The sequence below is a fragment of the Paenibacillus sp. FSL H8-0548 genome (assembly GCF_038630985.1).
Classification (GTDB): domain Bacteria; phylum Bacillota; class Bacilli; order Paenibacillales; family Paenibacillaceae; genus Pristimantibacillus.
The window spans coordinates 5561541-5676883 of the sequence record NZ_CP152049.1 but is presented as its reverse complement, the minus strand read 5'-3'; the positions used below and the strand labels follow the sequence as shown (position 1 = coordinate 5676883).

Sequence of the window (115343 nt, the reverse complement as noted above, 5' to 3'; positions counted from 1 at the left end):
TGAAGGGAGCTAGAAGCAGATCTGTATCCTCCGGCGAAATTCCATTAAAGAAGGGTTGACCAAAATGGAGGACGACCCGTTCGTGATTGGGGATGCTGAGCCCTGACGTTTTGTGCACGATGTTGGAGTCGATGAGCACCATATCACCAGGGAGGATATGATGGACCGAATCCCCGATAAAGAAGTTCCTTTCCCCGCTGTATAGATAATAGATTTCGTACGATTTATGGTAGTGGGTGTTAGTCATAGAATGATGGCCGATTCTCCGGTCGAACTCGATCCACAAGGGTTCGTCTATCGAGCCGAAGTGAAGCAGGTTAGGAAGCGATTGAACAGTCATATGGAGCTCCTTTCACTGACAATAGACTGTATATATTATATCAATATTTACGGAGTTTAGTGAATAGTTGTGCGTAAATACGGAGAAACCACTCCTATTTTCATGTTAATCTTGGGTAAAGTAATATAAGTTTCATAATGCAAAATATACGGAGGAATAGATGCCATGCGTAAATTTGAATGCAACGAAGATGAAGTAAAGGAGCTTATAGACCGTGTAGTCCGCAGAACAATGAATATGGATTTCACTTGGAATTGGTCTTGCGGGGTAGCTTTTTACGGGATTTGCAAAGCATGGGAAGTGACGGGGAATCAAGAGTACATCGATTTTCTAGTCAAATGGGTGGACGAATATTTGGAACTTGGGCTGCCGCCAATGATGGTCAATGCTTGTGCTATGGGCCATACCATGCTGACGCTGCATGAAGCTACAGGAGACTCGAAATATCTTGATCTGGCCCTGATGAAAGCCGAATATTTACGGAAGGAAGCTATTCGATTCGGGGAAGGTGTATTCCAACATACCGTATCCTCCCAAAATGATTTTCCAGAGCAAGCTTGGGCGGATACGTTGTTCATGGCAGCCTATTTCCTGCTTCGCCTTGGATTTAAACTAGACAATAAAGAATACATTGACGATGCGCTCAATCAATTTTACTGGCATGAAGAATATTTGCAGGACACGAAAACGAATTTGTTCTATCATGCCTGGGATAATGTAAGGAAAGATCATCTGTCCGGTATTTACTGGGGCAGAGCCAATGCATGGGCCGCCTACACGATGGCACAAGCCTATAAAATGCTGAATCCCTTTATGCCAATGTGGATGCAGATCGGTGGTGCACTCGGCGATCAACTAACTTCTCTGGTCAGGCTGCAATCACCAAACGGGCTGTGGCATACAGTATTGAATGATGATACTTCCTATGAGGAAACCTCAGCTTCCGCCGGTATTGCTGCCGCACTGGTTTCCTATGCGCACCCTCTGCATCAAAATTATATGGCCAAAGCTTATGAAGGCATTTTGGCAAACATAGATGAAGATGGTTCGGTCCGCAATGTATCTGCAGGTACGGCGGTAATGTATAGTTCAGATGATTATAAAGTCATATCCAAGAAGAGAGTTCAAGGCTGGGGCCAAGGCTTGACATTGGCCTATTTGGTAGCCCTGCTTCAGAATAAGGAAGTTGTCAGTAACATATAGGAAAAAAGATCCTTACGATTAGAACATGCTACGTTCTTTCCAAAAGATTAGAAATACACAAGGTAAAATCGCAGCATCTATCGAATACGATTTCCAATAAAAAAAGAATATATAAGTTGAACTAGAAATTTACGTATTGGGCGATGCGCGAGCAAATCATTCTTTAGGGCCACGGTTGCAACCGGAGTCTTTGATTTCCTTGGGGAACACTTCGTTTATGGAGAAACGCTCGTCTCGCTAGCTGAAACTCCATTTTTAAATTCAACTTATAATCAGACTCCAATGCGCAGCTAACTTTGCAGCATCGTTAGCTGCGTACATAAATTTCCTATATCATGCACTAAAGTCCTCGCTAGTTTAAGGAGAAGCAGCCTACACTGCACTTCGTACAATAGAAACCTCACATGAGAGCTGTTCCAGACGGCTACAATGTAATACTGCAGTAGAATTAGCTCCAAACCAACGAATATCGCTCTAGACTAGGCATACTATTGCACAAACTGCAGTGTTCGTGTCGAGTCAGGCGAGTAACGTCGATTGTGTTGTATAGACTACAACGTAGCCTCGTCCTATTGCGCTATTTCATAAATGAACCAATCCAACTATATAAGTTAAACTAAAGTTTTAGAAAAGTATGGTAAGGAAATCGCGACCTGCATCTCGAATAAGAAAGAAAATAACTCGAACAAGGCAGGGACGAAGAAGGAAAACCAAACCGTATTAAATGAATTGAAAGAAGCGATGAAACATGTAAAGGAACGCCACATGTATGAACGCTATCAAACTGGCGGATTATCGGCTTTACAAATGAAGTATTCGTCCGGCGCGCCAACCCGAATAACAGAAGAACAACAGGACAAGTTGATACAAACCATCATCCATTAAGTCCCACATGAGGTGGGCTTCACTGTTCGTCATAACTGGAAGCTTGAATTCATTGCCGCTTTTATTGAACGCGAGTTTTCAGAAAACACTTTTCCCCATTAAAAAAAGACTCTTGAATGAAGAAGATAGCTACTTGCTATTCAAGGATGAATCGATGATTCGCGACTACCAGGCCATTCAAAAAACATAGTTTCTACGGGGAAAACAGCGCATCATTAAAACCACGGGCAAACATTTCGGAGTGAAGTTACTCGCCACGTTGGATTATGAAACCGGTCAATTGGTCTGGTAAGAAGACGAGCAGTATACCGCGGAGACCTTTTTGCATTTTCTTCAAAAGGTAGTTTCCGTGTATCGAGACGGTAAAATCGTCATGATTTTGGATAACGCCCGTATTCATCATACAAAGTTACTGCATCCGTTTCTGGAAGAAATGAACGGATGGCTCGAACTGGTTTTTTTGCCTCCTTACAGCCCTCAGCTCACCTTGTCGATGGACTCTGGAAATGGCTGAAATCCGATGTGATCAACAACGTGTTGTATCATGCTGTTTCTGAAATTCGCAAGAACGTTGGGCAGTTTATGGATGAAATAATGAAAAGGCCAACTATTCCATTTGCAGTGTGTCTAGCTGCTTGTGTAAAGAAGAGAGGCCTCATATGGTTCAGTTGTGCGACTGCTGCGGCGAAGCAAGCCCGTTAGTCGAAATGAGTCTTGAGTACTGATGTAATAACTGTATTCAGTTGCACACGGTTGTTTTAGCGGAATCCATTGAGTAAGATATAGGCGTTATACATAAGAAACTGGGGGTATTTAGTGCGAAGGATTTCTCTTATTACAGAATCTTCTGCAAGACCTAATGAAGCCAATCCAGCATATCCGTTTATAAAGTTACACAAAGCCGGTCGATCAACTCCTTTATTATGTAAATGGAAGCCAGGGTATTTCCTCATGAGGAATTCTTTTTTTAAAGTCATTATGGCCAGCGTGTGATTGGCTATGATGACCTAATTGAGCCGTATCCCTTGCAAAAGAATCATCCTCGGAAACTGAATCGATGTAACATGCGCAAAATACACTGGATTTCATATTAGCACTGGATGACGTCAAAACGAAAGCAGGGCGAAAATCTAAATGTTCTTAAGATCATCGCCTTGTTTTGACGGCGGGAAGGCCGTTCCAGAGCAGCTTCTCCAGAGAGATAGTGATCCAGGCTGTTTGCTGCTATCTCGGATGAGGACAGGAGATCCGCTATTCTCCTCCCAATAAGTTGCATCGGCAGCTTGCAGTACTTCAGTCCTATGCGTTTCCTAGGGACAGATCAGTAGAATTCTATGTGATAGCTATGTCCCTTTTATAAAGTGGGACGAGAGGACGATTCCCCACTTTTTGTAGACGCAGCCCCAAGAGAGAAGGAGCCGCAGGCTGGTATGATGACCTTATCAAGAAGCGAAAGGTGTGGGGTTGTTGTTAATTGAAGGGCAGGCGGAACGGATATGGTTGCAGATGAAGATGGATCACTTGGGGAACTGGGGCATGGATATCAACAAATGGGATTGGGTGCCGGGTGTTGGAGTTATTGCCTTGCTTGATTATGCCGAAGCTGTTCGGAGCCAAGAAGTGAAGGAGTATCTCTTGAATTGGGTTCGGCAGAATAAGGAAAAGGCCGAGCAGGAGCCTGTCATTAACTCCATCGCTCCTTACGCGATTTTTCCGGAATTATACCGGGAGTCAGGCGATGAATGGCTCAAGGAAGAGACGTCGCGGGTGGCGCAATGGCTGGTTCTGTACGCGCCGCGAACGAGAGAAGGCGCTTTTGAACATACAGTTACCGAAAATGTGGAATTCTCGGAGCAGGTTTGGGCAGATACGGTGTTTATGGCTGTGCTGTTTCTGGCAAGGGCAGCGAAGCTTCTGGGGAATTCAGCATACGCCGAGGAGGCGCAGCATCAGGTGCTGCTCCATCTGCGTCTGCTGGAGGATCGCGACGCCGGCGTCTTGTTCCACGGTTGGAACTGCAGCACGGCCGATCATATGTCTGCGGCCCGTTGGACGCGAGCGAACGCGTGGATAGCAGCTGGCGTTCCGATGGTCGTGGAAGAGATCGCCCGGCTAGCGGATATTTCACAGGAATTGCATGAACGTTATCTACGGTTGATGACGAGTCTCGTGTCATTCCAGCAAAGTGAGGGTCTGTGGAGTACAGTAATGAACGAATCTTCCTATTACAGGGAAGTTTCGGGCAGCGCAGGCATTGCCTACGGTATCTGGAAAGGATTGGAGTCTGGGCTGCTGCCAGCTGATGAAAGCTTTGAGACTGCGGCAAGAAAGGCATTGTTGGCCATTCGTCTTTACATTGGAGAAGACGGCATGGTAGGGGGTGTCTCCGGGGGAACTCCAGTAATGGAATCGGTAGAGGCGTACAATGGCATCCCCGTCTATCCGACGTTATATGGCCAAGGTCTGACTATTATGCTGTTGGGGGAAGCAATTCGGAGAGGAGAGGTCGATCATGAATCGGGAGGAACTGCTGGAGCTTATCCGTAAGGAGACAGAGGCGTTCGAGGAGGAGCTGCATCTGGTGCGCATACCGCTAACGGCGACGTACCATACGGCGCTCAAGAGCCAGAAGACGCCGGAAGTATATGGTTTGCTAGCATCTTCCGGATATGCCTATCATCTGTTGGAAGAGGGAGAGCCTGCGGGTATTCAGAGAGCCAATCGCATCTTGCGACTGGTCGTATCGCTGCAGGATCGTGATCCGGCATCGGAGACGTATGGGATATGGTCTTACTTCTTTGAGGAGCCGCTCCCCGAGATGGATTGTCCAGATTGGAATATGGCTGATTTTCACGGCAAAAGACTGATTCTGACGTTGATTAAGCACGGGAACAAGCTGGAGCCGGAGATTGCGGAGAGCATTCGTGAGGCGATTGCCCATGCCTGCCGCGCGATCATCAGACGGAACGTCGGACCTCATTATACGAACATTGCAATCATGGGAGCGTTCGTGACGCTAGTAGGAGGCGAGTTGCTGGGTCAAGCGGAATTCCGTGTTTACGGATTGGCCCGTCTTAAACGATTCTACGACTTTACGTTCGGCATCGGCACGTTCTCGGAATATAACAGCCCTTGCTACACGCCAATCGCGATTAGGGAGCTTTACAGCATCTTTGCTTATTCGTCTCAGCAGGAGGCCGTTGCCTATGCAGATGAATTAATGGATCTCGCATGGCAAATGGCGGGGGAGCACTACCATTCGGGCACGGAGGAGTGGAGCGGGCCGCATAGCCGGACTTACTCGACGCTGCTGCAGCCGGGTGATCGACAATTTCTGGCGGAAGCGCTGCTGGACGAGACGTTCGAATTTGGTGAAAATATCCGTTGTCCGAAGAAGCATCGCCCATTGTTTGCTTCGAGCGGGCCGCGAAGCTTCTCTGAGCCAACTCTGCTGGAGGAGCAAGCGGGCTATCAGGTATATGCGACTCTGTATCAGAACGAGGGTGTGTCGCTAGGTACCTTCAGCAAGGGCGTCATGTGGAACCAGCGTCGCAACCTGCTCGCTTTGTTGAACGTTGGAGGAAAGACAGTCTATGTGCAGCTGCAGTTCCTCAAGGACGGAGCAGACTTCTGCTCAGCCATGTATGCGGGCGCTCAAGTCCGGACGGACGTCGTCTTTGGCTTTAATCTGCTGACGGACAACGGAGCTTGGCATTCCGATCTGGATCGTATCGACGGGCACTTCCGCGCGAGCGATCTGCGAATCCGGTTCACGGTAGGGGGAGAGACGGAAGAGCTTTCGCTGCCCACCCTGGAGGATGGCAATAGATTAATTCTTCCGCTTGGGGAGGAGACGCTGGCTATTCGTCCGCTGCTTACTCGTTCCGACTTCGGTGAGCCGAAAATTCAAGTCAGTAGGAAGCAGGATGGTGGCGATGAGCTGCATCTGGACTACGTCATTTATGCCGGAGAGGAGCAGGAGTTCGACTTTCATAAGGTAAAGGAAGCGGCGTGGCTGTTCCAGCTCAGCATTCATGACGGAGGTGGTCGCCTTCCCGAGGCCACCATCTCGCAGAAGGGTGATCGGGTAGAGGCGGCTTTGGAGACGCAAGGCGAATGCATCTCCGTATCGTTATCCGTCGTGCCGAGCCAGACGCTGGAGCATTACCGAAGCAATGAAGTACGTATCCCGGAGAAGCAAATTCGTTTATCATCAGTGCTATAGGCTCATCGGTAAATCCCCATACTCAGCATTACGCGATTTCACTCCTGTCTCCAAGCTGTACTATCCGATAGCTCTTCGCCGTTCGGAGTGGAAGAGGAAAATAGGCAACCGGGCTGCGCTGTTTGCGCCGCATGGTTGCCTATTTTCCTCTCAGGTCGAACAAGCGGCGCACCTGTCTACTGCCGTGTCTGTGCTTGCCCGCGATATTGCTTGGGCGTAAGCCTGTTCGTCCTGCGGAACAAATGAAAGAAGTGGGACAGGTCGCCGAAGCCCGCCTGCGCCGCTACCTCGGATATGGGAAGGTCGGTATCCGTGAGCAGGCATTTCGCCTTATTCATCCGATATTCGGTTAGAAACTGAATGATGGAATAGCCGGTTGTATCCTTGAACAGGCGAAGCAGGCGCGACCGGGATACGGGAAAGCGGGTCAACAGATCTTCAATTCGAAGCTCCTCGCGATAGGAGCTGGCGAGATAGGCAATCACGTCTCCGATCAACCGCTCGTCTGCACTGCCTCCATTCCCTTGCGAGAGCGGAGCTTCTCGCAAGCTGCCGATGAGCAGAAGCAGCTCCGCGAAGCGAGTCAACGTTTTTAGCTCGCCCAGCAGCTTCTCTGATGTCATGGCGCGCTCCAGCGAATCTGTTAGCGTACGGGCTTGCTCTAGTTGCGCGGCAGACAAGAAATAGTGGCTGCCCGCGGAGCCGCCGGTGAGCAGAGCCGTGATATCTCTGGACGAAGAAGGACAAGCTCCGGTCAGTAGCTCCAAGTACTCTTCGCTAACGGCGAGAACGCATCTCCGTAATTCGGTCCCCGGCTTCGAGAAGGGATGATGCAGTATATGGGGAGGAATGATGGTCAGTGTGCCTGCATGCAACGGATACAGTCTATCCTCGACGAGATAGGTACCGTTCCCGCCCAAGCATAGATAGATTTCGTAGCCGTTATGGCGGTGAAGGGGTTTCTGGTGAAGCGCCCCCGAGCGTAACTCGCAGTGAATAGGATAATTGGCGAGGAAAAGGTTCGTAAATTCATCGGTTGCGGATCGTTGTCGCCGTCCGTTTGCTTTGCTCGACATGAAAGCCCTCCTTGCTCATACAGAAATGCTGGCTCCATCATAGCATGCTCCCTCCCCGAATAGTGAAAATCGCATCAAATCTGAGTTGCAAACGCATGCATCAAATCGGTTTGAAGCGAAAAAATCAGTTTGAACACTTCAAGTGAAGCGTTTTCAAACTGAAAAATCAATTCGGAAGCTACCGAATGGGGGAAAGCAGATGCAATAATGAAACCATCGAAACCGCATACGCAACATAGAGATGCAAGCAGCTTCGAATTAATCTATGCAAGAAGGAGAGAGACAACATGAAACCCCTTACTGTTCAAGAAGGCGAGCTCCTTGCGACGACGGGCCGGGGCCGGCGGCGTGGCTGGTCAAAGCTCAGGCCGTTCGTCCCTTTGTACATCCTGTTTCTGCCGGTGCTCGCGTATTATCTGATTTTCAGCTATGCACCGATGGCTGGGTTGATCATCGCCTTCAAAAACTACAATTTCCTGGACGGAATTTTCGGAAGCCAATGGGTGGGCTGGCAGCATTTCGAGCGGTTCCTGCAGAACGGCGATTTCTGGGTCGTATTCAAAAACACGATTCTGCTTGCGTTCTATCGGCTATTGTTTGGTTTTCCTGCGCCGATTTTGTTCGCTTTGCTGGTCTATGAGATGAGATTCAGGAAGGTGAAGCGACTCATCCAGACGATATCCTATCTGCCGCATTTTCTGTCGTGGGTCGTCGTGTATGCGATTGCATACAACTTCCTCTCCGACGTCGGCATCATTAACTCCATTATAAGTGCTTTCGGCGGAGAGCGGATTCCATTCCTCGGCGATCCATCGTACTTCCGCAGCATATTTGTAGGAAGCTCGGTCTGGAAGGAAATAGGTTGGAGCGCAATCATCTACTTGGCGGCGCTGACCCGTATCGACACCGATCTGTATGAAGCGGCCTCCATTGATGGGGCGAGTCGCTGGCACAGATTGTGGTATGTCACCATTCCAGGGATTCAGACCATCGTCAGCATTATGCTGCTGCTGGCCCTCGGCAACATCCTTTCCGTCAGCTTCGAGCAAGTTGTCGTGATGATGAATCCGATGGTATCTCCGGTCGCGGAGGTTATCGATTATTACGTGTATCGTGTCGGTTTACTTGGGGCCAATAACTTCAGCTACGCAACGGCTGTCGGTCTGTTCCGCTCCATTATTGCTGTCATGATCGTATTGATTGCCAACTGGCTTGCGAAAAAGCTTGACGAGGACGGTGGTTTGTGGTGAACGAAGTCATGCAGAAAAAAGGTATCGTCGATGTGCTTATTCTCATATTCTTACTGCTGCTCAGCGTCACGACGCTGTATCCGATACTGAACCTGCTCTTCGTGTCCTTGTCTAGCATGGACGAGGTCGTCAAGAGCAACGGCATGATGCTGTATCCGAAGTCGATTAATCTAGACGGATACCGATATATATTCCGCCATGCAGGGTTATCCGACGCTTACATGATGACGATTTTCATTACGGTCGTCGGTACAGCGATTAACCTCATTATGACCACGTTGGGCGCCTACGTCCTGTCAGTCAAGGATATGCCGGGCCGCAATCCGCTCATGATGTTTGTGCTGGTCACGATGTTTTTCAGCGGCGGCCTCATTCCGTCCTATCTGGTTATTAAAGGGCTTGGAATGGTCAACACGGTGTGGGCACTGCTTTTACCGGGAGCGATCAGCGCATGGCTGCTTATCCTCATGCGCAACTTCTTCCAATCGATTCCGAAGGAGCTGCGTGAATCGGCCAAGATCGATGGCAGCTCCGAATACGGCGTGCTCTGGCGGATTATGCTTCCCCTGTCACTGCCCATCATGGCTACGCTTGCCCTGTTCTACGGCGTCGGCCACTGGAACGAATATATTAATGTCATTATCTACATCAACGATGAGAAGCTGTCCACGCTTCAGGTGCTGCTAAGAAGGATGTACACTTCAGGCGCCATCAGCGAGATCGACGGTGATGCGCTGCCGCCTCCGGTTGAGACCGTGCGTGCGGCGACGGTTATCCTGACTTCGTTGCCGATCATTAGCGTGTATCCGTTCCTGCAGCGTTATTTTGTCCAGGGGATGATCGTGGGAGCGGTCAAGGGTTAACTGGCGCTGCTCATACATGGGTTTATGGTTCGTACGGTAACAGGCTTGGCACACTTTATATCCGGTTGTAGTCCTTCGGGGTTATAATAATAAAATGAATGCGAGAGGGGAATGTTTCGTGAGTAACAGAAAGACATTCGCAAAGACGGCAAGCATTATCTGCGCCATCGCTATCCTGGCAGGCTGTGCATCAGGCGGAAACGGCAACGGGGGCAGCAATTCGTCGGCTACAAACAGTCCAAGCACAGAGAAACCGGCTGCACCAGTTAAGCTGAGTATTGTGCAGCAGGATGGAGGAAGGGTATGGAAGGCTGATAATCCTGCAATCGTAGAGCTGGAGAGGCAGACGAACACGGATTTGGACGTCAATATGATACCAGCCGGCGAAATTATGAACAAATATAATCTGATGGCGGCATCTGCCTCTATCCCGGACATCAGCAAGTTGCCCAATTTTGAGTTCCAGAAGTATGCGGACAATGGCCTATTTCTGGAGGTCACTGATTTGATCGAGGAGCATGCTCCGAATTTGAAAAAGCTGATTTCCAAAGATATGTGGGACTTGGTGAAATATAAGGGCAAGCAACTGGCTATTCCATACGTGAACGTGCCGGCCAAGATCGTGCCGGTTGTACGTCAGGATTGGTTAGATACGCTTGGACTACAGCCTCCGACGAATCTGGAACAATATGAAGAGGTGCTGAAGCAATTCACGAAGAATGACCCGGATAAGAACGGTCAGGATGACACCTACGGCTTAGGCGCGACGGGCAACTGGAAAGGCGACTTTACGATGATCTTCGGCGCGTTCGGTATCATGCCGTTTGACTCTGGTAATATCCGCCAGAGCTATCTGAAGGACGATACGATCTATCCGTCTCAGATCGCAAGTGAATATAAGGAGGCCATTACGTATATCAAAGGTCTGTGGGATCAGAAGTTGATCGATCCCGAGCTCTTCATCATCAAGGGAGATCAAGCGAATCAGAAGCTCGTTCAGAGCAAAGCAGGCACGTTCACAGCATGGTGGTCCATCGCGCCGCAAGTGCTTAAGGTGAACCTGAAAATGAATGAAATCAATCCGGCAATGGTCTGGGATCCGATTGTTCCCGCAATCGTGGGGCCGACCGGACAAAGCGGCCTCGAATCGCGTGGCTCCATTAACGGTACAATCAACATCTCCGCCAAGGCGAAGGATCCGGTCGCAGCCATTAAGTTTCTGGATTACGTGGCGACGGATGAAGGCTGGGAGCTTGCGAACTACGGCATCAAGGGCGAGCATTATAACGATGTGCTGGAAGGCCGCACCGAAGCTGGCAACAAGGCGATGGAAGAGAAATGGCTGGACCCGCTGGCTCAGATTATCAACCGCAATGACATAATGGATAAAATTGCACAATCTTCCACAGATCCGGTTCAGCAGGAGAACAATCGCTTCATCTATGCGGCAAGAGAATATAATCTATACGAGGATGTCTTCTTCGGGGTGCCGATGACGGACGACCAGAAGACATACGGACCGGACCTCGAGAAGTATGAGGACGAGATGTTCATCAAGTTCGTGACGGGTGTCGAGTCGCTCAGCAACTGGGATCAATACGTGGACAACTGGAAGAATAAAGGTGGTAAAGCGATCCACGAATCTCGTACAAAAGCGTATAACGAGCTCAAAGGAACATCTTACAAAGCCGGCGTATAATCCGCGATTACACGGAGATACGTATAGGTTATAATAGAACAAGCAGGCAGGATAGCGATGGATTACATTACTATCCTGCTTCGCTGTTCACGCATGACATTATGACGGGGGATCGCGATGAAGGCCAAGAAATACGAGAAATTCCTGTCTAGCAACTTTGCAGAATACTTCCTTTATTTCGTTGGATTAGCCTTTCTGGTTACCGTCCTTCTCGGCGGTTCGCTCTATTATTACGCTTCCGCCTTCATGAAGGAGGAGGCCGTTACGAGCAACAGCAACTCTCTGAATCTGCTTCGCAACGCGCAAGAGCTCGTTCTGTCTGAAGTTGACAAGTCGATGGGCAATATATTTTTGGATTCATTCTATGCCTCCTATATGGATTATTACTACCGGGGGGACATGATTACGCTGCAGAAGCTTCAGAACCGTCTTGACGATGTGCTGTCGACCAACGATTATATTGAATCCGCTTATATTTATTACCACCGCGACCGATTTGTGCTTTCATCCAGGCAAGGGCCTGTTCCAATCGAAGACTTCGACGACCGAACGTTTGCGGAGGAACTTACATCTAAAGCCGTTGACACAAATGATGTGAACACGCGCATGCTGTCCGCAGGTTCGGAGGACAACCGCTTTGTAATTACGATGGTGAAGGCGATTCCGATCTACTATAATACATCGCTGCCGATGGCTTACGTCGTAATTAACATTAAGGGCTTCTACTTGCAGGAAGTGATTGATTCCATTAAAACGAACCCGGACGCGGTTATTCTTGTTGCGGATGCCGCCGGCAACGTTATTACGCAGAATGCAGGCACAAGCGCGAACGTGCGCCATGCTTCGGAATATATGTCGTTCCCCGCTGAGGTTCCTGTGGATTCCTATGAGAAGGAAATCGATGGTGCGGAAACGCTGGTTTCTTACGTCAGCTCAGAGAAGTACGGCTGGACGTATATTTATACCGTTCCTATGGATGTCATTACGGCGAAAATTAAAATTTGGTTAAGGACAGCGCTTATTGTAAGCGTATTCGTAATTTTGCTCGGACTGGCGGTGTCGCTGCTGTTCTCCAAGCGCATCTTCGATCCGCTCAAACGGATGCTGCAGTTGCTGAAAAACAGTGAAATGGAAGAAGGCGGCAAGCCGGGCGGATCTCTCAAGGAAGTGACGCAGATCGAACGAAATGTGAGCCGTATTTTGGATCGGAATCGTCGACTGGAGCTGATGATGGGCGAATATGAAGCATACAGCCGGAAAAAATTTCTGGCTTCGCTGCTGTCAGAGGCGGAGAATGAGGCCTCGAACACGCTGGAGAAGCTGACTTATTATGGTCTGCGCTTCGACCCGGAGGGATATGTGGTGACCGGGTTGCTCTCTATGGACGACTATGGGAAGTATTGTGGTGAGCATACAGAGAAGGCACGTAACGAGCTGTTTCTTGGAATTTTGGATACACTGGAGAACGATTTGCTGCTGCATGAGAACAGCTTTATCGTGGAGGCCGAGACGAACCAGCTGGTCTGGGTGATGAACTATCCGGCGATTCTTGCTGCCTCTGAGGTGAAGGAATTGGCTTATGCTGTTGCCAAGAATGTGCATGCTTCTATCCATGAACGTTATCCGTTCAGTTTCACGGCAGGAATTAGTTCTCCTTACAAGGGGATCGCGAACATTCCGAAGAGCTTCTACGAAGCGTCGGCCGCGGCTGACCATAGACTTATTCTGGAGAACGGGAACATCATTCTCTATGAAAGCGTGGAGCGAAGCGACAAGCATATCGCTTACCCCGTCGCGATCGAGAAGAAGCTGCTGAGCGGACTGAAGATGGGCGACTCGGCCGCCGTAGCCGCACATTTCGCCGATTTCGAGGCATATATTCAGGAGCATGCGACAGAGCATATGGAAGTGGTGCGGGGTTTCTTCCTGCAGCTGTTCTCCTCGTCTGTGAAGTGCATCTACGAGATGGATTCCGACTTTGAGCTGGGTTCATTGATGGGCGAGGCGAAGCATGTCGACCTGCTTAACGAGGAAACGATGCGCGGCATGGTTGTTTATCTAGGCAAGGTATATGATCAGATTTTGGCTTATCTCGAGAATAAGCGCAGTGCGAAGAACAAAGAGTTGACCGACGAGGTCAAGGCGTATGTAACCGGCCATATCGCGGATGATTTGACGCTGGAGCGTCTCAGCGAGCAATTCTATATCAGCTCGTCCCATCTCCGCAAGCTATTCAAGGACGAGACGGGCGATACGGTCAAAAACTATATTCAATTCGAAAGAATGCGCATCGCGAAGAAGCTGCTGGCGTCGTCCGGCTTGAAGGTGGCAGATATCGCCCAACGGATCGGCTACATGTCGGCGCAGTCCTTTGCCAAGGTGTTCAAGCAGGAGACAGGCAAGACACCAGTGGAATTCCGCGACGAGTACCAGCGCCAGATCAGACAGGAGGAGAATGAATGATGAAGAAACCATTGTACGGCAAGGATGCGGTTATCCCCGAGAAGCTGAGCATTGCCTTCCTTGGTCAAGGACCTTGGGAGAATGGTGAGGCGATCCGGCTGATGGAGGAATACTTCTCCAAGCACCATAAGGAAAATGAAATCGTTATGAAACGGGTTCGGGGTGTCGAGGAATTGGAGGGGCATTCGGAGGATTGTAATTGGGTCATTCAATATGCTGGCGGGAACGATGAAGGCGTCCGGCTGCCTCAGGGGGTGGGCATGATCCACAAAGCTGGCGCTAAAGCCGTCATCTTGACGGAGCATGATGTCGATGACAGCCTGTCTGTTGCACTAGGAGAAGCCGACTTTATCATGAGGCTGGATATCTCTTCCGAGCCTGGAGAGCGCGATTGGTCTGTTGCCAAGGGACTGCTAAGAGGGCTGTTCAATGTTACGCTGCAGTTGAAGCCCTTTGATGGCATGATCCGCGGAACGTGGCAGGGTTATGAACGTGCCGACTTCATGCTGCAAGGAAGGGAAGGTTTCGTCATCTTCCCGAGGGAGGCTGCTCCGGGAAGGCCTTGGATATGGCGTGCTGAATTTTTTAATGATTTCCCGTCCGTCGATGTGGCGTTGCTGGATAGAGGCTGGGCGATCGCATATGGTAGGTTCAGCCATATGTATGGCTGCCCAGGAGCTATCCTGCTGATGCGGGCGTTCCAATCCTTTGTGACGGAGATGTTCGGACTTGCCGACCGAACCGTTTTGTTCGGCTTCAGCCGTGGCGGTCTGTACAGCTTCAACTATGCGGCGGCCTATCCGGGCAAGGTGCGCGCGCTGTATCTGGACGCGCCTGTGCTGGACATTCGCAGCTGGCCGGGCGGCAAGGGTAACGGAATTGGAGCCGTGTTCGAGTGGGAGGAATGCAAGGCCATATATGGCTTGTCCGAAGAAGAGAGCGCGAACGCCCGCGTATCTCCACTGGATCAGATTGAAGCAGTAGCCGCAGCAGGCATTCCGATCATCATCGTGGCTGGAGATGCGGATGTTCCGGTTCCCCTCTCCGAGAATGGGGCTCTGCTGGCGGAGAAATACCGCAGCCTCGGAGGCGAGCTGGAGTTGATCGTCAAGCCAGGGGTCGGTCATCATCCTCATAGCCTGGAGGATCCGTCGATAGTTGTTGAATTTATAATGAAGCATTAGAAAACAAGAGAAATGATCAGACGTGGGCAGAAACGTAATGAGGTCGGACCGGCTTCCGGACGTACGCACGAAAGTGGCAACGCTCAGCTTCGATGACGGCTGCGGTCATGATTATCTATTATAAGCTTCACCTTATTACCAACCAGATGCGAGCTTGCTCTCATCTGGTTTTTGTGCGTTTGGGAGCGCACATCGATTAGTACTGGATGACTAAGCTCCAGAATTTGTGGGAGTTATCTGGATTTATCGGAAATTCATCTCCACGCAATCAGTGCGACCCTATCGAGTATGCAATGAAAATCATTTTTAACAATAAAAATCGTTTTGGTTCATTGATAGTAGCGCTTGAATATGCTTGTAATCATTTTTTATTTTTTAAAATAAAGCGATTTCATCCTGAAAAGTCAGAATGGTTTATTGTTGTCGCACAGAAGCGATGCCATACTAAACATGTATTACCGTCGTGGCTCATCAGTATAACGAAGGAGGAAAAATGAAAGCCCTTTCTAAATGACTTTTGCGGATGGAAACGAACCATGACCTGTGTAATCAATATGTTAAGAGGAGGAAGAAAGACAAGATGAGAAAAATTCCTGTTATTCTGGTATTTGTATTGTTATCTACCTATTTAAGCATTACTCCGGCGGCTATGGCTGCCACGGGAGTGGAGGCATATGAATCTGGCTATGAGTCGATTCGGCTAAAGCAATATGAGCTGCTCACGGGGCAAGGAACTTATGATTCCGATCAACCAGATTCGGTTATTGCCAAGAAACTGGATCAATTGGATGCGCTTACAGATCAGCATGTGAATGCGATGAATAGCGCTGCTGATCGGACCTATTTATGGGAGGATTTGCGATATGGGGCGAATGCCGTGGTAGAAGGGGAGCTGTTTGCGGGAAGTTCTACTGAAAGCGTTGCCTATTCCTACTCCCGTCTGGTTGTGATGGCCAGAACCTATGCCACGCCGGGAACCGACTGGTATAAGAAAGATGAGCTTGCCGATCTGATTATAGGCGGAATGGACTTCCTCTATGACAATTGGTATAACTTGACTCGTGACTTCTCCGGCGCGAACTGGTGGTATCTGAAAATTGATATTCCCGGCAAAATTAACAACGTCGCTGTTCTGATGTATGACCGGCTTAGTGAGGCTCAATTGCAGAATTACATGAATTCGATTGATCGATATGTTCCTACTATCGTTGATGATTCTCCTACCGCGGCCTCCGGTGAAAATGTTGGAGCCAATGCAGTATGGAAGGGATTCCGCGTCTTGCTAAGCGGAGCTTTAAGCAGGAACCCGGCAAAGATCGCAGAGGCAAGAGATAAGCTGAGCGAGAGCTTCGAGTATGTGGAGTCTGGCGATGGCATGCAGGAGGACTATTCCTTTTTGCAGCACGCCTGGAATCCTTATAATCTATCATATGGTATGTCTTCATTAACCGATATTGTTAATACGCTTTATGTTTTGCAAGGAACTCCCTGGTACCCAACGGATCCTAACCTGTCAAGGGTGTTTGAGTGGACCGAGAAGGCTTATGAGCCGTTTATTGTAAATGGGCTCGGGATGGGGATGGTGGAGGGGCGGGCTGTTGCGCGGAAGAGTGCGTCGAAGCAATCCGCCTACAATCTCATAAACACGGTTGCCAAAATGAGCACATTTGCTCCGGAGGAGTATGTCTCTCGTTACAAATCCATGGTCAAGAGTATGATGATCAGCATCAATCTTGATGAATACAATAATTATTCTGCCATATTGGAGCTGAAGCTAAGCAACGATATATTTACGGATTCTTCTGTTGCCGTGTCAACTCGAACCGCGGAACATCTCAGATATCCCGGGATGGATCGTGTTGTGCATCGCAATGAAGATTTCACGATTGGCTTGGCGATGCACTCTGTGCGGACCAAAAACTTTGAGGCTAACGGCGAATACAAAAATGGCTGGAATATAGCCAATGGCATGACATACGTGTACACGGACAAAGATAAGCTGCAATTTACGGACAACTTCTGGTTTACCGTGGATCCGGACAAGCTTCCAGGGACAACGGTCAATAGCCGTCCGCGTCCTCTTGAAATTAACGGTGTCAGTGTGGATATGTGGAATGAGCATCCTTACATGTCCAAGCCGTTCATTGCCAACAATCCCATGACATGGACGGGTGGGACAGACCTTGGCAGCTATGGCATTGCCGGCATGCAATTATCGGGCGTACTCAACTCGAGTATCAATGCGAACACCGCGATAAAAGAGCTCATGGCCCAAAAGTCATGGTTTATGTTTGACGATGAGGTTGTTGCCCTGGGAGCGGACATAAGCAGCAGCGAAGGCTCCAATATTCATACGATTGTAGAAAACAGAAGGCTGTCTCCGGAAGCCAATGAATTATTCGTTATAGACGGAGAGGAGCAGCCTGCGGGTCCGTTGGAGCGAACGGTATCGAATGCACAGTGGATGCATCTGGATGCCATGGGAGGCTATTATTTCCCACAACCAGAAACGATGCAGGTCGCCCGGTACAGCCGGAGCGGCAATCTCCATGCTATAAGCGTTCACGGAGATCCCACAGAGCCTCAGATAACGGAAAATTATTTGTCCATTATGAAGGACCATGGCGCAAACATAACCGGTGAACATTACGAGTATGTCATTCTGCCTGCCCGAACGGTTCAGGATACGGAGGCATACGCCAGCAATCCGGATATTGAGGTCCTCGCTAATTCGAACAAAATCCAGGCTGTGAGGGAAAAGGAACTGGTGATTACAGCGGCAAACTTCTGGACAGATGAGGTATCGGCAGTCGACAAGCTGCGGGTAAACAAAAAGGCTTCCGTTATGATTCGCCAACAAGGCGACGAGCTGGCTGTATCTGTCTCAGACCCAACCCAATCCAATTCGGGAACGATTCTGCTGGAGATCAATCACAGCGCGGAGGCTTTGACAAGTGCGGATCCCCGAATTGAAGTGATCAGCCTACAGCCGACAATTATGCTGGGCGTCAACGTCAATGGGCTGAAGGGCAAGTCCATCCAAATCGCGTTTGCCGGAGTTGGAAATGGCAAGGAGGAAGCCATATTTCTCGCTGATAACGATGTGGCCTTGGCAGCCAGACAGGTTGCTGTGAAATTTGCCATCAACGCTGCCCAGAATTTGCTAGACGGGTCGATGATTGGTTATAGCAACGGCCAATATCCGTTTTCTGCCCAAACCGAACTGGAAGAAGCCATTGCTCTGGCGACTCCGGTTGCGATTGATACCGACTTGACTGATTCGGAAACAGCGGAGGTTGTTCGCGCTCTGGATATTGCGGTCCAGCGATTTAAGTCATCAGAGGTGCGGACCAGTCTGCAGATCGCCGTGGATGCGGATACATCTGTTCAATTTAATAACTCCGCCGGTCTGGGCATAGATGCGGAAATCTTCGTTAAGACGGACAACACAGGATGGCTCGGCGGAACGAGAGTTGCTTTTCTAAGATTCGTACTTGGAGATAATGCAGCTGTTGTCAAGAGCGCCAAGCTGGCGATTCATACCAGAATTGCAGAAACTACGACGGCACTGCCGCCGTTAACGATCCGGAGTGTGGCGGGGAACGATTGGTCGGAAACGGGAATGACGTACAGCTCGATGCCGGCGTACAGTGAATCCGTTGTCGCTGAGTCTACCCCGTCAAGCAAAAATCAGGTGGAGACCGAATTCGACATTACCTCATACATTGCCGATCAATTATCCGATGGCATCGTGTCCATGGCTGTCGTCCAGGTACCTCTGCTTCCTATCATTGCGCCGAACACACCTAACAATGATAATACGAGTCCTCTCTACAGAATCAGGTCGAAGGAGGGCGGAGCGGCCACAGCGCCCCGGCTGGTAATCGAATATGAAACGCTGGAGGGAGCATTGGCCAATGCCGAAGCGGCAATAGAACGGATTCCTGCCGAGATCGCGGCTGAGCTGCAAGCCAAGACAATTGAGCTGGAAGGAAAGATAACTGCGGGAGAAGCTTTATTAATTCAGGAGAATGCGGAAGATGAAGAAGTCCGCGCTGCTATCGTAGCCTTAATGACGGCAACGGAAGTAGTAAACGATGCTCTTGCTGCCATCCCCCCAACAGTACCGCAAGGACTGAGCGGTGCGACCAATGATAATACGGTGCTGTTGAGCTGGCAGGCTTCCGCCGATATGTTCGGAATAGCGGGATATGCCGTCTACCGAAATGGCGTGGAACTGGCTGTAACAGCGGCAACGGATTTTCAGGATACGGATGTACAGTTCAACTCGGAGTATATCTACAGTATTGCAGCAATCGACACGGCGGGAAATCGTTCGGAGCTCAGTGAGCAGGTCATCCTGACCATCGGACAATCGGCTGATCTGGAACCGCCCGGTACGCCCCAACATGTGACAGGAGTCGTTAGCGGAGCAGAGGTTCAATTGAATTGGGGCGCATCGACAGATAATGTCGGGGTAGTCAAGTATGTCATTTATCGCGATGATGTCCTGCTTGTGGATGTGGCGACGACGAGATATCGCGATGTAAGTCCTATGCTTGGCGCCACGCATGCTTATACCGTTCAAGCGATAGACGCTGCTGGCAATGTTTCCGAACTCAGTCTACCGGCGCAGGTTTTTATTCCGATCGATCCGGATTTAGCAGCCAGACAGATCATTGTAGCAAATGCGATTCAAGTTGCCCGGGATGTACTAAACGGCGCCTTCATTGGATATGAATACGGGCAATACCCGCCTGCAGCAAAAAGTAGGCTGGAAACGGCGATTGCCGGAATCGTCCCTTACGCTTCAAAAGAGGATTTAAATGAAGCAGAAAAATCGGATGCCGTCAGACAACTGGATATTGCCGTAAAGAACTTTCAATTATCAAAGGTACGGGACAGCTTGACGATTATTGCGGATGCAGACACGGCTATTCGATTTGGAACATCGGAGAATCATGGCCATGCCGGAGTGCTGCCTATCAAAACAGATACATCATGGGCGGGAGGAAACAGGGTCGGTTTGCTGAGATTTGTGCTTGGTGACAATGACCAAGTTGTCAAAAACGTCAAACTGGTCTTTCAGGGAAGCGTCAATGACAGCAACCCGTCAGCGGTTGTTCCACCTATAACCATTCGGGCCTTAACCGACAGCAATTGGTCGGAAACGGGAGTTACACACAATGATATGCCGGATTACATTGGGGATGTACTCGCTGAATCCACTCCGTCAGGCAGGGGTCAGGTGGAAACGGAGTTTGACATTACCAATTACGTTGCTGAAAATCTGGCTAGTGGCATTGTGTCTATGGCCATCGTCCAGAAAGCTATGACAGATGAGAATCCAAATTTGTTTTATCAGGTAACAACGAAAGAAGCCGTATATTCGACAGCAAATCCGCCACGGCTGATCATTGAATATGATCTTCCGGCGACGCTGGAGGCAGCCATGATGAAAGCTGTGGAGGCTATAAACCGGATTCCAGCAGCCACACCTGATCACTTGTGGGAACCAAGAGAGTCGTTGCTGGAGAGCATGCATAGAGCAGAAGAGCTGCTTGCAAGCCATGAGGCCGCCGACGAAGCGATCATTCAATCCATCGCGGCACTGAAAGTATTGACGGATCAGGTGAATGATGGAATTGCTGGGATTCCGCCCGTCAATTCGCCAACGGTACCGCAAAACGTCACCGGATCCGTGTATGAACAGGCTATCCTGCTCAGTTGGCAGGCTGTAGAGGATGTTTCTGAAATAGCAGGTTATACCGTCTATCGAAACGATGAGGAATGGGCTACAACAACGGGTGTTGAATTTCTGGATACGAATGTTGTGCCGGGCATCGCATACAACTATACGGTTGCAGCTTTGGATAACGCAGGTAATCGCTCGGCACTCAGCCAGTCGGTGCAGATCATAATTCCTGCTGTTCAAGACCCTGAGCAGTCGACGGATTCCAATAATCCATCGTCGCCGCCTTCACCAGTGGTCCCGATTGAACCACATATTCTTGCTTTGAATGCCGAGCAATTGAAGCAAGCAGTGAGCAAGAATTCAGACATCGTTCTGGAAAATGGCAAGACGGAGCTGTTGCTCCCGGCTAATGTCGGCGAACTGCTGCAAGGCCATAGATTGTCCATACAATCCAAAGGTCTTCACTTATCCATTCCCTCAACCGTATGGGGTATTTCAAATGAGGAGGAAGAAGACGCAGGCCAATTTGCGCTGAGTGTGGGAATCGCTACGGAACAACCGGGGGACCAACATTTGGGAAGTCAGCAACGGCTTGGAAGTCCTATATTCAACCTGACTCTAGCCTTCAGAACTTCTGAGATAACGAAGGAGGTGGCAAGCTTTGTGGAGCCGCTGAAGCTTACATTGAAGGTGGATGCAGATAAAGTCGACGACAGGCTGATCGGCATATACCGTTATGATGAGCAGAAGGGATTATGGACATTTATCCGTGGCAAGTACAATGTATTGCTTCAGGAAGCTGAGGTTGAGATCAGCAGACCCGGCCAATACGCGGTGCTGGAGTATGATAAGTCTTTCGAGGATGTCTCTGAGGAGCATTGGCTGCATATGAGCCTGAAGGTTCTGACTTCGCAGCATCTGGTATATGGCGTAACGGATGAGAGCTTTATGCCTAAGCAGGTTGCGACCCGGGCAGATTTTGTGACCCTGCTTGTACGTGCCTTGAATATTCCGCCAGCGGTTCTGGGGGAGAACGTCTTTGAAGATGTGGCGGCTGAGGCCTGGTTCCACGATAGCGTGCAATCTGCACACGCGGCGGGGCTGATCGAAGGACACTCCGATGGCACCTTTGGTCCCGAAGAAAGGTTAACAAGAGAGCAGTTGGCGGTGCTTCTGGTTCGAGCTTATGAATGGTATACCGGAAGCAGTATTGTCGTTAGTAAGGAGTTAGGCTCATTTGCCGATGGAGGGAATGTATCAGCATGGGCGCAATCCCATGTTGACAAAGCTGTAACTGTCGGCATTATGAAAGGCCAGAATGCACAGTATTTCAACCCGCTTGCCTATGCGACTCGCGCAGATACCGCGCAGGCGATCTATAATTTGCTCCAACAATGGGATTAATTCTGAATGAGGAATAAGAGAGAACTAGAGTAGATGATAAGGCTATCCCTAAAGGTCTAACAAGACCTGAGGGATAGCCTCCTTTTTTAAAACAATAGAGTGATGTTGACATGGCAGTCATCCGTCAAGGTCTAACAATGGATTAGAGGGGGCGTTCCGATTTTTTTGGACATGGAGCTTTCGAGCTAAGTTGTTGGCGGGAATTTCTATTATTCTTTTGTTGACTTTTACATTACATGCTTATTTGTCATACCGATCACAATTCAACATCTTTAAGAACGAGCTGAGCCAGCAGTTCTCGAAAGCAAATGAGCAAGCAGCCGCACGTTTGGAATTGCGTGTGAAGGAAATAAACCGAATTTCGAATTATGTCGTATTTAATCCGATTATCGAAACCACGCTGCTTGAAATGATGCGCGGAGAGATTAGTCAATTTGAGGATTACAGCCAAAAAGTGCAAATGTCAAAGCTGCTCAATCAGATCAAATTGGACGAACCGAAAATTATTTCTTTATTTTTATTCGATCTGACCGGGAAAAACCATTATGTCGGACATATGCAAAATCCGGTCAACCAAATAGATTCTGCGAGTTTCGCGGTCATCCTCGAGGCTGTCAATCAAACGATAGGTGAAACCGTCTGGATGAGACTGTCCTTGCCAAGCGTCGTCGAGCAAAGCGGATTCAGGTCTGTTATTGTTGCCTCGCGATGGATGAACAGCAATGAAGCAGGCCGCTACGGCATAATGACGATGGTGATCGACGAAACGTTTTTCACCGAGTTGTTCCAAGAGCTGATTAGCGCGGATAATTCGGAAGTATCTCTGCTAAGCCCAAGGAAGCATAGTCTATACACTAATGTGTCGGGAAACTCTGTTTCTTCGGAGTCACTATTGACGTATTCCAACCAGAGCATCATATCCGAAAGCAACGGCAGGCTGTACCTCTATGCGAAGCATCAAACTCATGACCAATTTTCCCTTATCAGCCGAGTATCCATTAATGAATTTTTTAGTGAAATCCGGCAATTTTTTAAGACCAGTTTATTTTTGGCGGCCATCAGTATAATGCTGAGCGGATTTCTAATCGTCTTATTGACACAACAGCTGTTGAAGCCGTTAACCTTTATTATTAAAGCGATGCGCAGTATGAAGAAAGGAAACCTGGATAGTAGAATTGAAGTGAAGACGCTTGATGAATTTCAAATGATCGGCGAAAATTTTAATGCGATGGCGGATCATGTCCAGCAATTGATCAAGGAAGTGTATGAAAGAAGGCTGAACGAGCAGGAAGCGGAGCTGAAAGCGATACAAGCGCAGCTTAATCCTCATTTCTTGTACAATACGTTAAATGGGCTGTACTGGAAGCTGTATTTGAAAGATGAGAAAGAGACTGCCCATCTGGTCTCCGTATTATCAGAGATGATGAGATATTCATTGGAAAGCGTGGACCAGCCAACGATACTAGCGAGAGAAATTGAAATGATTCGCAATTATATTGCATTGCGTCTGGCATTTATAGATACAGAGACGGAATTTATTATTCGTATCCATGATGAGGTGCAATTCTGTTCCATTCAAGGTCTGTTGCTCCAGCCGCTGGTCGAAAATTTATTTATTCATGCGTTCAAAGATTTTGAAGGCGTGCAAATTGTGCTTATTTCGGCACATAAAAGTGAAGACGAGAAGCTGATCATTACGATAAAGGATAACGGTCATGGCATGAGTGGAAATACGATCAAGAGAATAAGAAATATTCACAAAGAACCGCAAGCTTCCATTGGTATACAGAGTGTAATTAAACGAGTAGAGCTCGTGCATGGCTCTCCTTATGGGGTGGAGATCGACAGCGCTCCTGGAGCAGGCACAATGATTTCGCTCACTTTGCCATTCCAAACGACGGGAGGAGGCACAGTCCTATGAGAGGCAGACTGCTTATAGTAGAGGATCAGGCTATATTTCGTGAAGGCTTGAAAAAAATGATAACGAGCAAAGCGACAGGCTGGATTGTGGCTGCAGAGGCATCTAACGGACATGAGGCTATCGTGCAAATAGAATTGTACAAGCCGGATCTCGTCCTTACCGATATTCGTATGCCTATGATGGACGGCATTGGGCTGATCCGACATATTTATACGCACAAGTTGGATACGCTGACTGTTATTTTGACCGGGTACAAAGACTTTGAATACGCGCAAACGGCCGTACAATATGGGGTTTTGGATTATTTGATTAAGCCTTGCACTGAAGATACGGTGGAGACGATGCTGAAGAAGGCTTATGAGAAATGGATTAGCGGCATATCGAAAAAAAACAGGCAGCTGGATCAGAAGAAGAAGCTGCAGGAGGCGGCGCTGCGTGAATTTTGCATGGGGTTGCCTTATGATCGGACTCGCCTAGGAGAGTTTTTCGCAGAGATTCAAGGCTATGAAGCGTTGTTTCTGAGAGTGACGACCTATTTCCCCAAGGGAAAAGCTTACCGGCCACAGGAGATGAGCTTATTGCAATTTGCTCTGATCAATATATTGGAGGAATTGTGTGTGGCGGATGATCTGGGCAAGGGGAGGTTGGTAGCCATTGAAGCCGATAAAATGATTCTGTTCTTGCCCAAGGCTGGGAAGCAAATCAAATCCATGACAAGCGTGATGCGAGATACGGTGTATAAGCTGCTCGGCTTGCATATGTCCGTATCAAACGCAGGCGAGATATCAACTGCGGAGGAACTCGGACGGCTTTACCGTCATTACAGCAGCGAACTGCCTCAGCTTACAGATACCAAGCCTATTAATCATAGTCAACAAGAGCAGGTAAGGGCTATTCGACTGAATCTGATGTCCAAGATCATTATGGGGTTTATTGTCGAGACGCAGCGACAAATACAAGATACATTGGAGCAACTAAAGCGGCAGTCACTGGAGGAATCCAAGCATACCGCATACTCTATGGTCTTGGCGCTGCGGGACATATTAGACAAGGAATTTCATTCTAGTCGGCTGCCCGAATTGCAGGGGGCCCGGCTGGATGAGCTGCAAAGGGCCGAGAGCGCGGAGCAGGTCTGCCTGTGGCTGCAGAAGATGACCGATCATTTCATGGCGGAGTATGAGGAATGGAGAAATCGCTCCAATGATGGTGTCATTGGCAAGGTGCTTGCTTACTTGGAGAGCAATTATATGAAGGAGTGCATTTTGTCGGAGCTGGCCGCAAGGTTTCACGTCAATGATACGTATTTGAGCAAATTGTTCAAGAAAGAAACCGGGGGGAATTTTTCGGCATACTTAACCAAGCTAAGAATGAATAAAGCAAGGCTGCTGCTGAGCAATACCGATATGAAAATATTCGAAATCGCTTCAATGGTAGGTTATGATGACCCGAATTATTTTACAAACGTATTTCGGACTGCGCTTCGGATGTCGCCAACCGAGTATCGAAAAAACTATAGACATATAAACAAGTGATTGCGCGGCGCCTTAGATAGAGGCGCCTTTTATTTGCAAGAAAACAAAGAATCATGACAAGTATCTCAAGGTCGCTTCCTTCAGTTGCAGGTAGAATAAGGGCATAGACAAACAAAGGAGTTGAAACGATGGCAATATTGACATCCAGAAGAAACCGTGAAAAATGGAAACGAAACATCCCGCTGCTTGCCATGCTGCTGCCGGGAATTATCTTTTATCTATTATTTAAATACGCTCCGATGCTTGGGCTTATGATCGCATTCAAAAATTATAATTTCTTCGATGGCGTTTTCGGCAGCCCCTGGGTCGGACTGGATAATTTTCAAACCTTGTTCAATCAGGTTCAAACCGTCAGCATTATTCGCAACACGTTTATACTGTCAATTTTGAATCTGGTCCTCGGGTTTCCAATGCCGATTATTATTGCAATTTTATTGAATGAAGTCAGTAAGTCTTGGTTCAAGCGATCTGTGCAGACGATTGTTTATTTGCCCCACTTCTTCTCATGGGTTATCATGGGCGGCCTGGTGATTACGTTGTTCTCGCAGGAGTCCGGAGCAATCAATTACTGGATTGAGCGGCTGTTCGGACAAACGTATCCCTTTCTCTACAATAAGGAATCATGGATTATGGTCTTCCTCGGATCCGGCATATGGAAGGAGATGGGCTTCGGAGCGATTGTCTACTTGGCGGCGCTTACTTCCATTGATCCGAGCCTGTACGAATCATCCAGTCTGGATGGTGCTTCCAAGGTACAGCAGATTAAATATATAACAATACCGGGTCTCATGCCGATTATAATCCTCATGCTGATTTTATCGCTCGGCAAAATTTTGGAGGTTGGATTTGACCAGGTATACGTATTGCAAAATGCCGCAGTGGCGGAAGTGTCCAATGTAATCAGCACCTATATATTCAAGGTTGGCATACAAGGTGCCAAGTTCAGCCTAACCTCGGCGATGGGGATGTTCGAGTCAGTCATTGGATTGATCTTTGTGGTCTCGGCCAACTATATAGCTCGGCGTTTCAATAATGGCTTATGGTAACGGAAGAATGATAATAGGAGGTCATCTTGCTTGAGAATTTCCAAAGCAGATAAAATATTTTATACGGTTAACTACGTTGTTTTGTCGCTGATTGCTCTAAGCTGCTTGCTGCCGCTTATGCACATTGTTGCGTTGTCGCTGAGCGATACGCATTCGGTCGCCTCCGGTTTGGTTACTTTGTGGCCTGTCGGATTAACGCTGGAATCGTTCGATCTGTTCTTGAATGGAACGAACGTCATCCAATCGCTCAAGAACAGCGTTACGATTACAATCGTAGGGATCGTCCTGAGCATGGTGTTCACCATTACAACCGCCTATCCATTAACGAAACGGTATTTGATTGGAAGATCCTATTTTATTTTTGGAGCTGTATTCACGATGTTGTTCACCGGAGGCATGATTCCGACCTATCTGGTCGTGAAGGAGCTTGGCCTGATTAATACGTATGGCGCATTATGGCTCCCTGCTTTAATAAGCACGTTCAACTTGTTGATTATGAAAAGCTTTTTCGAAAATATACCTTCTGAGGTGGAAGAAGCGGCGCGGATGGATGGATGTGGGGAGTGGTCGATGCTCTTTCGCATCTATCTTCCGGTATCGTTGCCGGTTATTGCAGCGCTATCCTTATTCTATGGTGTAGGATACTGGAATCTGTTCATGAGTGTCATGATCTATATGAACGAGACGAACAAATACAACCTGACCGTGCTCGTGCAGCAAATGATTCAAAGCCAATCGCTGCTGCAGGAAATGGTTGCGACACAAACGGAGGATTCGATTCAAATTACGCCGGAAGGAATTAAAGCGACAGGTATTATGGTCATGATCCTACCGATGCTGATCGTCTATCCGTTCCTCCAAAAATATTTTGTGAAAGGTGTAATGCTGGGGGCTGTTAAGGGCTGACGCGAGCGGCCGCGGTCCGCTTGGTCCATCAGGTTATTTTGCATGGGGGGTGATAGGGAGCGAGGAAGCGGAAGAACGCAAGGACGGAAGATTAGATTGCATCCAAATCGTATAACGGAGGGTTAATATCTAATGAAGAAATTAATGACAACCACATTGAGTGCATTATTGTCGGTGACCGTCTTGATGACGGGCTGCACGCAAGGCAAGAACACTACAGATACAGATAAACGTTCGACAAATGCACCGGCGGGAGAGAAAGGAACGGACCCGACATCCGAACCGAAAAAAGATATTACCGTCTCGGTCTATGACAGAGGCAGCGTGCCGGCGGCGGAAGGGACGACAGAGGACAATCGTTGGACAAAGTGGCTGAACGAGAGTGGGCCGTCGAATGTGAAGTTCGTTCCTATACCAAGATGGGAGTCGGCGCAAAAGCTTAATGTCCTGTTCGCCTCGGGCAGTGCTCCTGATCTGATATTCGAATACAACCCGGTTATTATGGATACGTTCTATACGCAGAAACAGCTTATGCCATTGGATGACCTCATTGAAAAACATAGTACCGTTTACAAGAATTTATTGGAGCAATATCCGGCTTTGAGGAAAGTAGGCACGAAGTCGGATGGCAAGCTTTATTCGGTGGCACGTCTGGCATCTGTTCAACCGATTCATGGTTTGTTAATCAGGAAAGACTGGTTGGATAAGCTGGGCTTGGAGGTGCCGACAACAGTCGAGGAGCTGCTGACAGTCGCGAAGGCGTTCACTGAGCAGGATCCGGATGGCAATAACGCGGATGACACCTATGGGATTAGCCTGAGTTTCAAATCGCAGGATGTTATTCAATCCTTTTTTAATGCATATGGCATTAATCCGGCGATTCCTCTTGTTGTAGAGAATGGAGAGCTCGTTATCTCCTGGGAAAATCAGAAGCTGGCTGTCGATTATATGAAACAAATATTCGAGATGGGTGCAGCGGATAAGGATTTCCTGAATGACGCCAACGGAGCAAAGGCAAAGCAAGATTTCCTGAATGGAAAGCTGGGCATCTATCCGAATCAGGTAGGAACCTACTTTGACTTTGCCGTCAATTCCCTTAGCGTGCTGAAGAAGAATGACCCGGCAGCGGAAGTCATTCCGATTGCATATCCAGCAAGCTCGAAGGGGTCTTATAACCCGGCATTCACCAATCCGGTCCAAGTAACCGCATATGTTAACGCTAACGCTAAGAACCCCGATGCTGTTATGAAATATATTGACTTTGCGTCTGAAGTCTCGACCGGCCGCAAGCTGGGCTATGGGGATGACGGAACGCATCATGTCATTGGCGAGAACGGCTGTCCTGTCGTAACAGACGCTGACAAGTTTAAGAATGAGGTTGCTTATAATGGAGATCTGCAAATGCTCGTTTCCGGACTTCTGGATGTAGAATGCGGCGATCCGGAATTGAAATTCAATGTGAATGATCCGATTCAGAAGGAAGGATTGGAGATGCACAGAATGGCCAAGGAAGCTTACCTTGATGTGAACAAGCCTTATCCGGGAATCACGCATCCGGAGCATTATCCGATGCTGCCGGAAGATCTCAGCCTGATTATGACAGGCGCTATTGAAGCTATTCAACCGATCTGGTACAAGTCCGTTTTGGGAGGCAGCAGCTATACTACAGATCAGGCTATGCAGGATGCTATTATGGCTTGGGAGAAGTCCGGCGGCAAGAAGGTGGAGGACTGGTATCAGGACTGGTATATCAACAGCAAAGATACAGCATTCCTGGCAAAAGATATTTATGACATGATAGAAACGAAGTAAGCGAGTATACCGTTCGAACAGCCGAGTTCAAAGCTCGGCTGTTCTTCTAAACGAAATGAGTTGATTTTTAAAACGAATTGGAAGCGTTTACTTTTATGGGATTATATTGGGAGGTTAATCATGAGAAATGTTTGGAGAAAATGGGGGCTGTTGTCACTTTCATTGCTAATGCTCATAGCTGTGATTCCAAGCTATTATACGGTGTCTGCTGCTGAGTCGCTATCTGGCAAAGCGGACATTCTAGTCGACGAGCTGGTCGATTGGACGAAAGTATACAGCCGTACGGAACATTTGCAGTTCGATGCAAGCAATCGTTGTGTATAGATTGCTAATCACATTAAAAGAAAATCAGTAGGCTAAATGAGAAGAGGAGCGTGATTAAGAATGATGGAAAAAATCCGTCTTTTGAGTAGGGGACTGCTGCTGGTCATTCTTCTGGTAACGGTAAGTCCCGTCTCGGCATTTGCTTTCGATTATGGCGCTGTTCCGTCAAGCCACATGCCTTCCAACGGATGGAGCAATACGCAATGGATCGACCCAGGTGGATGGACCACCATTAATGTAACGATGAGCGGGCTGCCGGCGAATGATACGGGCGTGGATGCTGCCTCAGTAGTGAATAGCATCCTTGGCAGCACGTCAGGCAAACGCATCCTTTATTTTCCGAACGGCGATTATTACTTTAAGACCCCGCTCAGCATCACATCTGGAGATATCCTTATACGCGGAGATGCTTTGGAGACGACCACTTTTTATATCGGCGATTCTTCCAATCCCAATACGGAGCTGCGCTTCGACGGCGGAGCTCCGGGCGCTCCCATAGCTGTAATCGGCTCCCCGGCTGCGGGAAGTGGGGCCGTCACCGTATCGAACGCAAGTAGTTTGAATGCCGGCGACTATGTCCTTCTGTATCTTTCCGGAGGTCGTGTAGCTTGGGGAAGCTATACCGAATCGCAGATCGTTAAAATTTTATCCAAAAGCGGAAATACGTTGAATCTGGACATGAAGTTGGGGCTGGATTATCCCTCCGCCAAGCTCCCGATGGTGAGTAAGCTTAATCTGCTGTCTAATGTAGGAGTGGAAAAAATAAGGCTTGCCAGAACCGTCCAGCCCACTATAGAAAATACGAATAGCCTCGTTTTCAACAGAGTAGTGAAAGGGTATGTCAAGGATATGGAGTCCATTAAGAGCGGCCGGGGACATATTTCCATCGACAATAGCAGAGATGTGGTTGTGGAACGGAATTTTGTTCATGACGCGTTTATTAAAGATGTTGGCGGTTATGCGTATGGAATCGTCGTTAACGGCTCTACGGGGATTCAGGTTACGGATAATAAGGTTTGGGATTTACGACATCATATCTTGCTTCAGCTCGGGGCAAATCACTCCGTGGTCAGCTATAATTCTGTGGAGGCTTCCTATACGGGATACAATGATCTGGCCTTCCATTCGAATTACGCCTACATGAACTTAATTGAAGGCAACAGCTTTAAAGAAAGCTATGCAGACAACTCGAAGTCCTATGACAGCATCATGACAGCCACAGGGCCGCGCAATACATGGTTTCGCAATCATGCAAGTGGGAAGATCGGGAGCGACAATACTTCTACCGTGAATCAAAACATAATAGGGAATCAATTATCAAGCATCTCGACCTCAGGATCGGGCCACTATGTTGGCGCCAATAGATTGACTTCCAGTGTCATTCAATGGGGGGAGCTAAGCTCAGGATCAACGATTCCCGCATCGTTATATCTTACCGTCAAACCATCGTTCTTGGGCTCCAAGCCTTGGCCGCTGTTTGGTCCGGGCGTAGATGCGAATTGGGGATCAGACAATACGTTGCCTGCGAAAGACCGGGCCAAGCCGACAAGACATTTTGTGGATCATTTGAATGATTGGAGCAAGACGTATAGCCGTACGGCAAATTTGAATTTTGATATGGCCAACACAGCCAAATTCGAAGGGGATCCTTCCCGTGTGAAAAGAACGACAGCGACGAATGAGGAAGTAGTCTGGAAGCAGAACGGCATGACGTCATTCACGGCAGTGACGTATTATTGGCCTTCAGAAGGGGTATCGCATTTTAACCTCTATACTTCATCCGATGGCTCCGCATGGATCGCGGTCACTCCTGCGATTGCCGGTGGATCAGGCGATTGGAAAAAACATACGTACACCATTAGCAATCTGACCAATGTCAACTATGTGAAGATGAGGTGGAACAATACAAGCGGCAATGCGTATACGCCGCAAATTGGCAAAGTGACGATGACGTATTCGTTTCATGATGAGTTGAATGATTGGAGCAAAACGATTAGTCATTCGTCAAACCTGAATTTTGACACGGCCAACACGGCCAAATTTGGAGGAGATCCTTCCCGTGTGAAAAGAACGACAGCGACGAATGAGGAAATCGTCTGGAAACAGCAGGATATAAGGTCATTTGCCGCTGAGACGTATTTCTGGCCTTCAGAAGCCTTGTCGCATTTCAGTCTCTATACTTCATTCGACGGATCTGTATGGAATTCCATTACCCCAACGATTACCGGCGCTTCAGGTGACTGGATAAAATATACCTACAGCTTAAGCAACATGTCGAATATCCATTATGTGAAGATGCGCTGGAATAATACAAGCGGCAATGCGTATACGCCGCAAATTGGCAAAGTGACGATGGCTTCTCAGTAGTACTGCGTGTAAGTGAACGATCCAACCAGAACCTGAGCGCAGCAAAGAGCTTTTAATGCCATAAATTAAATTCAAATCGTGTATAAAGCATAGGCAATCTTGGACTTGTTTGTCTAGAATTGCCTCTGCTTTTTAACGGTATTTATTTTAAAAGCTAAAGCTTCAGGGGGATTGTGAATACAGAAAATATGCTAAAGTAGGAACAACGGATGAAATGGGACTGGAAATCAGGGAGGAGGAAATAAAGAATGAAAAATCAGGTTTACTTTCCCGGCTTGTTCTAGAATTCTCTTTAATAACCATTCAACTGATCGCATTACTGATTATTAATAACTGCTATGTAATTGAGGTGATTCAGAAGTAAGTAGCCAGTTTAAACAACAATCTTATTAGTTAACCTTCCGCAGATGGCTGCATAGCTTTCATTGCAACCTTCGACTCACTTCGCATTTGCAGCTTGAATTCTCTTGGCGAGCATTGGTTATGCCGCTTGAACAGCTTATAAAACTGGGACATGTTCGTGATGCCTACCTCATAGCTTACTTCCATAATGCTAAGCTCACTCGTCAGCAAGAGCAGCTCGGCCTTCTTGATTCGTTTGTAGTTGACGTATTCTACGAAAGAGACGCCCATCGTCTTCTTGAAATATTTCACGAAATAGTGATAGCTCAAATTGAGCAAGGTACAAGCATCCTCTACAACAAGCTTATCGTCCAGATGGGCGCTTATATAATCAAGAACAGGTCTTAAACGAATTAAATCGCTTTCCTCCGTATAGTTCAGGATATTGCGACTATCATTTCGCAGCAGCAGCAGCAGCAATCTCTTAATAATCGAGCTGATGGAAATTTCGTAGCCCCTCATCCGTGTTTGCGATTCATTGAAGATTTCCAAAATGAAAGCATAGGCTTCCCGCTTTGCCAATTGTTGTTCATCAAAAATATAGTTTAGTTTATCCAGCGGCTGAGTCAATTCCGAGAAGCAGTACAGGTAAGGCATAGTACTCTGGTCAAAATGTTTGCCTAAATCGATCTGAAATACGACATAGTGTAGTACATCCGTAAGCGGTTTATGAGAACGGTGCGGCTGGGAGGAACCTAAAACCATAACATCACCCGGTCCAAGGACAACGTAATCGTGATTGCTCTGCACACCTAAATGACCTTCTATGATCGCAAGAAACTCTACTTCTTTATGGTAGTGCCAGGGATGCTTCTCCAAAGTGCTGAACTGATTAGCATCCGCACTGATTTCCCATATTTTAAGAAACAGCAATGGATTTTGATAGATGACTTCTTCGTTGATGGCTTCGATATGCGTATCAATAGCGGTTTCTATTATGGGCATGCAAACAACCTCCTTTTTTTGAGTATACCACTTTTGGAAATGTAGATAGAATGAATCTAACTGAATACCGTGTAATTTTTCGTGATTTCGCTAGAGAGGACACTTTTGAATATAAAATCAGCAGGTTTTAGTATTACGCTCACTTCGCAAATTTTCTATACTGAAACTACTTAAATGCAGAAGGAGTGCTTCTAACATGGTAAAGGTAACGGTATGGAATGAAAATCGTCATGAGCAAAAAAATCCGCTTGTAGGTGAGATTTATCCAAATGGTATTCACGGTGCGATTGCAGCATTTTTAACGGAAGCAGGACTTGAGACAAGGACGGCAACTCTGGATGAGCCGGAGCATGGTTTAACAGATGACGTATTGAATAATACGGAAGTATTAGTGTGGTGGGGACATCTTGCACATGGGGAAGTGACGGACGAGGTGGTCCAAAAGGTACAACAGCGTGTGCTTGACGGCATGGGCTTGATCGTCCTTCATTCGGGTCATTTCTCAAAAATCTTTAAAGCGTTAATGGGAACTAGCTGCGATTTGAAATGGCGCGAGGCGGACGAGAAGGAACGTCTCTGGGTTGTTGCGCCAAGCCACCCGATTGCAGAAGGCATTGGGGAGTATATCGAGCTGGAAAAAGAAGAAATGTACGGTGAGCATTTTGACATTCCTGCACCTGACGAGCTTATTTTTACAAGCTGGTTTGAAGGCGGAGAAGTGTTCCGCAGCGGCTGCACATTTACGCGTGGAAACGGCAAAGTGTTTTATTTCAGACCGGGCCATGAAACGTACCCAACTTACTATAATAAAGACGTTCAACGCGTCATTGTGAATGCCGCGAAATGGGCGAAGCCCGTGGAACGCAATCGTCCTGTTTATGGAAATGCTCAGCCGCTGGAGAACATATCGGTAAAGTAATCGAATAAACAGCTCAAGCGAAAATGCAAGGAGCTTAAAAATTGTTGCAGAGAGAGCCTTTGATATGCTCCCATCATAGTAGACAGTAGAAAAAACAAAAACTTCTACTTCTACAATGATGGGAGTTTTTATGATGTCCAAAAGGAGTCCAATTTCTTTCGAGGTAAAGTTACGCGTCGTAAAGCGATGCCTTCTGAATGAAACAACCCCCAGTTTTGAGGCGAAACGGCTAGGGGTAGACAGCAGTACGCTTACGGATTGGATAAGGAAGTATAAAGCAGATGGAAATGAAGGATTAAAGGAATCTAGTGGGTGTAAGGCCTATTCAGAGGATCTGCAACTGGCTGCAGTTAGGGATGTCCTATCCGGTAATCATTCTATACGAGAGGCAACGAAGAAGTACCATATTTCGAGTAAAAGCGTTTTGACGAGATGGATTTCCAAGTATACTAAAGGGATAGAAATAAAACCTACTCGTAAAGGGAAAGGGCTATCCCGCATGAACAAAGGACGTAGAACCACTTTCGAAGAACGCATTGAAATCGTACAGTATACGATCGCCAATGATTTGGATTATCAGAAATCCATTGAGAAGTATGATGTTTCTTATCAACAGGTGTATGCATGGGTTCGTAAATATACATCCGGGGGTGTGGAAGCCCTTCATGACAATCGGGGCCGTAATAGGCCTGCAGGGGAGCTGGATGATCATGATCGACTCCAGCTTAGAATCAAAGAACTTGAAGCACGCAACGAGTACTTAGAAATGGAGAATGCCCTCGCAAAAAAGTTGGCAGAGATCCGGCGACGAAATACACGCTAACCTTAGTTCGGCATGCAGACTTGTATCGAGCTATTCAAGAATTGCACACGGAGAAAGGCTACGCCATCACCATGCTGTGTAAGCTAGCAGGAGTCGCCAGGTCTGCCTATTATAAATGGCTCAAATGGAAACCATCCATCAGGGAACTTGAAATCCTTTCGCTCGCTAAAGAAGTGAAACTTCGCTATGACAAGCGGAAAGGAATACTTGGCTATCGTCAAATCTGCATACAAATGAACCGAAAACTCAAAAAGAATTTTAACAAAAAACGTTATTACCGAATCATGCGTGCTCTTGGGTTAAAAGCCGTCATTCGCAGGAAGCGACCAAACTACCTGAAAGCCTCCGAGATGCATGTGGCTGAAAATGTGATGAACCGTGAATTTTGCGCAGATTCTCCTAATCGTAAGTGGTGTACAGATGTTACAGAATTAAAGTATGGGAATGGTCGTAAAGCCTATTTGAGCGCTATCCTTGATCTCTACGATAACTCCGTTGTTTCATGGGTGTTAAGCCACTCTAACAACAATAAACTCGTCATAGACACCGTACAGAAGGCTTACAAAAGAAACCCGGGCGTAGCCCCACTTCTCCATAGCGACAGGGGCTTCCAATATACTTCACATGCATACAATCGACTACAGGTTAAGCACCATTTTACTAAAAGCATGTCTCGCGTAAGTCGATGTTTGGATAACCAACCGATTGAACGATTTTGGGGTACATTAAAAGCTGAAAGCTATTATCTCACCAAATACGAGACCTATGAAGATGTCCTTCATGATGTGAGAAATTATATGCGTTACTACAACCGTTACCGCTATACAGAGCGTTTAAATGGCTTGTCCCCTATGGAATACCGACGAACTGCATAACACGAGAGCTGAAAACAAAACCCTCAGCTCTGTTAATTGAACTGAGGGGAAATAAATTAACTTTTTTTGTTTTTTACACTGTCTACTTGACAGGGGGCACTTCACTTTAGGTATAGGGCTTTCTTTTTTTTATTGTATAGGAAATTATGCATTCTCGGAACCTGTTGATAATGATGCTGCGGCAGCAGCAAGAGCTTTGACCTGACAGTCAATCATAAGAATGAGCAGGCTATCCTGCACATTTGCAGGGTAGCCTACTCTTTTTAATGGTTTAGGGCAGCTATCCTGTACGTAAGCAGGATAGCTGCCAATAATGGAGATCAGATGGCTTTAGATGAGCTGAGATGACGATCTATAATGCGTGAGTGCAGGATAGGTTTGCTAGAGAGTCCCAATCGCATGAAGTTACTGCAAAAGTGCAGGATAGCTTTCGCGCTGGGAGTAGAAGACGTGAGGATTTGAGGAGCGGCATCGAACGTGGGAAAGTTGAGGGAAAAGACGATGTGTGTGTGTGTTTCGTGAAGTATAGAGGAGATATACAAACATGCCTAGAACAAAGGCAGCGGCAGCCAAGCTCTGCCCGTGACAGCCAATAAAGTAGACTTTCCTGCGCATTTGCAGCCTAGCTGCATGGAGACGAGACGGCTGGAAATGAGCTGAAACGGAGCTATAATGCGTGAGTACAGGATTGGTTTACTAGTACGAGCTGTTTGGTTACACATCCCAAGAAAAAATGAATACCTGAATTTTAGAATGATCACTGGGGCTTAGCTCAGCTGGGGGAGCGCTTGCAAGGCATGCAAGAGGTCAGGAGACAGTCCGCGAGGACGGAGCGAATGCGGAGGAGCACGGCGTCTGAATCTAACGCTAAAATTCATTGACGAATACGCTTCGTCAGACATTTCATCCGAAGTATTTTTTGTTCCCGTAATCAGAGCTTATGAAGGTACGATTAAACTTTTTCATAAGCTGCCCAAACATTTCAGCTTCTTCAGCGGACCAACTTTGCAATAGCTCGGCTATTGCAGCTTTTCTAGCATTTTTATAATCGATTAATTCCTTTGTTCCGAGAGCAGTGATCTGAAGATAGTATGCCCTCCTGTCTAATGAATCGGGAATGCGCTTCACATATTCCTTTTGCTCCAAAGCTGCTGCTTGTCTGCTCACTGTTGAAATATCTAAATGGAATTGTTCCGACAATGCTTTTACGCCAGCAGAGCCCTGAGAGGCAATTTGCTGCAGCAGCAGATATGCAGACCGATCCAGATTTCCGATTGATTTATTGGTTGATATTGCAATAGCGCGGCGGATTAAAAGTGCCAGTTCAAGCTCTATCGTTTCCAATGCATATTCGTCCATAATAGTTATCACACCTCGCTGTCTAATGTTCATTGACAAGATAATGATTAGTTGTATAATGCAATTATATAGTAAGTATCATATATTCTGCTCTCGCAAAAATCAAATAGAGGATTGGAGGATTGATTTTATGCAGGCTCATGAAATTATGGTCAAAGAGGTCTATAAGGTTAGAGAAACGGATACGGTGCGGTCAGTCCTTGAAAGATTTATTAAATACGGGATTAGTGGTCTGCCAGTGGTGAACGAGCGAAATGAGATGGTCGCTTATATTAGTGACGGAGATATTATGAGATATATTGGAAAGCATAAGGATATTATTTTTGTCACGATTATGTATATGAATGTTGTCAAAGGAGATCAAGAGGAGTTCGAAGAAAGAATTCCTCAAATCCTTGATTTAAACGTGATGTCCATCGCTAAGAAAAAGGTGCATAAGGTAGAATGGAATGAAGAGGTTGAAAATATTGCAGCTATTTTAGGAGAAAAAAGAATAAAAAAGCTGCCAGTGGTGCGAAAAGGCGCTCTAGTAGGAATTATTAGCCGCGGGGATGTCATTAGGCATGCTTTCAAGAGCTTTCTGTAAAAGCTGATTTTAAAAAGGTCAAGGATGCGCATTGTGCATCCTTGACCTTTTCCTATTCTACAGGAAACCCAGCCGTGAAATTCACTCAAACGATACCTGATGCGCATGCTCATTAATATCCAAGAAGGGATGATGGGCATGCGTGACCTTTTCTCCGTTAACTTTTACATTTCTAATTATGACTCCGGCCACATACCTTTCCCCGCTATAGCCATAAATTCTTGAAGGATTAGCTCCCTGACCGTTGTACTCGATATTTTGCAAGACGATGTTCTCGATGCGATTGCCTGGTACGGGATTATAATCTTTGTTCCAGACCACGCGGATATCGAACAAACGACCAAGCTCAAAATGCTCTACACGAATATTGTCGTACGTAATATGCCGAACCGTATTGAGATCCCCTGCGTTGATCGTCATCGCGCCCTGATAGTTTTCTTGCGGCTCATGATGCTCTAAAATATCGATATTTTCAAACCGTATATGCTCAATGATATCACCGTTTTTATGGTAATTGCCGTGGGTTCCAATCATAAGCGGATGAGCGACATCTGCCCAGAAGCTGGAGTTGCGGACGGTAATATGGCGCGAGTCACCAGTATAATCCCAGCGGCTTCCGTAAATGGCGATGCTATCATCAGAGGTGCGGAGGAAAATATCATCAATATCAATAAACGAGCTCGACATGATATCAATGCCATCACTCCAGCCCTTGCAGCTGAACGATTTGAAATTATGAATGCGAATATGCTCAGACCCGCCGATATAAATGCTGTAATGGGGAGGATTTAAGGTCGTAATGCCCTCAACCTCTATGTTGCTCGAAAATAAAATACGTACGCCGCGGAAAGCGGTAAATCGGTGGAATTCTGCTAGATAAACGATTCCGCGTCCGCGTATGGTGACGTCCTTCACATGATCACAAACCATGGAACCGACAACGGCAGCGCCGCCTGCGATATATATGGTTTTTCCAGACGGGATTTTTAATAAGGTTTCTTCAATGTAGTGCAAGCCTGGCAAGAAATAAAGAATTTCAGGTTGTTCATTCCCCTCCGAACGAGGTGTTGTGAGTGGACGAAGCAGATGCTCTATCCGGTGTATCCCGGGTTTAACCAAAATGACATTTGCATCATCTGGAGAAGGTGCATTTATTTCAATTGGATTTGCAAATAAGTGAAGATTGTTAAACCGCCCTCCATTGATTTCGATGGAAAGCTTACGCGGCTGGTCAAGCTGAAAGCTTATTGTGTTATCGGTTAGCTGGTGGGCTGCGATGCCGTAGGATAAAGGCCTTATAATGGAAGAAGTAATTTCCCCTAATAAATAAGTAATCTCAACGTCAACGGGCCCTTCCATGTCGAAGGAGGCAAAAGAGGCCTGACTTACGTTGTGCATATCGACGTTAGCTTCGTAGGCAGGAAGCTCGCTCCATTCACCGTCAGCCTCCCGAATGCGTACAGAAAATTCCTTCCTCTGCGGAATACCTTTTATTTCTGGATGAATATGAATGGTCATGACCAGCCTCCGAAATCTGAATTTTCATCAATGGTTTATATGTCATATTAATGTAGCGTAATTATTGCAATCTTTCGATAGTAATTCATAAGGTTGTTAAAAAACTGCTATTAGAGCTTAAGAATGTGCACATAAACCTTAGATTTTGCCATCGTAATGGCAGGAATACACTTTTATAATCGGAGAGAGATTACGTCATCACAATAAAATGACGTATAACAGGAGGATAAATGCTATGAAATTACGATACAAAAAGGCAGCTTCAAAATGGACAGAGGCACTCCCACTAGGCAATGGGCGACTTGGTGCTATGCAATTCGGCGGAGTGGAAACGGAGCTTTTACAATTAAACGAGGACACGCTATGGTCAGGAACTCCACAAACAGGAGCGAATACGAACGCCGCTGCCAAAATATCGGAAATTCGCCAGCTAATTGATGAAGAGAACTATGAAGAAGCAGAGACTTTATGTAAAGAAACGATGGGGCCTTATACACAGTCCTATATGCCGTTAGGGGACTTGAAGCTCGTTTTCCGTCATGGTGATTTAGCAACGGGCTATGAGCGAGCACTTGATTTGCAGGATGCGATCGCTTCTGTACGCTACCAAATCGGTCAGACGGAATATCGGAGAAAAAGCTTTATTTCAAATCCCGATCAGGTGCTGGTGCTCAGGCTGGAATCCAATCGTCCACAAGCGCTAAGCTTTACAGCAAGCATCGACAGTCGTCTGAAGCATCAAACGAATGTGAGCGGCGATCAATTGGCTCTTACAGGGGAGTGTCCAGCTAATGTAGATCCGAACTATTACAGAACGGACAATCCGGTAGACTATAGTGAGTCTGGGATGCTGTTTGAAGGCAGACTCGGAATACAATTGGAAGGCGGGCGTTTTTATGTGGATCAGGATGGTCTTCATGTAGAAGCAGCCGACACTGCTACGCTTATCTTCAGTGCAGCGACAAGCTTTAATGGATATGACCGCCACCCGAGACTTGACGGGAATGATCCAGCGCTATGTGCACAGCGCTATGTATCCGCTGCGTTGGAGAAATCCTACGAGGAGCTGCTTCAAGCCCATATGAAGGACTACCATTTGTTATATAATCGTGTTTCCTTTAAGCTGGGAGGCTCCGACTTGTTCGAGGGTTTGCCGACGGATGAGAGAGTTGCCAACTATGGAGCGCGTGATCTTGGGCTTATTGAGCTGCTTTTTCAATATGGAAGATATCTGCTTATTGCCAGCTCAAGACAAGGGACGCAGCCTGCGAATTTACAGGGGATTTGGAACAAGGAAGTAAGGCCGCCTTGGAGCAGTAATTATACGTTAAACATTAATGCTGAGATGAACTATTGGCTGGCGGAAACCTGCAATCTAGAGGAATGCCATGAGCCGTTTCTCGATTACATTCAAAATATGGCGAAAACCGGCGCGGCCATCGCAAGTGCTAATTATGGTCTGCGCGGCTGGGTAGCTCATCATAACAGTGATATATGGTGCCAAGCGGCGCCAGTAGGAGCCTATGGACATGGAGATCCTGGCTGGGCAAGCTGGTTTATGGCAGCTCCGTGGCTTTGCGCGCATCTGTGGGAGCATTATGAATTTGGCGGAGATATGAAGTTTCTGCAAAATAATGCATATCCGGTCATGAAGGAAGCGGCACTGTTCTGTCTGGATTGGCTTATAGAGGATAGCAGCGGCTATCTCGTGACTTCGCCATCAACATCGCCCGAGCATAAATTTATCGCTCCGAGCGGATCGAAAGCATCTGTAAGCAAGGCTGCAACGATGGATATGGTACTCATTAGAGAGCTGTTCACGAATTGTATAGCAGCTTCTGAGCGATTAAATACAGACGATGATTTCCGTCAGCAGCTGGTCTTGGCCAAAGCTCGGCTTTTCCCTTATCAGATTGGCAAGTATGGTCAACTGCAGGAGTGGTCGAGCGACTTCGAGGATGAGGATGTTCATCACCGGCATGTATCTCATTTATATGGTGTATACCCCGGCAGCGAGTTGACAGAGCGCTCCACTCCGAGCTGGTTTGCTGCGGCACAGAAAGCATTGGAGCGTCGAGGCGATGAGGGGACCGGCTGGAGCTTAGCGTGGAAGCTGAACCTATGGGCGCGCTTTGGTGATGGGAATCGGGCACATTATTTAATTGGAAATTTGCTAAGACTTGTAGACAGCGATGCAACTGGCGTGATCGGCGGTGGCGTTTATCCCAATTTATTCGATGCCCACCCACCGTTTCAGATTGACGGAAACTTTGGCTTTACAGCTGGTGTCGCGGAACTGCTGATGCAGTCGCATGAGGGGGGGATCAAGCTTTTGCCTGCTCTTCCAGATGTATGGTCTGAAGGCGAGGTGTCTGGCTTGCGTGCAAGAGGAGGCTATGAAATTAGCATGAGCTGGAGCAGCGGAAAGCTGGTGAATGTTGAGGTTTTGTCAGTAAGCGGTGGAGTGTGCCGCTTGTCTTCAGCGGCAGCGTTAAAGCTCATAGGAGAAGATGGGAATGGCAGTCGCGAGCTTGAATTCACAACGGAGTCAGGAAAGATATATTCTTTTACTACCGTATAACTACTTATAATAGGACAAAATTACAATGTTTTATTGTATTTAAGCGAAACTTTTAATGTTATCCGAGAGCTATAATAACTCTGTGTATACGAGAAAATCATAAATCGTAATAGATACAGAGAAAGCAGAGGGATATGCAATGAAGAAAATCGCAAACGGTGTATGGAAATTAAGCTTTGGCCAGCCTGAGGCTCATACGCCAGTAAGCTTGAGGAAAAATGAACTACAGGCAGGAGCACTAGAGAAGCTGAATTGTGCCGGCACAGCACCTTTTGCAGAGAATCAGATTGAAATCAAAGCAACCTCACGAGGCGTTTATATTGAAATTCCATTGGGGGCTGAAGAGCATATTTATGGCTTTGGCCTGCAGCTTCATCGTGTGGATCATACAGGAAGAAAAAAAGTCATTCGTGTGAACAGCGACCCTGTAGCGGATACAGGCGATAGTCATGCCCCGGTTCCGTTCTATGTATCGACTGCGGGCTATGGCGTGTTCGTAGATACGGCGCGTTATGCAACCTTTTATTGTGGAACGAATACGCGCAAAGGGGCATCAGCAGGAAAAAAAGATGAGCAGAAGGAAATCGGAACCTCGGAAATTGAATTGTACGGCTATCAGGCGGCGGAGGGGGATCGCACGGTAGTTGTCGATATTCCGGCTGCGGAAGGCATAGATGTTTATTTTTTTGAAGGCCCCAATATGTTGAATGCTGTGCAGCGCTACAATTTGTTCTCTGGAGGAGGCGTGCTTCCGCCTATGTGGGGGCTCGGCATGTGGTACCGCGCATACAGCGCAGCGAAGAAAGAGGATGTAACGCGACTAGCCGATCAATTCCGTGCCGATCAAATGCCGGTTGATGTATTTGGCTTCGAGCCAGGCTGGCAAACGAAAGCTTATTCTTGCTCCTTTGTGTGGGATGATGGAAGATTTCCTGATCATGAGGCAATGCTGGAAGAGCTCTACAGCAAAAATTATCGCGTGAATTTATGGGAGCATCTGTTCATTCACCCTTCATCGCCTATGTACGATGCACTGCTGCCGCATTCCGGAGATTATGAGGTATGGGAAGGACTTGTTCCTGATTTGGCTGTAAAAGAGGGCAAGGAGATTTTCGCGAACCATCATTTAACTGAATTCGTTGAGAAAGGGATCGCGGGCTTCAAGCTTGATGAATGCGACAGCTCTGACTTTGTCCATTCCAATTGGTCATTTCCTGACATCTCTAAGTTCCCGTCAGGCATGGACGGCGAACAGATGCATAACCAAATCGGTACGTTATATCAAGAAGCAATTCAAGCCCCATTTGAAGCGATTGGTCGTCGTACCTTATCTCAGGTAAGAGCATCAGGAGCACTGGCGTCATCGTTTCCATTTGTACTCTATAGTGACTTATATGACCACAAGGTGTTTATACGCGGCGTCGTGAACTGTGGCTTCTCTGGCTTGCTTTGGTCACCTGAGGTACGTCAGGCACAGTCGCCAGAGGATCTGATTCGCCGCATTCAAACTGCTGTTTTCTCGCCAATGGCGCTGCTGAATTGCTGGCGGATTCCGAATCCGCCTTGGATGCAGGTCGATCGCGACAAAAATATTAAGGGTGAGTTTCTGGATAATTACGAAGAGGTCAGAGCCATTTGCCGCTCTTTATTTGAGACTCGCATGGCGCTGATCCCTTATCTATATACAAGCTATGCAAAATACAGCATCGACGGATTACCGCCGTTCCGAGCGCTAGTTATGGATTATCCAGATGACCCGAACACGTTTGGCATCGACGATGCTTATATGATGGGTGAATCTTTGCTCGTTGCGCCACTTGTTGCTGGTGAAACCGGCCGTTCTGTTTATTTGCCAGCAGGTCGATGGCATTGTTATTGGACGAATGAGATGTATGAGGGCGGAACTGCGTATCAAATTACGGCGGACCTGACACGCATTCCGGTATTTGTGAAGGATGGGACGCTGCTGCCGCTTGCTGCTCCACTCCAAAATGTAGCTGATGATGCTGTATTTGATATCGCCTTAAAGAGCTATGGCACAGGTCTGCTCACAACTGTTCTTTATGAGGATGACGGAACGTCCTTCAGCTACCGCCAAGGGGAATACAATTGGGTTCAACTTGAGCTGGATAATGAGCTGAAGATTACCCGCAGCGGCAATTATTCAGGGAGACGTTATCATATAGGATAGCACGTATGCATTAGAATAGACTGACTTCAGCTCAAGTTGCATCTGGAAGGCTGTCTATAGTGCAGCGATGCAACATAGACACGTGGGAGCTCAATAAAGCGGCTTCTATCCTGCGAAAGTGCAGGATAGCGCCGTAGTTGGTTAGTTTGAGAATACGTTGTGGGAATAGGTGGAAGAAACTTTGAAGAACTGGTTGGAGGGTTAGTTCTACGATAGCCGTAAATGTACTCCAAGAACGAGCCCCGCTTCCTCCGCACGAAGGCTATCCTGCACATTTGCACTAACTTCGCGCTTTTCAGCCTCTCCGAGCTGCCTATCCTGCACGAATGCATTAGAATAGACTGATTTCAGCTCAAGAAGCACCTGCAAGGCTGTCTATAGTGCAGCGGTGCAACATAGACATGTTGGAGCTCGATAAAGCGGCTTCTATCCTGCTAAAGTGCAGGATAGAAGCCGTAGTTGGATTAGTTGGAGAGCACGTTGGAGGACTAGGTGGTGGGTTAGTTCGACAATAGTCAAAAATTCACTCCGAGCACGAACCCCGCTTCCTCCATACGGAGGCTATCCTGCACATTTGCACTAACTTCGCGCTTTTCATTCCCTCTGTGCTGCCTATCCTGCACGTATGCATTAGAATAGACTGACTTCAGCTCAAGATACACCTATAAGGATGTCTATCGTGCTGGAGTGCAACATAGACACGTGGGAGCTCAATAAAGCGGCTTCTATCCTGCTAAAGTGCAGGATAGCGCCGTAGTTGGGTTAGTTGGAGAGCACGTTGGAGGACTCGGTGGTGGGTTAGTTCGACAATAGTCAAAAATTCACTCCGAGCACGAACCCCGCTTCCTCCATACGGAGGCTATCCTGCACATTTGCACTAACTTCGCGCTTTTCAGTCTCTCTGTGCTGCCTATCCTGCACGAATGCAACAGAATAGACTGACTTCAGCTCAAGATACACCTGCAAGGCTGTCTATAGTGCAGCGATGCAACATAGACACGTGGGAGCTCGATAAAGCGGCTTCTATCCTGCTAAAGTGCAGGATAGAAGCCGCAGTTGGGTTAGTTGGAAGAAACGTTGAAGAACTGGTTGGAGGGTAAGTTCTACGATAGCCGTAAATGTACTCCAAGAACGAACCCCACTTCCTCCGCACGGAGGCTATCCTGCACATTTGCACTAACTACGCGCTTTTCAGCCTCTCTGAGCTGCCTATCCTGCACGTATGCATTAGAATAGACTAATTTCAGCTCAAGATGCACCTGCAAGGCTGTCTATAGTGCAGCGATGCAACATAGACACGTGGGAGCTCGATAAAGCGGCTTCTATCCTGCTAAAGTGCAGGATAGCGCCGTAGTTGGGTTAGTTGGAGAGCCTGTTGGGGGACTAGTTGGAAGAAACGTTGAAGAACTGGTTGGAGGGTTAGTACTACGATAGCCGTAAATGTACTCCAAGAACGAACCCCGCTTCCTCCGCACGGAGGCTATCCTGCACATTTGCACTAACCACCGCCTTGAAGATCCCATTCGCTATTGTCCTGTGATTGCCTATAAGACTTATTCGCCTGTTCTCCGATTAAGATAACATCCCTAGATTCAATTGAACAGAAGGCACTTTATTGTATTATCGTATCAATTCAGTACGATAGGAACATTATTGAAACTATAAAAAAGACCATTATATAATGGAGAGACAAGAAGAAACCGTAGGGGAACTAGCTTATCGATCGTCATTTTGAAGATGGTAGTCTGACCCGGTTATTTCCCACACTACCGTCAACGCCCCCCGCGCCTGATCTCCCGTGATGACGATACGCACTGTGGAAGGGGCATTCACCCGATAAGCGATCTGTGGTTCGCCGCCTCGCGTAACGTTCTCATACGTCCCGCCTTTGGCGTCCAAATGTGTACCGTAGCCGCCATCGGTGACCTGCCAGTTCATATAATAGGATAACGTCTGCCCTGCTTCGAGTTTGACTGGAATCTCTTTATGCCCATGAAAATATGCGAATTCCGCTTGATAGCCATCGGCGGTTCTTGTTTCTGTCCACTGCTTGGTCACCGTGAAATCGGTTAGGGAGATGTAGAGAGCCACGGCCAGCAGAAGTAGTGCCGCAGTTGCGCTGTAGGGCCACCGGCTGCGAAATAGTTGAGTCGCAGCGAGAAACGCCAGCGCACAGATTATACCGTAAAGGCCGGCAATCAAACTCAAGACCCATTGGCCCGGAAACCAGAACCAAAAAGGCACATACCCTCCGAGCATATAAAGCAGGACGGTAAGTGCCTTTTTGGCAGGACCGGCCTTGCACTTGCAGAGCACCGCGTCCGCAAGAGCAGAGAAAAGAACGGCATAGCCATAAATAGACCCCCAAAGCGGCATCTGCCGAGTTATCTCCGACATCTCGTAGAGTCGAAATCCGCCCACTATAACGAGAAAGGCGAGAAATACAAGACCAGCAGCCGTTAGTTTTGAGGCCGCATAAGCTGCAACCTGAGACCATCTTGGCAATGTCATAATGTCTCCTCCTCAAATTCTTCTTGCTTCAAGCGTAACAGCAAGTTCATCTGCCGGGCAGTTCTAACTTTTATAGAACCTACCGCCTGTCGAAAAACAGAACAACAGCAGTACAGCAATATATCAACATTTTCAAGCATGAAATCAACACATATGCCACCTCCATCACGATATAATCAAGGAAACTTAATGGAGGGTGATCAAATGAGTACTGCGTATTGGAATGAAATTATGGATCGTCTTGATCATAAAGTGACTCGAACGATTTCCCAAATGGGCGATAAATGTCCTCATTTCGCTGGAGAAGACGGGAAATATGACGATATTGGCTCGGATTGGTGGACCACCGGCTTTTGGCCAGGCATGCTTTGGGTGATGTATGACATGACTGGCAAGGAGCATTATAAAGAAGCCGCATGGCGCTGGGATGGAGAGCTTGAACAGTGGTTTATCAAACCAACGGTAGAAATGCATCATGACGTGGGCTTTCAATTTCTATCAACGGCAGTCATTAAGCATACGATTACAGGCGATGAGGATGCTTTTCGTCGTGGAATTGAAGCAGCGAACTTCTTAGCGGCTAGATATAATCCAGTGGGTAAATTCATTCGTGCTTGGAATGAAGATAAATACGGCTGGGTGATCATTGATTGTATGCTCAATATTTCACTTCTCTTCTGGGCAAGCAAAGTGACCGGTGATCCACGCTATAAGCATATGGCAATCGCTCATGCAGAAACGACGATGCAGCATGGTATTCGCGAGGATGGTTCAACCAAGCATATTATATCCTTCGATGCGGAGACAGGAGACTATATTGAAAACTTCGGTGGACAAGGCCTTTCTGCAGAGTCATCGTGGAGCCGCGGTACGTCGTGGGGAATATATGGCTTCATTAATACGTATCGATATACTGGCGATATTCGTTTTCTAAATACGGCCAAGCGGATCGCGCATTACTTTATTGCAGCACTTCCAGAGGATCACGTACCGTATTCCGACTTCCGTTTTGAATCGCTTGAGGGACGTTTGCGCGATAGCTCAGCAGCAGCGATTGCCGCTTCAGGCTTGCTGGAAATAGCGGCGGTCGTTCCAGAAGGCGAAAAAAACCTATATGCTGGCGCGGCCGAGCGTATTCTGCGCTCTCTTACTGAAAATTATGCAACCTGGGATAACCCGGATCATGAGGCTATTTTGCTGCATGGCACTGGCAGTGTCTCTAGCGGAATTGGCAGCTCGCTCATCTATGGCGATTATTATTACCTAGAAGCTGTTGCGAAGCTGAACGGCTGGAAGAACCGAGTTTATTAGAACAAAGAAGCCTTTCCTCAAATAGGAGGAGAGGCTTCTTTTGTGCCTCCAGCACAGTGTTATGCTCATTCTGCTGCATAATTACAATGTAGCCATCTGAAACGGCTCTCATGTGAGCTTTCTATTGTACAAAGTACAGTCTACCCTTCAGAACGATCTTCTCGCGCAGCATAAGACCGCCACTAAGAAAACAGAATTACTATGCATTGGAGACTGATGAACGAAAAACATTCAGAAGAAGAGGGCTGTCGGCAATGTCATTAAGTTAAGCTCAAAGACAAGATCGGGAATAAAAATGGATCCGAGACGGCATGGGAAAAAGTCCTGTGCCGTTTCTTTTTTGGTGCAAGCAAGGAAAAATGCGTACAGCAAACAAAGCGGATGGAAGATCCGCTTAAAAAAGTGTTCATGTGAACGGAATTATGCTACCCTGTAGACGAAGCTAACAGCTGATCTGGAGCGGATTTTGCGCGTATTCTGCTGCCCTGGGCGAATGGGTCGAATCGGCAAAATGTTTTTACGAATCAGCGCTTCAACATCTGACGGGAGTTCATCATCCCTTGAGCGCAGGAAATGTCTACAAACGTGGACGGCAACCGTGAAGTTGACTTGGTAGGCGTGCCGTTTATCCATTTGCGAAATGACGACGTGCGAGGTCATCATTTCAGCGAAATTGTACAGGATCATTCTTGCGAAAATCTCTTGGATGATGGACTCCCGTTTCTTTGCGTGAAAATTCGTCAAACCGACGGTGTATTTTAATGCCCGGAAAGAGGTTTCAATGCCCCATCGCATGTGATAAATGGACCCCAGTTCATCGGGTGGGAAATCAGCAGCAGAAAGATTCGTTATGACGGTTTCATAATCGCCACTCGGCAGGATGAAACGAACAACCCGAAAGGAAATCGGGTAAAACAAGTTCTCCTGCAAATCCAAAAAATCAAAGGTAGACGTGGAAGGGACGAATCTGTAAATTTCGGGATGAGCCTTAACCTCTTTGGTTTGTTTTTTGGTGAGCGTCAGATGAACGTCAATATCAAACGCTCCGCTAGCGGGCAGGCGCAAGCCCGAAAGAATACCATTGGAATCCAAATCCTTTACCCGTATGACGTAGTTCCACCCTTTGCGTTCAAGATGCGCGAAATTGTTGTAGCTTTCATAACCTCGATCGGCAATTACAATGGTTTTGCCTTGGATAGAGGAACGGTCCACCATAGCCGCCAGCGCCCTTCCCTCGTTGCACAACCTTCGTGGCTGAACAATAGCATCCACGTAAAGTCGGTTGCAGAGGTCATAGGCTGCGTTCAAATGTAGAAGGTTATAGCCTTTCGTGTTCGGCTGACTTTGAAAATAGGTGTCCGTATCCGTAGAATCCGTTGCGATATGCAAATCCGAACCGTCAACGGCAAGCAAGCGATACCCTCGGTAGTCCTTGATAGCCGTATACGACTCTGTAAATGCGTGAAACAAAAATTCCACAGCAGATGGCAAGATTTTATTCCGCTGCTGGACAAAAGCAGAAGTAGTTGCGGTATTTACGTTATAGCCCTGCGATTCCAAGAGCTCCTTATAGATGCTGTTTCCACCCATTGCGATCAGGAGTTGCATAACCGTTTCAAAGGATAGCTTTTTCATTCGGGTAAAATCTTTTTCAGGGTTTTTGACATAAGGTGCTGGTGCGGCTGACATTTCTCGTATGAGAGATGTCAGCGTTTTTTTTAGCGAATTCGCGTACTCATTCATTGGCGTAACCTCCTCGTTTTTCCAAGAGGCTTCGCCACACACTTCCATCTACTTGTCAAGTTCTATTTTTCTTTTTCGCACAAAAAAAGAGCAGGCTATCTTTTCGATAACCTGCTCTTTTTCTTCATTTTTGGTCCTGCGCCTTAACTTAATGACATTGGGGCTGTCGGCCTTTCTTTTGTCTGTAAAGATTACTTTATGGTACATCATGAAAAAACACCGATGGCGATGTATTCAAATCTTACATACTGTTCGGTGATGAGAAGTATGGCGTGAACAAAGATTACGCTCGCGCTGCTTGGAGCTGTGCCGAGGCGCTCGAACATGGCTGGGACTGGAATGGCGAGGATAAATGGCCTTTTCTCCCAACAGCTTCGCAAGATCCAAGTAGATTTATTTGTGATAGCATTCATGCGTTATAGCTTTGATTTACTTTTTTTTACATTGACACCACTTAAAAGAGGATATATATTAATTGAGGTTGATTATCATTATCGCATCATATGAAGGATCTTTTCTAAGCTGCATTATCGCATCATAATTGATATTCTTTTACCCAGCAAAGCACCAGCTAAAAAAATATTTTATGATAAGGAAGGTACACAAATGAACACAAAAAGAAAGTTCCCATTAACTACATTATTCATTTTCTTAGTGCTTGTAATAGCGCTAGCAGGTTGTGGCAATAACTCATCCAATTCGGAGCCTTCATCCTCTCCGGCTGCAACTGAAACGGCAAGCACTGAAACTCCTGCAACAGAAGCTCCAGCTTCCCAAGAATATCCGATCGTAATCAAGCATGCTCTTGGAGAAACGGTAATTGAAAGCAAGCCCGAACGTGTGGCCACTGTCCAATGGGCGAATCACGATGTCGCACTTGCGCTTGGTGTTGTTCCTGTAGGCTTCTCGGCAGCGAACTTCGGCGTTCAGGATGGCAGCGGCCTCTTGCCTTGGACAGCTAAAAAGCTTGATGAACTCGGCGTAAAGGATCCTAATGTGTTTCAGGATACGGACGGCCTTGATTTTGAGGCTATTTCAGATTCCAACCCGGACGTCATTCTTGCCGCTTACTCCGGCATAACTCAGGAAGACTACAATCTGCTTAGCGAAATCGCTCCGGTTGTGCCTTATCCAACAGCTCCTTGGGCAACTACATGGCGCGAGCAAGTTATGTTAAATGCAACAGGAATGGGCATGACAGCGGAAGGCGAACTACTTATCAAGAGCACTGAGGAAATGGTTAACGAAAAGCTAAGCAAATATCCTCAGATTCAAGGCAAAAAAGTCGTTTGGGTCAATTTCTCGGCTACAGATATGTCGAAATTGCATATTTATACTCCTGTAGATTCCCGTGTCTCTTTCTTGTACGAGCTAGGAATGGTTTATCCTGAAAGCATTACGGAGCAAATTACTGATCCTAACAGCTACTCTTTAAGTTTAAGCGCTGAGAATGTCGAGTCTCTATACGATGCAGACTTATTCGTTGGATATGGGAATGACGAACTGTATCAAGCGATTAAGGCTGACACACTGCTTGGCAAAATCCCTGCGATTGCCAGAGGTTCCGTTGCCTTTATTGATAGCGATACACCATTGGTAGCAGCTGGAACTCCAAACCCGCTTTCAATCGCTTATACCATTGATGATTACCTTGCATTAATAGGAGGAGCTATTGATAAAATAAATGAATAGTTCTTCAGTTTCCAAAAACAAACAGCCAACCTCGCCTATTCCGGGCAATTTTACGACTGTTCTTGTCATTTGTATGGTCTTGCTCGGCGTATGTGTGGTTGCTTCTCTGGTCTTGGGCTCTCGGGTCGTAAGGTTTAATGAACTGATGGACGGATTATTCCACGCAGACATTGATTCCTTCGGGGCTAATGTAGTTCGCAAGAGAATATCTCGCACCGTATTTTGTTTATTATGCGGTGCGGCGCTTGGGGTTTCTGGGGCAATCATGCAATCGGTTACCCGTAATCCACTTGCTGACCCAAGTATACTGGGAGTCAACACAGGGGCAGCCTTGTTTGTCGTTTTCGGTATTGCGTTCTTGAACATTAGCAGTGCTAATGAATATATTTGGCTTGCTTTAGCCGGAGCTGCGATTACTGCAGTGTTCGTATTTGGAATCGGCTCAATGGGGCGTGGCGGAGCCACGCCCATAAAGCTAGTTTTGGCGGGGGCAGCCACAACCGCCGCACTTTCTTCTCTGGTCACAGCCATCTTGATTCCGCGCTCCTATGTTATGGATCAGTTCAGGTTCTGGCAAGTGGGAAGCGTCGGCTCGGCAACCTGGAGCTCTATTACTACTTTTATTCCGTTTCTGATAGTTGGATTACTAATCGCCTTTTTGGCTGCTCCGGCACTGAATGCATTGGCACTGGGAGATGAGGTTGCGACCGGACTGGGCGTTCACACAGGAACACTGCGGTTTATTGCAGCTTTTGCTGGCGTTGTTCTATGTGGGGCGGCTACTGCGCTCGCGGGCCCGATTGGTTTTATTGGGCTTTTGTCCACTCATGTCATCCGCCTCATTCTTGGACCCGATCTGCGTTTGGTTATTCCAATGTCAGCTATTGCAGGAGCGATCATTTTGACGGTATCAGATGTATGCGGCAGGCTCATCGGCCATCCGGGAGAGCTTGAGGTCGGTGTAGTTACAGCATTTGTAGGAGCTCCAATACTAATCATATTAGCTATGAGATCGAAAGTGCGTTCATTATGACAAATCATACTATTGAATTTATTATGGCGGGGAGACGTCAAAGACTTCGCCGCTGGATGCTTATCACTGGATTTCTTACCCTCTTGGCATGCGCGCTATGCTGCACTATGCTCCTACTTGGAAACACGATTTATCCGGTTAAGGAAGTGATTCGAGCCCTTTCGGGAGAGCAGCTCAAAGGCGTGTCGTTTGCCGTGAATACCATACGTTTACCGCGAATGCTGGCTGGTCTCTTCGCGGGATTTGCTTTCGGCATTGCTGGTTACGTCTTCCAGACCATGCTGCGCAACCCCCTTGCGAACCCGAATGTCATCGGTATTACCTCCGGCTCCAGCGCGGCAGCTGTTTTTTGCATAACCATACTTCATTCGAACAAAGCCATTATTTCCATTGCTTCGGTAGTTGCTGGTCTTAGCACAGTCATCATCATGTATCTCTTATCCAGAGGCAAGTCGTTTTCGATCGGGCGATTAATTCTAATCGGAATAGGCATACAGGCTATGCTTGACGCTGTAATATCCTACCTTATACTGGTTAGCGCACAACAAGATATTCCTTCAGCGCTTAGATGGCTGGGAGGCAGCCTCAATGGCTCTCAGATGAATCAGCTCCCGCCTCTTGTAATAGCGGTTATTTTCTTTACACCTATCGTTATCGTGCTGGGAAAACATCTAAGTATTCTGGAGCTTGGAGAACAATCAGCTTCTTCTCTTGGCGTGAACACGGACAGGACAAGAATTGCCCTTATCGTGAGCTCCGTCGTCATGATCGCTATTGCTACTGCTACCACAGGTCCAATTGCTTTTGTCTCCTTCCTTGCGGGACCGATCGCGAAAAGACTGGTCGGAGTTGGCTTCTCGAACGTCATTCCGGCGGGACTTGTTGGCGTTAATTTGGTGTTGGCGGCAGATCTAATCGGACAATTTGCTTTTGAGTACAGATTCCCTGTAGGCATCATTACCGGATTACTCGGAGCGCCTTATCTGATCTTCTTGTTAATCCGAATGAATCGAAAGGGAGAATTCTAATGAAACCGACCCATATTTTTCAAGCCGAACAATTAGTAGCGGGCTATGAGAATAAAACGGTTATTCACGGTGTAGGCCTTGTCATACCTAGCAATAAAATAAGCGTGATTATTGGATCAAATGGCTGCGGAAAGTCTACGCTTCTGAAAACACTGGCCAGGCTGATCAAACCCATATCCGGAAAAATTACGCTTGACGGAAGGCCGCTCGGCAAAATTCCATCCAAACAATTGGCCCGAGTAGTAGGATTGCTACCACAATCCCCCATTGTGCCGGAAGGAATTTCTGTAGCGGATTTGGTTGGACGAGGCAGGTTTCCGCACCAATCCATGTTCGGTGGATGGACAAAAAAGGATTATGAGGCCGTTGCCGAAGCGATGAGCCTTATGGATATCACTCAGTTTGCCAATCATAATATCGATGAGCTTTCAGGTGGTCAACGGCAGCGCGTCTGGATTGCAATGGCTCTGGCCCAACAAACGGATATCTTGTTTCTCGATGAACCAACAACCTTTTTAGATATCACCTATCAAGTCGAGATTCTTGACCTGCTCACTGACCTTAACCGCAAACATGGAACTACAATTGTAATGGTGCTGCACGATATAAACTTGTCCGCGCGTTATGCAGACCATATTTTCGCGCTTCATCAAGGAATGCTCGTCACTGAGGGCGAGCCGGCAGAGGTTATTACGAGTACAATGATTAAAGACATTTTCGGGCTTGATTGCACGGTAATAAAAGACCCCATTTCGGGATCACCTTTGGTCGTGCCAAAAGGAAGATATCATGTTAATGCAGAATATACTTCTTGAAAAAGGACTATTACTCTTATTGACAAGATCGTTTATAAGGAAATACAAAGCAACGGCCAGCGCTATGGGGTGATCAAGTCCCAAATGCTGGTCTTTTTCATGTTCTTTGCCGGTCTTGGTGAGAGTCATTAAATATTAATCCTTCGACAAGAATATACATTTAATTCAATTTTTTACCAGTATACTAGTAGAGGCTAATTTTTGCATCTATGAAAATAATTTATAAAGTGAGGTTGAAACTGTGAAGAAAATGTATTCCGCACGGGGAAAATGGATTTTTAACTTATTATTGGTGCTTGTGGTTGTCATGCTGCCAATGCATGCTTTTGCTGCGGGCGGCGCGACAGGGCCCATCATTGCAAACGTATCTCCGACAAACCAAGCGACGGTGTATACGTCCATGCCAACGATTACAGCTAATTTACGGGATACTGGTTCAGGAATTGATGGCGCTACTATTCAAGTGAAAGTGAATGGAGTTCCGGCACCTTTCCAGGTCGACAGCAGCACTGGAATTTTGGCGGCGGCGACACAAGGCTTGCCTAACGGCACGTATCAGTTGACGGTCGATGTTTCTGATGAAGATGGAAACCCGGCAGAGCAGTGGAAATCAACGTTTAATGTATTGGTTGATGCTGGGGCGGGCAAGATCGAGTATCTTGCGCTAGGAGATTCCTTAGCAGCAGGCATGACACCGTACAAATCAATAGGTCTCAGCTATACCGATACGCTTGCTGAGTATATTCACAGCTTTGGTTATTTGGGCGAATTCAATAAAAACCATACTTATCCAGGATATACGACTCAGGATGTGCTGAACGATATTAAGAATAATGTTGCCGCTCCGAACGGGAAAACCATTAAGCAAAATATAGCGAGCGCAGACGTCATTACGTTGGACATTGGGGTAAACGATCTTCTAAGTCAGTTAAGTCCTACTTATACAATAGATCCGGCTATAGTACCAGGATTAATTGAGCAGGCGGGCATGAATACTGGACTTATTGTTGCAGCAATCAAGCAGCTGAACCCAACCGTAAATGTATATCTTATGGGCTATTATGACGCGTTTCATAATTTTCCATTTCCTATTCTTCAGAAACAGGAGTTTGCAGTTGTATTGAATTATCTAAACCAGACACTGGCAGGTGTGGCTGCGCAAACAGGAGCAATATTCGTGTCTACTGGAGAGGCTATTGCTGCAGATTATGCGAACCATTTGCCTAACTCTATGGATATTCATCCAAGCGAGCTAGGCTATAAGGCGATCGCAGATGCTTTTTGGAATGTAATGAAGAACTCTTATGTATGGCCGCTCGATAGCACGCTGACGGCTGCGAGCATTGATTCATCAAGTCTCACTTTGAATTGGACACCAGCTAACGGCGGTGCTGATTATAAAATTTTTAATGGTGAAGCAGAAGCAGCTACAGTATCCGGAAGTGTATATAAAGTAACGGGGTTATCAGCGGATACCTTCTATACGTTTAAAGTAGAGGCGAAGCTCCCGAATGGAATATGGACCACTAATGGGCCGACCATAACAGCAAAAACAACGGCTGTGGGCTCCTCAAGTGGCAATACGAATACGAATACGGTTCCTAAAGCCAATGAACTAACGGCGAAAGAAATAAACGATCTTATTGCTTCTGCTGGCACATCAGCGGTAATTGCGATTGATGTGACAGGGACTGAGCCTCTTCTTTTACCTAGCAATGTAGGTGAGCTTCTGCAGCAAGCTAATAAAGCACTGCTCTTGAAAGCGAGTGGACAATCTATAACGATTCCATTCTCCGTCCTAAATGAGCTTAATCAATTAGGCAGTGGCGATGAATGGGAAAATGCTAAGCTGCAAATAACATTTAAGGAAGTACAAGATTCAACGGATGACGACTTGGTGAAGGCTGCTAATCTTGCAAGCGGAGCTTCAATTAAACAAAATGGTCAGCTGTATGAGCTTGATTTTACGTTAGTGTCCACAACAGGGAAGACGATTCGTTTGGATCGTTTTAATGAGCCTATTACTTTACGTTACACACTTGTTTCTGACAATACGGATACGAATCTATTAGGCATTTATTATCTCAATGAGAGCTTGAAGCAATGGGAGTACGTTGGAGGAGAGATAGGGAATAGCAAAACATCAATCGAGACAGCTTTAACGCATAATTCCAAATACGCTGTCCTTGAATACACAAAAACGTATGCGGATGTGCCTGCGACGCACTGGGCGTATCAAACGATTCAAAGATTAAGTGCGATTCATGTGATCGAGGGTGTAAATAGTGAGCAGTTTATTCCTACTCAAACGACGACTCGGGCACAATTTGTCACTATGCTCGTTCGCGCTCTTGGCATTCAATCTACGGAAGCGAAGGTGTCCTTTACTGATGTTGCTGAAGGAGCTTGGTATGCTGAAGCCATCGCAGCAGCTGTTCAATCCGGAATTATAAAAGGCCTCGATGAAAATCATTTTGCGCCAAATGCTACGATTACTCGTGAACAAATGGCTATACTGCTCGTTAGAGCCTATGAATACAAAACAGGAAACCTGCTTGACACGAGTGACTTGCTGCTCCAGTATACGGATGCTGCGCAAGTAACCTCATGGGCACAAGCAGAAGTGAATAAAGCACTCGGTGCTGGACTTATGCAAGGGCCGGATAAGAATACATTTGCTCCAAATGGCTTAACGGTTCGCGCTGAAGCTGCACAAGCGATCTATAATCTGCTTGGAAAATAAATATTGCTGAGCAGAAAGAGGATGTCCCACAGCATCAATCATAGGTGTGCATTACATTCTTGAACATTGGAATAAGTGAATATTTGAATGACAAAGGAGCTAAGCGATTTGAATCTGCTTAGCTTCTTTGTTTTTGGCGTCCACATTTGCATTAGTCAGCAAGGTTCTACTGTACTTTTTACAGCAGAAACCTTACATGAGCAGCCAGTCGCACGCAGTAAGTAGCGCTGCTGTAACGTATCTTCGCCAGCGACTATTCCTTCACAGCGCCAATAACAATCCCTTTGACGAAGAAGCGCTGCAGGAATGGATAGACGAGTAGAATTGGCAAAGCCCCGATGAAGATTTGGGAAGCACGAATCGTGCGCTGAGACAGATTGGCTACCATCGATGGATCGAACTTTGTCATATCCGCCTGTACGATAATCGTCTGCAGAAAGCTCGCAAGCGGAAGGTTCATCGATTCTTTAATATAAATTAATCCGTCAAAATAAGCGTTCCAATGTCCAACCATCGTAAACAGCGAAATCGTCGCGATGGCGGGCATGGAAATCGGCAAGTAAATGGAAACAAAGCTGCGCAAATGGTTGGCTCCGTCAATAAAGGCAGCTTCTTCAAGCTCCTTAGGCACCGTTCGGAAGAAGTTCAAGAGCAGAATAATGTTGTAAACCGAGATCATCACTGGAAGAATAAGCGCCATTAGCGTATCCATGAGCCCAAGCTTAAGAATTAGAATATAGTTTGGAATGAGACCGCCGCTGAACAGCATCGTTACGACGAAGTACCATAGATAAATATTTCGCGCCCGAAAAATACGCGTATCTTTGGAAAGGGCAAAAGCAGCAACGGCATTCACAAGCATCGCAAGCGCCGTTCCAATAATGGTCCGCTGTACAGACACCCACAGAGAAGACAGGAAGTTGGCGTTGTTGAATGTTTTGGCATAAGCCTCCATTGTAAAGCCGATCGGCCAGAAAGTGACGAGTCCGGCATTGGCTGGAGCGGAAGAGCTTAAGGATACCATGAGCAGGTGAACGAGCGGCAGCAGGCACAGGATTGAGATCGCAGTGAGCAGAACATTGTTGAATATGCTGAATATGCGGTAAGGCAGTGTTTTATGGTACATGAGCAGTCACCCTTTCTAGAAGATCCGGTATCCAGCGAATTTGTATGCAAAACGGTAGGATATAACGATTAGAACTAAGCTGATCATCGATTTGAAAAAGCCTACGGCTGTCGCGAAGCTGAATTGTCCGCTGAGCAGTCCTTCGCGATAGACGAATGTGTCGATAATATCCCCTTGCTGATAGATAAGCGGGCTATATAAGTTGAACACTTGGTCGAAGTTGGCGTTAAGCACATTTCCTAGCGCTAAAGTGGCCACAACGATGAGAATAGGGATAAGCGCTGGCACGGTAATATGCATCGTTTGTTTGATTCGGCTGGCCCCGTCAACCTCTGCTGCTTCGTATAGCGCAGGATTGATCCCGGAGAGCGCAGCTAGAATAATGATGGTATTGAAGCCAAACTCTTTCCAAACATCACTGGAAATAATCGTAAACCGGAACCAATTGCCGTCGGCTAGGAAGAAAATTGGTTTTATGTCGAACAAGCTGGTAAGGAACTGATTGATAATACCGGTCTGGGCAAGCACATCGATCAATATTCCCGAGAGCGTTACCCATGAAAGAAAGTGAGGCAGGTAAACGAGCGTTTGAATCGATCTTTTGAGCCCCATGTTTCTAACCTCGTTGAGCAGCAAGGCAAAAATAAACGGAATGATTAAGTTCATGACAATTTTTGAACAGGCAAAAAATAAAGTATTCCATGTAATTTGCAAGAAATATTCATTCTCGAACATATAACGAAAATGCTTCAAGCCAACCCATGGGGAACCGGCGATTCCTAAAGCGGCCTTATAATCCTGAAAGGCCATGACAAGACCTGACATAGGTACATAAGCAAAAATAAAGACGAGCAGTGCAGCAGGAAGCACCATGAAATGAAGCATCCAAGGCTGCTTGTAGCCGCGATTTTTCTTCGTTTTTCGGACGGCCTTAGGGTTTGGTTGCAGTAGGGTGTTAGAGTCCATAATTATCCCTTTCCATAAAAACATATTTGTGTAACACGTGAAACCCTGATATAAATAGTAACAAAGTGTTGGAGTATGAAACTATAAGACAATGTTAGGATTCATAGGTTTTTGTTAGGCAGATCGGATGGAGGGGCTGTGTTATGGCACTAAATAAAAGCATCGCGTTCGTGAAAAAAAAGATGGAAGCAAGATTTAGCCTGTTTGCCAAAATGAATTTTTTGATTCTCCTATTATTTATTCCAATCATCATCTTGTTTACGTACTCCAATAATGTCGCTTCTCAAGTGATTAGCGAGGAACTGCAGGCTTCCAACATCAAGCAGCTTTCTTTTTTATCCAGTCAAATCGACTCTAGAATTAATCAGACTGCGGATTTCGTTATTACGTTCTCGAAGGATCCGAACGTGGAGAAATTTAATGGCTTGAACCTATGGGACGATCTATATGACAAGATGCAGACGAAGTATGTGGTTCAGGAGAAGATGATGCTGCAATCTGGTGTTATGAATGTTTGGCCAGTCACCTATACGGTTTATTCTCAGCAAAACAAAGAGGCGATATCGAACAATAAAGATACAATTAAGTATGATGAGGACTATTTAAACAGCAATATGACAGGAAAATGGACTTATGGCGATGGAAAAGAAATGAATGACGGGGAGCTGAAGTCCTTTCATTGGTTTTATACCGATTCTTTTGGGCATCAAGGTACGCTTAAAGGCAGCAATCTCATCGTGCACGCCAGCTTTGGCCACGAAAATATAGAGAACATGCTCGATACGTATAAAGCTGGCGGCCAAGGCGATCCGTTATTTTATCATAAGGGCGAAGCTCCGATACTGAATCGAAGCGCATCTGTGGAGCTGGTGAATGAATTGACTCATTATTTGGACGGGAAGCAGCTTGGGGATACCGATCAAGAGGTCGTACGATTAGCTGATAAAAGCTATTTGGTAAGCGCTGTTAAATCTCCTCAGCTGGGTTGGTATTTGGTCGATATCGTTCCGCTTGATAAGATGCTGGGACCGATATCGTTTAGCCGCAATCTCTTTTATATATCGATGATTCTGTTATTCGTAATTGGAATATCTGCTTCTGTACTGCTTTACCGGAATATCCAGCGTCCAATCATTAAGCTGATTCGCGGCTTGCAAAGCGTGCAGCGCGGAGATTTTTCCGTACAAATCAAGTCTAATGCTAATAATGAGTTTGCATTTTTATTTTATCGATTCAATGAAATGTCACGGCAAATTCAAGATCTGGTTGAGAAGGTGCTCGGCGAGAAGCTGCGTGCAAGAGAAGCGACCTTAAAGCAGCTGCAGGCGCAGATCAATCCTCATTTTCTATACAACTGTCTTGGCTATATCATTAACATGGCCCAGATGAAGGAACAGGAAGCGGTCGTATCCATGGCCTATAACCTAAGCTCATACTATCGCTATACGACCCGAATGGAACGGGAAACAGCAACGGTGGAAGAAGAAATAAAGCTTATTATTAATTACTTGGATATTCAGAAGCTGCGCAATGAAAGGATCGAATACAGCATCGAAATTCCGGATGAGCTGCGTAAGCAGCAGGTGCCGCGCTTGATGCTGCAGCCAATTGTGGAGAATGCAGTTATTCACGGGGTGGCCAAATCCTATTCATCAGGTGAAATACGAATTCGAGGCGAAATGTCGGGCGGCTTCTGCCGCGTTTACGTCGACGATGACGGACCAGGCATAAACACGGAGCAGCAGGAGGCGTTAAATCGTAAGATGCGTGAGCCGCTGCAGGAGGAAATGGGCTGCGGGCTCTGGAATACGAATCAACGAATCGTGCATCAGTTCGGTGAAGGGTCTAATTTATATTTTACAAAATCGCTTCTCGGAGGCTTCCGAACAGAAATTGTGTGGCGAACGCCCGCCGGAGCAGAACAAAGCCAATATCCAACGACACGAGGAGGCATATGACATGCAAATGATTATAGTAGATGATGAAGCGCACTGGGTAGACAATTTGTCCATGCAAAAGCCTTGGCATACGCTGGGCATTGAGCAGGTGCATAAAGCTTATTCCGCAAGGGAAGCGCTGCAAATTATCGAGACACATCCGATCGATATTGTCATATCGGATATATTAATGCCCGAAATGACAGGGATCGAGCTGTTAGAAAAAATACGAGAATATGATAAGCGAATCAAATGCATCATTTTATCCGGGCATTCCGATTTTGATTATGCGAAGGAGGCACTTCGGCATCAAGCAGTGGAGTACCTGCTTAAACCGCCGACCGATAAGGAATTGTTTGATGCTGTGGGAGCAGCTATTGACGGACTGAAAGCTGAATGGGAAAACATTAGCTCCCATGAGCGTACGGAATTTACGCTACGGGAGAATCTGCCGCTGCTGCGTGGTCAGCTGCTGCTTGACGCGCTGCGGGGCGAGCGAATGCTTGCGGAGGAGTGGCATCGGAAGCTGGAAAATTACAGCTTGCCTATCCAATTCGGGAATTGTACGCTGATGCTCGTTCGAATGGAGGATGAATTCGGTCAGTATCGGAACAATGGTCAGCAGCTGATGGAGTATGCCATTATCAATATAGCTGAAGAAATTATTAGTGAGTATGCAGAGGTTTGGGCCGTCAAAGAGGAGCATGGTTATTTGGCATTTTTGCTGCAGCCTAAGGCGAATGCCTCCTATTCTCGGCAGGATATGCTGCTTGAGAAGCTTGGCGTACAGCTGCAGTCGAAGGTCAAGCAGTTTCTGAGGGGCTCCCTGTCTATTGTAATTACAGAACCCTTCCAATTTCCTGAGGAGCTCCCAGCAAGCTATCGGCAAGCCTCGTCTTCCTTCCGGCAAATCGTAGGGGAAGAACGTGAATTCGTAATGCGTGTAAGCGAACTGAAGCCAAATGTATCGCAGGGAGCTTTGGATGCCATTCATGTCCCGCCCGCATTAAGCAATCTGCTTGAGGCGGGACGCTGGGATGCTGCCGAACAGAAGCTGAAGGATGTGTTTGCGGAGCTGGACGAGAAATGGTCTGATTCATGGGAGCACTGCATGGAGGCAGGCTATTTAATTGCCTCAACCTTCACACATTTTGCCCACCGCAATGGTCACACTCTGGCAAAATTGCTTGGGGAGGATATGGAGCTTTTGCAGAGCGGAGAAGCTTTCTCCTCGATTAGCAGGCTTCGCAACTGGTCGCTTAGCGTACTGGGCAAGCTGAAGGATGGATCGGCTAATGACGTTAATGACATTCGCTCCCTGTATGTGAAGAAGGTTCAGGCGTTCACAGAAAAAAATCTGCATCTCGATGTGTCATTGCGAGCACTGGCTGACCATGTGAATCTGCATACGACACATTTATCTAAAATTTATAAGATTGAAACGGGTGAGGGAATTAGCGATTATGTGTCCCGTCTCCGAATGGAAAGGGCTTGCCATCTGCTGAAATCGACTGATAAAAAGGTATATGAAATCAGCACGGAGATTGGTTATTTGGAGCCAGCGTATTTTATTAAGGTGTTTAAAAGGCAGTTCGGAGTGACGCCCCAAGATTATAGATTCGGTTCCTAACAACATGACAGAGTGCTATGGAAACTAACAAAATCATATAGATGCCCTCCCCCACTAGTTGGTAAAGTAGCTTATGAGATCATCTTACAACAAAGGGGACTGAAACATGGGGAATCTTAAAAAAGCAGGTTTGCTGCTCGTTGCTATGGCATTCATCGTAAGCGCATGCAGCGGAAATACCAGCAAGAACGAGAATGCGAACACAGAAAACGCCGGTACTAGTGTAGTATCAAGTGAAGGTGACGCTTCATTTGCCAAGGGCAAATATGACCCGCCTATTGAAATCAGCACAGTCATTATGCCGAAGAAATACACAAATGGCGATACGAAGGAAGACAATGTTCATGACCGCTGGATGCTGGAGCAATTCGGCATGAAGCACAAGAACACCTGGTACCCGGCTGGCAACGATCAATATAAGCAAAAGCTTCAGCTTGCTATTTCATCAGGCGAGAAGCTGCCTGATTTTGTATTCGTGCCGACGGATTCGATCTTGACTAATCAGCTCATTGATTCAGGACAATTTCTAGCGATTGACGAGCTGTTCGATAAGTATGCCAACCAAACCTGGAAGGATCACGCTGCCCAGCATCCGGAGCTATGGTATCCATTCACAAGAGACGGCAAGAAATGGAACCTGCCGATTCTAGAATATACCGACAATGATGATACCATTCTTTGGCTGCGGGAAGACTGGATGGAGAAGCTGAATTTAAAGGCTCCGGAAACGATTGCCGATTTAGACATCATTTTTGACAAATTCAAAAACGAAAACCCGGATGGTCTGGCTGCAAAGGATGTTTATCCGCTGGCTATCTCCTTGAAAAACAACACCAATACGTGGATGGGATCACTGGATTGGCTGTTCGGAGCATATGGAGCGGTTGAAGAGCAATGGAACAAAGACGCAGATGGAAATCTTGAATACGGCTCCGTCAATCCAGGAGCTAAGCAAGCGCTCGCCAAACTGAAAGAATGGATGGATAAAGGTTATATTCATCCTGACGCCGCTTTGTGGGATGAGGGCAAGACAGCTGAAATATGGACAAATGGCAAAGCGGGCGTTCTGCCTGGAGCCAACTGGGTGCCGGATTGGCCGGCTCCGGATTTATTGAAAAACGTTGTTGGCTCCAAATATAAAGCCTATCCGATTCCAGCTGGTCCTGACGGATTAAGAGGAACAAAGTGGCAGAACTCAGGCGTGAACAGCAGCTTTATGATTAATAAAGATGCGAAGCATCCAGAAGCCTTTTTCATCTACTATAACTACTTGCTTGACAACCTAGCGAATCCTGCTGCAGGAAGCGATTATGAATTTGGTTTTGCCAAAGGGTACGATTGGGATGTTGTAGATGGAGTACCGACGAACAACAAGGATAAAGTTAAAGATTTCAATAACGAGTTTCCGTTCATCACTGGACCGGCGCGTATTCCTGATCTTTACATGAAAACACTAGTGAAGCTTGCAGACGGCGCAGCTCCGGAAACGCCATACGAGAAGCAAACTGCTGAATTCCGCAAGCCGGAAAACTGGTATTCTGCAAAAATCGTCATGTCACAAATTGATATCCGCAAGCAAAACTACTTTACTGGTGCGGCTACGCCGACGATGATTTCGAAATGGAGCCTTCTGCGTCAATCTGAGCTTGAGACGTTCAACAAAATCATTTATGGCAAATTGCCAATCGAGGCATTCGATAGCTTCGTTACGAACTGGAAAACAAATGGCGGCGATCAAATTACGAAGGAAGTTAATGATTGGTTTAAGTCGGTAACAAAATAATCGTTTTTACATTAGCTCTGATGCGATCAACACTGTTGATTGTGTCAGAGCTTTTTTTTATGAAGAGAATGCTAGGAAAGCTGCCAAAGATTTTGGAAGTGCTCGTTAAGGTCTGAATAGTAAAAGGAATTGGTCGGAAATATGGTAGTTTGTCCTGTTATATCCATACTAAAATAAAGGAGACAAAGGGTTCTAACGAAATCGATGAATTAGATGGTCCAAGGAGGCAGTCATAGCATGAATGATAATTTGGAAAAAACAAAATCGGGAACAATTACATACGCTGCGAATGAAGGTGGTCCTACACTAGCATATTCGGAAGCTTCAGGCGTATCTGTTATTTTTGAAGATGGATTGGCATTTAAAGACCTTAACAAGGATGGGAAGCTGGACGCCTACGAGGACTGGCGCTTGCCGGCGAACGTACGGGCGAAGGATCTGGCTTCTAAAATGTCTATTGAGCAAATTGCCGGTTTGATGTTATACAGTGCGCATCAGGCAGTGCCGGCTTCAGAAGGTTTTTTCACTGCTTCATATGACGGAAAGTCCTATGCGGAGAGCGGTGCAAAGCCCTATGATTTATCGGATGAACAAATCAAGTTTCTGACTAAGGATCATCTGCGGCATGTGCTCCTTACTTCTGTTGAAAGCCCTGAAATTGCCGCTCGTTGGAATAATAAGGTACAAGCTTTGGCGGAAGGCACGGATCTTGGCATTCCGGCCAATAATAGCAGCGATCCGCGTCATGGCTCCGATGCCAGCAAAGAGTATAATGCCGGAGCGGGAGGAACGATTTCCATGTGGCCGGAAACGCTCGGTCTTGCGGCTGCGTTTGATCCTGAGCTTGTGCAGCGGTTTGGCGAGATTGCGGCTAAGGAATACAGAGCGCTTGGTATTGCAACTGCGCTTTCTCCACAAATTGATATTGCGACTGACCCGCGGTGGTCACGCTTTGACGGTACGTTTGGGGAGGATTCGAGCTTGTCAGCGGATTTGGCCAAAGCCTATATCGATGGTTTTCAGACTTCATTCGAAGAGCTGTCAGGCTCAGAAGGGTGGGGCCCCAGCAGCGTGAATGCGATGGTCAAGCACTGGCCGGGCGGCGGTTCTGGCGAGGGCGGCAGGGATGCTCATTTTGGATACGGTAAATATGCGGTATATCCGGGCAACAACTTTGAGGAGCATCTGATCCCTTTTCTGGAAGGAGCCTTTCAATTAAAAGGCGGGACGGAGAAAGCTTCTGCCATCATGCCGTATTATACGATTTCTTATGGGCAGGATCAGGTGAACGGCGAGAATGTAGGAAATTCCTATAACGCTCACATTATAGGCGACCTGCTTCGCGACAAATACGGTTATGATGGTGTTGTATGCACCGATTGGGGGATAACAGACGACGAAGGCTCCGATATTAGCCGGTTGTTTCCGGGTGGACGTTCATGGGGTGTCGAGCAAGGGTATACGGTGGCGGAACGCCATTACAAAGCGCTTATGGCTGGAGTAGATCAATTTGGCGGAAACAATGATGCAGGCCCAGTCATCGAAGCTTACCATATTGGCGTTGCTGAGCACGGTGAAGCCTATATGCGAGAGCGCTTTGAGCAATCGGCGGTACGTCTATTGACCAATATGTTCCGTGTCGGATTATTCGAGAATCCTTATTGCGAAACAGAAGAAACCTCTCGTATTGTCGGCCATGCCGAATTTATGAAGGCTGGATATGAGGCTCAGCTCAAATCACTTGTGATGTTGAAAAACAAAGGACAAGCTCTTCCTATGGAGAAAATGAAGACGGTCTATATTCCTAAGCGATATCGACCGGCGGGTACGAATTGGATCGGTTTTCCGACTGCTGAATTTGACGGTTATCCGGTCAATATGGATATGGTTCAGAAATATTTCAACGTTACAGACGATCCAGAGGCAGCCGATTTCGCGCTTGTGTTCATTACGGGGGCAGACTCCGGCAGTGGATACAGCAAAGCCGATGCAGAGGCTGGTGGAAACGGCTATGTCCCGATCAGCCTGCAGTATGGTCCTTATACCGCAGAGCATGCTAGGGAAAACAGCCTTGCCGGCGATGAAAGAGATGTGTTGAACCGTTCCTATAAAGGTAAATCGATAACGGCAACGAATAGCTCCGATCTGGAAGCGGTTCTAAGAACGAAGGAGATCATGAATGGCAAGCCAGTTATTGTATCTCTCCAATTATCGAAGCCTTCCATCGTTGCGGAATTTGAAGCTGAGGTTGATGCGATCATCGTCGCTTTCGGGGTACAGGATCAAGCTATTCTAGATATGGTAACTGGTGAAGCGGAGCCTTCCGGACTGCTGCCTATGCAGATGCCCGCTAATATGAGAACCGTCGAGGAGCAATTGGAAGATGTTGCTCATGATATGGAAGTACATGTTGACTCCGAAGGGAACGCCTATGATTTTTCCTATGGTTTAAACTTCAGCGGGGTCATTCAGGACGAACGGACGGAGCGCTACAGCAAGCGAAAATAGTCTGATATCAAGCGGCGCAATCCAACAGCAATATGCTAAATCGATAGTCTTTTCCAGGAAGATGTTGATCTTTACAATCTGCAGCGAATGTGGCTGATAAGCCCCTTGTGATGACGAAGTCATTGCAGGGGGTTGTTTTGTATTTACTCTGACTTTGATCCTGCCGTGCAATCGCGTAAAATAGGAGGATAATGGGTTTCGTACTGAGTCTAACTAACAATCCACATAAAAAAGGAGATAACACTAATGTCAACACCACTTGCGTCGCAGCTCGATCGCAGCTATATTGCCCGCCAGCTTGAAGCTTTGCTTAGCATACCGAGTCCCAGCGGGTTTTGTATGGAGATTATAAATTATATGGTTTCGGAGTCCACGAAGCTTGGTTACTTACTGGAGACTACACCAAAAGGAAACGGAATGGTCACCATTCCTGGCGTGAATGCTGATCATACCATTGGAATAACTGCGCATCTCGATACGCTCGGAGCGATGGTTCGTTCCATTAAGCCGAACGGGATGCTGCGTTTTACGCCCATCGGCGGTTATGCGATGCATACGGTTGAAGGAGAATACTGCTTAATTCATACGCGCGATGGCCGCAAATATGAGGGAACCGTATTGTCTACCAAGGCCTCCGTGCATGTTTATTCAGACGCGAGGGACTGGAAGCGAGAAGAAGCGAATATGGAGATTCGCATCGACGAGCTGGTTAAATCAAAAGAAGGGGCGGAAGGTCTAGGCATCTCTGTAGGCGACTTTATATCCTGGGAGCCGAGAACGCGTATGTTGCCAAGCGGCTTCGTCAAGTCACGTCATTTGGATGACAAAGCGAGCGTTGCTGCTTTACTCGGCCTCATGGAATGGCTGAAGCGTGAGGGAAGGACTCCGCTTCACACGCTGAAGCTTATTTTCTCCACATATGAAGAGGTGGGGCACGGAAGCTCCTATATCCCAGCGGATATTACGGAGATGATTGCTGTTGATATGGGGGCGCTTGGAGATGATTTGTCAGCTACGGAGCAGGATGTGTCTATTTGTGCCAAGGATTCGACGGGGCCCTATGATTATCAAATGACTTCTCGGCTGATTGAGCTAGCGGGGCGTGAGAAGCTTGCTTATGCGGTCGATATTTATCCTCATTACGGCTCCGATGCCTCAGCGGCGTTGAGAGGCGGAAGCAATATCCGTGCTGCCTTGATCGGGCCCGGCGTCCATGCCTCGCATGGCATGGAGCGTACGCATCTTGATGCGATAGTGAATACAGCGGCGCTGCTGCTTGCGTATGTAATGGAGTAACCAACGCAGGCTATCCTGCACCCTTGCACTAACTTCGCTCTTTTCAGCCCCATCGAGCTGCCTATCCTGCACATTTGCATTAGAATGGACTGAATTCGGCTTCAGTCGCACCTGTAAGGCTCTCTATATTGCTGTGGTACAACATAGACATGTGGAGCTCGCAAAAACCAGCTGCTATCCTGCCAAAGTGCAGGATAGCAGCGTAGTTTGGTTAGTTGGAGAGCCCGTTGCAGAACAGCTTGGAGGGTTAGTTCTAGAATAGTTGTACAGTTACTCCGAGCACGAACCCCTGCTTCCTCCGCACGCAGGCTATCCTGCACATTAGCACTAACTTCGCGCTTTTCAGCCTTATCGAGCTACCTATCCTGCACATCTGCATTAGAATAGACTGATTTCGGCTTAAGTCGCACCTGTAAGGCTCTCTATATTGCTGCGGTACAACATAGCCTTGCGGGAGCTCGAAGAAACAGCTGCTATCCTGCCAAAGTGCAGGATAGCAGCGTAATTGGGTTAGTTGGAGAGCCCGTTGCAGAATAGGTTGGAGGGTTAGCTGGAGGAAGTGTTGCAGAACAGCTTGGAGGGTTAGTTCTAGAATAGTTGTACATTTACTCCGAGCACGTCCCCCTGCTTCCTCCGCACGCAGGCTATCCTGCACATTAGCACTAACTTCGCGCTTTTCAGCCTCATCGAGCTACCTATCCTGCACAACTGCATTAGAATAGACTGGTTTCGGCTTAAGAAACACCTCTAAGGCTCTCTATATTGCTGTGGTACAACATAGACATGTGGAGCTCGCAAAAACCAGCTGCTATCCTGCCAAAGTGCAGGATAGCAGCGTAGTTTGGTTAGTTGGAGAACCCGTTGCAGAACAGCTTGGAGGGTTAGTTCTAGGATTGTCGTACATTTACTCCGAGCACGAACCCCTGCTTCCTCCGCACGCAGGCTATCCTGCATATTAGCACTAACTTCGCGCTTTTCAGTCTCACCAAGCTGCCTATCCTGCACATTTGCATTAGAATGGACTGAATTCGGCTTCAGTCGCACCTGTAAGGCTCTCTATATTGCTGTGGTACAACATAGACATGTGGAGCTCGCAAAAACCAGCTGCTATCCTGCCAAAGTGCAGGATAGCAGCGTAGTTTGGTTAGTTGGAGAGCCCGTTGGAGGGTTAGTTCTAGGAGCGTTAAGTTTGTCACACAGAAGTTATGCACAGCGGCAGCGGGTGGAAAACACATATAGTAAATGTCGAGAATAGAACAACATGCGGTGGAAATGGAGATCGAAGTCGAGTACGAGGGCAGGGGGAATGCTTTCCCCGGTTACATCGTAGTGCTAGTTAGGCAGCCTTCGTCAAAATAAGTAGAGGATAGGTCGTTTGGAGAAGTGCTGAGTATAGTTATTTTGGAATAAGTCCAGTCGTTATGGAGATGGATATTCAGTGCTTTTGGAGCTTTATATTAATCCCGATTCGTGGGTTGAAATCCTGATCCCATGTTAGCTATGAACGGAAAAAGAGCATAATCGATGCAGCTCGTATACCTGAATGTCCGTTTTTTTAGCAGAAAATCACACTTTTTTTAGCAAAAGACATTAATATTTTCTTTTTTTAATGTAAAGACAGCGCTATCATTGATAAAATCATCCAGTTAAATAGACGTTGCAAAATATGTCGAATTGATTTTTTATGCTGCTTAGGTAGGACTCTGGTCAATAGTCCCTTTTTTTCGTGCCCAAAATCAGATTTTTTTCGCGAAAAAGCAGCTAAAAGCTGCGCCCAAAAAACACAAGACCCTTTATTTTAAAAGGGAACTGAGCATTTTAGGATATGATTATATGAGACTATTGGTGGACTTTCTCACAAAGTTCATAAAACGCTTTCAATTATCAGAATATTTAATTTTGACAGTGGAAAAACGCAGGTTTATATCCTACTATTCGCATCAATTAGGATTACGTACTTATGAAAACAGTCATGAAAATGAGTAAGATTGTCTAATCGACACCATGTCTTTATTCCCTCAAGAATTAGCAATGATTGTGTCATACTAGAGTGCAACAGAGAATAGGTGAATCGCAAAATTCAAAGTGAGCATATGATCTGATGAATGGAGGTTTCAGAGATGAACATTTCAAATCAGGAGCAGAAGCGAATAAGGCTGAAGCAATTTTTGAAAATACTATCCGAGGATCCTTCTCTATTACAAAAAACTGATCACGGGGAAGCAAGGCCGCTGTCTGAGCTTCTTATGGCAACAGGATGCCGGCTCTGCAATGAGCCTATCGATATGGCGGAGCTTATGTCTCAATTGCTTGGCAAGCTCGGCTTGAAAGCCTGTTCTACAGAAATGATGGAGTACATCATGAACGGTGGAACGGTCGATGATTTTATGAATACAGCCCAATAATAGGTTCCGTCCTTATCATAGAAATTCATGCGAGTGGATTTCACTGTTCATCAACGATGCCCAAAAGGTCGCGTTTTGAATAATTAAAAAATTTTAATATTCATTAAGAATAATTAATGATTCATGTAGGGACGGATGACTACGAGTAACGGAGGAAATCATTTGGAATTGAAACAGTATTGGCTCATCGTAAAAAGAAGGCTTCTAATGATTACTTTAATCATTACCGTCAGCTGTCTAACCATAGGCATTTACTCCAGCTACTTTATCAAGCCACAGTATGAAGCATCCGCTAAATTAATCGTCAATCAATATAAGGACAGCAGCTCGCTGCTGCCAAGCATCGATGTTGGGGCGATTAACACCACGATTGGACTGATTAAAACCTATAAAGAAATTTTGAGAACCCCGCGAATGATGAAAAAGGTAGTAAAGCAATATCCAGACCTTGGAGTTACGTATAGCGAGCTCATCGGAAAGGTGAGTGTAAGCTCGGTAAATGAAACGCAGGTCATGTCTATATCTGTACGGGACGATTCTTATGAGCAAGCGGCTTTAATCGCTAACGCAGTGGCTATCGTATTTCAGAAATCGGTGCCCGAGCTGATGAAGGTTGACAATGTCTCGGTACTCGACCAAGCCGATCCGAAAGAGTATCACGGGCCGGTAGCGCCGAATGCAAAGATGAATATTGCCGTTGCGTTCATGCTGGCTTTGATGGTTGGCGTAGGAATTTCCTTCCTGCTCGATTATTTGGATGACACGGTAAAAACAGAGGAGGATATTGAAGCGCTGCTGGACGTACCGGTGCTGACATCGATTCCGATGTTTGAAGAGCGTGATTCATTGGACAGAAGCAGCAATGCTTCATCATCGAAATTAGCGGGGAGGGAACAAAATGTCTCGTTTGATTCCTAAATGGAACCTGATTACGGAGTTAAATCCAAAATCGCCAATATCGGAAGGCTACCGCATGCTGCGAACGAATATCGAGTTCTCGACTATCAATCAGAAGCTGCAAATCATTATGGTCACCTCGTCCAAGCCGAGTGAAGGAAAGAGTACAACCTGTGCCAATATGGCTGTCGCGTTTGCTCAGGCTAACAAAAAGGTGCTGCTGATCGATGCAGATTTGCGCAAGCCGTCCCAGCATCACATATTCGGAAAGTCCAATCGAAGCGGAATAACGACGGCTCTATTAAACCAACTAGAGCTGAAGGATATTATTCAGTATACGAACACGGATAATCTGTCCATTATACAGGCGGGGCCAACACCTCCTAATCCTTCAGAGCTGCTCTCATCAGAGCCAATGGCGAATCTTCTGAAGCAGGCGAGAGAGCAGTTCGATATGATCATCGTCGACACTCCGCCTATTATGTCAGTGACTGATGCTCAAATTGTTGCTGTTCAAAGCGATGGAGTCGTGCTCGTCGTTGATTCAGGCAAGGTGAAGAAGGATGTCGTTCTTAAGGCGAAGGCGTCGCTTGATCATGTCAAAGCAAAGCTTATCGGTGTCGTACTTAACAAAATTAATCGTAATCATTCAGATATCTATTCCTACTACTACGGGGAGAAGAGCGACGCATAAACTCGTTTTCTCTATCGCTGGAAGGGTCGTATAGATTAGGTAATGTCTCCTGCACCTCTATCACCGGAGGCACTCGGTCATGCTGTGGGTCAGCCGACCTTAGACGTTAATCGTCAAGGGTGTGACGTGAGGAGGGGTTAGATGCCCTTATTTTAAATATAGGAAAGTTTAAAAAAATATATAGGATAGGGTGATGTCAGATGAAAAAAGTGAGAAAAGCAATTATTCCAGCGGCTGGACTCGGTACACGTTTTTTGCCAGCCACGAAAGCGATGCCTAAAGAAATGCTTCCTATTGTCGACAAGCCTACTATTCAATACATTGTTGAGGAAGCGATTGAATCAGGCGTTGAGGATATTATCGTCGTGACAGGCAAGGGGAAAAGGGCGATCGAGGATCATTTCGATATCGCGTTTGAGCTTGAGCATATTTTAGAGGAAAAAGGAAAGCTCGATATATTGGAAAAGGTAAGAAAATCATCAAACGTAAACCTTCATTATATTCGGCAAAAAGAGGCCAAAGGGCTTGGACATGCGGTATGGTGCGCAAGAAACTTTATTGGCGATGAGCCGTTCGCTGTTCTGCTTGGCGACGATATCGTAGAGGCTGAGGTGCCCTGCACAAGGCAGCTCATTGAGCAATATGAACGGACGGGACGTTCGGTCATCGGCGTTCAGACCGTGGGCGTAGATCAGACGCATCGTTACGGAATCGTTGATCCAGGCCAGCGAGTAAACAATCTTTATGAGGTTAACCGCTTCGTAGAGAAGCCGCCGCAAGGCCAAGCGCCATCGAATCTAGCCATTATGGGAAGATACGTGCTGACGCCTGATATATTCGAATATCTAGGTAAGCATGAGCTCGGCGCGGGAGGCGAAATCCAGCTTACCGATGCGATTCAGAAGCTTAACGTCGATAAAGGCGTTTATGCCTTTGACTTCCAAGGCATTCGTTATGATGTTGGTGAGAAGCTTGGTTTTATTATGACGACGATTGATTTTGCGCTTAGAAATAACGAGCTGAAGCATCAATTGATGTCCGAGCTTGAGGAATTAATGGAGCGTGAGCTTGCGAAGAAGCTGTTAGTTGGAAGGGGTGAGAGGATATGACCCCTCCACAATATAAGGATGAAGCAGTGATAGGAGTTACGGATTATTATCGGGAACGCGGCAATCACAATGAGATTAGCGTTTATTCGATTATGAAGCGTGCCATTGATATTACCGGTTCGTTATTTGGTTTAATGCTGCTAAGCCCGTTATTTGTCATTATAGCAATCCTTATTAAGTGGGAGGACCCGAAAGGCTCTGTATTCTTCTATCAGACGAGAATTGGCAAGGATGAGAAGCCATTCCGTATGTACAAATTCCGCTCGATGCTGACAGGCGCTGAGGATAAGCTGAAGGAGCTGCTCGCTCAGAACGAGATTAGCGGCGCAATGTTCAAGATGAAGGATGATCCACGGATTACGAAGATCGGCAAGCTTATACGCAAAACGAGCATAGACGAGCTGCCACAGCTGCTGAACGTGCTTAGAGGTGAAATGTCGTTAGTGGGGCCAAGACCCCCGCTTTCCAGAGAAGTGGCAGAATATACGGAGTATGACAAGCAGCGCTTGTCCATTACGCCGGGCTGCACAGGTCTATGGCAGGTGAGCGGCAGAAACAATCTCAGCTTCAAGCAGATGGTTGAGCTGGATCTGGCTTATATCGAGCAAAGATGCATCTGGTTCGATATTAAAATCATGTTCAGAACAGTCAAAGCTGTCGTCGCTTCACAAGACGCTTATTGAGAAGCCTATGCTTACGAAGTCAGTTTTGCTACGCAAAACTTAAAGCCTATGCTTACGATGCTAGTTTTGCTACGCAAAACTTTAGGAGTTGATGAAAACTATGGCAAGAGTCCTGCATATATCGGAGTTCACTAAGGGAGGCATTGAAACCCATCTAAATGAAGTGCTGAGCTACCAATCGGGCCGACATGATATTTATCTTATGGCTTCCGAGCAGAACTCAAGCGCTGAAACGCTGCAAATTAGCAGGGATCGCTTGCAGCTCTATCCGTATAAGCGGAAGCCCGCATACTTTGTACGAGCGATCAAAGCTATTCATCGCAAGGTAAACGAGTTTAAGCCGGATATCGTTCATGTTCATGGCACGTTCGCAGGAGTTTTCCTGCGGACGTTGTTTTTTTTCAAGCGCCAACGACCGGTTGTTATTTACAATGCGCACGGCTGGGCCTTCCTCATGGATACAAAGCCGTGGAAGCAGCGCGCCTTCGCTTTCGTGGAGAAGGTGCTGGCGCTTCGCACCGACTATATTATCAATATCTCGAAGCATGAGTACGAGATGGCGATGCGGTATGGGCTGCCAGCTAAGAAGTCAGGCGTTGTGTATAACGGAGTTTCCGATACGATTGCTTCTAGCAGGCCGCCTTTTGCCACCCAGCCAGACAAAATTAATTTGCTGTATGTCGGGCGTTTTGACCGTCAGAAGGGGTTTGATCTTCTTCTGGAGGTGTTCAATGAGCATCATTTCGCGAACGTCCAACTTTATCTGGTCGGCGATACGGTGCTGGAGGAGGTCAGCTATATTTTTCCCGAAAATACAGTCAAGCTGGGCTGGGTGAACAACTCCGAGATTGATCATTATATGAGAGGCTGTGACGCTGTTATTATTCCGTCGCGCTGGGAAGGCTTTGGCATCGTCGCTATTGAGGCACTGCGCAACAAGAAGCCAGTCATTGCCAGCAATCGGGGAGCGCTGCCGGAAATTGTGAGCAATGGCTTGAATGGCTATATTTTTGATTTTGAGAATAAGCAGGAGCTGGCGGACATCATCAAGCGGCTGGATAAGTCCAGTCTAAAGGAGATGGGCCAGGCGGGATATGATATTTTCGAGCAAAAATTTCATTCGAATCAAATGAACGACCAAATCGAACGGTTATATGAGGCTGCACTGCAGAAAAGGAGCGAAGATAGTGAAGGAAGTGAAGAAAGAACAGCTCTTTCTAGCGATTTATCTTAGCCTGCTGCTCGTACTAACCGTGTATCAGGATTTTCCGTTGGTAAATATGATTGGCGAAATTGGCAGAACCCCTATTATTTTGATGCTTCCGATATTTGTATTTTGCGAGATCGCGCTGCTTGCGAGGCATAAGCGAGTGACACATGGCTCGATGCTTCAAAAATATATGCTCGGCTTTATTCTTTATTTAAGCTTTATTACGATCGCGTATTTGCTAGTGCAGTTTCTACAAGGCAGCTACAGCTTCGGCTCAGAGAGCTTGCTTGGCAAAGGGATAAAGGTGCTGGTTTATTTTGTGCTGATATTGCTTTATATCCGGCATATGCAGCTCGTTTTTGCCAGTATCAAAAGCTTTAAGCTGCTGTACAGCTGTTTTTTTGCCGTGATTACACTGCTTTTGCTCATTATGATTTTAGAGCTTGCGAGCATGCCAAATGCTTTTACTTATTTGCACTCAGGAAGCAATCCATACTGGCGAGTGAGGCTATTGACCTCAGAGAGCAGCACAACAGGCTCCATCGTTGTAGTGTATGCGGCCATATTCGTATATTTAACGAAATATTTGAACAGCCTCGCTAGGACGCTGTCAATCATTTATGCTTCCAGCTTCTTTTTATTTTATTTGTTCGTTACCGGCTCTAAGGGCTTTATGATCATCTGTTTGCTGACGCTTGTCGTTACCATGATCAAATTTCTGGATTTTCGCAAAAAGAAAAACTTTATATTGCTCGTTTCAGTCGTTCTGGCCATGTATATGTTCATCACGAATTTTTCTGCGGGGCTGGTCAGTTCGTTTAGTAATGACATCGAAAACTACACATCCTCCTATACGCGAATGGGAACGATCATTATTGCGCTAATTACTGTCTTTCATAACCCATTGGGGGTGGGCACAGGAGCCTATCTCATGTATTTCGATAAATATGTGAATGACTCGATTAGTATGATGTCTCATTTCTATTACAATCTGTTTGGCATCAGCCAAATAAACGCGGGGGAGCTGTTGCAATATTCGGGCTCGGATAAAAACTTGGGCGTCAAATCGGGTTTTTTCCAGTGGGTCATGTTCGGAGGTCTCTTTGCAGTCGTCTTCTTCTTTCTATTGGCTAAAAATTTGATTATTAAAGTGAAGTCCAGCTTTATTCTTTTTCTAGCTCTTATTTTTATATTGTTTTCCATGCTGCTCGTTTCATTAGAAATTAAATACGAGGTTTGGCTTCTATTTGCTTTTATTAGTCTCTTTCTTGGCAAAAACGAATTAAACGAATCGATTAGATCGGAGGCGGCCAAATGAAAATGCTAGTTGTGTGCAGTGATTTCCCATATCCCGCCGACCATGGCGGAAGAGTTGACACCTGGGGCAGAATCAAGGTTTTAGCGGAGCTAGGGTGGAAGCTGCATCTGCTTGTTTGCGGCAAGCAGCAGCCATCGAAGGAGGAAATGGCTGCCGTTTATGAATATGTGGAGGAGATCACGCTCTGTGATCGAAGAAGCAAGCTGGCGGATCTGCTTCATGTAGTACCGATGCAGGTGCGCTCGCGAAGCGGGCTGCAGCATGTTGAGCTGGCTGGTGATTATGATTATGTGCTGCTTGAGGGCGACTACGTTTATCCGATTTTGCAAAATCCGAAGATCAAGCATCAAACGGCCATTCTACGCGTGCATAACGATGAGGCTGTTTATTTTAAGGCATTAGCGAGAAGCACCAAAAACGTCGTCCATAAAATGTATTACCACATGGAAAGCAGCAAATTTAATGTTTTGCAAAAAAGAATGCTGGAGAAGGTCGACAAATATTTGTTTATATCGAGCAAAGAGTTCGAAATCTTTCAGAAGCAAAATCCTTCCGCCAAAAGCTTGTTTTTACCCCCGCCGGTGACGAATGGGGATTTCGAGGCGAGTGATTTTCAAAGCAAGCATGTCGTATTTATTGGATCATTATTTATGCCGAATAATCGTGAGGCGATTCAGTGGTACTTAGCGCATATTCATCCACTGATGCTGAAGGAGCCGGATTATAAATTCATCGTAGCGGGCAACAGCAGGAAACAGAGTCTTAGCTGGCTGGAGGGCTACGATATGACGAATGTGGTCGTATATGATACGCCAAAAACTTTGGACGATATTTATAAACAGGGGTATTTATTCGTTAATCCGATGCAGAACGGAGCGGGCGTCAAGCTGAAGACGATTGAAGCGATTCAGAACGGCCTGCCGGTCATCTCCACCTCCATCGGCTATGAGGGGACAGGGCTTGTGGACAATGAGCATATTATGGTAGCGGATCAGCCAGAGCAATTTTATGCAAAAATAAAACTGCTGTTCGACCATCCGGAAGCTGCCAAGCTGCTGCTTGATTCATCGCAAAGCTTCCTTCGTACCCATTACAACCATAAAGAGGTGCTGAAGGAGTATATTCTCTCCTTAAACACTAGTTATCCAGTAAAGCAGGTGCTCTAATGAACAATCAGAAAATTAATGTAATGTTTGTTACCCATGCGGATAAGAAGGGCGGCGCGGAGCAAAGCCTCATTCATCTTATTAATTATTTGGACAAGGCAAAATATAAGATATTCCTGCTAAGCCCTAGAGACGCAGCCTATTTAGACGAGATTAAACCGGAATTTGTCCATTTTCCTATGCAGCTGCCAAGTATTAAGAAAAAGCTTGGTTTAGGCTATTTACAGGCCGTGCTAAAGATCAAGTCGTTCGTTCGAAAAAATCAAATCGATATCGTTCATGCCAATGGCTGGCGAGCACCATGGTATACCGCGCCGCTTAAGCTGCTATCGAGCTGCAAGCTGGTCTGGCATCACCGCGATCATACGCATTTGCGTATGTTTAACCAGGTGCTGCCTCGTTTTTTCGATCAAGTCATTTGCATCTCGCATTTTGTAGCGGATTCGATTCAGGGCAGCAATAAGACGATTATTTATAACGGCGTTGATCCGGAGACTGCGCTTACGCTGAAGAGCCGCAGCTTTATGGAGGATGATACGCTGGTCATAGGCACGTTCGGCCGCATCGTGGAATGGAAAAGGTATCATCTTATGATTGAGGCAGTCAAAAAATTGGCTGACAGCAACCGCAGCAATTGGAAGCTGCTCATCGTCGGGGATACCTCGGTGGATGGTTCGGACGACTATTACAACGAGATGATCAAGAAGGTGCTCTCCTATGGGCTGGAGCATCATGTCGTATTTTACGGCTACAGCAAAAAACCTCTCGATGTGATGAAGGAATGTGATTTAACGATCAATTTCTCGCTTAACGAGCCCTTCGGCAGAGTCATCATTGAATCGATGCTCGCACAAACGCCTGTAATTGTAGCAGATTCGGGCGGAGCGCCTGAAATCATACATCATACGAAAGGCGGCTTCATCGTCAAGGATGGCGATGTAGAAGAGCTGTATCAGACGATTCAGCGCGTGTATGACAAAACGGTTGATCATCAGGAGCTAGCAGTCAGCGGGTATGTGAGTGTGATGAAGGATTTTAACATGAATACCATTGCGAGGAAGGTGGAATCCACCTACAGCCAATTGCTTGTGTCAAGCATGAAGCCTAAAGCGGCGGAGATGAGCAGATGAGTATTGCCTACAATAAAATCAGCTTCGGAAAGCTGCTTGCAGTATTGAAGGGTGCAGCGGTGCTGCCGATTAAGACGAGCACAGTTGGGCGGCTGGGCAGAATTTCAGGCAAGCTAACGATAAGAAATAAGGGACGGTTCTATGTGGGTCAAAATGTTTCTTTTCACGCGAAGCCGCTGCCTTCTTCGGTTTCCGTAGAGAAGCAGGCAGAGCTCTGGGTAGGCGATAATGTGTTTTTTAATTATGGCCTCGATATTGGCTGTACCCAATCAATTCGGATTGGCAGCAATACGATTATTGGGCCGATGGTCAATATTATCGATACAAATTTCCATCCGGTTGATATGGAGGATCGGTCGCGAAGCAAAAACATTGTCATTTCAGATAATGTGTGGATCGGACGCGGAGCCGTTATTTTGCCAGGCGTAACGATCGGCGCGAATTCAGTCATTGCAGCGGGAAGCATCGTAACTCGGGATATTCCAGCTAATGTGCTGGCAGGAGGAACGCCAGCCAAAGTCATACGCGAGCTTCAGATCGGGAAGGATTGGATTCGCAGATATAACTAATGAAGCAAGCCGCAGCGATTAAGGTCAGGCTAGGGAGCGTTGAACGATGAAAGTATGGATGTGGCCAAAATCGAGCGAGTTGAATTTTTACAATGATTTGCTTACAAATTCGCTTTGCGACGAGGGCATAGAGGTTAAAGATTTACAGCATGGGAAGTTGATGCTGCAGGTCGGCGGGGCGAGACCAGGCGATATCGTCCATATTCACTGGATGCATCATGCCTATCAGAATGCCAGCCTGCCGGTGTTCCTCGTGAAATCGTTCATTTTGATCATGACGATGCTTTATTTGAAGGTGCGGCGGGTGCAATTGGTATGGACGATTCATAATTTATACCCGCATCACGTGAAATACAAGCGTATGGAGCGGTTCATGCGGACGGTCATTTGCAAGTTTTGCAGCAAGCTGCTGGTCGCCTCTGAATCGATTAAACGCAAGGTGATGGCGGAGTTTGACGTTCCGGCAAGCAAGCTTGTTGTCGTTAAGCATGGTCATTATTTAGGCGTGTATAAGTCGAAGGGGCTTAATTGCAGACAGGCTTATGGCATTAGCGAGGATGCGGATATTTATTTATTCCTTGGCGCAATTCAAGCCTATAAGGGGGTTAAGGATTTAATCGAGGCGTTTAATGCGATTAAGACGAGACGCTCCTATCTGATCATTGCGGGCAAAGCGGATAAGCATATGGAAGCTTACTTGAAGCAAGTGGAGAACAAGGAAAACATTATTCTTGATATACGCTTCATACCGAATGAGGAGGTAGCCGATCTTATTAGCTCGGTCGATGTGATGGTAATGCCCTACAAGGAAATTACGACGTCGGGCTCGGCCATTCTTGGCCTCTCGTTCAGGAAGCTGATTGTGATGCCGGACAATGATTTTATCGATGAATATTTCAAGGAGGATATGGTCGTCCGCTACAATCCAAGCGAGGATAACGGCCTATCGAATGCGATGAAAGCAGCCTTGAATGTGAAGCGGGAGCAAAGAACACCTCCGTATGAAGAGGTGCTGAAGGAGCTCGAATGGAGCGCAATCGCGCGGAAGATCAAAAACGTTTACCAAGGATGGGGATGAAGGATGAAGGTAACGGTAGCCATCTGCACCCATAATAGGGCCAAGGATACGGGAGAGGCGATTGAGAGCGTGCTGGCTCAAAGCTTCGCGCCGGAGCAAATTGAAACGGTTGTGATCGACAATCGTTCCACCGATAATACCGCTGAAGTAGTCGGCAAGCTGGCAGAGCTTCATGGCTCAAGGGTGCGTTATATTCACGAGAGCAAGCTTGGCTTATCGGTTGCCCGCAATCGAGCGATTCGAGAGGCAAAGGGCGAATTCATCCTTTTTCTAGATGATGATGCGCTGGCGTCTCGTCACTGGGTGCAGCATATTGTGGACGTCTTTGAAAGCGATGCGGCGATTGGCTGCGTTGGCGGAAAAATCGATCCGATCTGGGAGGCGGCTGAGCCGGATTGGATTCCGGAGGAGCATCGGTCGGTGTTTACTATACTTGATTATGCTAGTGGAATAACGGAGATGCCGGCGCCAGCGATCCCATATGGAGCGAACGTTGCTTTCCGGGCAAGCGTATTTCAGCATTACAAGCCGTTCCGCGAGGATCTCGGGCGTGTTGGCACGAATCTGCTTTCGAGCGAGGAGAGCGAGCTGATTGCGAGGATACGTGAGCGATATAAGGTATTCTACACACCGCTTGCCTCCGTTCAGCACAAAATTGCAAAGGAACGAACGACTAAAAAGTGGTTTTTGAAGCGGATTTTTTGGCAGGGCGTCAGCGACGCGGTCAAGCGGCAGGATCGAAGCTTGTTTGCTATCGTGAAGCATGTCATTCGTATGGTGCAGGCGATTGGATCATCCTTGCTGACGATCTTTTTTTTCAAAAAATTTATCCGCCAGGTTGTGAAAATATGTTACCGCAACGGATCGCTTGTCGGCATCCTGCGTTACAACGGTAGGGGTTGACATCAAGTTATGGCACAGCTCGCGATTTCTAAAGCGTGGAGGGGAAACGGCCTCGTTCAAACAATTATGCGCACAAGCGCAACGAATCTTCTTGTCATGGTCATCAGTACACTGACCTCGATCGTAACGGCACGCATGTTCGGCGTCGTTGGCAAGGGAGAGTTTTCCGCTATCTTGTTTTGGCCGACGCTGCTCGCGGGTCTTGTTTCGTTTGGACTGCCCACCTCGCTTATCTATAATATGAAGCAAAACAAAGGCAGCGGCAGCGATTTTGTTAGAGCGGGCTTTCTTTTCCAAATACCGGTCAGCATCATTGTAGGTGTCATTGCATGGATAGGGCTGCCTATATGGCTTGGCAACTATCCAGCCGGCATCGTTCAAATTGCGAGATGGTATACGGTGCTTATGCTGCCAATTTTGCTAGCAGTTAATTTAATATCTGCGCTTGCGCAAAGTACGGGCAAATTCAATATTTACAATGGTGTGCGTTTGTATGTGCCGCTCTGTAATCTAGTCGGGCTGATGGCACTTTGGGCTTTGGGCGATTTAAGCTTGCATACTGCCTCCCTTGTCTTTCTTATTACTAGCGTACTCGTTATATCGTGGTCCCTATACAGCATAAGGGACGAACTGCGAATGAATTGGTTCAAGGGACTCGGCAACAAGCTGGCGGCTAAAGCGCTATTCGGCTATGGCGGCAAAGTGTTCGGAGTGGAGCTGCTTGGCACGCTGTATTCACAATTCGATAAAATCATTATTTTATCCATGCTGACCGCCCGCGAGCTAGGGCTCTACACAGTTGTCTATGCGCTCTCGCGTGTGTTCAATGTTGTTCAGATGGCGATTACGAATGTCGTGTTTCCGAAAGTAACAGGTATGGAAAAGTCAGCGATTATCGCAACGGTTGGCCGCGCATTTCGGCTATCGATGCTGCTGATGACGATTGTCGTTATTCCGAGCATGTTCATCGGTCGTTTTCTGATGGGGATTTTGTTCGGAGCACCGTTTCTCGAAGCAAGCGGAGCCTTCTATCTACTGTCCATTGAATGTATTCTCGGTGGCGGCTCGTGGATTCTTGCCTCCTCGTTCAATGCCATGGGGCGGCCAGGGCTTGTGCTCGTTCGCCAGCTTATCGCTTTGGCGGCAACGATTGGATTGTTTTTCGTATTCACACCGCTATACGGACTGAACGGTATCGCGCTCGCTTTATTGATCGGTGCCGTTATTCGCTTGGTGGTGACGATTGCGGCGATGCGGATTGTTTTTCATGTAGGGCTGAGAGGCATGCTGTTTGATAAAAATGATTTTCGCTTTCTACTGGAACGTTTGAAAGCCAAAAAACAACGTAAAGGAGCGCGCTGATATGCAAGTGGAATCGAACGTACACCCGATGGAGGGACTGAAAAATCAGCTTCTCCAAATTTTGAAGGTGATCCCGCCAGGCTCAAGCATTTATTACATTGATTATCCTGTCTATAACAATGGCGGTGATTTGCTCATTATGAAAGGGGCGGAGGCGTTCTTCAAAGACAATCATATCCGCGTAGCTGCGCGCTACAGCGTCCTTGATTTTCCAGATAAGCTGAGCATTCCTAAGGATCATATCATCGCCTTGCAGGGTGGAGGGAACTTCGGAGATTTGTACCCGGTCCATCAGAGGCTGAGGGAGAAAATCGTTGCAGACTATCCGCATCATCGTATCGTATTGCTGCCGCAGACGATCTTCTTCGAGAAGGATGAGGAATACGACCGAACGGCGAAAATCTTTAACGCTCATAAGGATGTCCATCTCTTCGTAAGGGACACGCTATCCTATGGTTTGGCTGCTCAAAAGTTTCGTAATTGCTGCGTGTATTTGTCGCCTGATATGGCACATCAGCTGTGGCCGATTATGGCTAAGAGCCAGCCTGGCAAGGAGCTGCTTTGCTTCTTCCGAACGGACATTGAGAAGACGAGTGAGCAAGAGAGCTTTGAAGCGGCGGGACAGGGCGATTATTTGGACTGGGCCTCGCTCTACAATCGCGTCGAGAAAAAGTCGATCAAGATGATCGGGCAAATGATGGCGAAAAGCGGCGTTCCGCTGCCGATGCAGGCAATCTGGGGCAAATATTCCGATTATCTCGTGGATAAGGCGGTCAAGCGCTTTAGTGGATACCGCGTCGTGCAAACCTCGCGGCTGCATGGCCATATTTTATCCTGCTTGATGGACAAGCCCAATACGCTGCTCGATAACTCATACGGTAAAAATTCAAATTACTATAATACATGGACCAGCAGCATCAAGTCGGCTCAGCTAGTGGTGAAGAAGTAGTCGAATGTCTATCGTACACCGCGCAGCAGGACTTAACATATGCATCCGAAGTAAGTTTGTGCTGCGCAGAATCCCGATGAAGTACCGCTTCACAAAAACTTAGCATATTATGCTAACGAAGCAAGTTTGTGCTGCGAAGAATCTCGATGAAGTACTGCTTCACAAAAACTTAAGCATATGCTTTCGAAGTAAGTTTTTGTTGCGAAGAATCTCGATGAAGTACTGCTTCACAAAAACTTAAGCATATGCTTTCGAAGTAAGTTTTTGTTGCGAAGAATCTCGTTGAAGTACTGCTTCACAAAAACTTAAGCATATGCTTTCGAAGTAAGTTTTTGTCGCGAAGAATCTCGTTGAAGTACTGCTTCACAAAAACTTTTTAGGAGGAATCAGAATGAAGATTGTTCTTTTATCAGGGGGCTCGGGCAAGCGCCTGTGGCCGTTGTCGAACGAGTCTCGCTCTAAGCAGTTTTTGAAGGTGCTCAAAAATGCCGAAGGCGAGCACGAATCGATGGTTCAGCGCGTATGGGGACAAATTACGAATTCGGGCCTGCGCGAACATGCTTACATCGCAACGAGCAAGCCGCAGGTTGATATGATTTATAGCCAGCTTGGAAGCGAGATAGAGGTCATTGTAGAGCCGGAACGCAGAGACACCTTCCCAGCGATTGCACTCGCGGCTACCTACTTATATTCGGTGCAGGGTGTGAGCCTGAACGAGACAGTCGTTGTCATGCCGGTTGACCCTTACGTTCACGAATCCTTCTTTCATAAAATGAAAGAGCTTGAGCTGGTGCTAAATGAATCCGGCGCGGATTTGGCGCTGATGGGCGTTAAGCCGACCTACCCTTCTGAAAAATACGGCTATATCGTGCCGGAGCTTGCCTCTGAGGCAGGTGAGTCCTACGTCAATGTACACAGCTTTAGAGAAAAGCCCCGTGAGGAAGAAGCGGTAGCCATGATCGAGCAGGCTGCGCTTTGGAACTGCGGGGTTTTTGCATTCAAGCTGGATTTTCTCATCAATATTCTAATTGCGAATGAGCTTCCGATCCAATATGACGAAATGCTGAAGCAATACGACAAGCTGCCAAAGAACAGCTTTGACTATGAAATCGTAGAAAAATCCAATCATATCGTGGCGCTCCCATACGAGGGAGAGTGGAAGGATCTTGGTACATGGAACACGCTGACGGAGGAGATTGAAACGCCGCTCATTGGCAAAGGGATCATTACTAGCGGCTCCATCAATACGCATGTTATTAATGAGCTGGATATTCCGATTACTTTGCTCAATGTATCCAATGTTGTTGTTGCAGCGAGTCCCGATGGAATCTTGGTGTCTGACAAAGCATCAAGTCCAATGATCAAGGAGATTATGAAGCATTCGGATCAGCGTCCCATGTATGAGGAGAGGCGTTGGGGCCGTTACCGTGTGCTTGATTACTTGAAATATCCAAATGGCAATGAAGTGCTGACCAAGCGGATCTGCGTCGCGGCTGGCTTGAATTTAAGCTATCAGTATCACCTGCTTAGAGATGAGGTTTGGACGATTGTATCCGGCGAGGGAGTTATGGTGCTGAATGGCCAAAGCTTCAAGGTGCAAGCAGGTGATGTGCTGACGATTAAGAAAGAAAGTTTGCATAGCCTGCGTGCGGAGACGGAAATGGACATTATCGAAATCCAGACAGGAACGGAGCTAATTGAAGAGGATATTGTCCGTCTTGCCTTCGATTGGAATGAGATTTTGCAATTATGCACCGTATAAATTAAACATTCGATGAAGGAGAGATTAGCATGAATATTACGGTGATTGGAACCGGCTATGTCGGTCTCGTATCGGGCATCTGCTATGCGGAGCTAGGCAACCGGGTGATCTGTGTAGACAAGGACGCTCGCAAGATCGAGACTTTAAATGCCGGCGGTATTCCGATCTACGAGCCGGGCCTGAAGGATCTTGCGAACGCGAATCGAGCGGCGGGAATGTTGACCTTCACGACCGACTTGCCAAGCGCGGTACGTCAATCGGACATTATTATCTTGGCGGTTGGCACGCCGCCGCTGCCAAATGGAGAAGCGAATCTTTCTTATATTAATCAAGCTGCGATCGAGATTGCAGAAGTAATGAACGGATATAAAATAATAGCGGTAAAAAGCACCGTTCCCGTCGGGACGAATGAGCGGCTGGCAGAGCTGATCAGCTCGCACACAAGCGAGCGCTTTGACAGTATTTCGCTGCCGGAGTTTTTGCGCGAGGGCTCGGCGATACAAGATACGATGAATCCCGATCGCATTATTATTGGAGCCAGCTCGCAAAGCGCGGCGGATATTATGGTTCTGCTTCATATCCCCTTGACCGAGCAAATTATCGTGACAGATATTCGCAGCGCGGAAATGATTAAATATGCGTCCAATGCATTTCTAGCAACAAAAATATCATTCATTAACGAGATTGCCAACATTTGCGAGAAGGTTGGCGCAGATGTGACGAAGGTTGCGGAAGGAATGGGCTATGACAAGCGAATCGGCTCCTCATTCCTCAAAGCCGGTATCGGCTATGGCGGCTCCTGCTTCCCTAAGGATACGAGCGCGTTGATCCAAATTGCTGGACATGTTGATTATGAATTTAAGCTTCTGCGTTCCGTTGTTGAGGTCAATCAGGATCAGCGATTCAACGTCATCCGCAAGCTGGAGACGATCTTTGGCGGCGAGCTGCATGGCAGGACAATTGCGATTTGGGGGCTTGCCTTCAAGCCGAATACCGATGATGTACGTGACTCGCCCGCGGTGGAAATCATTCAGCATTTGCTCGATAACGGTGTAAAGGTAAAAGCATATGACCCGATTGCTATGGAGAATTTTCGTATAATCCATGGAATTAGCGGTGTCGAGTGGTGTACAGAAGCGATGGCAGCAGCTAGCGATGCGGATGCAGTTTGCTTGCTAACGGAGTGGGAGGAATTTTCGAAAATCGATTTGAACCTTTTGCAGAAGGTGTTAAAAAGCCCGATTCTCATTGACGGTCGCAACGTGTTCGATGAGAAGGATCTGCTTGGTACGGAGTTTGTTTATTATTCTGTCGGCCGCCCTAGCCTGAATCAAGGCGTGAAGCAGCAAATGCCTATTCTACAATTTTAGACCAACTTAAAACTAGAGGTGATCGAGATGACATTTAGAAAAAAAGTAACATTGTCTGCATTGGCATTTTCCATGTTAACCGCATCATTAGGTGGATTTCCGCTTAGCCAGAAGGGGCTGGCGGAGAAGCTCGGATTCAGCGAATCGGTATATGCTGCAGAGACGGAGCTGCCGTCCAGCATATTTTTGGAGCGTATGAATGGTCTGCACGCAGCGCTTGCAGCAGGTGATCCCACAGATCGACAAGAGGTTAGAAATTTACGCGATGAAATCGCGGGTCTGGATGCAGCGACAAATCAGCAGCTCATTGATCCCATCTGGAAGAAGATCAGCGCCAAGCTGCCAGAGACTGCTGATCAAGCGGAGCTGAAGGCAAGCCTATTCCAATTATTAAAAGATGTTGGCTCCTTCCGTTATGATCCTACGGCCTCCGATTTGGAGGCTATTCGCACGAACCCTGAATACCGCGCAACGTTAAAGACCATCGCAGCCGCAGGCGGTGATGAAAATATTAAGCTTGATGATTTTCTCGTATTTATGTTTGGCGACGGCGGCAGCCGCAAGGGGGTCGAAGGTACAATCGGCAGCTTGCTTGCCGCAAAATCCCCGACAGAGCTAGTTTTGCTGCTCAGCAATAAGCAGGGCCTAATGACGGTCATGCTGCAGGCGACGGAGCAACTGCTGGGAGAAACGGGCAGCTACAAGTTCAGCTCTATTTTGAAAAACTTAGGCGTGACCTCACAGGATGTACAATCAACCGTGCTAAGCTTTCAAGCGAAGCTGAAGCATGATGAGCCCGCTATGAGTGCGATGACCGTAGCGTACATACGCTCAGCAGCGAAGTCCAGTGTAAAAATAAATGATGACGGACGTGTACATACCTACAGCTTGAATGTTTATGGAGCTTATATTTTGCCAGCCGTATTGCAGTGGTCAAAGCTTTCCGGTGATGACAATGTGACGGTATTGAAGACTGGCGTCGTTACCATTCCGGATGAGGCATCCAGCGGCACTGCCATTATCCAAGCGAAGCTGGTGAATCCATACGGAGGAGCGGCTAAAGTTATTTTTGAGCAAGAGGTAACCCTAAAAGCGGCTGGCACACAGGAAACCGAGTTTCCCGCAGCGCCATTTCTTGAGCGGTTGAATAAGCTTCATGGGGCGCTTGCTGCTGGAGATCCGGCGGATCTAGCCGCAGTTCGCAACTTGCGAGACGAAATAGGCGAGCTTAATTTTACGAGGGATCAGGCGCTAATCGACCCGATTTGGACTAAGCTCTCAGCGGGGCTGCCAGCTTCTGCGGACAAGGACAAGCTGAAGGCGAGCCTATTCAATTTGATCAAAGAGGTCAGTGGCATTCCATATGAATCTGGGGCTTCAAGCTTAGAGGCTATCCGAGCGAACGCTGAATACCGCGCAGCAATGAAGGCGCTTGGCGCTGCTGGAGGCGAGGCGGGCTTCGTTGTTGATGATCTTCTGCTCTTTATGTTTGGTGATGGCAGCACGCGACCAGGTGTTGAAGGTACGATCAGACAGCAGCTTGCGGGTATGTCATCCACAGAGCTGCTCCGCTTGTTAGGAGATAAACAAGCGACTGCAGCGATGCTGCTTCAGACGATTGAGCAGCTGCTTGCCGAAACGGGTACCTATAAAGTCAGCTCGCTGCTTGGCGTTTTGGGTGTGAGCTCGAAGGAAGTGAGCGCAACGGTCGTTAACTTCCAAATGAAGCTGAAAAAGGATGAGCCGGCAATTCAGGCGCTGACGACTGCGATAATGCGAGCGGAGGCTAGCGAGACCGTGAAAGTTAGCGAGAATGGCCGGGAGCAATCCTATACTTTAAAAGTGTTTGGTGTGGATGTTCCCGCGCTGGCGCTTCGTTGGAGCAAGGTTTCTGGCAGTGAGGCTGTGAAAGTAGCGGAAAATGGCTCGGTTACACTTGCTCGCGGCGTCGCAACCGGTTCGGCTGTTATTCAGGCAGCATTCATCAATCCGTATGGTGGAGCGGCTAAAGTGATTTTTGCACAAGAGGTTACGCTCACCGCTGTCAATGGCGAGGGTGACCAATTCCCAGCAGAGCAATTTCTTGAACGAATGAACAAGCTCCATGCTTCCTTGCTTGCCGGTGATCCTCAAGACGTGAAGGATGTCCGCAGTTTGCGCGACGAGCTTGCTAAGCTTGATTTTGCTAAGGATCAAGCCCTTATCAATCCGATCTGGAACAAAATAGAAGCCAAGCTTCCGTCTTCCGTAAACAAGGTGGAGCTGAAGAAAAGCCTATTCCAATTGATTAAAGCAGTAAGCACAATTCAATATGATCCGCAGGGCAAGGAGCTTGAAGCTATACGAACGAATGCAGAGTACCGTGCAACTCTGAAGACGATAGCAGCAGCTGGCGGCGTTGCAAGCCTGACGATGGATGACTTCCTTGTGCTTATGTTTGGCGATGGTGAAGACCGTCCTGGTATTGAGGGTTCGATTCGCAATATCATTTCGGATATGAAGTCGAAGGATATCGCTCAGCTTCTCGGAAACAAAGACAAAATCAATGCGGTTCTTACAGAAGCGATGGCTAAGGTATTATCCAGTAAGCAGGATTACGCATTAAGCGAGGCGTTTTCTAATCTTGGCGTCAAATCGACAGATGTACGTGCAGTCGTTGTTAATTTTCAAAATAAGCTGAAATATGATGAGAAGGCAACAAATGCTTTAACTGTCGCATATGTCCGTTCGGAGGTCATATCCACGACTAAGGTTACTTCAAGCGGCAGGCAGCATGAATATACGTTGAAGCTGTTTGGCACAGAGCTTCCTTCGTCATATTTAAGATGGAAAAAGGTTTCTGGAAGCAAGGATGTTACGGTTGCTTACAATGGTAAAGTAACGATTCCGAAAAAGGTTGAATCAGGAACAGCCGTCATCCAAGCTACGATTATCAACCCTTACGGCGGCTCAGCCAAAGTCGTTTTCCAGCAAGAGATAACTCTGACGAACGGTGATTTTGAGGTTGATCCGAAGGAAGCGCTGAAAAAAATCGCTGATTCTTTGGATGCTAAGCTTGCCGATATTAAGAAGAAGCTGAAGGCAGCCAAGGATGATGAGCAAAAAGCACAATTGATTGTGGAGGTTGTTCAGGCTAGAAGCGAAGCTGTTAATCTGATCAACAAAGTGAATGCAACCAGTGCGCTGAAAAATAAAGCAATTAACGAAACAAAAAGTAAAGTCAACAAGCTTCTTACTACGATCATCTCTGAAATTATGCGCTCATAAGGGTTAGCCAGTCTTTCTTCTCGTAGGGGAAAGACTGGCGTTCTTTCTATTCAAATGAAAGGTGGTGTTCGCTGCATATGAGTGAGCGGCATGCACGGAAGAAACGGCGTCCAAGGTTTCGGAAGCCAGATAGGATTAATATTATTTTAGGATCGTTCACGGTTCTTTTGTTATTCGCATGGGGGGGACTGCATTGGAAAGAATCCACGCAGCAATCACTCGTCGTTAATGCAGGCAGCGCAGCGATGAATAGTCATGCTGAACTGCTGGAGGTAGGGCTCGTTGGGGACAATGCTGCCAGTACCAGCCCGCCGGGAGTGACGGAACCTATAGCGACAGATCAAGCAGATAAACCAGCGGAGCAACCCGGGGTTGAAACGACGGATCAATCGAAGAGCAGTGGGCAAAATGCTGAAGATCAAGGGGCTGAGGCTGATAAGTCTGCTGTAGAGGATAAGACGTCGCCTTCGGCACAGACAACGAAGCCCACAAGCACAGCTAAACCGAATCAAAGCTCGGGCTCAAAGCCGGGTGGATCTACAGCAGTAAAGCCAACACCGGAGACAACGGAAGTACCTGAGGCACCAGTGGTTGCAGAAACAAAGCCGCCTATCCCTGTTTCAGAAAAATACGAGCAAGAGATTGTACAAATTCAAGCGAAATGTACAACTGATATGAACGGTGTGCTCGCAGGAGCGGATGCGAGTATGAAGCAGCTGGATATGACCGATCCGTACGCATTCCAGCAACTGACGGAGAAATGGATGGATGGACTAGCTAATGCGGAGTCTGCCTGTACGACGAAGTTTAACGGAGTTATTGAAAAAGCAGCAAATGATGATGTAGATCCAGAAATAATAGAGAGCTGGGAGCAAACGTTCAGCGCTTTAATGCTGCAGCTTCAAGGTGAGTTTGAAACGAAGCTGCTTCAATTAATGGGTGGTTAGATTATTCATCCTTTGGCAGGGTACGATCACGGAGCACACGCTCAAGCAAGCTGCGAATCAGCTCTAGATCGTCCCTCTCCAGAGGAACACCGTCCCAATGAAGCTGTTCGTAGTTCAAATATTCTTTTGCATTATGATTAAGTTCGATTGGCGGCTCCGGATAGTCGGTAAGACCCAGAAGATAATCAGCAGATGTACGCAGCTTCCGCGAAATCGTCTGAATGGACTCGATTGTCGGCTGTCTGTAACCAGATTCATACCCCGCATATGTACTTTTTGCAACTCCTAAGTAATCTGCTACTTCCTGCATCGTTAGTTTTCTCTTTTTGCGCAGCAGCTTAAGACGCTTTGCGAACATCCTTATCTCCCCCCTCTCAAATATCACAAGTGTCCAATTTCATAATGAGTTTCTAAGTCGGCTAGGTAAATGTACACATAATTATACCATGTTTGACAATTGCATGTACTAGTTAGAATGTGAGCTGGATGTGAACTGTCCGATCTTTATTGTCTCAGCATGGGTTTGGGAGTGGTTGGTGTATTGGTGGAGTTGAATAAAGCCGGAGATCCTATGCGCGTTTTTGAAGGGGAGATGCTCCCAACGAGTGCTGTCCCCAACGAGTGCTGCCCCATAGTACCCTAGAACCAACCCTAGAACCAACTCTAGAAGAACCCCTCCAACAAGTCCTCCAACGTGCTCTTCCACTAACCAACTATGGTGCTATCCTGCACTTTAGCAGGATGGAAGCTGGTTTTTCGAGCTCCCACGTGTCTATGTTGCACCGCTGCACTATAGAGAGCCTTCCAGGTGCGACTTAAGCCGAAATCAGTCTATTCTAATGCAAATGTGCAGGATAGGCAGCTCGGTGAGGCTGAAAAGCGCGAAGTTACTGCAAATATGCAGGATAGCCTGCGTGCGGAGGAAGCGGCATATCGAGCTCGGAGTGAATGTACGACTATCCTAGAACTAACCCTCCAACCTATTCTGCAACACTTTCTCCAACAAGTCCTCCAACGTGCTCTTCCACTAACCAACTATGGTGCTATCCTGCACTTTAGCAGGATGGAAGCTGGTTTTTCGAGCTCCCCCGTGTCTATGTTGCACCGCTGCACTATAGAGTACCTTCCAGGTGCATCTCAAGCCGAAATCAGTCCATTCTAATGCAAATGTGCAGGATAGGCAGCTCGATGAGGCTGAAAAGCGAGAAGTTACTGTAAATGTGCAGGATAGGCAGCTCGGTGAGGCTGGAAAACGCGAAGTTAGTGCAAATGTGCAGGATAGCTTGCGTGCGGAAGAAGCGGCATATCGAGCTCGGAGTGAATGTACGACTATCCTACTTGCAGGGGGAAGCAGCGTTTCGAGCATGTACCCAATTTACGCTATAAACACAAAATAGTGATTAACATTTATATTAATAGAACAATAAAAAAGCAAATATTTATAATATACACGGAAAATTAAACAAAAATCTTGGTTTTTTATAATGTAAGCGCATTCTTAACAAAGGTACTATTAAGAGGTAAATATTTGAAATGCTAGATTAGCAAAAACGGCACGGAATATTTCACATTTTGATTACTCCAAACATGAGAGGGGAACAAACGCTTTATGAGTATCCGAATGAAAAGAAGCATGTCTTTAGCATTAGCTGTATTCATGGTTGTCTACACCATATTGGCAGGCTTGCCTGTTCAAGTTGCGAAGGCTTCACCATTGCCAGAGCCGCAGGTATGGAAGTTTGATTTTGGAGCTTTGCCTACACTAGGTGGAAACAACTCAGGAGGACCTGTTGCAGAAGGGTATATAGGCATTGCTGGTACGACACTCTATACGAGTGAGCTTGGCTACGGCTTAGATGCAGCTCAAGCTTCTCGCTATCGCGGTGGAGAAGATACAGATCATGCTGTGAATGATTTTATTTTGGGTGGAACGGGTATACCCGTTGTTTTTAAAGCAGACATTCCTAATGGCAATTACAAGGTAACGATATATTCGGGCGATCTTCTCGCAGGCACCTCTACCTACAAAACGAAGATTTCAATCGAGGATATTGCTCTGGGAACAGTGCAATCTAGACAAGCCATTACGACTGCAAGCTACAATGTAGCTGTTGCAGATGGACAAATGAACATTCAAATAACAGGTGATGGAACGGCCAGTATTTTGAACGCGGTAATCATTGAACAGGTTCTGCCTTCAGCACCTGAAGGACTTGTGCTGACAGCAATTAACGCAAGCGGGGTTTCGCTTGCATGGACGCCGGTTGAAGGCGCAGCTTACTACCAAGTATATCGTGCCACCGACAGCAACGAGCCTGACGCTCCCATTGCTGAACAAGTAGTCGGCAGCAGCTATACGGATACTAGTGTTAGCGTCGGGGAGAGCTACACGTACTACGTTGCTTCATCGAATGCGTTCGGCCAGCAGTCGGGCTTAAGCGCCGCTAGCGAAGTCGCTGTCATTCCAGCACCACAACCGCCAGCTGTTCCAGCGGGCCTAGCTGTTGTTGATGTGAATGCAGCTTCCGCTGATCTTAGCTGGCAAGCAGCAGCTGGCGCAGCAGGATATAAAATATATCGTTCGGACGCAGCAGCTGGAGAATTTGCGGAGCTTGCCGAAGTTACGGGGCTGTCTTATACCGATCAAACGGCTAATACGACAATTCCGCAGTATTACAAAATAAAAGCAGTAAACGCACAGGGCGCATCTGAGTTTTCGGATTATGCAGTGAGCTCTGTTTATGTGCCGCCAGTAAATTTGCCTGAGGGAGATGTATTGCGCTTCGATTTCGGCAAAGGTGCTGTTGCTGAAGGGTATGTAGCTATTTCCTCGGGAGTCGCTTATTCATCAGATCGAAAGTATGGCTTTGCCGATCCGTCAAAGGTCAGCTTCGTAGACCGCGGCACGGCGGATGCATTGCGCTCGGATTTTGGCATTGTACAGGATACAGCCTTTAACGTGGATCTTCCGAATGGAGATTACACCGTATCGCTTATTGCAGGCGATTTGAATGACGGCACTGATATTTCCATTACAGCCGAGAGTATCGAGAAGGTGAAGCGGCTGGATGGCAATGCGGTTAGGCCCGCTGGCCAGTTCCTTGAAATGAACTTTGACATCGCTTTGGTAGACGGTCAATTGAACCTGCAGTTCGCTGGAACCGCGCCTAAGATTAATGCGCTTGTCATTACGAAGAAGGCAGAGCGCACAGCAGGAGAGCTTCCTACGATTTATCTCGCAGGCGATTCTACCGTTCAAACCTATGATCCTTACTGGCTCCCTCAAGCGGGCTGGGGACAGATGATTTCAAGCTTCTTCTCCTACGATGTTATTTTTAAAAACCATGCCATCGGCGGACGAAGCACAAAAAACTTTATATCCGAGGGTCGTTTAGATGAAGTGCTGAGAGCCATTAAGCCTGGCGATTATTTCCTCATACAATTTGGTCATAATGATGCAACGATTAGCGTGCCGGACCGTTACGCGGCACCAGCCGATTACAAAAATTACTTAAAAACGTATATCAACGGCGCAAAGCAGCGCGGAGCGACGCCAATTCTCGTTACGCCGATGGGCAGACGCAGCTTCAATGCAGAGACTGGCAAATTCAACGTCAGCTTCCCAGAGTATGTGCAAGCGATGAAGGAGGTTGCACAGGAGCTGGATGTTGATTTGGTAGACTTAAGTACATTAAGTATTGCTTATTATGATTCCATCGGACCGGCAGCATCATTATCGGTGTTCTTGCATGTGCCGGCCGGTGTATACGGAGCGTTCCCTAACGGCTCCGCAGACGATACACATTTTCAGGAATATGGTGCAATTCAAATTGCTCGGCTGCTCTCAGGCGGGATCAAGCAGCTAGATTTGCCGCTGGCACAATCGGTTAAGGAAATCGAATTGCCGGCAGAGATTCCGGTTAAACCAACGGGATTAGTAGCTGGCAGCATTAGTAATGCAGGAGCAATGCTCAAATGGGACAACGTAGCTACAGCTGATATTTACAAAGTGTATCGCAAGCTTTCCACAGAGCCGGACAGTGCTTATACGATGGTCGGCACCTCTACAATTCCAACGCTTGAACTAGGCGGACTAGTAGAAGGGAACAGCTATTTCGTTCAAGTAACAGCAGTGAATGGCAAGGGAGAATCCGCGCCTTCTGATCCGATATTTATTAAGACAAAATCTGCTGCTTATAAATATGATTTTGGAACGATTGGCGGCGTAGTAGAAGAAGGCTATAACGAGGTAACGCGCAATACAATCTATACAACTGAGCGTGGTTATGGCATCACGGACAGTTCAGGTATGATTGACCGCGACCGCGGTACGGCTACGGATGCGTTAAGACGTGATTTTGTTGCGTACTTCGCAATGAGCTATGAGTTTAAGGTCGATTTGCCAAACGGTTATTATTCGGTCAAAACCTACACAGGGGACTGGATTGGTACTACCAAAACGGATATTAATATCGAAGGCAAAAATTTGGGCACGGTATCATCCGGCAAGGAAAGTATTGCTGAGCGCGTATTCAATATGATCGCGGTTAAGGATGGTCAGCTGAACATGATTTTGAGCGGACAGACAGCTCATCTGAATGGCGTTGAAATTACACCTTTGCTGCTGGCGCCTACGCAGCTTACACTGAACGAGCTTGATTTGACTGGTGATCGAATCAAGGTTGAGCTTTCTTGGACAGGAGTAGAGGATGCAGTAAAATATAACATTTATCGAAAGGCGATCGGTACAAGCGAGGTGGTGTTGCTTGGGCAGACGAGTGCTGCAACATATCTCGATACAACTGCTGATATAGCACTTGAGTATATCTACACCGTAACGGCAGTAGATAATACCGACTTCGAATCGGTCATCTCCAATGAGCTTAACGTATCGATAACTGATCCAGATGTTGCGAAAGCGGCAGTCCCAACAGGCCTTGCGCTGGCATCCATCCACAAGAATGATATTAGCTTTACTTGGGATGCAGTACCGCAAGTCAGAATGTACAATATTTATCGCTCTGAGAAAGCAGATGGAACGTATACTCTAATTGGAAAATCTACAACTGCTTCGTATACCGATAATACGGTTTTGACGACGATTCCGTATTACTATAAAGTAGCCTCCGTGAATGAGGGAGGAATTTCCGAGCTATCAGCCCTTATGGAGACACAAGCGATCACAACGCTGGTACGTGCGATGGAATATTTGGATCGCTCACCAGTGGCTATCCATACAGAGGCAGGCAATTACATCGGATGGCGCATGCTCGGACTTGATCCAGAGGCAATCGGCTTTAATGTGTATCGCGATGGAGTTAAGCTAAACGATGCAGTAATTACAACGAGCACGAACTTTGTGGATGCGGCAGGTATGGTCTCTTCCTCGTATCATATTACATCCGTATTAAATGGTACGGAGCAAGCAGCGACAAGCAGCTTCGGCGTTTGGCAGAAGCAATATAAATCGGTTCCGCTGCAGAAGCCGGCCGACGATTATACGAAGGACGGACAGCCGTATTCGTATTCAGCGGGCGATGCGAGTGTAGGGGATTTGGATGGCGATGGACAATACGAGATCGTTATGCTGTGGTCGCCATCGAACAGCAAGGATAATTCACAAGCTGGTTATACAGGAATTGTCTATATGGATGCCTACAAGCTGGACGGCACCCGTTTATGGCGCATTAATCTTGGACCGAATATTCGGGCTGGAGCACATTATACACAATTTATGGTTTATGACTTAGATGGTGACGGTCGTGCCGAGGTTTCCTTTAAGACGGCAGACGGTACAATTGATGGAACGGGCAAAGCTATTGGAAATCCGAGCAAGGATCATCGGAATAGTACTGGATATATTTTGCTAGGCAATGAATATTTAACTGTATTTGAAGGTGCGACAGGGAAAGCTTTGGCAACGACGGACTATGATCCGCCGCGCGGCGATGTTGCAGCATGGGGAGATGCTTACGGCAACCGTGTAGACCGTTTTCTTGCTGCGGTTGCGTATCTTGATGGCGAGCGTCCAAGCTTAGTGTTCAGCAGAGGCTACTACACACGCACGGTGCTTGCGGCTTATGATTATCGAGATGGGCAATTGACGAAGCGCTGGGTATTCGACTCGAATACCGAGGGTTATGGCTCCTATGCAGGACAAGGAAATCACAATTTATCGGTAGGAGATTCGGATGGCGACGGCAAGGATGAGATTCACTTTGGTGCCATGGGCATCGATGATAACGGCAAGCCGCTTTACAATACGGGGCTCGGCCATGGCGATGCAATGCATTTTGGTGATTTGGATCCAACACGTCCGGGACTTGAAATATTCGCAGTACAGGAGCATAGCGATTCCATCTACGGGATGGATCTGAAGGATGCGCGTACAGGCGAGATCATCTGGGGCGTTCATACAGGCGTGGATACAGGACGCGGGATGTCGGCAGATCTTGATCCAAGATATCCGGGTGAGGAAATGTGGACGGCCAATATCGTAAACGCCGAGCATATACCGGTTACAGGCTTGTACAGCGCTAAGGGTGAAAAAATTACGACTAGCATCCCAAGCTCGACAAACTTTGGCGTCTGGTGGGATGGTGATCTGCTGCGTGAGCTGCAGGATTACAATCGCATAGACAAGTGGGATTATGAGCAAAACAAAACGGTTAACCTGCTGACCGCGGTAGGATCAGCTTCCAACAACTCGACAAAAGCCAACCCTAGCCTGCAGGCCGATCTGTTCGGCGACTGGCGGGAAGAAATAATGTGGCGTTCAGAGGACAGCAGCGAGCTTAGAATTTATTCGACTGTGGATGAAACGGATTATCGTATTCGTACTTTGATGCATGACCCGATCTATCGCCTTGGGATAGCATGGCAAAATGTAAGCTATAATCAGCCACCGCATCCGAGCTTCTATTTGGGAGATGGCATGACTTTGCCTGCTGCGCCAAGCATCAAATATGTTCAAGCGCTCGTTACCTCAATTGCAGTAAAAGCAGCAGAAAATGCTGACTCTGTTGCGGTTGGCAGCACACTGCAAATGCATGCAGAGGTTTATGGCGATGCAACTGCAAGCAAATCGGTTCAATGGTCGGTTGTGAATACGGATGGCAGCCAAACTAATCTGGCAACGATTGGATTAGACGGCCTGCTTCATGCGGCTGCGGCAGGTACGGTTAAAGTTGCAGCATCTGCTGTTGATGGCTCTGGTGTCAAAGGGGAGAAGCTGATTACTATTATTGCGGATACGGTTGTCTCACCATCACCGTCAATACCGCCAGTAGTTACACCGACGCCGACACCTGGCACTTCAACGCCCGCAACGCCAACGCCAGTCCCTGCAAGCAATCAACTGACGATTGATGCGGTTACTGTGGGTGGCAAAGCAATCGCAGCTATAGACGCTGCGAAGCTCCAAAAGGCCGTTGAAGCATCAAGCGATTCAAAAGTGATCATCAAGGTAAATGCTTCAGAAGCAGCTAAAGAGGTAGAAGTTAGCCTACCTGGCGGAACCTTGACAGGCCTTCTTGCGAAGGATCAAATGAGTCTAACGATTGATACGGGAGCTGTTAAGGCAACGTTCTCTAGCGAAGCGTTGCGGGCTGCGGTTGGCGCTTCTAAGGAAGCGGTACGACTGAGTATCAGCCAACTGCAAAGCAATGAGCTTACTGAAGAAATTCGTAAGCAAGTCGGCGAAGCTGTTGTATATGATTTCAATTTATTTGTTGGAGATCAAAAAATAAGCGAGTTTTCGGGCGGGAAGCATGCGGTAGAGGTTACTCTTCCATATACGCTGAAATCAGGCGAGAAGCCTGGCAACGTAGTCGTTTATTATATCTCGGAGGATGGCAAGCTTGAGGTGATTCGCAATGCGAAATACGATGAAATGACAGGTTTGGTTACCTTCAAAACAAATCATTTCAGCTATTATGCAAGCCAATATGTATCATCGCAATTTACAGATTTGCAGCAAGCCGCATGGGCGGTAGATCCCATCGAGGCGCTGGCAGCACGAGGTGTCATTGATGGCTACGAGAACGGAAGCTTCAAACCGAATGCGAAAGTGACACGAGCAGCTTTCGTTAAGATGCTCATGCTGGCGCTAGAGCTGGAGGACAATGAAGCATCAAGCAGCTTTAGCGATGTACAGCCGGGAGTCTGGTATGCAAGCTCAATTGCTGCGGCCGAGAAGCTGGGTATTGTAAAAGGTAAATCAGACGGCAGCTTTGGCGTAAACGAGCTGATCTCGCGGCAGGATATGGCTGTTATGGCTCATCGTGCAGCGGAGCTTATAGAGCTGAAGCTGACAGCCGGAGGCGGTACAGCGTTTGCGGATCAGTCTTATATCGCAGCTTATGCAGCTCAAGCAGTTCAAGAGATGCAGGCAGCAGGAATACTGAACGGTATGGCTAATAATAATTTTGAACCGAACGGCGACTCAACTAGAGCGCAAGCAGCGAAAGTAATTTATTCTATATTTATGAAGCAGTCCTAATACTGTACGTGAAGCAGCCCCATAGCTAAAGCTCTCCGATGAATGGAGCGCCCCAGCTATGGGGCTGCTTCAATTAGCTTGCTACATCCTGAATCCTCCACGGTGAGTCCAAAGACTCCCGCTTGATCAGAAATACGTAATAGCCGTTGCGGCGCGGCTTATTGAGCTCATGGATCGAAACAGGAAGCTTGATCTCTGTCATAAGCAGATCCCCAAGCGATTGGTCATCGGCCAGCTCCTTTGCCTTCGGAGGTGTGTTCTCTCGGATAGAAACGAGCGAATCCATTTGGCTTATGAAGGAGGCGAGCTTATCCTTGGACATATCTTCACCAAGCTGCTGCAGCAGCTCCTTGTCTTGATGATACATCACTTCAATGAACGTTTTCGCGAGTACTAGCGGAGCGACCGTGTCTAGATAAGGCTGCACTTGCCCAGCCGCTTTATGAACCATAATTTGATGCGCTGGATCGGGGCTATCGGACTTATGTGTAGAGCTGCCTTGAAAGTGTATGCAGAAATGACCAGAGAAACCATTCTCAGGTATACCATCACCGCCATGCGGCATCCCATTCATAGAAGCTGCAATCCAAGAATCCTGGGAGTGGATCAGAATAGCCTTTCTCTTCCAGCTCCATTTGCCGTTATAGATTTGCTTCATGATGCGGCTGTCTTCCTTCGTAACCGGCTGAACATCTGCATGATCGCTGCCTGCGCGGCGCTGCACCTGAAAGGTCAAACCAGTTTCCAGCTCAGTTACTGTAAAAAAAGCTTTATTAGGCAATAATTGTTGTGATTGCTGCCATGAAATAAGCTTCCCATAATGCTGCATGCGCAAGGAGTCTGCTAATCTAATGAGCTTATCCGCCATATTTTTAGGAAAAATAATCGTTAACGCATGTTTCTCATCCCAAAGGTTTCCTGCCCGCTCTAATCTAAAAACAGTCGTTTCTTTCTCGAGCGGAAGCGTTAATTCAATATCGGGATAGAAGTCAACCTCTATAGCGGTTACCTGCTTTGCAGTGCGCAAAGCGGAATTTAATTCGCGGCTTACCATTTGCAAATCACTGACGAAGACGGCATCGCGTGAAGAACGTACGGTCATGATGAGTTTATTTTGGTTAAGCTGCTCCGCATGCTTTCGTGGTTTTTGATTACCCGCATGAGCATTCGTAATATTTGGCTGTATGATAAGCAGCACCATTAGAATGAGTAAACGGATGACGACCGTACGCTTCCCTATCAAGCTCATTTGTTATCCTCCATCCCAATTCGTGTAGTTATATTTTCAGCAGGTTTCGCTTTAATTATGTGACAGGCTTCATATGTATGCTTTTCTCTAAACTGATTCATACTACGCTTGATACTACCGTTTGGAGGAGAGTAACGATCATGGGCCTGCAATGGATATTAGCTATATTGATTTTATTTCAGCAAGGGAATTACCCGGATCCTTTAGTTATTGTCCATGAAGGGCAGCAAATCGGGGAAATGAGCCGTGCAAAATATAGCCAATCGCTGTCAGGCATTCCGCTTATTCATGAGGATAGACTGCATGCTTTCATGGATGAGCTGGACAGAAAAGTGGAGAAGCAGGCGATAAATGCGGCGCTGGATAGTGCTGGCCGAATCATGCCTGAGCGTGCAGGAAGCAAGCTAGACCATAGTACATTTACAGTACAGTTTTACCGTTTTATTTTTGAAGGTGGCTTCTCGCGATTGGAGCTCCCCTTGCTCAAGACGTATGCTAAGGTAGACAGTGAGCTGCTGTCGATGATAAAGGCAAAGAGAATTGGACAATATGCTACATATTATAATCAGAATAACAAAAACCGCTCTCATAATGTCGTTTTGGCAGCGAACGCAATTAATAATTATGTCGTGTTCCCCGGCGAAAACTTTTCGTTTAATGAGGTTGTAGGGAAACGGAGCACAGAGAAGGGATATTTGCGCGCTCCCGTCATTGTTAGGGGAGAAATGTCTGAGGATGTGGGCGGAGGCATTTGTCAAATCTCCTCAACGCTCTTCAATGCGGTCGATCGTGCTGGTCTGAAAATCGTTCAGCGCTATACGCACAGCAGAAATGTCAAATATGTGCCTCCTGGACGAGATGCAACCGTAAGCTGGTATGGTCCTGATTTTGTATTTCAAAATAAATATGAGCAGCCCATTCTAATTCGTGCTTATGCAGGCGGCGGGCAGGTTAATATCGTCATTTGCTCCGCAGATGATATTAATGTGAAGACAAGACAAGTGCCAAGCGCATCGAAGAAGCTTCCTGAGGAAGTCAGACTGGAGATGGATGCAGGCGGGCTTGAACAGAAAATAAAATAAAAAAATGTATGCCATTTATAGTTGACACCGCCATCCATATTCGTAATGATGGAATAGAATAGGTAGTGGAAGGAGTTGACTAGGATGGGATTAAGGGTAGAGCAGCCAGCGGCACGCTGGTACAAGACGGAAATGGGACTGGTCGAGGGAGATTTCATACGTATTTTTATTCGATTGGGCGGCTGCGGCAGTGTTCATCCAGGTCTTTCTCTTGGCATCACGAAGGATGAGCCTAGGAGTATCGGGTTAAGTCATGACGTGGAAGGCATAACTTATTATATAGAGGAAGACAATCTCTGGTATTTGGACAATAAGTCGCTTCGGATCTCCTTTGACGAGAAATATGAAGAAATCGAAATGGCTGTAGAATAATAAAAAAAAGGATGACTTGGGGCTATATTTAGCCCCAAGTCATCCTTTTTTTTAAAATATAGGAAAGTAGGTCATTTCGTCATACTTTCTCTATATTTCTTCGGAATGAAACGCGCAGCATCGCCAAAGGACGGCGGCAGCCGTTTCACCTTGTTACACTCGGCATATTTCGATCGGACATTGCTCGCATCTGCAGGTGTTGCGAAGATAATCCATATTTTTGATGACGATGGTGCCGTTAGTAATTTCGATTACATCTGCTTTTCGCATATCGTTCAGCATACGGTTGACGCTTTCCCGAGTAGCGCCAATCATTTCTGCAAGGTCCATATTCGTTGCTTTATAGTTGATCGTTACATTGCTGCCATGCTTGATGCCATAGGAATTACTCATGCGGATAAGCAGCGAGCAAAGCGCGCCAGGCTTGCCATAGAGCAGCAAATCCCGAAACTTAGCTTGGGTCATACGATACATGGCTCCCATCCAGCGCATAAATTCAATGGCAAGATCTCCGTTTGCAAGCAGCAGAGTTTCCAGTTCCCCTTGCTCGATCACTCCGAATTCTGCATCCTCGATAACTTCTGCGTTAAAGGCCTGAACAGAAGGCTGAAAGGGTGTAATATGTCCAAACATATCAGCCGCGTGATGAAGATAAAGGGTTATTTTGTTGCCCGTATCCGTCGTTTTGGTAAGCTTGACCCTGCCTTTTCTTACATAATACATATATTCAGCGGATTCGCCCTCTTGAAATAAATAGCCATGAGCGTCGACTTTTTTGGTATACATAATGCTTTTGAGCTTCTTAAAGTTTTCCTCGGAGAAAAATGCGGCGACCCCTGTGTCCGGCTTGTTTACTCCTTCATTTAAAAGAGAATATATACTTACTGCCATTAGCGCCAGCTCCTGTCGAATGATCTCTTGCTTCTATTATAAATGAAGCAGCATCGCTAAACTATCGGGGAACCTCCCTATTTATGCTGCTCTTTTCGCGCAGAAACCCTGAGTCAAATTTCAGGGATTTCCCCGACATACAAAGGTCAAGGAATACCTTAAGATAAAGGTGTGGCAAGGGCAAGCAAATAAACAAGCAAACAAACAGAACCTAGAGCGCCATGTATAAAATTTTTAGGAGGACTTTAAATGGAGCATGCTCCCTTAAGAAGGGTTGAGCAGCTTGCTTTGAAGAAGGAGAAGGTATTTCTGACGAGCAAGCTGAGGTATATATTGCGAGCGATGCTGGCGAGTATGTTCATCGGATTTGGTGTAATCGTAGCGTTTAAGACGGGCAGCTTCTTTTACGAGGTTCATAGCCCCTTTACCTATCCGATGGCGGCGATCACGTTCGGAGCAGCTATTATTCTTATCTCATACGGCGGCGGGGATTTGTTTACGGGCAACACCTTCTATTACACCTTCGCTGCACTACGCGGAAAGATGCGCTGGCCTAACGTCTTCAAGCTATGGACGATGAGCTATGTGGGGAATTTTTTAGGAGCAGTCGCATTCGCACTGTTAATCTGGTCAACAGGGCTGTTCAAGGATGCTTCGGTCAATGGTTTTTTACTAAGTGTCGTAGAGAAAAAGCTTCATGCTCCGGTATTGGAATTATTTTTCCGAGGGGTGTTGTGTAACTGGCTCGTCTGCTTAGCATTTTTTGTCCCTATGTCGCTGCGAGGAGATGGACCTAAGCTGTTCGCCATGATGCTGTTCGTATTTTGCTTCTTTATATCTGGCTACGAGCACAGTATCGCAAATCTTTGTACCTTTGCTATTGCGTTAGTTCTTCATCACCCGGGGACGATTTCATTAGGCGGCATGATTCACAATTTAGTGCCTGTGACACTCGGTAATATAGTTGGCGGCTCGGTCCTTATGGGTGTTATGTATTATTTCGTAAATAAACCATTTGAAGAGGTGGAATAACAATGAAAAAAACTAGAGTAGTCGTTATTGGAGTAGGCGCAGTCGGTTCCACAACAGCTTATACGCTGCTGCTTCGCAGCCGGATGGATGAGCTTGTACTCATTGATGCTAATGCAGGGAAAGCAGTCGGAGATGCACTGGATATGAATCACGGCATGCCGTTTCTGGGACAGACGAAGGTATGGGCAGGCACCTATGAGGATTGCAAAGGCGCGGACATCGTCATTATCACAGCTGGAGCAGCGCAGAAGCCTGGCGAGCCAAGACTTAATTTATTGAAGCGCAACATTGAAATCTATGAGAGCATCGTTTCTGAAGTATTGAAATACAATGACGATGGTATACTGCTGGTTGCAACAAACCCGGTAGATATTATGAGCTACTTCTGCTGGAAAAAGTCAGGCTGGCCAACTCATCGTGTTATCGGCTCCGGTACGCTGCTTGACAGTGCACGCTTTCGTTATCTGATTGGCGAGAAATTACAGCTTGATCCGCGCAGTGTGCATGCTCATATTATTGGGGAGCATGGCGATTCCGAGCTTCCATTATGGAGCTTAGCGAACGTTGCAGGCTCGTCCTTGACGCTGAACGAGGAAGAAAAAACAGAAATTTTCACGAATACGAGAGATGCAGCTTATCAAATTATTGAAGCGAAGGGCGCCACTTATTATGCGATTGCTTTGGCGCTGGATCGTATAGTAACAGCAATTTTACGAAATGAGTCGGCTGTACTGAACGTATCGACACTGGTGGAAAACTATCATGGCTTATCCGATGTGTATATGGGTGTCCCTTGCGTCGTCGATCGTACAGGAGTAAGAGAGGTGCTTGATATCCCTGTAACAGAGGAAGAAAAAGCATTGCTACATCGTTCGGCGAACAAACTTAAGGAGCTTATTGAAACCATTACTGTTTAATGAATTTGACTAGATAAGTTGAACTAAAAAATGAAGTGTAAGCGAAGCGGGAAGATCGTTCTGGAGAAACGAAGTGTTCGCCTTTGCAGCCGGATTCTTACCTTTAAATGTCTTAGGAAATCAAAGAATCTGGCTGCAACAGCGATCGTAAGAATGATCTTCTCGCGCAGCGCTCATAACGTAAATTTCTAGTTCAATTTATATCGATACTGCTTACTATCATAAATCAGAGGAGCTGATCATCATGGTGATCAAATGGCTAAGTGAAAATAAATATGCAGCAGGATTAATGCTTTTTCTAAGAGTATATCTCGGATGGCAATGGCTGAGCGCAGGATGGCATAAATTAGGCAGCTTTGATGCCAGCGGGTTCTTAAATGCAGCCATAAAAAATCCAGTTGCAGATAAGGCCACAAATGAATTAATATACCCAACGTTCACTGCTTTTGTTGAGCATTTTGCATTGCCGAATATCAAATTGATTAACTTTCTCATCCCCATCGGAGAAGTATTGGTAGGGCTTGGACTAATCGTGGGTGTTCTTACGACAACAGCTGCTTTCTTCGGACTACTAATGAACTTCATGTTCATGTTCGCTGGTACGATATCGACTAACCCTTGGCTCGTATTGCTTGGAGTGATCGTCGTCATGGCAGGAGCGAATGCTGGGAAATTTGGTGGCGATTATTTCGTTCTTCCTTATCTGCGCAATCTGTTCCTGAAATTCAAAAACCGCAAGGGCAATGCTGGCAACGGTACGATACCTCTATAAAAGCATTTAGCATAGGAAAAGCAATCATAGTTTGTTTAAGCCGTGGGATGAACATTAGTTCATTCCACGGCTCTTTGTTTGAGAATAAAGCCATATACACAGTAATCGGTGATCAGGTTAAGCTGATTTGACAGCGGATCATTTGTTTGTTATTTTTAAAATAATATATTCTTATTGGTTTAGTTGGTATTAGGTGAGCGAGGAGTGTTTCCTATCAACATTGAAAATATCGAGGCATTCGTCTATGTTATCCATTGCGGCAGCTTTAATAAAGCGGCAGATGCACTGTATCTGTCCCAGCCTTCAGTTACAGCACGTATAAAGTCGCTTGAGCATGAGCTTGATTGCAAGCTGTTCGATCGACAAGGCAAGCAGATTCAAATTACGGACGATGGCAAAAGGTTTCTTCCGTATGCACAGCAGCTGCTGCTTATTTATCAGAAGGGCAAGCAGCATATCAATCAGAAGAAGTCGCTTCCGAACGAGTATCGTATCGGTTGTACCGTTTCCGTCTCTAATTATATTATTCCGGATTTATTGCTGCGTCTGAAGGATAAGTTTCCTAATACGCATTATAAGCTTGTCACGGGCACAACAGATGAGATCATGAATAAAGTACTTAACAAGGAAGTAGATATTGGCTTTGTTCGCAATGTTAATCATCCCAGCCTGCAATCCAATAAATTTTACGAGGACCCTATTCGCCTCTATGTATACGAGGGCCATCCATTCTTAACGACGGAAAACTTGACGATCGGGGCGATAGCAGAGCAGCCGCTCGTGTTTTTTGAATGCGGCTCCTTGGATTGGCTTCGTGTTCATCGCATATTTGAGCAGCTGGATTTACCGCCTAATATTCAGATTCAAACGGATAATTCAGAAATGGCCAAAAAGCTTGTCATTCAGAAAGCGGGTATCGGTTTTCTTCCAAATCTGTGCGCCAAGCAGGAAATATTGGAGGGGAAACTTCATCCGATTCGAGTTCCTGAGACAGAAGGCATTTCCTTGCAAACGAATTTGATCTCCTATCATGGGGAGCATCTGCTGCTGCATGAGGCGATTACAGAAATCGGAAAGCAATTGGCAGCTGCAGCCATTAGCTTATCGGCAAATTGAAAGCTTTAATAAAGAAACTCTATTATCTCAAGCTGTGCTGCTATGATACATTTATATTGTCAGTAAAGACGATCGGAATAGAGTGATAAATCAAATCCGTCCGCTGCTTTCTCTGAAGCAGCGGATTTTTTGTATCCATTCTACCCATTGAAGTAATTAATATGCTTATAGAAGATCTCTATAAGGAATAGGATTGACGCAGCAGCTTGTCAGGTGGTAAAGTAATTTCAACGCTAATTCTTACTTAACAGGTAGGAATTATAAGGATTTAAAAACTTCATATTTGGGGGAAATAAAAAATGAAAAAACTATTCATTTCAACGATTGCACTAGTTCTGACACTCACACTTGCAGGTTGCGGCAGCGATACAAAAAATAAGGAAGACAACACGGGAGCCGCTTCGGGCTCCGTAACCAAAATCGTTGTCGGCACAGGTACACAATTTCCTAATGTATGCTTCATTGACGAGAACGGCAAGCTGACTGGCTTTGATGTTGAGCTGGTGAGAGAAATTGACAAACGTCTTGCTGATTATGAATTTGATATTCAAACGCTAGAGTTCACAAACCTGCTTCTCAGCCTGGAAACGAAAAAAATTGATCTCATCGCTCATGAAATGGAGAAAAACCCAGAGCGCGAGGAAAAATATTTGTTTAACAAAGAGCCGTATGCACACTGGAGAAACAAAATCGTTGTAGCGAAGAATAATGATTCCGTACAATCACTTGATGATCTTAAAGGTAAAAAAGTGTTAACAACAGCGACAAGCGCGCAATCGACTATTTTGGAGAACTACAACAAGGCAAATAACAACGCAATCGAGATCGTGTACCAAAATGGTGGAGCTAACGATACGATATCGCAAATATCCTCGGGACGTGTAGACGCGACCCTTGCAGCAGACTTTACACTTTCACTTATTGATCCGAAGAAAGAGCTGAAAACCGTTGGTTCTGCACTTAGTGAAGCAGATATTCTATTCATGTTCCGCAAGGATGATCCAGAGCAGCAAAAGCTGTCTGACGCGGTTGACGAAGCGATCAAAGAGCTTAAAGCAGATGGAACGCTAGCTAAGCTAAGCTCCGAATGGCTTGGAAACGACTTTACTTCCGAGGAAAAATAAATGCAAATGAAAGGTGAGTTGACAAGGTGGGAGAACCGTTTGATATTAGCTATGTGTTCGAGTATTTAATAAAGCTGCTCCCTACCTTGAAAATCACACTTCTCATTGTGGCGAGCTCCATCATTATCGGGCTTGGCGTCGGATTTATCGTCGCCTTGCCCCAGCTGTACAAAATTCCGATTTTAAGACGGTTTTCACAGGTGTACCTCTCTTTCTTCAGAGGTACTCCCATTCTCATTCAGCTCTTTTTGTTTTATTATGGTCTTCCAGAAATATTGAAGCTCGTTCATTTGGATGTGGCAAAAGTACCAGCTTTGTATTTTGTTATTCTTACCTACGCGCTGCACAGCGGCGCCTATATGGCGGAAATGATCCGTGCTGCTGTAGGGGCCGTAGATCGCGGACAGGTAGAGGCTGCCTATTCGGTAGGCATGACCGGCTTTCAAGCGTTCACACGAATCGTGCTTCCACAAGCGCTTGCGATATCGATACCGGTGCTTTCGAACCTAGTGATCGCGAATTTGAAGGATACGTCACTCGCCTTTTCTTTAGGGATTATGGAGCTGACGGGCAAGTCGCAGACGCTTGCGGTCATGTCTCGGCATTTTGTGGAAACGTATATTTCGCTCGCTATTATTTACTTTGTTATAAGCTTTGGACTTGAAAAGCTGTTCCATCTCATAGAACGGAAATTATTAAAGCATGAGCGGCGCTTAGCAGTAGAAGATAAGGAGCCTAAGGTGAAGGTTAGCAAATCAAGAAGGCTCGCAGCAGGACTGGGCTTTAGCAGAGGAGGCAGGGAAAATGAAGCTTGATTTTGCTTTCATATGGACGGCATTTATTCAACTGCTCTCAGCGGTGCCGACGGCGCTAGCGATTACGGTCGTCTCTGTTGGCTGCGGCCTCATCATTGGCACCTCGGTTGCAGTGATAAGGCTCTATAAGATCCCTATTCTATACCCTTTAGCGACCTCCTATGTCACCTTTATCCGCGGAACACCGATGCTGACGCATTTGCTGCTTATCTATTTCGGACTGCCGCTGATTATAGACGGTCTATCCGAGGCATTAGGATTATCCTTTCGTTCTGTATCGATTCCGATGATCGGATTTGCTTATATTTCATTTTCAATTACGGCTGGAGCATATATGTCGGAGGTAGTACGATCGGGCCTGCTTGCTGTCAACCGTGGACAAATAGAAGCAGCTTACTCGGTAGGAATGACAACGTCGCAGGCGATGCGCAGAATTATTTTGCCGCAAGCGTTTGCTGCAAGCCTGCCGAATCTATCCAATTCAATAATTGGAATGCTGCACGGGTCGACGCTAGCTTTTACCGTATCCGTCGTTGATATTAATGCCAAAGCCCAAATCGTTGCGTCAACAAACTGGAAGTTTTTTGAGGCTTATCTTGCAGCAGCCATTATTTTCTGGGGATTAACCTTTATCATCGAGCGGCTGACTGCACTCGCTGAGAAACGTTTTAATCTATATAACCGAGGCGGTGTTTCATGATTAAGCTAACACAGGTGAAGAAGAGCTTTGGACGCAATGAAGTACTGAAGGGGATCGATCTTACCGTTGAGAAGGGCGAGGTCGTTGCGATACTCGGTCCAAGCGGCTCGGGGAAAACGACGCTGCTGCGCTGCATCAACTATTTGGAGAAGCCAAGCGATGGTCAAATCACGATTGATGGTTTCTCTGTCAACTATAAGCGTCCCGATAAGAAGGATATTCATACGCTGCGCCAGAAGAGTGCGATGGTCTTTCAGCAATATAATTTATTTAAGCATAAGACGGCTCTTGAGAACGTAATGGAAGGGCTCGTTATTGTCAAGAAGCTGCCGAAGGAGAAGGCGCGTATTCGAAGCGTGGAGCTGCTTGAGAAGGTCGGACTTGGCAATAAGCTGGATGCCTATCCAAGTGAGCTCTCCGGCGGACAGCAGCAGCGAGTAGGCATTGCCCGTGCGCTTGCCCTGAATCCTGAAGTTATTTTGTTCGATGAGCCAACCTCTGCGCTTGATCCGGAGCTTGTTGGCGAGGTGCTTAGCGTCATTCGCAAAATTGCGAAGGAAGGCATCACAATGATTATCGTTACACATGAAATGGGCTTTGCGCAGGACGTTGCCAGCCATGTGGTTTTTATGGACGGAGGCGTTATTGTGGAGGAAGGCAGGCCCAATGATATATTCAACCATCCAAAGGAAGAAAGAACGAAGCAATTTTTGAAGCGGATCACACCAGAAGGTGTTTATTCCATCTAACTCATAGAGGAGCGAAATCATATGTCACTGAAATTCGGCATTCTAGATCAAAGTATTGTATTTCCCGGTCAAACGGCTGCTGAAGCTTTAGGGAATACCGTCAAGCTGGCGCAGCTGGCGGAAACGCTGGGCTTCGAGCGCTTCTGGGTTTCAGAGCATCATGATTCTCCCGGCATGGCAGGCTCCTCTCCAGAGGTGCTTATTGCTTATTTGCTAGCGCAAACCAAATCCATTCGCATCGGCTCAGGCGGTGTTATGCTGCAGCACTACAGCCCATATAAAGTAGCGGAAAATTTTAACGTGCTTGCTTCCTTGGCACCTGGACGGGTCGAGCTCGGCATCGGTCGTGCGCCAGGCGGACTGCCTCGTTCCACGAAAGCATTGCAGAAGGGTGCAGCGGAGGCTGCCTCCTTGGCGGAGAAGCTGACGGAGCTAGAGCAGCTGCTTCATACCCAAGCAGGCGAGGAGCATCCGCTTGCTGGACTTGAAGCAAGTCCTCTGCCAGTTACTCCTGCGGATATTTATTTGCTCGGCACAAGTGTTTCAAGCGCGGAGCTGGCTGCGGAGAAGGGTTACCCGTATGCCTTTGCCTTGTTTATTAACAATGATCCGGACACCGCGCTTAAAGCGCTGGATACGTACCGGAGCAACTTTAATCGGTCGCTTGGCGGAAAGCCGAAGACGATACTTGCTTTGTCGGTTATCGCCTCGGATTCAGAGGAAGAAGCGAATGCTTTGGCTGGGAATTTCAAGAGCGTAAGAGTAACGCTGGCAAGCGGCAAGACGGTTAACGTAGGAACGCTTGAGCAAGCGAAGGAATTCGCTAGGCAAGCAGGCGAGGCCTTTACAGCTGAAGAGAGAGATGCAGATATTACGAGAGGCACCAAGGAAACGGTTCGGAGACGACTGCTGGAAATACAAGAGCAATACGGCGTGGACGAATTTGTGTTTACGACGATTATTCCAGATTTCGCGAAGCGTATTCGTTCCTTTGAGCTGTTGAAGGAAGCCTTTGAAGGGGAATTGGTATGAGTGAGTTTTCAGCAGCATCCATTGAACAGCAATTAGTCGCGATTAGGCGGCAGCTGCATGAGCATCCGGAGCTGTCTCATGAGGAATACGAGACAACAGAAGCGATTCGCGGCTGGCTGACAGAAGCAGGCATTCGAATTAAGGATTACGGTCTCAAAACCGGCGTCATCGCAGAAGTTGGGGGCCGGAATGAAGGACCGATCATTGCTATACGTGCAGATATTGACGCGCTTCCTATTCAGGAGGAGACGGGGCTGTCGTTTGCTTCCAAAATTCCAGGGAAAATGCATGCTTGCGGTCATGATTTTCATACGGCCGCCATACTCGGAACAGCCTTTCTGCTGAAGGAGCAGGAGCAAGCGCTGCAAGGCACAGTACGTTTCTTGTTCCAGCCCGCAGAAGAGAAAGCGAAGGGGGCGAAGCAGCTCATCGCAAGCGGAGCATTGGAAGGCGTGTCTGCGGTGTTCGGCATGCATAACAAGCCTGATCTTCCGGTTGGAACCATTGGCATTAAGGAAGGACCGATTATGGCTGCAGCTGACGGCTTTGTCGTGGAGGTTGCCGGTCGCGGCAGTCATGCGGCGGTACCCGAGGCGGGGCTTGATCCGATCGTTACAGCGGCGCATATGATTACGGCGCTGCAGTCGATAGTCAGCCGCAACGTAAGCGCACTCGACAGTGCGGTCGTTAGCGTGACGAGATTGCATGCGGGAACGGCTTGGAACATTATTTCCGATAAAGCGGTATTCGACGGAACGCTTCGTACTTTTGACGAGCATGTTCGAACTACGGTAAGGACGCGCTTGGAGCAGGTAGTGAATGGTGTTGCCGCAGCTTTTGGTACTACTGCACAGGTGAAATGGATTGAAGGTCCACCACCGGTTGTCAATGATCAAAAGTGGGCTGACCAAGCGACCGTGACAGCTGAAGCGCTAGGCCTGACGGTAGTGCAGCCATTGCCTTCACCGGCAGGAGAGGATTTCTCTTTCTACTTGAAGGAAGCTGAGGGACTGTTCGTATTTCTGGGAACGGCGGGACCTGAGGAATGGCATCATCCGGCCTTTGATTTGGATGAGAAGGCGCTGCCGATCGCAGCTTCCTTCTTCGCTTCATTAGCAACAGATGCTTTGCGGAAGCTTGCGGATGATCGCCTGCGGGGAGGACGACAGCATTCCGAAATCGTATGATGTCATTGTTGTTGGAGCAGGCTCCATGGGGATGAGCGCTGGCTATGAGCTGGCTGCGCGAGGTGCTCGCACCTTGCTCATTGATGCCTTCGATCCTCCGCATGCAAATGGCAGCCATCATGGTGAGCCCCGGTTGATTAGGCATGCTTATCATGGCGGCGACACCTATGTAAAGATGGCGCTGCGTGCGGATGAACGATGGCTAGCGCTGGAGCAGGCAACAGGCCAGAAGCTGTTGGAGCGCTCCGGCGTACTGAATATGGCAGAAACAAGCTTTTACAATTATGAAGGCCGGCTGGATGATGCGGTGGCAAATGGCGTTCAAGTCGAATTGCTGCGAGCATCAGAAATTAATCGCCGTTTTCCAGGTATAACACTTCCCGATACCTTTCAAGGCATGTATGAGCCGAATGCCGGCTACTTATATAGCGAGCGTTGTGTTGCTGCCTACAAGCAGCAGGCTATTGCCGCTGGAGCAGAGCTGCTGGTGAACAGCGCTGTCACTCATATTCAAGCAGCACCTTCGAGTGTAACGGTACATACGAAGGATGCTTCCTACACAGCACCACAAATCATCATTACGGTAGGTGCTTGGTTCAAAATGCTTTCGGATCACGTATCGCTTCCGATACGGGCGGTTCGCAAGGTGGTCGGGTGGTTTGAAACGAACTCGCCCGCGTTTGATGCAGGCAGGTTTCCCGGCTTTACTTGGGGAGGAGCAGCCGGCGGCTATTATGGCTTTCCGAGTATTAACGGTGCAGGAATCAAAATTGGCCGTCACGATACAGGTGTAGAGTGGTCGCCGGGCGATAAGCTTGCGCCGTTTGGCGCTTATCCTGAGGACGAGGAAGATATTCGCCGAGCGTTGGATGCTTTCGTTCCGGGGGCAGCGGGCAAGCTGCTGCAAAGCGCCGTTTGCAAATATGAGTTTACACCTGATGAAGACTTCATTATTGATACCCATCCGGAGCATGACCATGTGCTGCTCGCTGGTGGCTTTTCCGGTCACGGCTTTAAATTCGCAAGTGCTGTTGGAGAGATTTTAGCTGATAAATTGGAAAAGAAGGCTGCAGGCTATGAGCTTGGTTTATTCGAGCTTAGCCGCTTTGCTAAATCGTTGTGACCATTACTTTTGCTATTCATAAGGAGGAGCTTACATGAGCCAGTCAACTGTCGATGTTCAAGCATATTTGCAGGCATATGATCAAATAGAGCAAGAAATAGAGGAATGGTCGGATGATCTGCTCAAATGGAAGGCTGCTCCGGAGTCTTGGAGCGTGACAGAGGTGCTGACTCATCTGGTCGATCACAGCATTATTGTATCGTTCCGCATTCGTGAAATATTGGCGGGCTCAGAAGTAAGATTGCCTGTCTTCAATCAGGATGCATGGGTGTCTGGGCAGAGGGCAAATGAAGGCAGCACGAAGGATATATTGCTTGCCGCACGGGCGATTGTTAGCTATAACAGCTTGTTGTTTAATCGGCTGACTGAAGAGGATTGGAGCAAAAGCGGTATTAACTTTAAGGGCGAGGCTGTGACGATAGCAGCAATCGTACCCGCTTTTGTTGCTCACGTAAAGCATCATTTAGCACAAATTCACCGGATTAAGCAGGCACAGGCTGATTCGGTTAACTCTAGCGGCGCAGTTTGATGATTGATTAGTTATTGTGGAGAGGAGGCGCAGAAGGATGCCAGATAAGGCTGTAATTATTCGTCAGGCAGAGATTGCGGATCGCGAGGCGGTTCGTGAAGTGCTGCTTGATGCATATGGTCAATATGCAAAGGTGCTTTCGGAGCCGTATTGGAATCAATATCGGGATAGTATTTTGGAGGCTGTTGATAGCGCGCCAGCAAAGGAGCGGCTGGTCGCAACATTGAACGGCGAGGTTGTTGGCAGTGTATTTCTGTTCGACTCCTCTGAAGCTGCTTATGGCCGCACCGACTTAAACATTCATTCACCAATTATCCGCCTGCTCGGTGTATCGCAGCAAGCTCGCGGCTATGGCGTTGCAACGGAGCTAATCAGAGTCAGCGCCAAGCTGGCACAGGAATGGGGCGCTGAGACGCTGCATCTCCACACATCCGATATGATGGACTCAGCTGTAAAGCTATATGAGCGGCTTGGCTTCGAGCGAGCGTTCGAGAAGGATATTATGAACGGCGAGACACTCGTGAAGAGCTATCGGCTTCCATTGAAGGAAGCCGCTTTGCTGAAGGCGTAACGGCCCAAAGGCAGAGCCCGGAGGAGCCCAAAGGCAGAGGCCAAAGCCCAAAGGCAGAGCCTAGAGCTCAGAGGTCAAAGCTCGTCCAGCTAAATATAGTCTAGACTGCACTTTTTACAACAGAAACCTTACATGACGGGTGGATATGCTGCCTACAGTGTACTTTTGCAGCAGAAATACGGGTTATGGGCACAATTATGCGTTCAGAGGGCAATTCTGTTGTAGAAAGTAGAGCGTACACGATGAA

Annotated in this window: 79 protein-coding genes and 1 pseudogene (1 of these 80 only partly in view); 68 read left to right on the top strand and 12 right to left on the bottom strand. The window is 47.0% G+C overall.

Annotated elements, in window-relative coordinates:
* Positions 1-340 carry the 5' portion of an AraC family transcriptional regulator gene (locus tag MHI37_RS24465; RefSeq protein WP_076339133.1) on the bottom strand. 521 nt of this gene lie to the left of the window's left edge, so only the first 340 of its 861 coding nucleotides appear in the window; its start codon is at positions 338-340; its stop codon lies beyond the left edge, outside the window.
* Between the two features lie 165 nt (positions 341-505).
* Between MHI37_RS24465 and MHI37_RS24460 the strand changes: the two genes are divergently transcribed.
* From MHI37_RS24460 to MHI37_RS24445, 4 genes and pseudogenes are all read left to right on the top strand, one after another.
* Positions 506-1543 (top strand): glycoside hydrolase family 88 protein, encoded by a 1038-nt coding sequence (locus tag MHI37_RS24460; RefSeq protein ID WP_076339134.1) that lies wholly within the window; start codon positions 506-508, stop codon positions 1541-1543.
* 741 nt (positions 1544-2284) lie between these two features.
* A pseudogene (locus tag MHI37_RS24455) lies at positions 2285-3034 on the top strand (IS630 family transposase); the annotation flags it as partial.
* Between the two features lie 852 nt (positions 3035-3886).
* Positions 3887-4975, top strand: coding sequence for a glycoside hydrolase family 88 protein (locus MHI37_RS24450; RefSeq protein WP_256710672.1), 1089 nt, complete (start codon positions 3887-3889; stop codon positions 4973-4975).
* Complete coding sequence (locus MHI37_RS24445; RefSeq protein WP_076339135.1) at positions 4941-6653, top strand: hypothetical protein; 1713 nt, start codon at positions 4941-4943, stop codon at positions 6651-6653. The genes MHI37_RS24450 and MHI37_RS24445 overlap by 35 nt, the downstream gene beginning before the upstream one ends.
* Positions 6654-6829: 176 nt before the next feature.
* Here the strand turns inward: MHI37_RS24445 and MHI37_RS24440 are convergent, their stop codons facing one another.
* A complete protein-coding gene (locus MHI37_RS24440; protein WP_076339136.1) occupies positions 6830-7729 on the bottom strand; it encodes an AraC family transcriptional regulator in 900 nt (299 codons plus the stop codon).
* Positions 7730-8016: 287 nt separating this feature from the next.
* On the opposite strand from MHI37_RS24440, the gene MHI37_RS24435 reads away from it, so the two are divergent.
* From MHI37_RS24435 to MHI37_RS24375, 13 genes are all read left to right on the top strand, one after another.
* Complete coding sequence (locus MHI37_RS24435) at positions 8017-8979, top strand: ABC transporter permease subunit (protein WP_076339137.1); 963 nt, start codon at positions 8017-8019, stop codon at positions 8977-8979.
* 8 nt (positions 8980-8987) lie between these two features.
* Positions 8988-9842: a carbohydrate ABC transporter permease gene (locus MHI37_RS24430; protein ID WP_076339153.1), complete on the top strand. Its 855-nt coding sequence runs from the start codon at positions 8988-8990 to the stop codon at positions 9840-9842.
* Between the two features lie 118 nt (positions 9843-9960).
* Positions 9961-11541: an extracellular solute-binding protein gene (locus MHI37_RS24425; RefSeq protein WP_076339138.1), complete on the top strand. Its 1581-nt coding sequence runs from the start codon at positions 9961-9963 to the stop codon at positions 11539-11541.
* A gap of 117 nt (positions 11542-11658) precedes the next feature.
* Entirely contained in the window at positions 11659-14004 is a 2346-nt protein-coding gene (locus tag MHI37_RS24420) for a helix-turn-helix domain-containing protein (RefSeq protein WP_076339139.1), read from the top strand.
* Positions 14001-15188 (top strand): alpha/beta hydrolase, encoded by a 1188-nt coding sequence (locus MHI37_RS24415; protein WP_218638951.1) that lies wholly within the window; start codon positions 14001-14003, stop codon positions 15186-15188. Before MHI37_RS24420 ends, MHI37_RS24415 begins: the two co-directional genes overlap by 4 nt.
* Positions 15189-15768: 580 nt before the next feature.
* Complete coding sequence (locus tag MHI37_RS24410; protein ID WP_076339141.1) at positions 15769-22287, top strand: polysaccharide lyase family 8 super-sandwich domain-containing protein; 6519 nt, start codon at positions 15769-15771, stop codon at positions 22285-22287.
* Positions 22288-22477: 190 nt separating this feature from the next.
* Complete coding sequence (locus tag MHI37_RS24405; protein WP_076339142.1) at positions 22478-24208, top strand: histidine kinase; 1731 nt, start codon at positions 22478-22480, stop codon at positions 24206-24208.
* Positions 24205-25740, top strand: coding sequence for a response regulator (locus MHI37_RS24400; RefSeq protein WP_076339143.1), 1536 nt, complete (start codon positions 24205-24207; stop codon positions 25738-25740). The genes MHI37_RS24405 and MHI37_RS24400 overlap by 4 nt, the downstream gene beginning before the upstream one ends.
* Before the next feature lie 128 nt (positions 25741-25868).
* Positions 25869-26786 carry an ABC transporter permease subunit gene (locus MHI37_RS24395; RefSeq protein WP_076339144.1) on the top strand — a complete coding sequence of 306 codons (918 nt, stop codon included), beginning with the start codon at positions 25869-25871 and terminating at the stop codon, positions 26784-26786.
* Positions 26787-26816: 30 nt separating this feature from the next.
* On the top strand, positions 26817-27692 hold the full coding sequence (locus tag MHI37_RS24390) for a carbohydrate ABC transporter permease (protein WP_076339145.1): 876 nt from the start codon (positions 26817-26819) through the stop codon (positions 27690-27692).
* 132 nt (positions 27693-27824) lie between these two features.
* Positions 27825-29504: an extracellular solute-binding protein gene (locus tag MHI37_RS24385; protein ID WP_076339146.1), complete on the top strand. Its 1680-nt coding sequence runs from the start codon at positions 27825-27827 to the stop codon at positions 29502-29504.
* 120 nt (positions 29505-29624) lie between these two features.
* A complete protein-coding gene (locus tag MHI37_RS24380) occupies positions 29625-29828 on the top strand; it encodes a hypothetical protein (protein WP_076339147.1) in 204 nt (67 codons plus the stop codon).
* A 60-nt stretch (positions 29829-29888) separates the two neighbouring features.
* Complete coding sequence (locus MHI37_RS24375; protein ID WP_083676496.1) at positions 29889-32195, top strand: hypothetical protein; 2307 nt, start codon at positions 29889-29891, stop codon at positions 32193-32195.
* A gap of 393 nt (positions 32196-32588) precedes the next feature.
* Here the strand turns inward: MHI37_RS24375 and MHI37_RS24370 are convergent, their stop codons facing one another.
* The gene (locus tag MHI37_RS24370; RefSeq protein WP_076339148.1) at positions 32589-33542 is read right to left on the bottom strand and encodes an AraC family transcriptional regulator; all 954 of its coding nucleotides are present in this window, start codon (positions 33540-33542) and stop codon (positions 32589-32591) included.
* Positions 33543-33738: 196 nt separating this feature from the next.
* Here MHI37_RS24370 and MHI37_RS24365 point away from each other — a divergent pair, with 196 nt between their 5' ends.
* The 3 genes from MHI37_RS24365 (at position 33739) to MHI37_RS24355 (ending at position 36159) form a co-directional block, all read left to right on the top strand.
* The gene (locus tag MHI37_RS24365) at positions 33739-34461 is read left to right on the top strand and encodes a ThuA domain-containing protein (protein ID WP_076339149.1); all 723 of its coding nucleotides are present in this window, start codon (positions 33739-33741) and stop codon (positions 34459-34461) included.
* Between the two features lie 130 nt (positions 34462-34591).
* Positions 34592-35284 (top strand): helix-turn-helix domain-containing protein, encoded by a 693-nt coding sequence (locus tag MHI37_RS24360; protein ID WP_342556514.1) that lies wholly within the window; start codon positions 34592-34594, stop codon positions 35282-35284.
* 20 nt (positions 35285-35304) lie between these two features.
* Complete coding sequence (locus MHI37_RS24355; protein ID WP_144023843.1) at positions 35305-36159, top strand: IS3 family transposase; 855 nt, start codon at positions 35305-35307, stop codon at positions 36157-36159.
* A 903-nt stretch (positions 36160-37062) separates the two neighbouring features.
* Here MHI37_RS24355 and MHI37_RS24350 read toward each other — a convergent pair.
* Entirely contained in the window at positions 37063-37518 is a 456-nt protein-coding gene (locus MHI37_RS24350) for a MarR family transcriptional regulator (RefSeq protein WP_076340104.1), read from the bottom strand.
* A 130-nt stretch (positions 37519-37648) separates the two neighbouring features.
* Between MHI37_RS24350 and MHI37_RS24345 the strand changes: the two genes are divergently transcribed.
* On the top strand, positions 37649-38104 hold the full coding sequence (locus tag MHI37_RS24345; protein ID WP_076340103.1) for a CBS domain-containing protein: 456 nt from the start codon (positions 37649-37651) through the stop codon (positions 38102-38104).
* A gap of 81 nt (positions 38105-38185) precedes the next feature.
* On the opposite strand, the gene MHI37_RS24340 is transcribed toward MHI37_RS24345, so the two are convergent.
* Entirely contained in the window at positions 38186-39622 is a 1437-nt protein-coding gene (locus MHI37_RS24340) for a glycosyl hydrolase family 28 protein (RefSeq protein ID WP_076340102.1), read from the bottom strand.
* Positions 39623-39857: 235 nt separating this feature from the next.
* On the opposite strand from MHI37_RS24340, the gene MHI37_RS24335 reads away from it, so the two are divergent.
* Both MHI37_RS24335 and MHI37_RS24330 read left to right on the top strand, forming a co-directional pair.
* Entirely contained in the window at positions 39858-42203 is a 2346-nt protein-coding gene (locus MHI37_RS24335; protein ID WP_076340101.1) for a glycoside hydrolase family 95 protein, read from the top strand.
* 139 nt (positions 42204-42342) lie between these two features.
* A complete protein-coding gene (locus MHI37_RS24330; protein ID WP_076340100.1) occupies positions 42343-44394 on the top strand; it encodes a TIM-barrel domain-containing protein in 2052 nt (683 codons plus the stop codon).
* Between the two features lie 1716 nt (positions 44395-46110).
* Here MHI37_RS24330 and MHI37_RS24325 read toward each other — a convergent pair.
* Positions 46111-46905 carry a hypothetical protein gene (locus MHI37_RS24325; protein WP_076340170.1) on the bottom strand — a complete coding sequence of 265 codons (795 nt, stop codon included), beginning with the start codon at positions 46903-46905 and terminating at the stop codon, positions 46111-46113.
* A gap of 204 nt (positions 46906-47109) precedes the next feature.
* Between MHI37_RS24325 and MHI37_RS24320 the strand changes: the two genes are divergently transcribed.
* Complete coding sequence (locus MHI37_RS24320) at positions 47110-48216, top strand: glycoside hydrolase family 88 protein (RefSeq protein WP_076340169.1); 1107 nt, start codon at positions 47110-47112, stop codon at positions 48214-48216.
* Positions 48217-48636: 420 nt separating this feature from the next.
* Here MHI37_RS24320 and MHI37_RS24315 read toward each other — a convergent pair whose 3' ends face one another.
* Positions 48637-49959, bottom strand: a complete 1323-nt coding sequence (locus MHI37_RS24315; RefSeq protein ID WP_076339676.1) for an IS4 family transposase — start codon at positions 49957-49959, stop codon at positions 48637-48639.
* 606 nt (positions 49960-50565) lie between these two features.
* On the opposite strand from MHI37_RS24315, the gene MHI37_RS24310 reads away from it, so the two are divergent.
* The 5 genes from MHI37_RS24310 (at position 50566) to MHI37_RS24290 (ending at position 57270) form a co-directional block, all read left to right on the top strand.
* Positions 50566-51651, top strand: a complete 1086-nt coding sequence (locus MHI37_RS24310; protein WP_076339675.1) for an ABC transporter substrate-binding protein — start codon at positions 50566-50568, stop codon at positions 51649-51651.
* A complete protein-coding gene (locus tag MHI37_RS24305) occupies positions 51644-52684 on the top strand; it encodes an iron ABC transporter permease (protein ID WP_076339674.1) in 1041 nt (346 codons plus the stop codon). Before MHI37_RS24310 ends, MHI37_RS24305 begins: the two co-directional genes overlap by 8 nt.
* Positions 52681-53712, top strand: a complete 1032-nt coding sequence (locus MHI37_RS24300) for an iron chelate uptake ABC transporter family permease subunit (protein WP_076339673.1) — start codon at positions 52681-52683, stop codon at positions 53710-53712. The genes MHI37_RS24305 and MHI37_RS24300 overlap by 4 nt, the downstream gene beginning before the upstream one ends.
* Positions 53712-54527 carry an ABC transporter ATP-binding protein gene (locus MHI37_RS24295; RefSeq protein ID WP_076339672.1) on the top strand — a complete coding sequence of 272 codons (816 nt, stop codon included), beginning with the start codon at positions 53712-53714 and terminating at the stop codon, positions 54525-54527. The genes MHI37_RS24300 and MHI37_RS24295 overlap by 1 nt, the downstream gene beginning before the upstream one ends.
* A 250-nt stretch (positions 54528-54777) precedes the next feature.
* Positions 54778-57270, top strand: a complete 2493-nt coding sequence (locus tag MHI37_RS24290) for an S-layer homology domain-containing protein (protein ID WP_256710707.1) — start codon at positions 54778-54780, stop codon at positions 57268-57270.
* Between the two features lie 253 nt (positions 57271-57523).
* Here the strand turns inward: MHI37_RS24290 and MHI37_RS24285 are convergent, their stop codons facing one another.
* Positions 57524-58396, bottom strand: a complete 873-nt coding sequence (locus tag MHI37_RS24285; protein ID WP_076339670.1) for a carbohydrate ABC transporter permease — start codon at positions 58394-58396, stop codon at positions 57524-57526.
* 15 nt (positions 58397-58411) lie between these two features.
* Complete coding sequence (locus tag MHI37_RS24280; protein WP_076339669.1) at positions 58412-59362, bottom strand: ABC transporter permease subunit; 951 nt, start codon at positions 59360-59362, stop codon at positions 58412-58414.
* Positions 59363-59505: 143 nt separating this feature from the next.
* On the opposite strand from MHI37_RS24280, the gene MHI37_RS24275 reads away from it, so the two are divergent.
* From MHI37_RS24275 to MHI37_RS24165, 23 genes are all read left to right on the top strand, one after another.
* Positions 59506-61320 (top strand): sensor histidine kinase, encoded by a 1815-nt coding sequence (locus MHI37_RS24275; RefSeq protein ID WP_076339668.1) that lies wholly within the window; start codon positions 59506-59508, stop codon positions 61318-61320.
* A gap of 1 nt (position 61321) precedes the next feature.
* Positions 61322-62929 carry a response regulator gene (locus MHI37_RS24270; protein ID WP_076339667.1) on the top strand — a complete coding sequence of 536 codons (1608 nt, stop codon included), beginning with the start codon at positions 61322-61324 and terminating at the stop codon, positions 62927-62929.
* Positions 62930-63035: 106 nt separating this feature from the next.
* On the top strand, positions 63036-64712 hold the full coding sequence (locus MHI37_RS24265; RefSeq protein ID WP_076339666.1) for an ABC transporter substrate-binding protein: 1677 nt from the start codon (positions 63036-63038) through the stop codon (positions 64710-64712).
* Between the two features lie 237 nt (positions 64713-64949).
* Positions 64950-67220, top strand: coding sequence for a glycoside hydrolase family 3 N-terminal domain-containing protein (locus tag MHI37_RS24260; protein WP_076339665.1), 2271 nt, complete (start codon positions 64950-64952; stop codon positions 67218-67220).
* Positions 67221-67466: 246 nt separating this feature from the next.
* Positions 67467-68516 carry a M42 family metallopeptidase gene (locus tag MHI37_RS24255; protein ID WP_076339664.1) on the top strand — a complete coding sequence of 350 codons (1050 nt, stop codon included), beginning with the start codon at positions 67467-67469 and terminating at the stop codon, positions 68514-68516.
* A 2120-nt stretch (positions 68517-70636) separates the two neighbouring features.
* Positions 70637-70921: a hypothetical protein gene (locus tag MHI37_RS24250; protein ID WP_076339814.1), complete on the top strand. Its 285-nt coding sequence runs from the start codon at positions 70637-70639 to the stop codon at positions 70919-70921.
* 162 nt (positions 70922-71083) lie between these two features.
* Positions 71084-71839: a Wzz/FepE/Etk N-terminal domain-containing protein gene (locus tag MHI37_RS24245; protein WP_083676578.1), complete on the top strand. Its 756-nt coding sequence runs from the start codon at positions 71084-71086 to the stop codon at positions 71837-71839.
* Positions 71820-72512 carry a CpsD/CapB family tyrosine-protein kinase gene (locus MHI37_RS24240; RefSeq protein WP_076339816.1) on the top strand — a complete coding sequence of 231 codons (693 nt, stop codon included), beginning with the start codon at positions 71820-71822 and terminating at the stop codon, positions 72510-72512. Before MHI37_RS24245 ends, MHI37_RS24240 begins: the two co-directional genes overlap by 20 nt.
* Before the next feature lie 200 nt (positions 72513-72712).
* Positions 72713-73621, top strand: a complete 909-nt coding sequence (gene galU / locus MHI37_RS24235) for a UTP--glucose-1-phosphate uridylyltransferase GalU (RefSeq protein WP_076339817.1) — start codon at positions 72713-72715, stop codon at positions 73619-73621.
* Positions 73622-73713: 92 nt separating this feature from the next.
* The gene (locus tag MHI37_RS24230; RefSeq protein ID WP_256710719.1) at positions 73714-74304 is read left to right on the top strand and encodes a sugar transferase; all 591 of its coding nucleotides are present in this window, start codon (positions 73714-73716) and stop codon (positions 74302-74304) included.
* A 100-nt stretch (positions 74305-74404) separates the two neighbouring features.
* The gene (locus MHI37_RS24225) at positions 74405-75538 is read left to right on the top strand and encodes a glycosyltransferase family 4 protein (RefSeq protein WP_076339818.1); all 1134 of its coding nucleotides are present in this window, start codon (positions 74405-74407) and stop codon (positions 75536-75538) included.
* Complete coding sequence (locus tag MHI37_RS24220) at positions 75492-76832, top strand: hypothetical protein (protein WP_076339819.1); 1341 nt, start codon at positions 75492-75494, stop codon at positions 76830-76832. Before MHI37_RS24225 ends, MHI37_RS24220 begins: the two co-directional genes overlap by 47 nt.
* Positions 76829-77998, top strand: coding sequence for a glycosyltransferase family 4 protein (locus MHI37_RS24215; RefSeq protein WP_076339820.1), 1170 nt, complete (start codon positions 76829-76831; stop codon positions 77996-77998). The genes MHI37_RS24220 and MHI37_RS24215 overlap by 4 nt, the downstream gene beginning before the upstream one ends.
* A complete protein-coding gene (locus tag MHI37_RS24210; protein ID WP_076339821.1) occupies positions 77998-79128 on the top strand; it encodes a glycosyltransferase in 1131 nt (376 codons plus the stop codon). The genes MHI37_RS24215 and MHI37_RS24210 overlap by 1 nt, the downstream gene beginning before the upstream one ends.
* Positions 79125-79697 carry a DapH/DapD/GlmU-related protein gene (locus MHI37_RS24205; RefSeq protein WP_144023820.1) on the top strand — a complete coding sequence of 191 codons (573 nt, stop codon included), beginning with the start codon at positions 79125-79127 and terminating at the stop codon, positions 79695-79697. Before MHI37_RS24210 ends, MHI37_RS24205 begins: the two co-directional genes overlap by 4 nt.
* A 46-nt stretch (positions 79698-79743) precedes the next feature.
* The gene (locus MHI37_RS24200) at positions 79744-80775 is read left to right on the top strand and encodes a glycosyltransferase family 4 protein (protein ID WP_076339822.1); all 1032 of its coding nucleotides are present in this window, start codon (positions 79744-79746) and stop codon (positions 80773-80775) included.
* Positions 80776-80778: 3 nt separating this feature from the next.
* The gene (locus MHI37_RS24195; protein WP_076339823.1) at positions 80779-81678 is read left to right on the top strand and encodes a glycosyltransferase; all 900 of its coding nucleotides are present in this window, start codon (positions 80779-80781) and stop codon (positions 81676-81678) included.
* Between the two features lie 9 nt (positions 81679-81687).
* Positions 81688-83040 carry an oligosaccharide flippase family protein gene (locus tag MHI37_RS24190; RefSeq protein ID WP_076339824.1) on the top strand — a complete coding sequence of 451 codons (1353 nt, stop codon included), beginning with the start codon at positions 81688-81690 and terminating at the stop codon, positions 83038-83040.
* 1 nt (position 83041) lies between these two features.
* Positions 83042-83989, top strand: a complete 948-nt coding sequence (locus MHI37_RS24185) for a polysaccharide pyruvyl transferase family protein (RefSeq protein ID WP_076339825.1) — start codon at positions 83042-83044, stop codon at positions 83987-83989.
* Positions 83990-84380: 391 nt separating this feature from the next.
* Positions 84381-85751 (top strand): sugar phosphate nucleotidyltransferase, encoded by a 1371-nt coding sequence (locus MHI37_RS24180; RefSeq protein ID WP_076339826.1) that lies wholly within the window; start codon positions 84381-84383, stop codon positions 85749-85751.
* Positions 85752-85780: 29 nt separating this feature from the next.
* Positions 85781-87121, top strand: coding sequence for a UDP-glucose/GDP-mannose dehydrogenase family protein (locus MHI37_RS24175; RefSeq protein WP_076339827.1), 1341 nt, complete (start codon positions 85781-85783; stop codon positions 87119-87121).
* 27 nt (positions 87122-87148) lie between these two features.
* Positions 87149-90388 carry a hypothetical protein gene (locus MHI37_RS24170; RefSeq protein ID WP_076339828.1) on the top strand — a complete coding sequence of 1080 codons (3240 nt, stop codon included), beginning with the start codon at positions 87149-87151 and terminating at the stop codon, positions 90386-90388.
* A 77-nt stretch (positions 90389-90465) separates the two neighbouring features.
* Entirely contained in the window at positions 90466-91335 is an 870-nt protein-coding gene (locus MHI37_RS24165) for a hypothetical protein (RefSeq protein ID WP_076339829.1), read from the top strand.
* 1 nt (position 91336) lies between these two features.
* On the opposite strand, the gene MHI37_RS24160 is transcribed toward MHI37_RS24165, so the two are convergent.
* Complete coding sequence (locus MHI37_RS24160; protein ID WP_076339830.1) at positions 91337-91693, bottom strand: helix-turn-helix domain-containing protein; 357 nt, start codon at positions 91691-91693, stop codon at positions 91337-91339.
* A 1251-nt stretch (positions 91694-92944) separates the two neighbouring features.
* Between MHI37_RS24160 and MHI37_RS24155 the strand changes: the two genes are divergently transcribed.
* On the top strand, positions 92945-99835 hold the full coding sequence (locus MHI37_RS24155) for an S-layer homology domain-containing protein (protein ID WP_076339996.1): 6891 nt from the start codon (positions 92945-92947) through the stop codon (positions 99833-99835).
* 73 nt (positions 99836-99908) lie between these two features.
* On the opposite strand, the gene MHI37_RS24150 is transcribed toward MHI37_RS24155, so the two are convergent.
* Positions 99909-101084, bottom strand: coding sequence for a hypothetical protein (locus MHI37_RS24150; protein ID WP_076339997.1), 1176 nt, complete (start codon positions 101082-101084; stop codon positions 99909-99911).
* A 140-nt stretch (positions 101085-101224) separates the two neighbouring features.
* Between MHI37_RS24150 and MHI37_RS24145 the strand changes: the two genes are divergently transcribed.
* Positions 101225-102166 carry a VanW family protein gene (locus MHI37_RS24145; RefSeq protein ID WP_076339998.1) on the top strand — a complete coding sequence of 314 codons (942 nt, stop codon included), beginning with the start codon at positions 101225-101227 and terminating at the stop codon, positions 102164-102166.
* 84 nt (positions 102167-102250) lie between these two features.
* Positions 102251-102538, top strand: a complete 288-nt coding sequence (locus MHI37_RS24140; protein ID WP_076339999.1) for a HesB/YadR/YfhF family protein — start codon at positions 102251-102253, stop codon at positions 102536-102538.
* Positions 102539-102691: 153 nt separating this feature from the next.
* On the opposite strand, the gene MHI37_RS24135 is transcribed toward MHI37_RS24140, so the two are convergent.
* A complete protein-coding gene (locus tag MHI37_RS24135) occupies positions 102692-103429 on the bottom strand; it encodes a Crp/Fnr family transcriptional regulator (RefSeq protein WP_076340000.1) in 738 nt (245 codons plus the stop codon).
* Positions 103430-103678: 249 nt separating this feature from the next.
* On the opposite strand from MHI37_RS24135, the gene MHI37_RS24130 reads away from it, so the two are divergent.
* From MHI37_RS24130 to MHI37_RS24070, 13 genes are all read left to right on the top strand, one after another.
* A complete protein-coding gene (locus MHI37_RS24130) occupies positions 103679-104461 on the top strand; it encodes a formate/nitrite transporter family protein (RefSeq protein ID WP_076340001.1) in 783 nt (260 codons plus the stop codon).
* A gap of 2 nt (positions 104462-104463) precedes the next feature.
* Positions 104464-105378 carry an L-lactate dehydrogenase gene (locus MHI37_RS24125; RefSeq protein ID WP_076340002.1) on the top strand — a complete coding sequence of 305 codons (915 nt, stop codon included), beginning with the start codon at positions 104464-104466 and terminating at the stop codon, positions 105376-105378.
* A gap of 244 nt (positions 105379-105622) precedes the next feature.
* Positions 105623-106150 carry a DoxX family membrane protein gene (locus MHI37_RS24120; protein ID WP_076340003.1) on the top strand — a complete coding sequence of 176 codons (528 nt, stop codon included), beginning with the start codon at positions 105623-105625 and terminating at the stop codon, positions 106148-106150.
* Between the two features lie 213 nt (positions 106151-106363).
* Positions 106364-107266, top strand: coding sequence for a LysR family transcriptional regulator (locus MHI37_RS24115; protein ID WP_076340015.1), 903 nt, complete (start codon positions 106364-106366; stop codon positions 107264-107266).
* Positions 107267-107565: 299 nt separating this feature from the next.
* The gene (locus MHI37_RS24110) at positions 107566-108390 is read left to right on the top strand and encodes a transporter substrate-binding domain-containing protein (RefSeq protein ID WP_076340004.1); all 825 of its coding nucleotides are present in this window, start codon (positions 107566-107568) and stop codon (positions 108388-108390) included.
* Positions 108391-108416: 26 nt separating this feature from the next.
* Complete coding sequence (locus tag MHI37_RS24105; protein WP_076340005.1) at positions 108417-109205, top strand: amino acid ABC transporter permease; 789 nt, start codon at positions 108417-108419, stop codon at positions 109203-109205.
* Positions 109195-109905 (top strand): amino acid ABC transporter permease, encoded by a 711-nt coding sequence (locus tag MHI37_RS24100; protein ID WP_076340006.1) that lies wholly within the window; start codon positions 109195-109197, stop codon positions 109903-109905. The genes MHI37_RS24105 and MHI37_RS24100 overlap by 11 nt, the downstream gene beginning before the upstream one ends.
* Positions 109902-110654 carry an amino acid ABC transporter ATP-binding protein gene (locus tag MHI37_RS24095; RefSeq protein WP_076340007.1) on the top strand — a complete coding sequence of 251 codons (753 nt, stop codon included), beginning with the start codon at positions 109902-109904 and terminating at the stop codon, positions 110652-110654. Before MHI37_RS24100 ends, MHI37_RS24095 begins: the two co-directional genes overlap by 4 nt.
* A 21-nt stretch (positions 110655-110675) precedes the next feature.
* Positions 110676-111686 carry an LLM class flavin-dependent oxidoreductase gene (locus MHI37_RS24090; protein WP_076340008.1) on the top strand — a complete coding sequence of 337 codons (1011 nt, stop codon included), beginning with the start codon at positions 110676-110678 and terminating at the stop codon, positions 111684-111686.
* Positions 111683-112873: an amidohydrolase gene (locus tag MHI37_RS24085; RefSeq protein ID WP_076340009.1), complete on the top strand. Its 1191-nt coding sequence runs from the start codon at positions 111683-111685 to the stop codon at positions 112871-112873. The genes MHI37_RS24090 and MHI37_RS24085 overlap by 4 nt, the downstream gene beginning before the upstream one ends.
* The gene (solA, locus tag MHI37_RS24080; protein ID WP_076340010.1) at positions 112830-113996 is read left to right on the top strand and encodes an N-methyl-L-tryptophan oxidase; all 1167 of its coding nucleotides are present in this window, start codon (positions 112830-112832) and stop codon (positions 113994-113996) included. Before MHI37_RS24085 ends, solA begins: the two co-directional genes overlap by 44 nt.
* A 34-nt stretch (positions 113997-114030) precedes the next feature.
* The gene (locus tag MHI37_RS24075) at positions 114031-114525 is read left to right on the top strand and encodes a DinB family protein (RefSeq protein ID WP_076340011.1); all 495 of its coding nucleotides are present in this window, start codon (positions 114031-114033) and stop codon (positions 114523-114525) included.
* A 37-nt stretch (positions 114526-114562) separates the two neighbouring features.
* A complete protein-coding gene (locus MHI37_RS24070) occupies positions 114563-115096 on the top strand; it encodes a GNAT family N-acetyltransferase (protein ID WP_076340012.1) in 534 nt (177 codons plus the stop codon).
* Positions 115097-115343: the final 247 nt, after the last annotated feature.

What these genes read in the sequence shown, in the direction of transcription:
- MHI37_RS24175 (WP_076339827.1), top strand. Translation starts at nt 85,781, where the DNA reads ATGAATATTACGGTGATTGGAACCGGCTATGTCGGTCTCGTATCGGGC.
- MHI37_RS24230 (WP_256710719.1), top strand. Translation starts at nt 73,714, where the DNA reads ATGAAGCGTGCCATTGATATTACCGGTTCGTTATTTGGTTTAATGCTG.
- MHI37_RS24125 (WP_076340002.1), top strand. Translation starts at nt 104,464, where the DNA reads ATGAAAAAAACTAGAGTAGTCGTTATTGGAGTAGGCGCAGTCGGTTCC.
- MHI37_RS24145 (WP_076339998.1), top strand. Translation starts at nt 101,225, where the DNA reads ATGGGCCTGCAATGGATATTAGCTATATTGATTTTATTTCAGCAAGGG.
- MHI37_RS24385 (WP_076339146.1), top strand. Translation starts at nt 27,825, where the DNA reads ATGAAGAAATTAATGACAACCACATTGAGTGCATTATTGTCGGTGACC.
- MHI37_RS24240 (WP_076339816.1), top strand. Translation starts at nt 71,820, where the DNA reads ATGTCTCGTTTGATTCCTAAATGGAACCTGATTACGGAGTTAAATCCA.
- MHI37_RS24400 (WP_076339143.1), top strand. Translation starts at nt 24,205, where the DNA reads ATGAGAGGCAGACTGCTTATAGTAGAGGATCAGGCTATATTTCGTGAA.
- solA (WP_076340010.1), top strand. Translation starts at nt 112,830, where the DNA reads ATGATCGCCTGCGGGGAGGACGACAGCATTCCGAAATCGTATGATGTC.
- MHI37_RS24160 (WP_076339830.1), bottom strand. Translation starts at nt 91,693, where the DNA reads ATGTTCGCAAAGCGTCTTAAGCTGCTGCGCAAAAAGAGAAAACTAACG.
- MHI37_RS24165 (WP_076339829.1), top strand. Translation starts at nt 90,466, where the DNA reads ATGAGTGAGCGGCATGCACGGAAGAAACGGCGTCCAAGGTTTCGGAAG.
- MHI37_RS24100 (WP_076340006.1), top strand. Translation starts at nt 109,195, where the DNA reads ATGAAGCTTGATTTTGCTTTCATATGGACGGCATTTATTCAACTGCTC.
- MHI37_RS24295 (WP_076339672.1), top strand. Translation starts at nt 53,712, where the DNA reads ATGAAACCGACCCATATTTTTCAAGCCGAACAATTAGTAGCGGGCTAT.
- MHI37_RS24120 (WP_076340003.1), top strand. Translation starts at nt 105,623, where the DNA reads ATGGTGATCAAATGGCTAAGTGAAAATAAATATGCAGCAGGATTAATG.
- MHI37_RS24185 (WP_076339825.1), top strand. Translation starts at nt 83,042, where the DNA reads ATGCAAGTGGAATCGAACGTACACCCGATGGAGGGACTGAAAAATCAG.
- MHI37_RS24310 (WP_076339675.1), top strand. Translation starts at nt 50,566, where the DNA reads ATGAACACAAAAAGAAAGTTCCCATTAACTACATTATTCATTTTCTTA.
- MHI37_RS24300 (WP_076339673.1), top strand. Translation starts at nt 52,681, where the DNA reads ATGACAAATCATACTATTGAATTTATTATGGCGGGGAGACGTCAAAGA.
- MHI37_RS24435 (WP_076339137.1), top strand. Translation starts at nt 8,017, where the DNA reads ATGAAACCCCTTACTGTTCAAGAAGGCGAGCTCCTTGCGACGACGGGC.
- MHI37_RS24070 (WP_076340012.1), top strand. Translation starts at nt 114,563, where the DNA reads ATGCCAGATAAGGCTGTAATTATTCGTCAGGCAGAGATTGCGGATCGC.
- MHI37_RS24370 (WP_076339148.1), bottom strand. Translation starts at nt 33,542, where the DNA reads ATGCCCATAATAGAAACCGCTATTGATACGCATATCGAAGCCATCAAC.
- MHI37_RS24305 (WP_076339674.1), top strand. Translation starts at nt 51,644, where the DNA reads ATGAATAGTTCTTCAGTTTCCAAAAACAAACAGCCAACCTCGCCTATT.
- MHI37_RS24365 (WP_076339149.1), top strand. Translation starts at nt 33,739, where the DNA reads ATGGTAAAGGTAACGGTATGGAATGAAAATCGTCATGAGCAAAAAAAT.
- MHI37_RS24320 (WP_076340169.1), top strand. Translation starts at nt 47,110, where the DNA reads ATGAGTACTGCGTATTGGAATGAAATTATGGATCGTCTTGATCATAAA.
- MHI37_RS24090 (WP_076340008.1), top strand. Translation starts at nt 110,676, where the DNA reads ATGTCACTGAAATTCGGCATTCTAGATCAAAGTATTGTATTTCCCGGT.
- MHI37_RS24210 (WP_076339821.1), top strand. Translation starts at nt 77,998, where the DNA reads ATGAACAATCAGAAAATTAATGTAATGTTTGTTACCCATGCGGATAAG.
- MHI37_RS24430 (WP_076339153.1), top strand. Translation starts at nt 8,988, where the DNA reads ATGCAGAAAAAAGGTATCGTCGATGTGCTTATTCTCATATTCTTACTG.
- MHI37_RS24150 (WP_076339997.1), bottom strand. Translation starts at nt 101,084, where the DNA reads ATGAGCTTGATAGGGAAGCGTACGGTCGTCATCCGTTTACTCATTCTA.
- MHI37_RS24375 (WP_083676496.1), top strand. Translation starts at nt 29,889, where the DNA reads ATGATGGAAAAAATCCGTCTTTTGAGTAGGGGACTGCTGCTGGTCATT.
- MHI37_RS24380 (WP_076339147.1), top strand. Translation starts at nt 29,625, where the DNA reads ATGAGAAATGTTTGGAGAAAATGGGGGCTGTTGTCACTTTCATTGCTA.
- MHI37_RS24350 (WP_076340104.1), bottom strand. Translation starts at nt 37,518, where the DNA reads ATGGACGAATATGCATTGGAAACGATAGAGCTTGAACTGGCACTTTTA.
- MHI37_RS24345 (WP_076340103.1), top strand. Translation starts at nt 37,649, where the DNA reads ATGCAGGCTCATGAAATTATGGTCAAAGAGGTCTATAAGGTTAGAGAA.
- MHI37_RS24190 (WP_076339824.1), top strand. Translation starts at nt 81,688, where the DNA reads ATGGCACAGCTCGCGATTTCTAAAGCGTGGAGGGGAAACGGCCTCGTT.
- MHI37_RS24420 (WP_076339139.1), top strand. Translation starts at nt 11,659, where the DNA reads ATGAAGGCCAAGAAATACGAGAAATTCCTGTCTAGCAACTTTGCAGAA.
- MHI37_RS24075 (WP_076340011.1), top strand. Translation starts at nt 114,031, where the DNA reads ATGAGCCAGTCAACTGTCGATGTTCAAGCATATTTGCAGGCATATGAT.
- MHI37_RS24395 (WP_076339144.1), top strand. Translation starts at nt 25,869, where the DNA reads ATGGCAATATTGACATCCAGAAGAAACCGTGAAAAATGGAAACGAAAC.
- galU (WP_076339817.1), top strand. Translation starts at nt 72,713, where the DNA reads ATGAAAAAAGTGAGAAAAGCAATTATTCCAGCGGCTGGACTCGGTACA.
- MHI37_RS24170 (WP_076339828.1), top strand. Translation starts at nt 87,149, where the DNA reads ATGACATTTAGAAAAAAAGTAACATTGTCTGCATTGGCATTTTCCATG.
- MHI37_RS24155 (WP_076339996.1), top strand. Translation starts at nt 92,945, where the DNA reads ATGAGTATCCGAATGAAAAGAAGCATGTCTTTAGCATTAGCTGTATTC.
- MHI37_RS24315 (WP_076339676.1), bottom strand. Translation starts at nt 49,959, where the DNA reads ATGAATGAGTACGCGAATTCGCTAAAAAAAACGCTGACATCTCTCATA.
- MHI37_RS24360 (WP_342556514.1), top strand. Translation starts at nt 34,592, where the DNA reads ATGATGTCCAAAAGGAGTCCAATTTCTTTCGAGGTAAAGTTACGCGTC.
- MHI37_RS24335 (WP_076340101.1), top strand. Translation starts at nt 39,858, where the DNA reads ATGAAATTACGATACAAAAAGGCAGCTTCAAAATGGACAGAGGCACTC.
- MHI37_RS24285 (WP_076339670.1), bottom strand. Translation starts at nt 58,396, where the DNA reads ATGTACCATAAAACACTGCCTTACCGCATATTCAGCATATTCAACAAT.
- MHI37_RS24265 (WP_076339666.1), top strand. Translation starts at nt 63,036, where the DNA reads ATGGGGAATCTTAAAAAAGCAGGTTTGCTGCTCGTTGCTATGGCATTC.
- MHI37_RS24340 (WP_076340102.1), bottom strand. Translation starts at nt 39,622, where the DNA reads ATGACCATTCATATTCATCCAGAAATAAAAGGTATTCCGCAGAGGAAG.
- MHI37_RS24440 (WP_076339136.1), bottom strand. Translation starts at nt 7,729, where the DNA reads ATGTCGAGCAAAGCAAACGGACGGCGACAACGATCCGCAACCGATGAA.
- MHI37_RS24130 (WP_076340001.1), top strand. Translation starts at nt 103,679, where the DNA reads ATGGAGCATGCTCCCTTAAGAAGGGTTGAGCAGCTTGCTTTGAAGAAG.
- MHI37_RS24135 (WP_076340000.1), bottom strand. Translation starts at nt 103,429, where the DNA reads ATGGCAGTAAGTATATATTCTCTTTTAAATGAAGGAGTAAACAAGCCG.
- MHI37_RS24215 (WP_076339820.1), top strand. Translation starts at nt 76,829, where the DNA reads ATGAAAATGCTAGTTGTGTGCAGTGATTTCCCATATCCCGCCGACCAT.
- MHI37_RS24415 (WP_218638951.1), top strand. Translation starts at nt 14,001, where the DNA reads ATGATGAAGAAACCATTGTACGGCAAGGATGCGGTTATCCCCGAGAAG.
- MHI37_RS24255 (WP_076339664.1), top strand. Translation starts at nt 67,467, where the DNA reads ATGTCAACACCACTTGCGTCGCAGCTCGATCGCAGCTATATTGCCCGC.
- MHI37_RS24260 (WP_076339665.1), top strand. Translation starts at nt 64,950, where the DNA reads ATGAATGATAATTTGGAAAAAACAAAATCGGGAACAATTACATACGCT.
- MHI37_RS24205 (WP_144023820.1), top strand. Translation starts at nt 79,125, where the DNA reads ATGAGTATTGCCTACAATAAAATCAGCTTCGGAAAGCTGCTTGCAGTA.
- MHI37_RS24140 (WP_076339999.1), top strand. Translation starts at nt 102,251, where the DNA reads ATGGGATTAAGGGTAGAGCAGCCAGCGGCACGCTGGTACAAGACGGAA.
- MHI37_RS24095 (WP_076340007.1), top strand. Translation starts at nt 109,902, where the DNA reads ATGATTAAGCTAACACAGGTGAAGAAGAGCTTTGGACGCAATGAAGTA.
- MHI37_RS24330 (WP_076340100.1), top strand. Translation starts at nt 42,343, where the DNA reads ATGAAGAAAATCGCAAACGGTGTATGGAAATTAAGCTTTGGCCAGCCT.
- MHI37_RS24225 (WP_076339818.1), top strand. Translation starts at nt 74,405, where the DNA reads ATGGCAAGAGTCCTGCATATATCGGAGTTCACTAAGGGAGGCATTGAA.
- MHI37_RS24270 (WP_076339667.1), top strand. Translation starts at nt 61,322, where the DNA reads ATGCAAATGATTATAGTAGATGATGAAGCGCACTGGGTAGACAATTTG.
- MHI37_RS24275 (WP_076339668.1), top strand. Translation starts at nt 59,506, where the DNA reads ATGGCACTAAATAAAAGCATCGCGTTCGTGAAAAAAAAGATGGAAGCA.
- MHI37_RS24195 (WP_076339823.1), top strand. Translation starts at nt 80,779, where the DNA reads ATGAAGGTAACGGTAGCCATCTGCACCCATAATAGGGCCAAGGATACG.
- MHI37_RS24200 (WP_076339822.1), top strand. Translation starts at nt 79,744, where the DNA reads ATGAAAGTATGGATGTGGCCAAAATCGAGCGAGTTGAATTTTTACAAT.
- MHI37_RS24290 (WP_256710707.1), top strand. Translation starts at nt 54,778, where the DNA reads ATGTATTCCGCACGGGGAAAATGGATTTTTAACTTATTATTGGTGCTT.
- MHI37_RS24180 (WP_076339826.1), top strand. Translation starts at nt 84,381, where the DNA reads ATGAAGATTGTTCTTTTATCAGGGGGCTCGGGCAAGCGCCTGTGGCCG.
- MHI37_RS24085 (WP_076340009.1), top strand. Translation starts at nt 111,683, where the DNA reads ATGAGTGAGTTTTCAGCAGCATCCATTGAACAGCAATTAGTCGCGATT.
- MHI37_RS24110 (WP_076340004.1), top strand. Translation starts at nt 107,566, where the DNA reads ATGAAAAAACTATTCATTTCAACGATTGCACTAGTTCTGACACTCACA.
- MHI37_RS24445 (WP_076339135.1), top strand. Translation starts at nt 4,941, where the DNA reads ATGAATCGGGAGGAACTGCTGGAGCTTATCCGTAAGGAGACAGAGGCG.
- MHI37_RS24460 (WP_076339134.1), top strand. Translation starts at nt 506, where the DNA reads ATGCGTAAATTTGAATGCAACGAAGATGAAGTAAAGGAGCTTATAGAC.
- MHI37_RS24410 (WP_076339141.1), top strand. Translation starts at nt 15,769, where the DNA reads ATGAGAAAAATTCCTGTTATTCTGGTATTTGTATTGTTATCTACCTAT.
- MHI37_RS24250 (WP_076339814.1), top strand. Translation starts at nt 70,637, where the DNA reads ATGAACATTTCAAATCAGGAGCAGAAGCGAATAAGGCTGAAGCAATTT.
- MHI37_RS24280 (WP_076339669.1), bottom strand. Translation starts at nt 59,362, where the DNA reads ATGGACTCTAACACCCTACTGCAACCAAACCCTAAGGCCGTCCGAAAA.
- MHI37_RS24325 (WP_076340170.1), bottom strand. Translation starts at nt 46,905, where the DNA reads ATGACATTGCCAAGATGGTCTCAGGTTGCAGCTTATGCGGCCTCAAAA.